This window comes from Alistipes sp. An54 (genome assembly GCF_002159375.1).
Taxonomy (GTDB): Bacteria; Bacteroidota; Bacteroidia; order Bacteroidales; family Rikenellaceae; genus Alistipes; species Alistipes megaguti.
This window is the reverse complement of the sequence record NZ_NFIA01000001.1, coordinates 115,343-230,685: the sequence shown is the minus strand read 5'-3', so window position 1 is coordinate 230,685 and position 115,343 is coordinate 115,343. Positions and strand designations below refer to the sequence as shown.

83 protein-coding genes, 3 tRNA genes and 1 riboswitch (1 of these 87 cut by a window edge) are annotated in these 115,343 nt (G+C 61.2%); of the genes, 41 read left to right on the top strand and 45 right to left on the bottom strand.

What is annotated here, in order from left to right:
- Positions 1-196 carry the 3' portion of a 3-dehydroquinate synthase gene (gene aroB / locus B5G09_RS00865; RefSeq protein WP_087308883.1) on the top strand. Its footprint begins 818 nt before the window's first position, so the window shows 196 of its 1,014 coding nt (coding positions 819-1,014); the start codon falls outside the window, past its left edge; it ends in the stop codon at positions 194-196.
- Positions 197-271: 75 nt separating this feature from the next.
- Here aroB and B5G09_RS00860 read toward each other — a convergent pair whose 3' ends face one another.
- Positions 272-1,225: a helix-turn-helix domain-containing protein gene (locus tag B5G09_RS00860; RefSeq protein WP_087403638.1), complete on the bottom strand. Its 954-nt coding sequence runs from the start codon at positions 1,223-1,225 to the stop codon at positions 272-274.
- A gap of 129 nt (positions 1,226-1,354) precedes the next feature.
- On the opposite strand from B5G09_RS00860, the gene B5G09_RS00855 reads away from it, so the two are divergent.
- Entirely contained in the window at positions 1,355-2,785 is a 1,431-nt protein-coding gene (locus B5G09_RS00855; protein WP_087403637.1) for a cytidylate kinase family protein, read from the top strand.
- Between the two features lie 92 nt (positions 2,786-2,877).
- Here B5G09_RS00855 and B5G09_RS00850 read toward each other — a convergent pair whose 3' ends face one another.
- The 4 genes from B5G09_RS00850 to B5G09_RS00835 all read right to left on the bottom strand — a co-directional run bounded on the left by B5G09_RS00850 (position 2,878) and on the right by B5G09_RS00835 (position 6,967).
- Complete coding sequence (locus tag B5G09_RS00850; protein ID WP_087309070.1) at positions 2,878-4,158, bottom strand: malic enzyme-like NAD(P)-binding protein; 1,281 nt, start codon at positions 4,156-4,158, stop codon at positions 2,878-2,880.
- 99 nt (positions 4,159-4,257) lie between these two features.
- Positions 4,258-5,031: a hypothetical protein gene (locus tag B5G09_RS00845; protein ID WP_087403636.1), complete on the bottom strand. Its 774-nt coding sequence runs from the start codon at positions 5,029-5,031 to the stop codon at positions 4,258-4,260.
- A 108-nt stretch (positions 5,032-5,139) separates the two neighbouring features.
- Complete coding sequence (ruvB, locus tag B5G09_RS00840; protein WP_087308886.1) at positions 5,140-6,147, bottom strand: Holliday junction branch migration DNA helicase RuvB; 1,008 nt, start codon at positions 6,145-6,147, stop codon at positions 5,140-5,142.
- Between the two features lie 109 nt (positions 6,148-6,256).
- Positions 6,257-6,967 (bottom strand): NigD-like N-terminal domain-containing protein, encoded by a 711-nt coding sequence (locus B5G09_RS00835; RefSeq protein WP_087403635.1) that lies wholly within the window; start codon positions 6,965-6,967, stop codon positions 6,257-6,259.
- A gap of 137 nt (positions 6,968-7,104) precedes the next feature.
- On the opposite strand from B5G09_RS00835, the gene B5G09_RS00830 reads away from it, so the two are divergent.
- Entirely contained in the window at positions 7,105-7,656 is a 552-nt protein-coding gene (locus B5G09_RS00830; protein ID WP_087403867.1) for an RNA polymerase sigma factor, read from the top strand.
- 5 nt (positions 7,657-7,661) lie between these two features.
- Positions 7,662-9,266, top strand: coding sequence for a hypothetical protein (locus B5G09_RS00825; protein WP_143256444.1), 1,605 nt, complete (start codon positions 7,662-7,664; stop codon positions 9,264-9,266).
- Between the two features lie 337 nt (positions 9,267-9,603).
- On the opposite strand, the gene B5G09_RS00820 is transcribed toward B5G09_RS00825, so the two are convergent.
- Positions 9,604-9,678, bottom strand: a tRNA-Arg gene (locus B5G09_RS00820).
- 42 nt (positions 9,679-9,720) lie between these two features.
- Here B5G09_RS00820 and B5G09_RS00815 point away from each other — a divergent pair.
- The 6 genes from B5G09_RS00815 (at position 9,721) to B5G09_RS00790 (ending at position 14,623) form a co-directional block, all read left to right on the top strand.
- Positions 9,721-10,350: a hypothetical protein gene (locus B5G09_RS00815; protein ID WP_087308889.1), complete on the top strand. Its 630-nt coding sequence runs from the start codon at positions 9,721-9,723 to the stop codon at positions 10,348-10,350.
- A gap of 4 nt (positions 10,351-10,354) precedes the next feature.
- Complete coding sequence (locus B5G09_RS00810) at positions 10,355-10,951, top strand: riboflavin synthase (protein WP_087308890.1); 597 nt, start codon at positions 10,355-10,357, stop codon at positions 10,949-10,951.
- Positions 10,952-10,955: 4 nt separating this feature from the next.
- On the top strand, positions 10,956-12,005 hold the full coding sequence (locus B5G09_RS00805; RefSeq protein ID WP_087403633.1) for an ATP-binding protein: 1,050 nt from the start codon (positions 10,956-10,958) through the stop codon (positions 12,003-12,005).
- Between the two features lie 94 nt (positions 12,006-12,099).
- Positions 12,100-13,062 carry a prolipoprotein diacylglyceryl transferase gene (lgt, locus tag B5G09_RS00800; protein ID WP_087308892.1) on the top strand — a complete coding sequence of 321 codons (963 nt, stop codon included), beginning with the start codon at positions 12,100-12,102 and terminating at the stop codon, positions 13,060-13,062.
- Positions 13,059-14,132, top strand: coding sequence for a hypothetical protein (locus B5G09_RS00795; protein ID WP_241147519.1), 1,074 nt, complete (start codon positions 13,059-13,061; stop codon positions 14,130-14,132). The genes lgt and B5G09_RS00795 overlap by 4 nt, the downstream gene beginning before the upstream one ends.
- Positions 14,132-14,623, top strand: coding sequence for a GtrA family protein (locus B5G09_RS00790; protein ID WP_087308893.1), 492 nt, complete (start codon positions 14,132-14,134; stop codon positions 14,621-14,623). The genes B5G09_RS00795 and B5G09_RS00790 overlap by 1 nt, the downstream gene beginning before the upstream one ends.
- Positions 14,624-14,641: 18 nt before the next feature.
- Here the strand turns inward: B5G09_RS00790 and B5G09_RS00785 are convergent, their stop codons facing one another.
- Both B5G09_RS00785 and uvrB read right to left on the bottom strand, forming a co-directional pair.
- Positions 14,642-14,980: a TIGR04076 family protein gene (locus B5G09_RS00785; RefSeq protein WP_087403632.1), complete on the bottom strand. Its 339-nt coding sequence runs from the start codon at positions 14,978-14,980 to the stop codon at positions 14,642-14,644.
- An 82-nt stretch (positions 14,981-15,062) separates the two neighbouring features.
- On the bottom strand, positions 15,063-17,126 hold the full coding sequence (uvrB, locus tag B5G09_RS00780; RefSeq protein ID WP_087308895.1) for an excinuclease ABC subunit UvrB: 2,064 nt from the start codon (positions 17,124-17,126) through the stop codon (positions 15,063-15,065).
- 179 nt (positions 17,127-17,305) lie between these two features.
- On the opposite strand from uvrB, the gene dnaG reads away from it, so the two are divergent.
- From dnaG to B5G09_RS00755, 5 genes are all read left to right on the top strand, one after another.
- Complete coding sequence (dnaG, locus tag B5G09_RS00775) at positions 17,306-19,288, top strand: DNA primase (RefSeq protein ID WP_087403631.1); 1,983 nt, start codon at positions 17,306-17,308, stop codon at positions 19,286-19,288.
- 169 nt (positions 19,289-19,457) lie between these two features.
- Positions 19,458-19,922 carry an SsrA-binding protein SmpB gene (smpB, locus tag B5G09_RS00770; protein ID WP_087403630.1) on the top strand — a complete coding sequence of 155 codons (465 nt, stop codon included), beginning with the start codon at positions 19,458-19,460 and terminating at the stop codon, positions 19,920-19,922.
- Positions 19,919-20,713, top strand: coding sequence for a Cof-type HAD-IIB family hydrolase (locus B5G09_RS00765; RefSeq protein WP_087403629.1), 795 nt, complete (start codon positions 19,919-19,921; stop codon positions 20,711-20,713). The genes smpB and B5G09_RS00765 overlap by 4 nt, the downstream gene beginning before the upstream one ends.
- A gap of 151 nt (positions 20,714-20,864) precedes the next feature.
- Positions 20,865-21,572 carry a tRNA (adenosine(37)-N6)-threonylcarbamoyltransferase complex dimerization subunit type 1 TsaB gene (tsaB, locus tag B5G09_RS00760; RefSeq protein ID WP_087308899.1) on the top strand — a complete coding sequence of 236 codons (708 nt, stop codon included), beginning with the start codon at positions 20,865-20,867 and terminating at the stop codon, positions 21,570-21,572.
- Between the two features lie 22 nt (positions 21,573-21,594).
- On the top strand, positions 21,595-22,161 hold the full coding sequence (locus B5G09_RS00755; protein WP_087403628.1) for a hypothetical protein: 567 nt from the start codon (positions 21,595-21,597) through the stop codon (positions 22,159-22,161).
- Between the two features lie 85 nt (positions 22,162-22,246).
- Here the strand turns inward: B5G09_RS00755 and B5G09_RS00750 are convergent, their stop codons facing one another.
- Positions 22,247-24,871, bottom strand: coding sequence for a TIM-barrel domain-containing protein (locus B5G09_RS00750; RefSeq protein WP_087403627.1), 2,625 nt, complete (start codon positions 24,869-24,871; stop codon positions 22,247-22,249).
- 199 nt (positions 24,872-25,070) lie between these two features.
- Positions 25,071-26,540, bottom strand: a complete 1,470-nt coding sequence (gene rmuC, locus B5G09_RS00745) for a DNA recombination protein RmuC (protein WP_087403626.1) — start codon at positions 26,538-26,540, stop codon at positions 25,071-25,073.
- A 110-nt stretch (positions 26,541-26,650) separates the two neighbouring features.
- On the opposite strand from rmuC, the gene rpe reads away from it, so the two are divergent.
- The 5 genes from rpe (at position 26,651) to B5G09_RS00720 (ending at position 32,848) form a co-directional block, all read left to right on the top strand.
- Positions 26,651-27,301: a ribulose-phosphate 3-epimerase gene (gene rpe / locus B5G09_RS00740; RefSeq protein WP_087403625.1), complete on the top strand. Its 651-nt coding sequence runs from the start codon at positions 26,651-26,653 to the stop codon at positions 27,299-27,301.
- Positions 27,302-27,622: 321 nt separating this feature from the next.
- Positions 27,623-29,659, top strand: coding sequence for an ABC-F family ATP-binding cassette domain-containing protein (locus B5G09_RS00735; RefSeq protein WP_087308904.1), 2,037 nt, complete (start codon positions 27,623-27,625; stop codon positions 29,657-29,659).
- Positions 29,652-30,383, top strand: coding sequence for a 23S rRNA (guanosine(2251)-2'-O)-methyltransferase RlmB (rlmB, locus tag B5G09_RS00730; RefSeq protein WP_087308905.1), 732 nt, complete (start codon positions 29,652-29,654; stop codon positions 30,381-30,383). The genes B5G09_RS00735 and rlmB overlap by 8 nt, the downstream gene beginning before the upstream one ends.
- Before the next feature lie 114 nt (positions 30,384-30,497).
- Positions 30,498-32,222 (top strand): DUF4153 domain-containing protein, encoded by a 1,725-nt coding sequence (locus B5G09_RS00725; RefSeq protein WP_087403624.1) that lies wholly within the window; start codon positions 30,498-30,500, stop codon positions 32,220-32,222.
- Positions 32,223-32,272: 50 nt separating this feature from the next.
- Positions 32,273-32,848, top strand: coding sequence for a YgjP-like metallopeptidase domain-containing protein (locus tag B5G09_RS00720; RefSeq protein WP_087403865.1), 576 nt, complete (start codon positions 32,273-32,275; stop codon positions 32,846-32,848).
- Between the two features lie 227 nt (positions 32,849-33,075).
- On the opposite strand, the gene pgtP is transcribed toward B5G09_RS00720, so the two are convergent.
- On the bottom strand, positions 33,076-34,464 hold the full coding sequence (gene pgtP / locus B5G09_RS00715) for a phosphoglycerate transporter protein PgtP (RefSeq protein WP_087403623.1): 1,389 nt from the start codon (positions 34,462-34,464) through the stop codon (positions 33,076-33,078).
- 226 nt (positions 34,465-34,690) lie between these two features.
- On the opposite strand from pgtP, the gene B5G09_RS00710 reads away from it, so the two are divergent.
- Complete coding sequence (locus B5G09_RS00710) at positions 34,691-35,485, top strand: DeoR/GlpR family DNA-binding transcription regulator (RefSeq protein ID WP_087403622.1); 795 nt, start codon at positions 34,691-34,693, stop codon at positions 35,483-35,485.
- A gap of 130 nt (positions 35,486-35,615) precedes the next feature.
- On the opposite strand, the gene B5G09_RS00705 is transcribed toward B5G09_RS00710, so the two are convergent.
- Positions 35,616-36,380 carry a glycerophosphodiester phosphodiesterase family protein gene (locus B5G09_RS00705; RefSeq protein ID WP_087403621.1) on the bottom strand — a complete coding sequence of 255 codons (765 nt, stop codon included), beginning with the start codon at positions 36,378-36,380 and terminating at the stop codon, positions 35,616-35,618.
- A 251-nt stretch (positions 36,381-36,631) separates the two neighbouring features.
- On the opposite strand from B5G09_RS00705, the gene galK reads away from it, so the two are divergent.
- Positions 36,632-37,762 carry a galactokinase gene (gene galK / locus B5G09_RS00700; protein WP_087403864.1) on the top strand — a complete coding sequence of 377 codons (1,131 nt, stop codon included), beginning with the start codon at positions 36,632-36,634 and terminating at the stop codon, positions 37,760-37,762.
- 194 nt (positions 37,763-37,956) lie between these two features.
- On the opposite strand, the gene B5G09_RS00695 is transcribed toward galK, so the two are convergent.
- The 3 genes from B5G09_RS00695 to fabD all read right to left on the bottom strand — a co-directional run bounded on the left by B5G09_RS00695 (position 37,957) and on the right by fabD (position 40,768).
- Entirely contained in the window at positions 37,957-38,487 is a 531-nt protein-coding gene (locus B5G09_RS00695; protein WP_087403620.1) for a GNAT family protein, read from the bottom strand.
- Positions 38,484-39,716, bottom strand: a complete 1,233-nt coding sequence (locus B5G09_RS00690; RefSeq protein ID WP_087403619.1) for an ROK family transcriptional regulator — start codon at positions 39,714-39,716, stop codon at positions 38,484-38,486. Before B5G09_RS00690 ends, B5G09_RS00695 begins: the two co-directional genes overlap by 4 nt.
- A gap of 170 nt (positions 39,717-39,886) precedes the next feature.
- The gene (gene fabD, locus B5G09_RS00685) at positions 39,887-40,768 is read right to left on the bottom strand and encodes an ACP S-malonyltransferase (protein WP_087308920.1); all 882 of its coding nucleotides are present in this window, start codon (positions 40,766-40,768) and stop codon (positions 39,887-39,889) included.
- A gap of 47 nt (positions 40,769-40,815) precedes the next feature.
- Positions 40,816-41,018: riboswitch (cobalamin riboswitch) on the top strand.
- Between the two features lie 166 nt (positions 41,019-41,184).
- Here fabD and B5G09_RS00680 point away from each other — a divergent pair.
- Complete coding sequence (locus tag B5G09_RS00680) at positions 41,185-42,051, top strand: DUF4465 domain-containing protein (protein WP_087403618.1); 867 nt, start codon at positions 41,185-41,187, stop codon at positions 42,049-42,051.
- 165 nt (positions 42,052-42,216) lie between these two features.
- Here B5G09_RS00680 and nagB read toward each other — a convergent pair whose 3' ends face one another.
- The 8 genes from nagB to B5G09_RS00640 form a co-directional block, all read right to left on the bottom strand.
- Positions 42,217-43,017, bottom strand: a complete 801-nt coding sequence (gene nagB, locus B5G09_RS00675) for a glucosamine-6-phosphate deaminase (RefSeq protein WP_087403617.1) — start codon at positions 43,015-43,017, stop codon at positions 42,217-42,219.
- Between the two features lie 24 nt (positions 43,018-43,041).
- Positions 43,042-44,991: a 6-phosphogluconolactonase gene (locus tag B5G09_RS00670; protein WP_087403616.1), complete on the bottom strand. Its 1,950-nt coding sequence runs from the start codon at positions 44,989-44,991 to the stop codon at positions 43,042-43,044.
- 29 nt (positions 44,992-45,020) lie between these two features.
- Positions 45,021-45,668 (bottom strand): carbohydrate-binding family 9-like protein, encoded by a 648-nt coding sequence (locus B5G09_RS00665; RefSeq protein WP_087309076.1) that lies wholly within the window; start codon positions 45,666-45,668, stop codon positions 45,021-45,023.
- A 19-nt stretch (positions 45,669-45,687) separates the two neighbouring features.
- A complete protein-coding gene (locus B5G09_RS00660; RefSeq protein WP_087403615.1) occupies positions 45,688-46,785 on the bottom strand; it encodes an aminoglycoside phosphotransferase family protein in 1,098 nt (365 codons plus the stop codon).
- Positions 46,786-46,946: 161 nt separating this feature from the next.
- Positions 46,947-47,972 (bottom strand): DUF5017 domain-containing protein, encoded by a 1,026-nt coding sequence (locus B5G09_RS00655; protein ID WP_162608219.1) that lies wholly within the window; start codon positions 47,970-47,972, stop codon positions 46,947-46,949.
- Positions 47,973-47,995: 23 nt separating this feature from the next.
- On the bottom strand, positions 47,996-49,864 hold the full coding sequence (locus B5G09_RS00650) for a RagB/SusD family nutrient uptake outer membrane protein (protein WP_087403613.1): 1,869 nt from the start codon (positions 49,862-49,864) through the stop codon (positions 47,996-47,998).
- A 22-nt stretch (positions 49,865-49,886) separates the two neighbouring features.
- A complete protein-coding gene (locus B5G09_RS00645; protein WP_087403612.1) occupies positions 49,887-53,042 on the bottom strand; it encodes a TonB-dependent receptor in 3,156 nt (1,051 codons plus the stop codon).
- Between the two features lie 33 nt (positions 53,043-53,075).
- On the bottom strand, positions 53,076-56,027 hold the full coding sequence (locus B5G09_RS00640; RefSeq protein ID WP_087403611.1) for a chondroitinase family polysaccharide lyase: 2,952 nt from the start codon (positions 56,025-56,027) through the stop codon (positions 53,076-53,078).
- A gap of 242 nt (positions 56,028-56,269) precedes the next feature.
- Here B5G09_RS00640 and B5G09_RS00635 point away from each other — a divergent pair, with 242 nt between their 5' ends.
- From B5G09_RS00635 to B5G09_RS00615, 5 genes are read left to right on the top strand one after another with little or no spacing between them, the layout of a single operon-like run.
- Entirely contained in the window at positions 56,270-57,484 is a 1,215-nt protein-coding gene (locus B5G09_RS00635) for a glycoside hydrolase family 88 protein (protein WP_087308930.1), read from the top strand.
- Between the two features lie 19 nt (positions 57,485-57,503).
- On the top strand, positions 57,504-60,536 hold the full coding sequence (locus B5G09_RS00630) for a chondroitinase family polysaccharide lyase (protein WP_087403610.1): 3,033 nt from the start codon (positions 57,504-57,506) through the stop codon (positions 60,534-60,536).
- A gap of 7 nt (positions 60,537-60,543) precedes the next feature.
- On the top strand, positions 60,544-62,085 hold the full coding sequence (locus B5G09_RS00625; RefSeq protein WP_087403609.1) for a sulfatase: 1,542 nt from the start codon (positions 60,544-60,546) through the stop codon (positions 62,083-62,085).
- A 13-nt stretch (positions 62,086-62,098) separates the two neighbouring features.
- Positions 62,099-64,663: a DUF4955 domain-containing protein gene (locus B5G09_RS00620; RefSeq protein ID WP_241147517.1), complete on the top strand. Its 2,565-nt coding sequence runs from the start codon at positions 62,099-62,101 to the stop codon at positions 64,661-64,663.
- 20 nt (positions 64,664-64,683) lie between these two features.
- Complete coding sequence (locus B5G09_RS00615) at positions 64,684-66,996, top strand: PL29 family lyase N-terminal domain-containing protein (RefSeq protein ID WP_087403608.1); 2,313 nt, start codon at positions 64,684-64,686, stop codon at positions 66,994-66,996.
- Positions 66,997-67,252: 256 nt separating this feature from the next.
- Here the strand turns inward: B5G09_RS00615 and B5G09_RS00610 are convergent, their stop codons facing one another.
- The 7 genes from B5G09_RS00610 to ilvD form a co-directional block, all read right to left on the bottom strand.
- Positions 67,253-68,218, bottom strand: coding sequence for a type I phosphomannose isomerase catalytic subunit (locus B5G09_RS00610; protein WP_087403607.1), 966 nt, complete (start codon positions 68,216-68,218; stop codon positions 67,253-67,255).
- Positions 68,219-68,222: 4 nt separating this feature from the next.
- The gene (locus B5G09_RS00605) at positions 68,223-69,329 is read right to left on the bottom strand and encodes an ROK family protein (protein ID WP_087403606.1); all 1,107 of its coding nucleotides are present in this window, start codon (positions 69,327-69,329) and stop codon (positions 68,223-68,225) included.
- Between the two features lie 183 nt (positions 69,330-69,512).
- Positions 69,513-71,189 (bottom strand): asparagine synthase B, encoded by a 1,677-nt coding sequence (gene asnB, locus B5G09_RS00600; protein ID WP_087308936.1) that lies wholly within the window; start codon positions 71,187-71,189, stop codon positions 69,513-69,515.
- Positions 71,190-71,225: 36 nt separating this feature from the next.
- The gene (ilvC, locus tag B5G09_RS00595; protein ID WP_087403605.1) at positions 71,226-72,272 is read right to left on the bottom strand and encodes a ketol-acid reductoisomerase; all 1,047 of its coding nucleotides are present in this window, start codon (positions 72,270-72,272) and stop codon (positions 71,226-71,228) included.
- 80 nt (positions 72,273-72,352) lie between these two features.
- Entirely contained in the window at positions 72,353-72,904 is a 552-nt protein-coding gene (gene ilvN, locus B5G09_RS00590; protein ID WP_087403604.1) for an acetolactate synthase small subunit, read from the bottom strand.
- Positions 72,905-72,917: 13 nt separating this feature from the next.
- A complete protein-coding gene (gene ilvB / locus B5G09_RS00585; protein ID WP_087403603.1) occupies positions 72,918-74,645 on the bottom strand; it encodes a biosynthetic-type acetolactate synthase large subunit in 1,728 nt (575 codons plus the stop codon).
- Positions 74,646-74,688: 43 nt separating this feature from the next.
- The gene (ilvD, locus tag B5G09_RS00580; protein ID WP_087403602.1) at positions 74,689-76,512 is read right to left on the bottom strand and encodes a dihydroxy-acid dehydratase; all 1,824 of its coding nucleotides are present in this window, start codon (positions 76,510-76,512) and stop codon (positions 74,689-74,691) included.
- Between the two features lie 989 nt (positions 76,513-77,501).
- Between ilvD and B5G09_RS00570 the strand changes: the two genes are divergently transcribed.
- Together B5G09_RS00570 and thrC are read left to right on the top strand one after the other, a co-directional pair.
- Positions 77,502-78,431, top strand: a complete 930-nt coding sequence (locus B5G09_RS00570; RefSeq protein ID WP_087403600.1) for a homoserine kinase — start codon at positions 77,502-77,504, stop codon at positions 78,429-78,431.
- Between the two features lie 13 nt (positions 78,432-78,444).
- The gene (gene thrC / locus B5G09_RS00565) at positions 78,445-79,737 is read left to right on the top strand and encodes a threonine synthase (RefSeq protein ID WP_087403599.1); all 1,293 of its coding nucleotides are present in this window, start codon (positions 78,445-78,447) and stop codon (positions 79,735-79,737) included.
- A gap of 67 nt (positions 79,738-79,804) precedes the next feature.
- Here thrC and B5G09_RS00560 read toward each other — a convergent pair whose 3' ends face one another.
- The 9 genes from B5G09_RS00560 to B5G09_RS00520 form a co-directional block, all read right to left on the bottom strand.
- A complete protein-coding gene (locus tag B5G09_RS00560) occupies positions 79,805-81,730 on the bottom strand; it encodes a PKD domain-containing protein (RefSeq protein WP_162608217.1) in 1,926 nt (641 codons plus the stop codon).
- Between the two features lie 2 nt (positions 81,731-81,732).
- Positions 81,733-82,728, bottom strand: a complete 996-nt coding sequence (locus B5G09_RS00555) for an endonuclease/exonuclease/phosphatase family protein (RefSeq protein WP_087308944.1) — start codon at positions 82,726-82,728, stop codon at positions 81,733-81,735.
- A 19-nt stretch (positions 82,729-82,747) separates the two neighbouring features.
- Entirely contained in the window at positions 82,748-84,610 is a 1,863-nt protein-coding gene (locus B5G09_RS00550; RefSeq protein ID WP_087403597.1) for a RagB/SusD family nutrient uptake outer membrane protein, read from the bottom strand.
- 12 nt (positions 84,611-84,622) lie between these two features.
- Positions 84,623-88,183: a TonB-dependent receptor gene (locus tag B5G09_RS00545; RefSeq protein WP_241147516.1), complete on the bottom strand. Its 3,561-nt coding sequence runs from the start codon at positions 88,181-88,183 to the stop codon at positions 84,623-84,625.
- 195 nt (positions 88,184-88,378) lie between these two features.
- Positions 88,379-89,368, bottom strand: coding sequence for a FecR family protein (locus B5G09_RS00540; protein WP_087403596.1), 990 nt, complete (start codon positions 89,366-89,368; stop codon positions 88,379-88,381).
- A 40-nt stretch (positions 89,369-89,408) separates the two neighbouring features.
- Complete coding sequence (locus B5G09_RS00535) at positions 89,409-89,981, bottom strand: RNA polymerase sigma-70 factor (protein ID WP_087403595.1); 573 nt, start codon at positions 89,979-89,981, stop codon at positions 89,409-89,411.
- A 161-nt stretch (positions 89,982-90,142) separates the two neighbouring features.
- Positions 90,143-90,218, bottom strand: a tRNA-Lys gene (locus B5G09_RS00530).
- A 103-nt stretch (positions 90,219-90,321) separates the two neighbouring features.
- A tRNA-Lys gene (locus B5G09_RS00525) sits at positions 90,322-90,394 on the bottom strand.
- A gap of 468 nt (positions 90,395-90,862) precedes the next feature.
- A complete protein-coding gene (locus B5G09_RS00520; protein WP_087403861.1) occupies positions 90,863-92,170 on the bottom strand; it encodes a glycoside hydrolase family 2 TIM barrel-domain containing protein in 1,308 nt (435 codons plus the stop codon).
- Positions 92,171-92,222: 52 nt separating this feature from the next.
- Here B5G09_RS00520 and B5G09_RS00515 point away from each other — a divergent pair, with 52 nt between their 5' ends.
- On the top strand, positions 92,223-92,672 hold the full coding sequence (locus B5G09_RS00515) for a type I restriction enzyme HsdR N-terminal domain-containing protein (RefSeq protein WP_087403594.1): 450 nt from the start codon (positions 92,223-92,225) through the stop codon (positions 92,670-92,672).
- A gap of 159 nt (positions 92,673-92,831) precedes the next feature.
- On the opposite strand, the gene B5G09_RS00510 is transcribed toward B5G09_RS00515, so the two are convergent.
- From B5G09_RS00510 to plsY, 4 genes are all read right to left on the bottom strand, one after another.
- A complete protein-coding gene (locus B5G09_RS00510; RefSeq protein ID WP_087403593.1) occupies positions 92,832-93,572 on the bottom strand; it encodes a LytTR family DNA-binding domain-containing protein in 741 nt (246 codons plus the stop codon).
- Positions 93,565-94,635 carry a histidine kinase gene (locus B5G09_RS00505; protein ID WP_087403592.1) on the bottom strand — a complete coding sequence of 357 codons (1,071 nt, stop codon included), beginning with the start codon at positions 94,633-94,635 and terminating at the stop codon, positions 93,565-93,567. The genes B5G09_RS00510 and B5G09_RS00505 overlap by 8 nt, the downstream gene beginning before the upstream one ends.
- A gap of 67 nt (positions 94,636-94,702) precedes the next feature.
- Positions 94,703-96,403: an AMP-binding protein gene (locus tag B5G09_RS00500; RefSeq protein WP_087403591.1), complete on the bottom strand. Its 1,701-nt coding sequence runs from the start codon at positions 96,401-96,403 to the stop codon at positions 94,703-94,705.
- Positions 96,404-96,535: 132 nt separating this feature from the next.
- Positions 96,536-97,267: a glycerol-3-phosphate 1-O-acyltransferase PlsY gene (gene plsY / locus B5G09_RS00495; protein WP_241147515.1), complete on the bottom strand. Its 732-nt coding sequence runs from the start codon at positions 97,265-97,267 to the stop codon at positions 96,536-96,538.
- Positions 97,268-97,400: 133 nt separating this feature from the next.
- Here plsY and B5G09_RS00490 point away from each other — a divergent pair, with 133 nt between their 5' ends.
- The 5 genes from B5G09_RS00490 to B5G09_RS00470 all read left to right on the top strand — a co-directional run bounded on the left by B5G09_RS00490 (position 97,401) and on the right by B5G09_RS00470 (position 105,407).
- Positions 97,401-98,390, top strand: coding sequence for a YitT family protein (locus B5G09_RS00490; RefSeq protein WP_087403590.1), 990 nt, complete (start codon positions 97,401-97,403; stop codon positions 98,388-98,390).
- A 273-nt stretch (positions 98,391-98,663) separates the two neighbouring features.
- Positions 98,664-100,013, top strand: coding sequence for a tRNA (N6-isopentenyl adenosine(37)-C2)-methylthiotransferase MiaB (gene miaB / locus B5G09_RS00485; protein WP_087309079.1), 1,350 nt, complete (start codon positions 98,664-98,666; stop codon positions 100,011-100,013).
- Between the two features lie 125 nt (positions 100,014-100,138).
- The gene (locus B5G09_RS00480; protein ID WP_087403589.1) at positions 100,139-101,626 is read left to right on the top strand and encodes a DEAD/DEAH box helicase; all 1,488 of its coding nucleotides are present in this window, start codon (positions 100,139-100,141) and stop codon (positions 101,624-101,626) included.
- A gap of 42 nt (positions 101,627-101,668) precedes the next feature.
- A complete protein-coding gene (locus B5G09_RS00475) occupies positions 101,669-102,823 on the top strand; it encodes an acyltransferase (protein ID WP_087308956.1) in 1,155 nt (384 codons plus the stop codon).
- A gap of 19 nt (positions 102,824-102,842) precedes the next feature.
- Positions 102,843-105,407, top strand: coding sequence for a beta-N-acetylglucosaminidase domain-containing protein (locus tag B5G09_RS00470; RefSeq protein ID WP_087403588.1), 2,565 nt, complete (start codon positions 102,843-102,845; stop codon positions 105,405-105,407).
- A 767-nt stretch (positions 105,408-106,174) separates the two neighbouring features.
- Here the strand turns inward: B5G09_RS00470 and der are convergent.
- The gene (gene der, locus B5G09_RS00465; RefSeq protein WP_087403587.1) at positions 106,175-107,479 is read right to left on the bottom strand and encodes a ribosome biogenesis GTPase Der; all 1,305 of its coding nucleotides are present in this window, start codon (positions 107,477-107,479) and stop codon (positions 106,175-106,177) included.
- A gap of 64 nt (positions 107,480-107,543) precedes the next feature.
- On the bottom strand, positions 107,544-109,658 hold the full coding sequence (locus B5G09_RS00460; RefSeq protein ID WP_087403586.1) for a cation:proton antiporter: 2,115 nt from the start codon (positions 109,656-109,658) through the stop codon (positions 107,544-107,546).
- 322 nt (positions 109,659-109,980) lie between these two features.
- On the opposite strand from B5G09_RS00460, the gene B5G09_RS00455 reads away from it, so the two are divergent.
- Genes B5G09_RS00455 through B5G09_RS00435 form a run of 5 tightly spaced genes read left to right on the top strand, consistent with a single transcriptional unit; the run spans position 109,981 to position 115,200 of the window.
- The gene (locus tag B5G09_RS00455; RefSeq protein ID WP_087403585.1) at positions 109,981-111,144 is read left to right on the top strand and encodes an MFS transporter; all 1,164 of its coding nucleotides are present in this window, start codon (positions 109,981-109,983) and stop codon (positions 111,142-111,144) included.
- Between the two features lie 2 nt (positions 111,145-111,146).
- Positions 111,147-111,749, top strand: coding sequence for an outer membrane beta-barrel protein (locus B5G09_RS00450; protein WP_087403584.1), 603 nt, complete (start codon positions 111,147-111,149; stop codon positions 111,747-111,749).
- Positions 111,750-111,755: 6 nt separating this feature from the next.
- Positions 111,756-112,757 carry a PhoH family protein gene (locus B5G09_RS00445; RefSeq protein WP_087308962.1) on the top strand — a complete coding sequence of 334 codons (1,002 nt, stop codon included), beginning with the start codon at positions 111,756-111,758 and terminating at the stop codon, positions 112,755-112,757.
- Between the two features lie 12 nt (positions 112,758-112,769).
- Positions 112,770-114,227, top strand: a complete 1,458-nt coding sequence (locus B5G09_RS00440; RefSeq protein WP_087403583.1) for an aminoacyl-histidine dipeptidase — start codon at positions 112,770-112,772, stop codon at positions 114,225-114,227.
- Between the two features lie 7 nt (positions 114,228-114,234).
- Positions 114,235-115,200, top strand: coding sequence for a diacylglycerol kinase family protein (locus tag B5G09_RS00435; RefSeq protein WP_087308964.1), 966 nt, complete (start codon positions 114,235-114,237; stop codon positions 115,198-115,200).
- Positions 115,201-115,343: the final 143 nt, after the last annotated feature.

Genomic DNA, 115,343 nt, shown 5'->3' with positions numbered 1-115,343 from the left:
GCAGCGGATCGTCGATCTGCTTTCGCGGCTGGGTTTCGAACTCACGCCGCCGGTCGAGATGAAACGCCTGCTCAAGGAGGTCGGCAAGGACAAGAAGAACGCCGAGGGGATGCTGCGCATCGTACTGCCCGTCGGAATCGGAGACTGTCAGGTGCGGAAGATGTCGCTTCCGGAGTTCTCGGCACTCTTTGTCTGACGGCTCGCGGCCGTGGCGCCGGATTCCTCTTTTATTAATAGATTGGTCTTTCCCGGGTGATGGATTCGCCCGGGTTTATTTTGTGAGATCGGTCTCGGCGGGGGAGGACTCGGCTTCCCGCGGGCTGCCGCCGTCCCGGTCGTCGCCTCCCCGTCCGAAACGCTGGCGATAGTGGTGCGGCGAGAGCCCGCTCTGCGCCTTGAAGAATTTCCCGAACGAGGACTGATCCGAAAACCCCAGCCGATAGGCGATCTCCTTGACATCCTTGTCCGTACTCTCCAGACAGCGCCGTGCCTCGGCCGCCAGCAACCCCGCCAGATGGGCATAGACCGTGTGGCCGGTGGTACGTTTGACGATCCGCGAGAGGTAGGTGGTCGAGATGTGCAGCGCATCGGCGTAGAATCCGATGTCGTGGTGGCCGAGGTAGTTTTCGACCGAGAGCTTCTTGAACTGGCGGAAGAGCAGGTCGGCCCGTTTCATGCAGACCGGCGTGCGGTTCGATTCGTTGTCGCGGTGCAGCATGTCCGTGATCTCGAGCAGGAAGAGCCCGCACCAGTGGCGGAGGATTCCCCGGTGGAAGAGGGTGTAGGGCGAGGGCCGGTCGGCCAGCAGTTCCGCCGTGCGGAGCAGATGGCGCCACGCCGCCTCCTCCGGCCGCAGGCGAATGGCTCCGTTCGGATCGGGATACCGGGCCAGCTGGCTGTACATCGGCTGTCCGTCGGGCAGCGTGTCGAAAAAGTCGGGATCCAGGCCGATGCCGACCATTCGGAAATCTCCGCCGGCGGATTGCAGTGTACAGCTGCGGCTCGGTGTCAGGATGAGCAGATCGCCCTTTTCCAGCGTCCGCTCACCCGACGAGTCCTCCTCGCGGAGTGTGCCGTTTGTGACCATTCCGAAGAGGAAGCCCCGCTCAAGGCGCATCGCTCCGTGCGAGAGGTCGGCGGGGCGTATTTCGCGGTAGAAAACCTCCTCGCGGCTCTCCCGGGCAGGATCGGCGGTTGAATGGGTATGGGTGGCAGGGCGTGGCATGGTTCAAGCGGTTTTCGACCTCAAAGGTACGCTTTTGTTTCGGATTATACCAGTTTCGGTCGCTCCTTTCTGATCCGAATTTCGGAAGAAAAGACGAATTTTGCGCCTTGATATCATTCAAGTCCAGACATGAAAACCCAAACCCGACTGCTTTTTCGGCGCTATCTGCTCTTCGTCGTGGCATTGTTCATCAACGCCTTCGGTATTGCGCTGATCACCAAAGCCCTGCTGGGAACCTCCCCCATTACGAGCGTTACCTACGTTCTGAGCATGTTCACCCCGATGACCATGGGCCAGTGGACCATTATCCTCAATCTGGTGTTCATGCTTCTCGAACTCCCCTTCATGACGCGAGCCGACCTGAAGACCGATCGGCGGATCTTCCTGCTGCAGATTCCCGTCACGCTCTTCTTCGGTACGTTCATCGACTGTTCGATGTCGGCCCTCTTCTGGCTCACGCCCGAAGCCTATGCGGCCAAGATCGTCAGCCTGCTCATCGGCTGCGTCGTGCTGGCCGTCGGCATCGCCCTCGAGGTGAAGGTCAACATCGCCATGGCCGCCGGCGAGTACTTCGTGCGGGCCATCTCGCGACGGCTGCGCCGCGAATTCGGCTATGTCAAGCTGGCCTTTGACGTCACGCTCGTGATTCTGGCCTGTCTCCTTTCGCTCGTCTTCCTCTCCAACATCTCGGGCGTGCGCGAGGGTACGGTCACCGCCGCACTGATCGTCGGCCCGATCGTCCACTTCATCACCCCCTTCTACCGCATCTTCGACCGTTGGATCGGAGGTGAAGGAACGGCTCCGGAGGGGGAATCCGCAGCCCCGGCGGCCGACTCCCCGCAGCCGGTCGTCATCACAATCGCCCGCGAGTATGGCAGCGGCGGACATCAGTTGGGCGAAAAACTGGCCTCGATGCTGCATATTCCCCTCTACGACAATCAGTTTATCCGCCTGGCAGCGCAGAAGAGCGGTATGGACGAGGCGTATATCCTCCACAACGAGCAGTCGATTCCGTCGTTCTGGCTCAAGTGCATCTTCGCCCAGTCGAACGGCGCGCGGATGGATCACAGCCTCTCGCCCGACGACGTGCTGTTCGTGGCCGAGAGCCGGATTGTCCAGGAGCTGGCCGCGCGCGAATCGTGCGTCCTTGTCGGGCGCTGCGCCGACTTTGTGCTGCGCGACGAACCTCGTGCCGTGCGGGTTTTCTGCTGCACCGATCTGGAGAGTGCCTGCCGGCGATGCGTCGAGGAGTATGGAATCGCCCCAGACGCGGCCGAAGCCGAGGTGCGGCGCGTGAATCGCAACCGAAGGACCCACTATGAATACTATACCGGCGAACGCTGGGGCGATCCGCACCGCTACGACCTGACGGTGAACACCTCCCGCGTCTCGATCGACGATGCCGCCACGACCGTGGCCGACCTCTATCGCGACCGCATGGTGGTTGTTGCCTCCGGACGCAATTCGCTCACCGCGGCGGGAACGGCCGCTCCGGCTCCGTCCACCGCTCCGGCTCCGGAGCAGTCGCCGGCGGACGGGTCTGCCCACGCGAAGAACTGACCCTCTCCCGGCGCAGGGACTACCGCGGTGCGGAGGCGATGAAAAAAGGCAGGAATCCAATGGATTCCTGCCTTTTCTGTTTGTCGGTCGGACTATTTTTCGACCCGTTTGCGCAACTCCTCGGCATAGGCTTCCCAGTCGGTGATCGGACGGCGTGCGACGCCCGATTCGACGGCAGCACGCGCCACGGCCGTCGAGATGCGCGGCAGCAGTCTCGGATCCAGTGGCTTGGGAATCAGGTAGCTGCGTCCGAACTCCAGACTCTCCACCCCGTAGGCCTTGAGCACCGACTCCGGAACGGGTTCGCGGGTCAGTTCGGCCAGCGCATGGGCGGCGGCCAGCTTCATTGCCTCGTTGATCTTCGTGGCCCGGACGTCGAGCGCTCCGCGGAAGATGTAGGGGAATCCCAGCACGTTGTTCACCTGATTGGGATAGTCGGAACGTCCCGTGGCGAAGATGATGTCCGGACGCGAGGCCATGGCCGTTTCGTAGGCGATCTCCGGATCGGGGTTGGCCAACGCCATGACGATCGGGTTCTCGGCCATCGTCCGCAGCATTTCGGGCTTCAGCGTGTCGGCCTTCGAGACGCCCAGGAAGACGTCGGCCCCCTCGACCGCTTCGGCCAGCGTCGAGATGCGGCGTGTGGTGGCGAATTCGCGTTTCATGCGGTTGAGGTCTTCGCGGTAGATCGTCACTACGCCGTGGCTGTCGCAGAGCGTCACGTTCTGATGACGGACGCCCAGGGCGATGAAGAGTTTCGCGCAGGCGATGGCGGCGGCTCCTGCGCCGTTGACTACCACGCGCAGCTGCGAAATCTCCTTGCCGGCGATCTTGGCGCCGTTGATCAGGGCCGCCGAGGTGATGATGGCCGTACCGTGCTGGTCGTCGTGCATGAGCGGGATGTCGAGCTCCTCGCGCAGGCGGGTCTCGATCTCGAAGCACTCCGGGGCCTTGATATCCTCGAGGTTGATGCCGCCGAAGGTGGGGGCGATGGCCTTCACCGCACGCACGAACTCGTCGGGATCGGTGGCATCGACCTCGATGTCGAAGGCGTTGATGCCGGCGTAGGTCTTGAAGAGCATGCACTTGCCCTCCATGACGGGCTTTCCGGCCAGCGGGCCGATGTTGCCCAGTCCGAGTACGGCCGTTCCGTTCGAGATCACGGCCACGAGGTTGCCCTTGCCGGTGTAGGTATAGACGTCGTCGGGATTGGCCGCAATGGCTCGCGAGGGGGCTGCAACGCCCGGCGAGTAGGCCAGCGACAGATCGTAGGGGGTTTGATAGGGTTTGGTGGGCACGACACCGATCTTGCCGGGTTGCCCTTCGCTGTGGTAGCGCAGCGCCGCTTCGTCGAGTTTCGATTTGGTATCCATCTGCTTGTCGTTCTTAGTCTTTGTTTTCAATTCGGTTAATGGCAAATATAACAATTATCGCGCAGAATGTAAATTTTTTTAGATTTTTGGGCAATTTTTTTAGAAATAAAAACGCACGCCGCCTCCGGCATGAAAGGTGAGCAATCCCACCAGATTGAACTCCACGCCGTCGCCCACATCCGGGGCGCCGGTAAGGATCCATTCGCCGCCGAATCCGAGCGACAGGCCCAGCCAGCGTGTTGCCATGAATTCGACCGACGCCCGTTCGTGCAGCCCGACGCCGCCGCGTCCGGCGCGATTTCCGTCGTAGCTGCGCACGTAGCGTCCATATCCGATGCCGACCGCCTCGCGGAAAAGCCAGCGGCGTCCGGCCCGTTGCCGGGCCACGAATTCCGGAGCGACGTAGAGCAGACGGGCCGTGCTGAGGAGGCCGCTGCGTCGGGCCGAGAAGAAGCCTCCGGAGTAGATTACGCCCACGCCCAGACCCCGGCGCGAGGTCCAGTTGTAGCCGGCCGTGAGGCTCAGCCCCTCGTTGAGCGAACCCGAGTCAAAGGTCTGGAAATGAAGGGTAAATAGCAGGGCCAGATAGCCGGCATCGACAAAAAAGGTGTGCTGCGGGCGGTTGCGTGGAACCAGCCAGGGCCGCTGAACAGGCGCCTCGGAGACCGACTCCGCGAGGATTTGCTGTCCGTTGGAGGTGGCGGCGGAGACTGCGGTGGAGGCCGTTGTTGTGGCCCGGGTCTCGGCGGCGGACGGCGGGGTTGCCGATTTCGGATTGTCGGGCGCGGCGTGCAGCAGGGCGGGAGTGCCCAGCAGCAGCCCGACGAATGCGATGAGGTGGATCCGGTGCAGGTGGAGGTGTCGAAGGTTCATTTTGCGGTCAGATCGGTTTTCAGTCTTGTTCGGGGTCTGTCGAGCCGGCGGCGCGGCAGTTCGGGGCCGGCATGGTGTCCGGGGCTGTTTTCGTCCGGTCGGAGGCGGTCAGAAGAGGGTGGAGTCGCCGCTGCCGGGCGGCGTGAAGCCCAGATGCTCCCAGGCCAGCGGTGTCGCCTCGCGGCCCCGCGGTGTGCGTTTGAGGAAGCCCTCCTTGATGAGGAACGGCTCGTAGACCTCCTCGATCGTGCCGGCCTCCTCACCGACGGCCGTTGCCACGGTGTTCAGTCCGACCGGCCCGCCGTTGAATTTCTCGATGATCGTCCCCAGAATCTTGTTGTCCATCTGGTCCAGACCCCGCGAGTCGATGTTCAGCGCCGAGAGGGCGATGCGCGTGATCTCCAGGTCTATGTGTCCCTCGCCCTTGACCATGGCGAAGTCCCTCACGCGGCGCAGCAGGGCGTTGGCGATACGCGGCGTGCCGCGCGAACGCAAGGCCACCTCACGGGCGGCATCGTCGTCGATCGAGACGTCGAGAATCCGCGCCGAACGCCGTACGATGCCGGCCAGAACAGGGACGTCGTAGTACTCCAGATGGCATTGGATGCCGAAACGCGCCCGGAGCGGCGAGGTCAGCAGGCCGCTGCGCGTCGTGGCGCCGATGAGCGTGAAGGGGGCCAGTTCGATCTGGATCGAGCGGGCCGAGGGGCCCTTGTCGAGCACGATGTCGATCTTGAAGTCCTCCATGGCCGAGTAGAGATACTCCTCGACGATGGGGCTCAGGCGGTGGATCTCGTCGATGAAGAGCACGTCGCCCGGATTGAGGTTCGTCAGCAGGCCGGCCAGGTCGCCCGGCTTGTCCAGCACGGGTCCCGAGGTCACGCGCAGCTGCGCCCCCATCTCGTTGGCGATGATGTTTGCAAGGGTGGTCTTGCCCAGACCCGGAGGTCCGTGCAGCAGGACGTGGTCGAGCGAGTCGCCGCGCATGAGCGCCGCCTTGATGAAGACCCGCAGGTTGTCGACAATCTTGTCCTGTCCGGAGAAGTTCTCCAGCTCCTGCGGACGGATCTTGTTCTCGAAATCGAGATCGCTTTCGGTGTTGCGTACGATGGACATGATGCAAATATACGCTTTTTCGACGAATCCGGGAGGGTGCGGGTGCTAAAAAATCCGGCCCGTCGGCCCCGAGGGCTGACGGACCGGATCGGCTGCCGCGGCGAAGTGGCTACTCCCCGCGCGGGGCAGCGAATCGAAGCTTGATCTCCCGGTTGCCGTTTTCGCGTGTCGGGATCAGCAGGTTGATACCCTCCTTGCCCTCGAGCTCGGCGGCCAGGGGCGTGAGGTCGAACGAAATGTAGAATCCGCAGTCGGGGCCGCCCTGATCGTCCTGGTCATCGTGCAGCACCACGACGTCGAGGTAACCCTCCTTGCTCTCCTTGAACTCCGTCGTGCCGCTCTTGTCCACGGCCAGCGTGAAGGTATGCTTCGAGTTGTAGCGGCACGAATAGAGGGCGTAGAAAGTCAGCCACGACTCCGAGAGATTGAACGTCCCCACGGTATAACCCGTTTTGGCATCGCCCAGTTCGGCCAGGCGTGCGGCATCGCTGACCACCTCCGAGGTGCCCGTGTAGATCTCCTCCACGGCGTAGAGGGCGATGTTGTAGCGATAGCCCGGGATGGTCTGGTCGAGCAGCGAGAACCAGATGATGGCGCGCTGTTTCTGATCCCCGTCGGGTTTGTAGCCCGGCACGCGCGACTTGTCGCTCGGGTAGAGACGGTCGCCGTTGTCGCGCTCGAAACAGTAGTCACCGCCCTCGAGCGGGCAGACGGTCGTGATCAGCGGGGTGTTGCGCGGGTAGTCGCCGTCATCGTCGTTGCAGGAGGTGACACCCAGCATCGTCAGCGCTCCCAGCAGGAATAAACCGAATTTTTTCATAATTTCTCTATTTTGTGTTACCTTTCGCTCTTAAAACGGCGCGACGGCCGAATACTGCATGTCGGAAATATTTTTTTCATGCTCCGGCGCAGTCTTTTCCCCGCCGCCGCATTTAAAAGGTGGAACGACCGATGCAGATGGACGAAGAGATACTGGCCGAAGGGTGCAGACGGGGCGATAATGCGGCTCGCAGAGAACTGTATGATCGCTATGCGGGCCGGTTGCTGGCCATCTGCGTGCGATACGTCGGCGACCGTGCGACGGGCGAGGATCTCATGCACGATGCCTTCTTGAAGATCTACGGCGCGTTCGACCGCTTTACGTTTCGCGGCAAGGGGTCGCTGCGGGCCTGGATCGAACGCATCACGGTCAACGTGGCCCTCGAGTGGCTCCGTACGCGCAACCGCCTCGGGACACTCCCCCTCGACGAGGGGCGTGTTGCCGATACGCTGGCCGAACCGCAGGCCGCAGAGGTGGCCCGCGTGCCGCGCGAGGTGCTGATGGAGTTCGTCGCGGAGCTCCCGGACGGCTACCGCACGGTGTTCAACCTCTACTGCATCGAGGAATTGCCGCATCGCGAGATCGCCCGCCTGCTGGGAATCAACGAGAAGAGCTCCTCGTCGCAGCTGTTCCGGGCCCGGAGCCTGCTGGCCCGCCGGATCAGAACCTATTTGGAGACGCACGAATGATGAAGATGAAACGAAATACCGATTGGACCGATGTCCTGCGCAGTACGCTGCGCGACGCCGAAATCTCCCCCTCGGAAGGGAGTTGGGAGCGTCTGCAACGCGAACTCGAGGGGCGTGAACCGCACGTGCCGGAGCCCGGCATGCCGCTGCCCCGCAAAAACGGATGGAGGATCCATGGACCGCGGATTGCCGCCGCGGCCGCCGTCGTACTGATTGCCGTCGTCGCGGGAGAGCTCCTGTGGCGCTCCGGAAGCAGGGAGTTGGGGGACTTCGAGGATCCGCTTCTGGCCTCGATGACGGTGGCGGGTGACTCTGCGGTCGATCGGTCCCGGTTGTCGGCCTCGGGGTTGGCGGCCGGGAAACAGTTGCCGGCGTCGGGGGAGAACGGAATCTCCCGGCAACCGGCGTTTGGATCCGATGCGGTGGTGGAGAACCGCCCGCATGAATCGGAGTCGCTGCGGGAGACGGTTGCCCGCGCCACGGGGTGGTCGCAGGGACCGGATCAAACGACCGGGCAGAAGTCTGCAGCAGCGCTGCTGGCGCTCCGGTCGGAATCGGCGGCGGACCCGAACTCCCCGATGCAGGAGTCTCTTGCCGGGACGACCGACGATTCGTCCGTCGGGAGTTTCCGGATGGACGGGGACACCGGAGCGGATTCCCGGGGCCGTGTTTCTGCGCAGACCCGGACCGAAGCGCAGACTCGGACTAATGCGCAGACCCGGACCGATGCACAGAGCCCGACCGGTGCGCAGGGGGGCGTTGAGGCCCGAAACGGTGCCGACGCCCGAAACGGTGCCGACGCCCGAAACGATGCCGGCGCCCGAAACGGCGAGGCGGTGCAATCCCGCATAAATTCGGCCGCATCCGACTCGAAGCCCCGCGCAGCCCGGGGAGCGGGGCGGAACAAGACGGCGGCGCGTCGCGATGCCGGCTCGTTCGTCGCCTTTGCGGAGAGCTTTGCCGGGGAGCGGCCCCGCGAATCGCGGACGTCACTCTCGCTCTTTGCCGGGGGCGGTACGTCGGGTGGAAACGGATTGCAGGGCTCACCGCTGCGGAGCTCCTCCTCCATGATGGCCAATGATGTCGTGTCGGTCGTCGGCAACGGCAACAACCTGCAGCCCATGCAGCGCCGCGATTACGACAAGAGTTCCTTCCGGCACCACCTCCCGCTGAGTTTCGGACTGACCGTCCGCAAGGAGCTTCCGCACCGCTTCTCACTCGAGAGCGGGGTAGTCTACACGCTGTTGCGCTCGGACGTGCGGCTGCCCTATTCGTCGGACGATGTGAGCCAGAAGCTGCACTTCGTCGGAATCCCGCTCCGCATGAACTGGCAGTTCGTTGAGCGGGGGCCTCTGACGGCCTATCTCGGAGCCGGCGGAATGGCTGAAAAGTGCATCGCGGCAAAATTCGGCAGCCAGACCGTCGATGAGGCTGCCCTGCAATGGTCGCTGCTGGCCGCTGTCGGCGCCCAGTATCGTCTGGCCGACTATGTCGGACTCTATTTCGAACCGGAGGTCTCCTGGTATCTGACCGATACGGAGTTGCGCACGTCGCGCTCCGATGCCCCGTTGTCCCTGACGCTGCGTCTGGGTGTGCGGGTGCTTTTTTAGATGCTGAATTCTCCCGCATCCCGGCGCATTCGGAACGTCGCGGGATGAGGCGGCAGATGTGGATGTGTGGAATCCTTCCCCGATTGTTTGTATATTTTATAGGAGAGCCTCTCCGAAACCGGCAGCCAGGGTGCACTTCCTGCCGGAATGCGTGTTTGAACGTGCTGCTTACGCGATCAAATGTGCTATTTTTTATTGTTGGTAAGAAATTTGTTATTAAATTTGTAAATTAGTTGTTAGGTTGCCATAGATGTTGAATATGCTTGAATTCCAAAACTAAAGCATGCGGACTTCACAACAAAAAAAGCACAGATGCGAATTGCTTCACATCTGTGCCTGGTAGTCCCGACGGGAATCGAACCCATATCGTAAGAACCGGAATCTTGTATTCTATCCATTGAACTACGGGACCGGGACTGCAAAGATACAAAAAAAATTAAATTAACGAAAAAAAATGCGAGAAAAGCAGAATAATTGGCTCAGGATTGAGGCGGTGATCAAATGGGCGAATATGTCGACCAACTATTTTGCACGCTATATCGGCCTTGCACGAGGCGAAAACCTCTATCAGATCAAACGCGGCAACAACGGTATTTCGCTCGATGTGGCGGACCGTATCGTCGCCAAATTCCCTCAGATCGACAAACTCTGGCTGCTGACCGGCGAAGGACAAATGTTTGCCGACGAACGGTTGCGGGGCCCTCAGATTCCCTATTACGGCGTCGATGTCGAACAGGGAATTGCTAATCTCGACCGGCTCGAGGCACAATGCAATCTGATCGTTCCACCCGTCGGGGAGTGCGATCTGGCCATGTCCTATTCGGGCCGCGCCATGGGGGCCTGCGTTCCTCCCGGAACCGTCGTGCTGCTCAAGACCGTCGACCCCGATGCAATTATTCCGGGCGAAGAGTATGTGATTGTCAGCCGAAAAATTGTAACTTTGCGCATAGTTCGGTCCGCCGATGAGGCGGGAAAAGTCCGCCTGGTGGCCGGCGATCGGGAGAATTATGACGATATCCTGCTGGATACGAGCGACATAGTCTCCGTGTACAAGGTAAAAGGCAAATTGATAATCAACAGTTGAACGTATGTTTTCAGGTATCGTGGAAGGTACGGCGGAGGTAGTCGCCATCCGCTCGGACCGTCAGAACAAGGATTTTACCCTGCGGGTTCCTTTCTGCAAGGAGCTTAAAATCGATCAGAGCATAGCACATAACGGCGTATGTTTGACGGTAGTGGACATCGCCGGGGATACCTATACCGTCACGGCCATGAAGGAGACCCTCGACCGGAGCAACCTCGGACTGCTCAAGGTGGGCGATCTGGTCAATGTCGAACGCTCGATGAAACCCGACGCACTGCTCGACGGCCATATCGTCCAGGGACATGTCGACCAGACGGCCCTCTGCACGGCCAAGGAGGATGCCGACGGCAGCTGGTACTTCACCTTCCGCTACGACCCCCGCGGCGGAGGGCTCTGCACCGTGGAGAAGGGCTCGGTGACGGTCAATGGCGTGAGCCTGACGGTCTGCGACCCCACGCCCGACTCGTTCCGCGTGGCCATCATCCCCTACACCTTCGAGCACACCAATTTCTGCCGCATCGAGGTGGGAACGGTCGTCAATCTCGAATTCGACATCATCGGCAAGTACATCGCCCGACTGATGCAAAACTACATGAAGTAAGCCTATGGTAACCATCAAGACTAAGGAGGGCGCCTCGTTGTGGATCGCCCTGCTGGCTGCGGTTCTGGTGGCCGTGGTCATGATTCTGCTCGACGTCGTATGGTGGCTGACGCTCTGTGTGGCGGCCGGCGTCTTTGTCGTCGTGGCGCTGGCGGCGCTGTTCATCATCCGCAAGTATGTGGCTTACAAGCTCAAACCCATCTACTCGATCGTTCTTTCGCGCGATGTCCATACCCGGGAGATCTTCTCCGAACTGCAGGACAAGAAGGTCGAGAACATCGGCGAGGAGCTCACCGCCTGGGCCGATACCAACGACCGGGAGATCGCCCGCCTGAAGGAGGCCGAGCAGTTCCGCAAGCAGTATCTGGGCAACGTGGCCCACGAACTGAAGACCCCGATCTTCAACGTGCAGGGCTACATCTCGACGCTGCTGGACGGCGGTCTGGAGGATGAACTCATCAACCGCAAGTACCTCGAACGCGCCGAAAAGAGCATCGACCGGCTGATCAATATCGTCAACGACCTGGATACGATCTCGAAACTCGAGAGCAGCATGAACAAGCTCGACATGGAGAAGTTCGACGTTGTGGCGCTGGCCAAGGAGATTGCCGATCAGGCCGAGATGGAGGCCGACAAGAAGGGGATCAAGATCTCGGTCAAGGGGGCCGACAACCTGCCGTCGCCCTTCTGGGTCATGGCCGACAAACACTACATCGGCCAGGTCTTCGTCAACCTGATTATCAACTCGATCCGCTACGGCAAGGAGGGCGGTCTGACGCGCATCCGTTTCCGCGACATGCTGGACAAGATCCTCGTCGAGGTCGAAGACAACGGTCTGGGCATCGGCAAGGAGGATCTGCCGCGCGTCTTCGAGCGCTTCTACCGCACGGACAAGGGACGTTCGCGCGAACAGGGCGGTACGGGACTCGGTCTGGCCATCGTCAAACACATCATCGAGGCTCACGGCGAACGCATCACCGTGCGCAGCGAACCGGGCGTGGGCAGCACCTTCTCCTTTACGCTCAAGAAGGTCAACCTGCAGGATATCAAATAGTCTGCCGGACCATCCGCCCGTCGGTCGGGATCGGCTCGACCTCCGGGCGGCGGAGAACCAATCATGACTTGAATAGATGTTACAGATACCTTTGATGATACAACCGCTTACCGTCGTATGGGATTTCGATCCGGTGTTGTTCCGGATCGGCACGTTCGATATCCGCTATTACGGACTGATGTGGGCGCTGGCCATCCTGATCGGCGCCAAATTCTTCGATAACTTCTGCAAACGCGAGGGCCTTCCGTCGAAGGTTTCGGAGTCGATCTTCGTCTACGGCACGATCGCCACGATCCTCGGCGCCCGTCTCGGCCACTGCCTCTTTTACGATCCCGTGGAGTATCTCTCCAAACCGTGGACCATCATCACGGGCTTCCGCGACGGCGGTATGGCCAGCCACGGCGCCGCCATCGGTCTGCTGATCGGGCTGTGGCTCTTCTCGCGCAAGAACCGGCTTCCGTACGTCTGGTCGCTCGACCGCATCATGATCCCGGTCGGCATCGGCGGCGCAATCGTCCGCATGGGCAACCTCTTCAATTCGGAGATCTTCGGACGCGCCACCACGCTGCCCTGGGGCTTCGAATTCGTCCGCTCGCACAAGTGGGTCACCGAGTATGCCCCGGCGGCCGTCCATCCCACGCAGATCTACGAGGCGCTCTGCTACGTGGTGACCTTCGCCATCCTCTGCTGGCTCTATTACCGCAAGGACATGGCCCGTCGCCATCCGGGCGTACTGTTCGGCATCGGCCTGATCGGCGTCTTCCTGACGCGCTTCTTCCTCGAATTCATCAAGACCGAGCAGGAGTCGTTCGAAGTCGGCTGGGCCCTCGACATGGGGCAGTGGCTGAGCATTCCCTTCATCGTGCTGGGTGTCTGCATGATCTGGCGGGGAGCGAAGCACCCGGCTGCGGCGGCCTCCATCCCGGGGCAGCATGCCGCGTCGGCTGCCGCCGCAAAACGGCATCCGGCCGAAAAACAGCACTCGGCCGCGGAGCCCGCTGCACAGGAGAGTCCCGTTGCGAAAAGCCGCAAGAATCATAAAAAGATCAGAAAATGAACACCAATCCGATGACCGAACAGGTCGCCCGACTCGTGGGCAATCTGCTGGCCGGGGGTAAAACGATCTGCCTGCCCGGCGTCGGTTCGTTGCGCGTCGAGCGTCAACCGGCCCGGCGGATCGACCGCCGGCATGTCGTGCCGCCTTGTCGGACGGTGCAGTTCTCGTCGCAGGAGTGCGGCCTATCGCTCGTCGAGGAGATCGGCCGCGTGCTGCGGGTCAACGGCGTACGGCCCGAGGATCCGCGTCCCGAGGCGCAGAAGGTCTACGACCGCTGGCTGGCTCAGGTCCGGGAGGAGGAGCGGTTGACCATCGTCGGCGTCGGGGTGTTGCAGTTCAAGAATTTCAAACTCGACGAGGCGTTCGACCGCCGGCTCAACCCCCAGGGGCATGAGGCGGTTCGTGTACGGGCGCCGCGACGGTTCGATGCCGTGCTGTGGATCGGCGTGGCGGCGATCGTCTGTGTGGCGGGTTTCACGGCCTGGTGGTGGCTCGGTGAACGGGAGATGCGGCAGGAGATGCGGAGTGCCGTGGCGGATCGGGCCGTAGAGCGTCGGGACGCGGCGGTGAGAACGGACGCCGATTCGTTGGCCGCAGCCTCGGCCGGGACGGACTCCACGACGAGGATTGCCTCGTCGGAGAGCGTCGTGCCGGCCTCGGGGTCGGAGCAGGCCGCGCTGCAGGGTCCGGCGGAACAAGCTCCGGCGACGGCTGCGCACCCGGTGCAAACCCCGACGGCAACTTCGCAAACGCCGGCAGCTTCGCAGACGCCGGCAGCTCCGCAGACGACCGCCCGCAGCGACAGCCGTCCGACACCGGAGGCGGGGCCGTCCCGTCTGGTGTCGGGACGGAACTATGTCGTGATGGGGGTTTTCAGTTCGGAACGGAATGCGCGGCGGGCGGCGGCCGAAGCCTCGGCCAAGGAGCCGGCCGTGACGTGCGGCATCTACCGCTTCGGTTCGAAATTCATGGTCTCGCCCTTCGAATCGGATGACGCGGAGGCGTGTCGTCTCTATATCCGTGCCCACGAAGAGCGTTTCCCCGGCATGTGGACCTATACCGCCCGGTAATGCGTCTCTCGGAGTGGATCATTCGCGGCATCGACCGCTTCTACATTCGTCCCGTCGCGGCCATCCTGCCCCGGCAGGTCTTCCATTATGCCGTTTGCGGGGGCTTCACCTACCTGGTCTTCGACCCGGTCTGCTATTCGCTGCTCTACAACTTTCTGGTCGGATACCGCTATTTCGATCTGGGCTTCGTCGTCCTTTCGCCCCACATTGCGGCGATGATCCTTGTCTTTCCCTGCACCTTTTTCGTGGGATTCTGGCTTAACCGTTACGTGGCCTTCCGCCGCTCGCCCGTAGGGGCGGGGACGCAACTCTTCCGCTATCTGTTGTCGATCGCGGGGTCGATCCTGCTGACCTATGCCGGCTTGAAATTCTTTGTCGAGGTGTGCGGCATCTGGCCCACCCCGGCCAAGGTGCTCACGACGCTTCTTACGACGGTATACAGTTTTCTGGCGGCCAAGTATTTCACCTTCCGCCACGCCGAAAAGGGTTGACCGTGCCGTCGGGTGCTATCAGGGGATTGGCTCGTAGCTGATTTCAGACTCCTCGTCCGTCCGCTCGATCTTCATGATGACCGGACGCAATCCGTCGTTGCAGGAGCAGATGGCCACACCCTCTTTCGTGATCCAGTCTCCGTAGTAGAATGTGCCGGCGCCGTGCGAAAGGGCGAAAACATATTGGTAGATGGCCTTCCAGGCCTCGTCGCAGAAACCTTCGGGTTTGGCATAGTCGGCGTAGAAAACCTGGCCTTCGCGCATCATGGGGCAACGGGTGAATTCCGGCCCGGCATATTCACGCGCGAGATCCTCCTGGAGTGTTCGTTTCAGAATAGTGATTTTGCAACGTTTCATGCATGTATTGGGTTTGTTGTGAATTTCGATTGACGCGGGGGTATGGAATGACGGTTGGATAGGCGGAACTGGATCCCGATGGCTATCGCTGGTTCTCCTCGCGCAGTTTCTGCAGTTCGTACATCCGGTCGCGGAACTTCGCGGCGGCCAGGAAGTCGAGCGATTTGGCCGCCCGTTCCATGTCCTCGCGGGCACGGGCAATCAGTTCGTCGAGATTCTCGCCCAGAGCGGGTGTCGGCGAGCCGGCCGTGTAGCCCTTCTGCACGTCGGAGGCCACGGCGTAGTGCTCCTCCATGATGGGGTAGGCCGTCGGGATGTTGCCTTCGGCCGTCTCGCGCCCGGCCAGCAGATTGCTCGGCCCCGCGCCGCTCTTCTGGGCGCGCCGCGGCAGCATCTCGTGCTCCATGTTGAAGCGGACCTGTTTTTCGCGGCGACGGTTGCTCTGTTCGATGGCGTAGCGCATCGACTCGGTGCAGGTGTCGGCGTAGAGGATCACGTTGCCCTGCGAGTGGCGTGCGGCACGTCCGGCAATCTGCGTCAGCGACCGCACGTTGCGCAGGAAGCCCTCCTTGTCGGCGTCGAGTATCGCCACCAGCGCCACCTCGGGAAGGTCCAGTCCCTCGCGCAGCAGGTTCACGCCCACCAGCACGTCGAACAGCCCGTTGCGCAGATCCTCGAGAATCTGGATGCGTTCGAGCGTGTCGACGTCCGAATGGATGTAGCGGTTGCGCACCCCCACGCGGTCGAAATATTTCGAAAGCTCCTCGGCCATGCGTTTGGTGATGGTCGTCACGAGCACCTTGTCGTCGTTCCTGACCCGCTTGTCGATCTCCTCGATCAGGTCGTCGATCTGGTTGAGCGTCACGCGCACCTCCAGCGGCGGGTCGACGAGTCCCGTGGGTCGGATCAGCTGTTCGGCAATCACCCCTTCGCTCTTCATCAGCTCCCAGTCGGCCGGCGTGGCGCTGACGTAGATCGTCGTCCCCTGCAGCTGCTCGAACTCGGCGAAGGTCAGCGGGCGGTTGTCTTTGGCTGCCGGCAGCCGAAAGCCGTACTCCACGAGGTTCTCCTTGCGGGCGCGGTCGCCGCCGTACATGGCGTGGACCTGCGGCAGCGTGACGTGGCTCTCGTCGATGACCATCAGGTAATCCTTCGGGAAGTAGTCCAGCAGGCAGAAGGGGCGCGTTCCGGCGGCGCGGCCGTCGAAGTAGCGCGAGTAGTTCTCGATGCCGGGGCAGTAGCCCAGCTCCTTGATCATCTCCAGGTCGTACTCCACGCGCTGCTTGATGCGCTGCGCCTCGACCATGCGCCCCTGGCTCTCGAAGAACTCGATCTGCTTGCCCAGGTCGAGGTAGATCTGCTGTACGGCCGTATTGATGCGCTCCTTGGTCGTCACGAAGAGGTTCGTGGGGTAGAGCGTCAGCGAGTCGAGCGTCTGGATGCGCTGTCCCGTGACGGGATCGATCGACTGGATGGCCTCGATCTCGTTGTCGAAGAACATCACCCGGAAGCACTGGTTGCCGAATTCGCCGAAGGCCGCCATGATATCGACCGTGTCGCCGTTGACGCGGAAGGTCGCAGGCTCCAGATCGCGTTCCGTGCGGGTGTAGAGTGCCTCGACCAGCTTGTAGAGGAACTGCTTGTAGCTGACGACCTGTCCCACCTCGATGTGGATGGCCGTGGCATGGAAATCGGCCGGGTTGCCCGCGCCGTAGAGGCACGAGACGCTCGAGACGACCACCACGTCGCGGCGTCCCGAGAGCAGGGTGGCCACGGTCTGCAGCCGCAGCTTCTCGATGTCGGCGTTGATCGAGAGATCCTTTTCGATGTAGGTGTCCGAGGCGGGGAGATAGGCTTCGGGCTGGTAGTAGTCGTAGTAGGAGACGAAATACTCGACGGCATTCTCGGGAAAGAAGTTGCGGAATTCGCCGTAGAGCTGCGCCGCGAGGGTCTTGTTGTGGCTCAGGACCAACGTCGGGCGGTTGAGCTGCGCGATGACGTTGGCCACGGTGAAGGTCTTGCCCGAGCCCGTGACGCCGAGCAGGACGTTGTGTTTCGAGCCGTGGCGGATCGAACCGACAAGCTGCGAGATCGCTTCCGGCTGGTCGCCCATCGGGGCGTAGTCCGATACGAGTTTGAAGTCCATGCCGCAAAGATAGGGATAAAATGGCGAAAGTGCGCCTCTGCGGGGTGCTTTTGTGGGGAGGATCCGCCTCCTGGGAGCGGGTCGCGGCGGCTTTCCGGTAACGCCCGGGCGGGTGCCGCGCGTAATTTTTAGCCGGCAATCGCTCCGCTTTCGGCCGATTATTCGTACCTTTGTGGGCTATGATCGACCGCGAAACAGTTGACCGCATCTACGCCGCCGCCAATATCGTTGATATCGTCGGCGACTACGTCACGCTCAAACGCAAGGGCGTGAACTATGTCGCCTGCTGTCCGTTCCACAACGAGAAGACCCCGTCGTTCGTCGTTTCCCCCTCGAAGGGCGTGTACAAGTGTTTCGGTTGCGGGAAGGGCGGCAACGCCGTGACGTTCGTCATGGAGCAGGAGGGGGTGAGCTACCCCGAGGCGCTGAAGATGGTGGCCAAACGCTACGGTATCGAGGTCAAGGAGGAGGCGATGACCGAAGAGGAGCTCCGCCGCAACGACGACCGCGAGTCGATGTTCGTGCTCAACGGCTGGGCCGCGGAATACTTCGCCAACTACCTCCACCGCGACTCCGAAGGAATCAACGTCGGTCTGGCCTACTTCCGGCAGAAGCGCGGTTTGACCGATGCCACGATCAAGAAGTTTGGTCTCGGATTCTGCCCCTCGAAGGGTGACCGGATGTCGCAGGATGCCCTGGCGGCCGGTTACAAGCGGGAGTTCCTCCTCTCGACGGGTCTCTCGCTGGTGAGCGAGCGAAACGGCGGGCTCTACGACCGCTTCCGCGACCGGGTGATCTTCCCCGTGCACAATATCTCGGGCCGGATCGTCGCCTTCGGCGGCCGCACGCTGCGCACCGACAAGCAGGTGGCCAAGTACCAGAACTCGCCCGAGAGCGAGATCTACAGCAAGAAACGCGAACTCTACGGCCTCTACTTCGCCAAGAAGGCCATCCAGCAGCAGAACTTCGCCATCATGGTCGAGGGGTATCTCGACGTGATCTCGATGCACCAGGCCGGGATCGAGAATGTCGTCGCCTCGTCGGGCACGTCGCTCACGACGGAGCAGATCCGCCTGCTGGGGCGCTTCACGAAGAACATCACGGTGATTTACGACGGTGATTCGGCCGGCATCCACGCCTCGCTGCGCGGTATCGACATGATTCTCAAGGAGGGGATGAACGTGCGGGTGGTGCTGCTGCCCGAACCCGAGGACCCCGACTCGTTCGCCCGCAGCCATACGGCCGCCGAGGTGCAGGAGTACATTCGCGCCAACGAACAGGATTTCCTCGAATTCAAGGCGCGGCTGCTGCTCCAGGATGCGCAGGGCGATCCGATCCGCAAGGCGGCCCTGATCGGCGACATGGTGCAGTCGATCGCGCAGATTCCCGATTCGATCCAGCGTTCGGTCTACATCAAGGAGTGTTCGCGGATCATGGACATCGACGAACAGATCCTCATCGGCGAGGTGGCCCGCAAACGGCTCACGACGTCGGGCGACCGCGAGACGGACGACTTCCTGCGGCGTCAGGCCGCGGCCCGGCAGCGCGAAACGGTGCAGCCCCAGCGTCCCGAGGCGGAGTATGCGCAGAAGGTTGAGGCGGGGAGCAGTTTCGAGGCGCTGGAGCGCGAGATCGTCAAGTATCTGCTCAAGTACGGCCATTGCTCGTTCGATTTCAAGGAGGGGCGCACGATGGTGTCGTGCAACGTTGCCGAGGTGATCTTTTCCGAATTGAGCGACGACCAGATCGTCTTCCGCAACCCGGTCTATGCCAAGATCATGGCCGTCTACCGCGAACAGTGGGAGCTGTCTGGTCCGGGAGTTGAGGTGCCGGCGCACCTCTTCCTGAACCACATCGACCCGCAGGTCTGCTCGGCGGCGGTGGACATCCTCACCTCGGACGACAACTACGTTCCCAGTGAATTGTGGAAGCGCAAGGAGATCCACGTCGAGAGCGAAGCCGAGATGCTGGCTGTCGGGGTCCCGAAGGCCGTGACGCTCTACAAGTCGAAGGTCGTCGAGGCGTTGATCAAGGAGCTGCAGGGGCGTCTTGCCGACGAAAGCCTTCCGGAAGAGGAGGAGCAGGAGGTGATCCAGCGGCTGAACAACTACAACCGCGTGAAGGTCACCATGGCCAAAAAACTGGACCGACTGATTTTATGAAAAAGGGGGCGGGCCGCGGGTTGTACACGCATCACTGCGCATACCGTGTGCAAACAGAAAATAAACAGAAAGATGTGTAAAAACATATCAAAGATAAAAGAATTGGTTACCTTGACCGTTACCCACCCCCGCGGAGAGATTTCGCAATTTGTATGCCGTTTTTGAGTATATGAACGAACAGAAGAAGATAAATATCCGGAACAAGCGCGCAACGTTCGACTATGAGATTCTCGAAGAGTACGTTGCGGGCATCGTGCTCGTCGGCACGGAGATCAAGTCGATCCGTGCGGGCAAGGTCTCGATGGTGGACTCGTTCTGCTATTTCGACAAGGGCGAACTGTGGATCCGCGGCGTCAACATCGCCGAGTATGCCTGGGGCACGTGCAACAACCACGTGCCGCGCCGCGACCGCAAGCTGCTGCTCACACGCCGCGAACTGTTGAAACTCCAGCGCGCCTCACAGGACCGCGGACTGACGATCGTCGGGCTGCGGCTCTTCCTGAACGAGCGCGGACTGGTGAAGGTGGTCGTCGGGCTGGCCCGCGGCCGCAAGTCGTACGACAAACGCGAGTATCTGAAGGAGAACGACGCCCGCCGCGAGATGGACAAGGCGATGAAAAACTTCCGCCGATGATCCGGGCCGTCTTTCTGGATGTCGACGGGACGCTGATCAGTTTCCGCACGCACGAGGTGCCGGCGTCGGCCGTCGAGGCGCTCCGTCGGGCGCACGATGGCGGGGTGCGCCTCTTCATCGCGACGGGACGCGCCGTGACCGATCTCGAACCGTTGGCCCCGATTCCGTATGACGGGGTGGTGGCCCTGAACGGCTGCGAGTGCGTGATGAACGACGGCGAGGTGGTGACGCGCCATCCGATCCCGCGCGAGGCCTTCGAACGGGCCATGGAGCTCTCCGAGGCGTGGAATTTCCCGATGGCGCTGGAGTTGAACGACGGCATCTTCGTCAACCGCGTAACCCCCGTTGTCGAGGAGTTGTCCCGGCTGATTGCCCATCCGATTCCGCAGGCGGTCGACCTGCGGCGGCTGTTCGACCGCGGTGACTGCTGCCAGATGTGTTTCTACATCGATCCGGAACTCGAGAAGCGGGTGATGGAGCAGTTGCCGTCGCTCTCGTCCAGCCGCTGGTGCCCGATTTTCGCCGATGTGAATCTGCGTGGAATCGACAAGGCGACCGGTGTGACCGAATTGGCCGGGCGGTTCGGCATTGCCCTGTCGGAGGTCATGACCTTCGGCGACGGAGGCAATGACGTGCCGATGTTGCGTGCGGCCGGAATCGGGGTGGCGATGGGCAACGGCTGCGCCGAAGCCCTGGAGGCGGCCGACTGGGTGACCGCGTCGGTCGACGACGACGGAATCCGCCGGGCGCTGGAGCATTTCGGCGTGATCGCCGGGCCCGGGGCGGAGTGATCCGCCGGTCCGTACGGGACCGGACGGGAGAGAAAGAGGTCCGAGGCGGTGTGATCTGCGGACCGGACGGGAAAGAAAGGAGCCGGGGGTGATCCACGGGCCGGGACCGACCCGATTAATGAATTTGTGAACAGCTAAAAACGATAAGAGTATGTCTTTGATTCTCTGTATTGAAACCGGCACGGACATCTGCTCCGTAGGAATCGCCCGCGACGGCGTGCTGCTGTCGCTGCGCGAGAGCGACGAGGGGCGTGACCACGCCCGCAAGGTGGGTGTTTTCGTCGACGAACTGTTGCGCGAAACGGGCATTGCCCCCGACGATCTGGATGCCGTGGCCGTCGGCAAGGGCCCCGGCTCCTACACCGGACTGCGTATCGGCGTCTCGTTTGCCAAGGGGTTGTGCTACGGACTGCAGAAACCGTTGCTGGCCGTCGGATCGCTCGATGCGCTGGTCGAGGTGGCCCGCGAGGATTACGAGGCCGGCATCATCTCGGTCGACCGGTGGAACGAGGCGCGGCTGTGTCCGATGGTCGACGCCCGCCGCATGGAGGTCTATGCCCAGCTCTTCGATACGCAGGGTGAACCGCTGACGGAGGTTTCGGCCGAGGTAATCACGGAGGAGAGTTTCGCGTCGTATCGCAACGACGGACGTCCGTTCGTCATTTTCGGAAACGGGGCCCGCAAGTGTGCCGGGGTGCTCAAGGGCGCAACGCTCGTGGAGGTGACCCCTTCGGCGCGCGGCCTGGCCCGGCTGGCCCAGAAGGCCCTCGACGAGGGACGCACGGAGGATATCGCCTATTTCGAACCCTTCTATCTGAAGGATTTCGTCGTCATGACCTCCCGGAAGAAGCTCTTCTGACGGATCGCAGCCGCCTGTCGCAATGACCCGGGATGAGTTGATTACGCTGCTGTCGGAGCGTTGGCAGGAGCATTTCGCCGACGAGGCGGCCTCCCGGATTTTGGACGCCGAAGCCGTCGGAGATCTCTACCGCTTGATCACCTCTCCGTGGGCGGAGATTCCGAAACCCCTCCGGCACAAGCTTCTCTTCCGGGGCGCCTATGTGCTGGAACGGATCTATTTCCGCGATCGAAGCGCCTTTGCCCCCTGTGCGGAGGATTTTTGCTGCTCGGCCTTCCCGGCGTGTACGGACCCGAGTGCCCGGCGTCACTTCGGCAAGATCATGGTCGACCTGCTGGAGCATGCCGGTCCCGATGCGCCGACGTTGGACCGCATTGCCGAAACAGCGGCCGAATGGGTCGCGGATCCGTCGGCGAAGATCGCCGTGCGGATCTGGGCCGTGGAGGTGTTGAAACGCTGCCGCGGGCGTGTGGCATGGGTTGAAGAGATTTGGAACGATCTGCTGGAGCTGCAGTCCGCCGGGGCTACGCCCGGGATCGAGAGCCGGATGCGCCGCAGCTGGCGGGCTGACCGCTCCGCCGAGGCGTGAGCCGTATTGCAGAGAAGACAAGAAAAGCTCCTGACCTCTTCGGTCAGGAGCTTTTTGATGGCGGTCCGGCGACCGGTGTGGACGACTATTCGGTGTCGCGGTCGCTGCCGAGCTGGCGGTGGAGTTTCTCCTTGAACGACGCACCGATGATCTCCATGCGGTCGGTGGTCTCGAACATCCGCTGCAGCGCCTCGTCGAACTCCGAGATCCGCTCCAGCGCCGTTTCCGGGTACTCGAGGATGAAGTTCGGACACTGCGATACGCGGAGATACTCGCGCGGAAGCAGCAGGTAGGTTTCGCCGAAGCGGCCCTGTTCGAGCTTGAACTCCACGGTCAGATCCACGCAGCGCTTGAAAATCCCGCTCTTGCCGTAGAGCAGCTCCTGTTTCGTCAGGGCCTCGTCGTCGAGCGTCAGCTCCACAACGAGCGGCCGGTCGCATGCCATGGCCCGCGTGTGGATCACCGGGGCCAGCGTGTAGGCGTCGTAGGTCCACTCTCCGGCCTTCGGGAAACGCGCATAGGGGATCTCCTCGCCGTTGATCGTGATGCGGCGGGGCGGGAAGGTGGCCGGAAAGCGCAGTTCGTAACTGCGGCTCTGCGGAGCGCCGGCATAGCTGCCCTGACGGGCGGCGATTTCGGCCCGGATGACGTTGCCCGTCTGCCGTTTGGTGATCAGCGTGGTGGCATATTCGGTGGTGTAGCGCTGGCTTGTGCCGTCGTCCTCGTAGTGGCGGAGCTCTCCGTCGCCGCCCGGGACGAAGGTCAGAACCAGCGTGTCGCATGCCTGCTGGAGGTTGCTGATCTGTTCGGGATTCATCGGCAGGATGGCTCCGGCGCGGACGTACCAGGGATTCTCGGCCAGCGTATAGTGAAGCCGGCGGACGGTGCCGCCGTCGTACATCGCCCCCGTCGCCATGTCGTACCAGCGGCCCTGCGGAAACCAGATCTTCCGCTCGGCAAGCCCCGACAGCGAATCGACGGGCCGGGTGATGGCCGTGGCCAGAATATCGTTGCCGAAGAGATATTCCTCGTTGCTGGTGTAGGCTTCGTCGGTTTCGGGGTATTCGTAGTAGAGCGGGCGGCAGATGCCGATTCCCGTATCGTAGTTCTCCCGGGCGGCGTTGTAGATGTAGGGGGCCAGCGTGTAGCGCAGGCGGATGGCGTCACGCATGTAGAACATCTGGTCGGGGAAGGCCCAGATGTAGCGTTCGATGCGCGGGTCCTTCGTGGAGTGGGTCTTGAAGATCGGGGTGAAGACGCCGTACTGCAGCCAGCGCGTGTAGAGTTCGGGATCGGTCTTTTTCTGGTCGTTGTGGAACATGTGGCCGCCGATGTCATGACCCCAATAGCCGTAGTTGACGTTCGACGAGGTGGCCGTGAACCAGGGCAGGAAGGCCAGTGTCGCCCACGTGGCGTAGGTGTCGCCCGAGAAGGCCAGCGGATAGCGGTGCGAACCCAGTCCGCCCCAGCGGTGGTAAATGAAGGGCCGGTTGTCGGGACTGATCATCTCGGCATGCCGGAAGAAGGTGTGGTTCAGCCAGAAGGTGTTCGAAAGCCCGGGGGTGAACTTCGATTCGCGCCACTGCTGCCAGTCGAGCCACCAGAAGTCGACACCCTGCTTCTCCATCGGTCCGAGTACGGTGTTGAAATAGGCGTCGGCCCATTTGCGTTCGTCGATGTGGAAGGGAACGCTTTTGCCCGTCTCTTTCCAGCCGTACTCGCGGGTGAAGGGCTCGTAGACATCCTCGTAGGGCTGGATGCCCGATGCCGGGTGGAGGTTCAGGGCCACCTTCAGATCCTCGGTTTTGGCCCAGCGGAGGAAGTTCTCCGGCGAGGGGAACAGCTCCTTCTGCCAGGTGTAACCCGTCCAGCCGATGCGCTGTCCATACTCGTCCTTCGGCGGATTTTTCTTGCGCAGGCTCCAGGTCTCGTGCCAGTCCATGTCGACGATCAGTACGTCGATGGGCACCTCCATCGAACGGATCTTCGCAATCAGATCGCGGAATTCATTGTCGGAGTATTGCCAGTAGCGGCTCCACCAGTATCCGAAGGTGTATTTCGGCGGCAGGGGAGCCCGTCCGGCAATCTGCTGGAAATCGGCCAGCGCCTGTTTGTAGTCGTGTCCGTAGGCGAACAGGTAGAGGTCCTGACGGTCGCCTGCGGGGCGCGGCGCAACCCACTCTCCCCACGGGGAGTCGTCGGCGACGAACAGGTGGCGGCTGCTGTCGTCCACCAGAGCCCATCCCGAGCGCGAAAGCAGGCCCGGTTCCATGGGTTCGCGTCCGAGTTTGTCGCCGTCGCAGCCGTCCAGCGTGCGGGTCGTGCCCATGAGGTTCTGCGGATCCTCCATGCCCGGAGTCCAGGTCACGTCGCGGCCGTTGAGGCGGAAGGTCACCTTCAGGTTCTGCTCCGTGAACCGCCCCTGCTTGAGGTAGGTGAGGGTCAGGGCCGAGGTCTGAATGGTCAGTTTCGAGCGGCTGTCGCGCACCCGGAATTCGGGAACGGGGAGCTCTCGATTGATGAACGTCAGGGTTGCACGATCTTCGAAATGTCCGTCCTGGCTCCACTCCATGCGGATGAGCTGCGGAGTGAGTACGGTGAAACGGGCGTTCCCGGTCGTGACGACCGACTGCGGATCGGCCTTCGGATTGGCCGCGGCGGCCGGGAGCATCAGCGTCAGGGCCGCCAGAAATGTGGTAACACGTTTCATATATGAATGATTTGAGTTGGGGTTCGTTACAGGGACCGCGCCGTGTGCTTCGGACCTCCTCCCGGTGTCGGGGTGTCCGTTCTGCGGGCGGTCATTTGTTCACGTCCTCCCCGGGCGGTCATTCGTTCACGCCCTCCCCGGGCGGTTATTTGTTCGCGTCCTCCCCGGGCGGTCATTCGTTCGCGTCCTCCCCGGGCGGTCATTCGTTTGCGTCCGCCTTGGGCGGCAGGGCGCTGCTGTCCGACGGAGCGGCGCCTTGTCCGGCTTCCGGCTCGTCCTCCTCGCTGCCGGCGAGTTCGAGCGTGCGGGCCGCATGGTGGCGTTTGGTCTGCAGACGGGCTGTCCGGCGCAGCCGTTCGCCCACGCGGATGATGTTGTCGTTGCCCGTGCAGAGCCGCTTGTAGGCATCCTCGTAGGCGTCGCGCGCCTTGCCGAGGGAGGCGCCCACGTTTTCGAGCGATGCGGTGAAGGCCACCAGTTGTTCGTAGAGCTTCAGCCCGCAGGTGGCGATTTCACGCGTGTTCTTGTCCTGATCGTTGTATTTCCAGAGGTCGGCCACGAGTTTGAGCAGCGCGAAGAGGTTCGTCGGCGATGAAATGATCACCTTGCGGTCGTAGGCGTCGGACCAGATCTTCGGGTCGCTCTGCAGGGCGGCCAGAAAGGCCGGCTCGTTGGGGATGAACAGGATGACGAAATCGGGCAGGGTCTGTCGATTGTACATGCGGCTCAGATGCAGTTGATATTCTTTGGCTCCCAGCTCCTTGACGTGCTGCCGCACCGAGGCGACGTGGGCCGCCATGTATCGCTGGCGCTCCTCCTCGCTCTGGGCTGCGGTGTAGTTGACGAAGGCCGTGAGCGAGACCTTCGAGTCGATGATGATGTGTTTGCCCTCGGGCAGATGGAGCACCACGTCGGGACGCAGGTTGCGACCCTCCTCGTCCTTGAGGTTGTACTGCGTCTCGTAGTGGATGCCCTTCGAGAGCGACGAACTGTCGAGAATCGTCTCCAGCAGCATCTCGCCCCAGTCACCCTGCACCTTCGAGTTGCCCTTCAGCGCATCGGTCAGATTGCGGGCATCGGCCGAGATGTGCTGGTTGAGCTCCATGAGGCGTTTGAGTTCGTTTTTCAGTTCGCCGCGCTGTTCGTTTTCGTGGGAGTAGATGCGCTCGACCCGTTCGCGGAATTCGGTGATGTTGTCGCGGAAGGGTTTGAGCAGGATGTCGAGCGACTCCTTGTTGGTCTGTTTGAACTCGCGCGACTGTTCGCCGAGAATCTCCGTGGCCAGATTCTTGAATTCCAGCCGGAAACGCTCCTCGAGTTTCTCGCGTTCCGTACGTTCGGCTTCGCGTTCTTCGGCATTTTTCGTCCGCAGGGCGGCTATTTCGGCCTCGGAGGAGGCGCGCAGGGCGGCCAGCGAGGTCTGCGTGCGGAGGTGCTCCTCGCGCAGGGTGCGTAGCTCGTTCTGAGCCTCGTCGCGGCTTTGCGTGAGTTGATTCCGGAGGGTTTCGGCGGCCGTCAGCCGTTGGCGCGCATCGGCCAGCGCCTCGTCCGAGGCAGCCTTCTCCCGGGCCAGCCGGGTGTTTTGGCGGTGTTGGCGGGAAAGAAGGACTCCGAGAACGGCGGCAAGCAGTCCGAGCAGGATGGCAAGAAAAAGCAGGGTGGAATTCATATCTACAAAGGTAGGATTTTCTGCGGAACTGCGGAAATTTTTCTATCTTTGTTTGAAAATGCGGCCGCGGGGAGGGGAGCCCTCCGCCGCGATCCCTGAAAAACGATTCCATGCAACGCATAGTAGCACCTTCGATGCTTTCGGCCGATTTCGGCCATCTGGACCGCGACACGCGGATGATCGACCGCAGCGCCGCCGAATGGGTCCATATCGACGTCATGGACGGGGTCTTCGTCCCGAACATCTCGTTCGGATTCCCCGTGCTGAAGGCTATCCGGAAGGCGACGTCGAAGTTCCTCGACGTGCATCTGATGATCGTCTCCCCGGAGCGGTATGTCGAACGTTTTGTCGAGGCGGGGGCCGATCTGGTCACCTTCCACCTCGAAGCTGCCGAAGACCCCGCCGGGTGTATCGCCCGCATCCGCCGTGCCGGGGCGAAGGTCGGCGTCTCGATCAAACCGGCCACGCCGGTCGAGGCGCTGCGCGGGGTGCTGCCGGCGGTGGATCTGGTGCTGGTGATGAGTGTCGAGCCGGGATTCGGCGGGCAGTCCTTCATCGAGGGGTCGCTGGAGAAGATCCGCCGGCTGCGGGCACTGGTCCGCGAGCTGGGGCTCGATACCGTCATCGAGGTCGACGGCGGTATTTCGGCGGCGAATGCCCGCGAGGTTTTCGAGGCCGGGGCCGAGGTGCTGGTGGCCGGGAGTGCCGTCTTCAAGGCCGGGGACCCGGAGGCCGAGATCCGTCGGATTCTTGGGGCCTGACCGGAGTCTGACCGGGAGCGGGCTGGGAGCGGGGACCGACAACTGGTCGGACCGCAGATCGGGACCAGAATGCCCGCAGGGGCTGAAATTGCCCGGAAACGGGGAATCACCGGGCGCCCGGGAGACGACGGATTCCGGAGTTCGGTGCCGACGCAAACCGATGAGGTCAGACGGGATGACGCATGCGTTGCCTGGCAGAATATTTGCCCGAAAAAGGGGAGCCCTGCGGCAGGTCGTTGCCGGAATTCCCGGAAAATCGTTACCTTTGCGGTGATTTGCGGAGCGGCTCCGTGCGGCTTCGCCCCAGATAGTGTGTAACGTATGATATCCATCGACAATCTGACCGTCAGTTACGGGGGCTGGACCCTCTTCGACCATATTTCATTTCTGATCAATCCGAAGGACCGCATCGGTCTGGTGGGCAAGAACGGTGCGGGCAAGACCACGCTGCTGCGCATCATCACCGGCGAACAACAGCCCACGTCGGGTGCGGTGACCCTCAACGGCGACTGCACGATCGGCTACCTGCCGCAGACGATGCGGGTGGCCGATACCACGACCCTGGTCCAGGAGACGGCCAAGGCCTTCGAGGAGGTGCTGCGCCTCGAGGCCGAGATCGAGGATCTCACGCGCCAGATCACCGAACGCACCGACTACGAATCGCCCGCCTACGAACAGCTGCTGCACCGTCTGAACGACGCACAGGATCAGTACCATATCCTCGGCGGCGAGACGCGTGACGCCGACATCGAGAAGACGCTGCTCGGACTGGGATTCAAGCGTGAGGATTTCAACCGTGCGACGAGTGAGTTCTCGGGCGGCTGGCGCATGCGCATCGAGTTGGCCAAACTGCTGCTGCGGCGGCCGTCGATCTTCCTGCTGGACGAGCCTACGAACCACCTCGACATCGAGTCGATCCAGTGGCTCGAAGAGTACCTCAAAAACTACAACGGGGCGGTGCTGCTCATCTCGCACGACCGTGCCTTCCTGGACAACGTCACCAACCGTACGATCGAACTCTCGCTGGGCAAGATCACCGACTACAAGGTGCCCTATTCGAAATACGTCGTGCTGCGGGCCGAGCGCCGGGCGCAGCAGCTGGCCGCCTACGAGAATCAGCAGCGGATGATCGAGAAGACCGAGGAGTTCATCGAGAAGTTCCGCTACAAGCCCACGAAGTCGAATCAGGTGCAGTCGCGCATCAAACAGCTCGAACGGCTCGAGCGGCTCGAGATCGAGGACGAGGATCTGGCGACGCTCAACATCAAGTTCCCGCCCGCGCCGCGTTCGGGACAGATCGTTGCCGAGATCAACGACGTCGGCATGTCGTTCGGCGCGAAACACGTCTTCAGCGGGGCGAACTTCACCATCGAGAAGGGCGACCGCATCGCCTTTGTCGGGCGCAACGGTGAGGGTAAGACCACGATGGCCCGGATTCTGATTGGGCAGCTGACCCCGACCGAGGGGTCGGTCCGCATCGGCGCCAACGTCAACATCGGCTACTACGCCCAGAATCAGGACGACCTGATGGACGGCGAATTTACGGTCTACGACACGCTGGACCGGGTGGCCGTGGGCGACATCCGCACGCGGCTGCGCGACATCCTGGGGGCCTTCCTTTTCCGCGGCGAGGATATCGACAAGAAGGTCAAGGTCCTCTCGGGCGGCGAACGGGCGCGTCTGGCCATGGCCCGCATGATGCTCGAGCCGCGCAACCTGCTGGTGCTGGACGAGCCCACGAACCACATGGACATGCGCTCGAAGGATATCCTCAAAAATGCCATTCTGAAGTACGACGGCACGGTGGTTGTCGTTTCGCACGACCGTGAGTTCCTCGATGGCATGGTGCAGAAGGTCTACGAGTTCCGCGACGGTGGAGTGAAGGAGTATCTCGGAGGCATCTACTATTTTCTGGAAAAGCGCAAGCTGGAGTCGCTGCAGGAGCTCGAGCGGCGCGATACACCGGCCAAGGGAGCCAAGGGAACGCCGAAAACGACGCCGAAAGCTGCTCCGGCAGGTGCATCCGGTACGGGTGCGGCGTCAGAGGCGGCAAAGGGGGCAAGCGCCGCGGATGCGAAACCGGCGGCCCTCTCCGGCAAGGCCTCCTACGAACAGAAGAAGGAGCAGGAGAAGCTGCTGCGCAAACTGCGCAAGGCGGTCGAGACGATCGAGACGGAGCTGGGCGATCTGGAGAAGCAGATCGCCGCGTGGGATGCGAAATTCGCTGCGGCAACCGACTACAACGAGGCCGACTACAAGGCATACAACGATCTGAAGGCCCGCTACGACCACCAGATGCACGAGTGGGAGAAGGCCTCCTATGAATTGGAAATCACCGAAGAACAATACAATGGATAATCTGATTTTCGGGATCCGTCCCGTGGCCGAGGCGATCGAAGCCGGCCGGCAGATCGAAAAACTCTACATCCGCAAGGGGGCCGAGGGGCCGTTGATGCAGGAGTTCCGCGACTTGTGCATCCGCCACCGCATCCGCTGGCAGGAGGTGCCCGTCGAGAAGCTGAACCGCCTGACGCGCGGCAACCATCAGGGGGTCGTTGCTCAGACGGCCGCCATCGAGTATGTCGAACTGTCGGACATTCTCGAACGGGTTCCCGAGGATGAGACGCCGCTGGTGGTCCTCTTCGACGGGGTGACCGACGTACGCAACTTCGGGGCCATCGCCCGTTCGGCCGAGTGTGCCGGGGCCCACGGCCTCATCACGCCCCTGAAGAACTCCGCACCGGTCAATGCCGAGGCGATCCGTTCGTCGGCCGGGGCGCTGACGACGATTCCGGTCTGCCGCGTGGGGTCGGTCCGTAACACGCTCAAACAGCTCCAGGCGGAGGGTTTCCAGGTGGTCGCCGCCACCGAAAAAAGCCGCAAGCTGCTCTACGACGCCGACTTCCGCCGCCCGACCGTGCTGGTCATGGGGGCTGAGGATACGGGCATCTCGCGCGAGGTGCTCAAACTCTGCGACGAACAGCTGGCCATCCCGATGATCGGTCATATCGAGTCGCTGAACGTCTCGGCCGCAGCGGCCGTGATGTTGTTCGAGGTCGTACGTCAGCGCATCGGCGAGTAGACTACGGCTCGCCGGGAGCCGCGCCGTGTCGGGAGCCGTGATTTGCCGACGTTCGGCTGCGGACCGGTCGCCCCGTTGGGGGCCTCATTTCGTGCCATCATAAAAAACATAGCCATGAAATGGAATTTCCGTACCCGATTGAAGGAGCTCCGCGAGGGGCTTCAAACCGTTGTGCGCCGTCATCCGTTGGAGCTGCTTCTGCTGCTGGCACTCACCGTGACGCTGATCGTCTGCTATGAAACCGGGCACGAACCCCCTGTCGCGCGTCTGGTGGTGATGGAATGGGGCGCCCTGTTGCTGTTGGTGGTCAACCGGCTGGTCGGGCAGACCGTATGGCGCCGCATCTACTGGGTAGCATGGGTTCCGCTGGTGCCGTTGTACCTCTGGTCGGGGCTCGCCGGATGGCTGGAGTCGGCGCAGGCGGTCATCACGCTGGCCATTCTCACGCCGTTGGCGCTGCTGGCCTCGCGCCGGGCTGCGGCAAACGACCGTTTCGTAGCCGACGCGCTGGTCTGTCTGCGGGCGGCGGTGCTGGCCATGCTCTTCGCCTATGTTGCCTACGGGCTCTTCGAGGCGATCTTCTGGTCGGCGGCCTACATCTTCGGATTCGCCGAAGCCCGCTGGGTCATGCACCTGACGACGGATCTCTTTTTCGTCGTGCAGTTCTTCGCCGTCCCGGCCCTCTTCCTGATGATGCTCGACCGCTGGGAGGAGGCCCGCATGGGTTCGTCGCGCGTCCTGGAGGTGCTGATGAACGGAATCATCACGCCGGCCGTCGTCATCTATGCCGCCGTCCTCTACCTCTATCTGTTGAAGATCCTCGTGACGTGGTCGCTGCCCGAGGGCGGGGTGGCCTATCTGGTCTTCGGATTCACGATAACGACCCTGTTGGTCAAGGCGCTGCGGCTGCCTCTGGCCAAACGCACCTTCGACTGGTTCTATGACCGTTTCAGCCTCGTGTCTCTGCCCATTCTCGTGCTGTTCTGGGTCGGGGTGGTGCGGCGTGTCGGTGAGTACGGACTGACCGTGCCGCGCATCTATCTCCTGGCCTGCGGCGTGGTGATGACCTTCTGCATCGGACTCTTTCTCTGGCGCCGTGCGGGGCGTTACCTCTGGGTGGTGCTCTTCGCCATGGCGGTCTTTGCCGCGGTAGCCTACATTCCGGCTCTGGAGCCCGAACGCAGGGCCCTGCAGTCGCAGACGCGGCGTGTCGAACGCCTTGCCTCCGCGCTGGGGCGTCTCGACGAACGGGGACACCTCTCGCTCGCTCCCGTCGCGGTGGCCGATACGGCCCGCCGCAAGGAGTTCCGCGAGCTGTATGAGGCGCTGCAGTATGTCGAACGCGACAGCGCCACGTTTGCCCGCTTCGGTCTTCGCTCCACGGACGACTGGGTGGCTACTCTTCCCGAGTCGATGCGCGACTACGTGCAGTGGGGGTGGACGCAGGCTGTCGCGGAGACCATTTCGCCCTCCTCCGTGGATGCCTATCTGCCCCACAACGCCCGGTTCGAGATCGACGGTCGTTACACGCGCTGTTATGTCAATCTGTCCGTCTGGAATCCCGAGAGTTGCATCATCGAGAACGATACGCTGCGCTTCCGGGTCGGGGAGCGGCAGCCTGTCGTGGAGATCCCGTTGGCGGAACTGCTGCAAAAGCAGCTGTCTGCAAGCGGATTCGACCCTGCGGCGGGTGTGGCGCCGACCCGCGAACAGACGCTGCGGCTGTTGGATTACCGCGACGAACGGTGCCGGATCCTCTTCGAACAGCTTTCGGTAGAGCGTCGCGACTCGGTTGATGTCATTAACTCGCTCTCGGTGCATTCCCTGTGGTTGCGATGATCGGTTGGGGCCGGAAGAGCGGGGCGGCAGGGCGCGTCGGACGGGTTGAAATAACCGAGGTGATCGACCATCCGCGTCTGGGAGAGGTGACCCTTGCGCAGTCACCCCGGGCCCGGCGGGTTTCGATTCGCGTGCGGGCCACGGGAGCCGTGCGGCTCGCCTACCCCTTCGGGGTGTCGCGGCGGCGGGCGCTGGCGTTCCTCGACGAGAAGGCCGACTGGATTCTCGCCACCCGGGAGCGGCTGGCCCGCAGACGTGCCGCCCTGCCGCCGCAACTCCCGCCCGCGGAGCAGAAAACCCGCATCGAGGAGTTACGCCGGGCCGCCAGGGAGGACCTTCCGGAGCGTATTGCCCGGCTTTCGGCCGCAACGGGGCTGCGTTACGAAAAACTCTCGATCCGTGCCTCGCGCACGAAGTGGGGGAGTTGTTCGGGACAGAATCACATCTCGTTGAGTCTCTTTCTGATGACGCTGCCCGGGCATCTGCGCGATTTCGTCATCCTCCATGAACTCTGCCACACGGTTCACCACAACCATTCGCCGCGTTTCCATGCGTTGCTGGACCGTTTGGTCGGCGGACGCGAGAAGGAACTCAGCCGTGAACTTCGGCGCTATACGATCCTCTGATCCGCCAGTTCTTTCCACCGGCTCGGCCCTGCCTGTTTCTCCCTGCCAACTCCTGCCGGCCCCTTTCCGTTTGTCCTCTCGTCTCTTTCTTGCCGGGTTTCCCCGCCGACTCACCCCCCCCCTCAAAAAAAAGACGAAAAAGCCTCCCGACGCACACCGTCGGGAGGCTTTCGCGTATCAGTCGGTTTGCCGTAGACTTGTTGTGCTGCGGATCGCGCAGCCGGTGATTATTCCCTCTTCGCACGCTCCTTCTCTTCCCGGTAGGTGAAGCCCATGAAGACGATCGCCAGCACGCAGGCGCCGATCAGCAGCACGAAGGTCCAGTCCCAGCCGGCCCGGTCGGCCACCGTTCCCAGCACGATGTTGGCCAGGATCGCCGTGCCGAGGAAGTAGCCGAAGAAACCCGTCAGTCCGGCGGCTGTGCCCGAGGCGTTCTTCGGCGCCAGGTCGAGGGCCTGCACGCCGATCATCATCACCGGCCCGTAGATGAAGAACCCGATAGCGATGAGCGACAGCGTCACGATGACGTAATTCGACGAGAACTGCCAGTAGAGGAAGATGAAGAGCGCCACGATGGCCATGAAGAGAATCGTCGGCAGGGCCCGGCGTCCGTGGAAGAAGCGGTCGCTCATCCAGCCGCAGATCAGCGTCCCCGGGATGGCGGCGAACTCATAGGCGAAATAGGCCCAGCCGGCCTGTTTGATGTCGTAGCCCTGGGCTTCGCGCAGGTAGGTCGGTGCCCAGTCCAGACAGCCGTAGCGTACCATGTAGACGAAGGCGTTGGCGATGGCGATGAACCACAGCAGCTTGTTGTTGAGGACATATTTGAAGAAGATCTCCCGGGTGGTGAGCACCTCCTCCTGCTTGGCGCTGTAGTTTTTCGGGAAGTCGTTGCGCCACTTCTCCACGGAGGGCAGGCTGCACGACTGCGGCGTATCGCGGATCATGACGTAGGCCAGCAGGGCAATGAAGATGGCCACGACGGCCGGGAAGAGATAGGTGCCGATCAGGAAGTAGTATTCGGAGTGGGAGCCGTAGAACCACGATCCGAACCACAGCGCGCCGTAGACGGCCATCGGTCCGACGAGGGCTCCGCCGACGTTGTGGGCGCAGTTCCAGATTGACATTTTCGTGCCGCGTTCGTTCTGCGAGAACCAGTGGGTCATGACCCGTCCGCACGGGGGCCAGCCCATGCCGTTGAACCATCCGACCAGGAAGTTCAGAATGGCCATGATGATGATGGCGAGCTGTTTGTGCTCGGGACCGAGCAGCGTCACCGGGACGATCATGAACATCATCGAGAGGGCCGTGAGAATCAGTCCGAGCGGCAGGAAGACCCGGGCGTTGCTGCGGTCGGAGACGCTGCCCATGAGGAATTTCGACAGGGCGTAGGCCACGGCGTTCATCGACAGGACGATGCTCAGCTCGCTGGTGTCGAAGCCAAGGGCGGCCAGCTCGGGAATGGCCATCGAGAAGTTTTTGCGGACGAGATAGAATCCCGCATAACCGATAAAGATGCCGATGAAGACCTGAAGCCGCAGTTTGCGGTATTTGCGGTCGATCTGCCCGGCAGGCATTTCCGCCTTATAGGCAGGCGGTTGCAGCAGTTTCCACATGGTAGTTAAGGTTCGGGTGGCAGCGGGACGGGAAGTTCGGCCGCCGGGGTTATTTCGTTTCGCAACAAAAATACGAATGTTTTTCGCAATATCAAAACGAAGTGTCTTTTATTTTGAAATCACCCGGATGGGCTTCCACGTCCGTTGTATTGGTTGTTTTCTTGATTTTGTTCATGTTTTTCGGGATATTTTTTGTATATTGTCTTCATAAAACAGACCATCACCCATGAATAAACCTGGTGAAGAACCCTTGTTGAGCCTGCCGGAGCGTCACAGCCGGATTCTGGCCCTTTTGCAGCAGAACGGATCGATTTCGGTGACCCAGCTCTCCGAACTCTTCCGCGTGTCGGAGGTGACCATCCGCAAGGACCTCTCCTATCTCGAGCAACAGAAGAAGCTCTACCGGACGCATGGCAGCGCCATTCTGATCAGTCCCTATATCAGCGATCGTCACGTCAATGAGAAGGAGAAGAAGAACGTGGCCGAGAAACGGGCTATCGGCGCCGCGGCCGCCGCGTTGATCTCCCCCGACGATTCGATCATCATCGCCTCGGGAACGACCATGGCCTTTCTGGCCCGGGAGATTCGTCCCAAGGGCCATTTGACGGTCATTACGGCCGCCGTGCCCGTGACGCAGATCCTCTCGCAGGAGCCCGATGTCGACGTTATCCAGCTGGGCGGCATCACCCGCAGCAGTTCGGTTTCGGTGGTCGGGCCCTTTGCCGAGTCGATGCTGCGCAATTTCAACTGCAGCAAACTCTTCATCGGGGTCGACGGCCTGGATCTCGAATTCGGACTGACAACCACCAACATGCTCGAGGCTTCGCTCAACAACGCCATGATTCAGGCGGCGCAGAAGGTCGTTGTGCTGGCCGACAGTTCGAAGTTCGGGCGTCGGGGTTTCAGCAAGATCTGCGATCTGGAGGCCGTCGACCGGATCATCACCGACAGCGGCATTCAACCGCTCTATCTGGACCGGTTGCGTGAGCGCGGTGTCGAGGTGACGGTTGTGGAGCCTTGACGGTCGGAATCCCGGGTTGTGGAGCCTTGACGGTCGGGATTCCGGGCGTCGGTCTTTGCCCGGCACAGGACGGACAGGATATGAAAAAGAGCGGCCGCATCAGCCGCTCTTATTTTGAATTCCGGTTGTTCTACTCCTTCAGCAGGGCCTGCAGCCGTTCGGGGTAGTTTGTCGTGATGTAGTCCACGCCCTGTTCGATGAAGTATTTCAGATCCTCTTCCGAGTCCACCGTCCAAACGTTGACCTCCAGCCCGAGGTCGTGGGCCTGCTTGATCCATTGGGGATTCCGGCGCAGTGCCCCCGTCGAGTAGTCGATGCCGGCCAGCCCCAGCGCCTTGATGCTCTTGGGCGGCAGATCGCCGTTCAGGTAGTAGATTTTCGTATCGGGGAGCAGCTTTTTGAAGGCCAGACAGGCGTTGATCGAGAAGGCAATGATGTCGGTGCGCTCCAGCAGTCTGTGTTTGCGCAGCGCCTGGGCGATCTTCCGGGCGGCCAGATCCTCGCGGTTGAGGTCCGAAAGTGACTTCATCTCGAGAATCAGCCGGGTGTCGGGCTTCGAGGCGACCAGTTTGAGATAGGCGTCCAGCGTCGGGATGCGTTCGCCGTTGGGCAGGACTATTTGCGTAATCAGATTGGCCTTGTCGCGCTCCATGTCGATGTCGGTCCCCTTGAAGACACGGTCGTGGTTGACGATCAGACGGTTGTCGGAGGTGAGCCAGACGTCGATCTCCGAACCGAAGACTCCGACCGAATCGGCTTTGCTGAACGAAGCCAGCGAATTCTGAGCCGAACCCGGGAGGGTCCAGTAGCCCCGGTGGGCAATGACTTTGGGTTGGGCTGCAGCGACGCCCCCGGCAAACAGCAGGGCGGCGGTCAGGGCAAGAGGTTTGAGCATATCGCAGAAAAGTTAAGGTTGGTGCTTTTGAAATGAAATATATACAAAGGTAACGAATATTTCCGGGATTACAAGTCGAAACCTGCTGTTCGCCGCTTTTTCACACCTTTGTCACTCTCTCCGGCTGTCGCTCCGTCTTCGGGTTGAATCTCGTTTATGATTATTTGGCACGGGGAAATATACGAAACTGCAGATTTTTTACTATCTTCGTACAATTCGAATCACTTAAAAACTACGATAGAACCATGAGCATGAAAGAAAAAGTAAGCAGCAAGTTCAGCGAACTGTTCGGCGACGGAGCCATTCTCTTCACCTCGCCCGGACGTATCAACCTCATCGGCGAGCATACCGACTACAACGGAGGTTTCGTTTTCCCGGGAGCTGTCGACAAGGGGATCGTGGCCGCCATCCGCCTCAACGGAACGGACAAGGTACGCGCCTTTGCCCTTGACCTGAACGAGCGCTCCGAATTCGGACTGCGCGAGGAGGACAAACCGGCCGAAAGCTGGGCTCACTATATCTTCGGCGTTTGCCGCGAGGTGCAGAAACGCGGCGGCGTAATCGGCGGTTTCGACACGGTGTTTGCCGGAGATGTGCCTCTGGGTGCCGGCATGTCGTCGTCGGCGGCTTTGGAGTCGACCTTCGCCTTTGCGCTGAACGACCTTTTCCACTGCGGCATCGACAAGTTCGAACTGGCCAAGATCGGCCAGGCTACCGAGCATAACTATTGCGGTGTGAACTGCGGCATCATGGACCAGTTTGCCTCGGTCTTTGGCAAGAAGGGCAATCTGATCCGTCTGGACTGCCGTTCGCTTGAGTACGCCTATTTCCCGTTCGATCCGAAGGATTACCGCCTCGTGCTGGTGGATTCGCGTGTGAAACACGAACTCGTGGGGTCGCCCTACAACGATCGCCGGGCTTCGTGCGAGCGGGTGGCCAAGGCCCTGGGACAGGAGTTCCTGCGCGGCGCCACGATGGAGCAGCTCGATGCCATCAAGGAGAAGATCTCCGAAGAGGATTACAAGCGGGCCCGCTACGTGATCGGCGAGGAGCGTCGTGTGCTGGATGTCTGCGATGCGCTGGAGAAGGGCGACTACGAGACCGTAGGCAAACGCATGTACGAGACCCACTGGGGCATGTCGAAGGATTACGAAGTGTCGTGCGAAGAGCTGGATTTCCTGGTTGAGGTGGCCGAGGAGTGCGGTGTGACGGGTTCGCGCATCATGGGCGGCGGATTCGGCGGTTGCACGATCAATCTGGTGAAGAACTCGCTCTACGACCATTTCATCGCTACGGCCAAAGAGAAGTTCAATGCCAAGTATGGTCATGAACCGAAGATCTACGACGTGGTGATCTCCGACGGTTCGCGTCGCCTGGAGTAGTCCTGCGCCGTGTGGCAATGAAAAATCCCGACCCTTGTGAGGTCGGGATTTTTTTGTCTCGCTGTATATCTGTCATCGGTTTCGGAACTCCATGTGCCGCTGTCGGCCGCGTCTGTTCCCGATTTTGTCGGCCGCATCCGCTCTGCCGTCGTCCGGGACCGCGAGTTCTGCCGCTCCACTTCCCCTCCCTCCGGTCAGTCGAGGATTTTCTGGAAGAGGATCTCGTCGCGGTAGCCGTCGGGCGTCCAGAGCCAGTCGCGTTTCGTGCCAACCTCCCGGAATCCCAGTTTGCGGAAGAGTCCGAGGCTTGCCGCGTTGTCGGCTCCGACGTTGCACCACAACTGGTGCATCCGCAACCCCTCGCGTGCATAACGGCAGAATGTCTCTACGGCATCGGCTGCATACCCTCTGCCCCGTTGCTCTGCGTCGTAGATCAGGATTCCCAGTCCGGCGCGTCCGTGCAACGGGTCGTATTCGAACAGGTCGAGCGTCCCGATCGTGCGGGACCTCTCCGGTACCTCGATCATCAGGCGCAACTGACCGGTGCGGAAGAGATCTCCGCCCTGCAACTGCCGCTCAACGAATTGCCGGATCTGTTCATGCGAGAAGGGTTCCGTGGTGCCGCTGACGGCCCAGACGTCCGGGTCGTTCTCCCACGTGTGGATCAGTTCGGCATCCTCGGGTTCGACGGCCCGCAGCCGGATCAGCTCCCCCTCGAGCGTCATCGCAGTCCGATGACCTTGTTGCGGATGAGCATGGCCACACCCCAGGCATTGGCGTTTTCGCTCATCTTCGAGACGCGGAACTTCGTATCCTTGTAGACCAGATTGAGCGAGTATTTGTTCGTGGCGGACTTCAGCGGCAGCATGATGTAGTCGCCAGCCGCGGCGAGGTTTCCGCCGACGATCACCGTCTCGGGGTTGAACGTGTTGATGAGGAATGCCACGGCCTTGCCGACCTTTTCGCCGGCCTCCTCGATGAGTTCGATCGAGAGGTTGTCGTCGTTTTTGGCGGCATTGATGATGTCGTCGATGTGGATGCTCTTCTGCTGGTCGTATTTCTCCTTGAGGATCGTGTTGACCCCCTTCTCGATCAGCTGGCACATTTTGTTCTCGATGGCGATACCCGAGACCTCGGTCTCGAGACATCCCTTTTTGCCGCACGAGCAGATGATTTCGTTATCGAAGAAGGGGATGTGGCCGAACTCGCCGGCGAATCCGCTCTTTCCGTAGTAGAGTTGTCCGTCGACAACGATGCCGATGGCCACGCCCCGGCCCATGTGGAGGTAGAGGACGTTGCTTTCGTCCTTCGATTTGCCGCAGGTGTACTCGGCGTAGCAGCGGGCGCGGGTGTCGTTTTCGAGCAGCACGCGGATGCCGACCCGTTGTTCGATGATGTCACGCAGCGACTGCTCGCTCGAGGTGAAGTATTTGTAGCTGCGGCCCGTGGCGGGGTTGACGCGTCCGGTCATGCAGACGCCCAGTCCGAGAATCTTGCCGCGGTCGATGCCGCAGTTGGCGATGAAGTTCTCGATGTTCGAGCAGATGCGGTCGATGCACTGCGGGCGGTCGATGAGTTCGAACGTGAAGTCGTTCTCCTCCTTGATGATGTTGTTCTGCAGGTCGGTGATCAGGAAGCGCATGTTGTCGCGGCCGACGTTGACTCCGGCGAAGTAGATGGCCGAATTGGCCAGACCGAAGATGTTGGGACGGCGGCCTCCGGGGGTTTCGACTTTGCCCAGATCGGTGACAATGTTCTCCTCGACGAGCTCCTGAACCAGTTTGGTGATCGTGGGGACGCTGATGTGCAGCTCCTTGGTCAGCTCCGAGAGCGTACATTCGCCGTTGACGGCCATGTGCGCGATGATATTGCGCTTGATGATGCTGTTTTTGTGAGAAATGCCCTTCAGGGCCTCGTCTTCGTGTTTGTTGAAAAATTCGGTGAGTGATGTCATCCTTTCAGGCTGTTTTTTAGTAATTATGCAAATGTAATAAGAATATTTAAATAATGCAAAGTTTTTAATAAATTTAATAAAGTTTTTGCTTTCGAAGGACAATAAAAAAATAACGACCTGAATTACAGGTCGTTATTTTCTTGTTTGCGCGGGTCTCAACCGCGGAGGCACTACAGCGTCGATTTCGACTCGACGGTGGCGTTGGCGTCGACCTTGCGGATCAGACCCTGGAGCACCGTGCCGGGGCCGAGTTCGGTGAACTCCGTCACGCCGTCGGCCAGCATGTTCTTGACGATGTAGGTCCAGCGCACGGGAGCGGTCAGCTGGGCGATCAGATTGGCCTTGATGGCGGCCGGATCGGTATAGGGTTTGGCGTCCACGTTCTGGTAGATCGGGCACGTGGGGGTCTGGAACGGAGCCTCGTGGATGGCCTTTTCGAGCTCCTGCTTGGCGGGCTCCATCAGCGGCGAGTGGAACGCACCGCCGACGGGCAGACGCAGGGCGCGGCGGGCGCCGGCAGCCTTGGCCTTCTCGCAGGCGGCCTCGACAGCCTCGACGGCTCCCGAGATTACCAGCTGTCCCGGGCAGTTGTAGTTGGCGGCAACGACCACACCGTCGGTCGAAGCGCAGATCTCCTCAACGACCTTGTCCTCCAGACCGAGGATGGCAGCCATCGTACCGGGCTGAGCCTCGCAGGCGGCCTGCATGGCCATGGCACGTTTGGAGACGAGTTTCAGACCGTCCTCGAACGAAAGGGCTCCGGCAACGACCAGTGCCGAGAACTCGCCGAGCGAGTGTCCGGCAACGGCATCGGGTTTTACGCCGAGGGCCTTGGCCATGATCACCGAGTGGAGGAATACGGCCGGTTGGGTAACCTTGGTCTGTTTGAGCTCCTCGTCGGTTCCGGCGAACATGATGTCCGTGATGCGGAATCCAAGTATTTCGTTGGCTTTCTCGAAGAGTTCCTTTGCTTCGGGAACGTTGTCGTAGAGGTCCTTGCCCATCCCGACGGCCTGGGCGCCCTGGCCCGGGAACACGTAAGCGTGCTTCATGATTTCATGTTTTTTAGGTTTGCGGGGCAAAGATACGAATTTATTTTGTAACTTTGCACCGCAAAGGTTCACAAAGGGTCGGGCAGACCCGGCGTGATGAAAAGGGAATGCCGTGAAAGTCGGCAGCAGTTCCCGCTGCTGTAAGTCCCGTAAGGAGGTTGCGACACGCTTTGGCCACTGGTCCCGCAGGACCGGGAAGGCGTTGCAACCGGGACGAGCCAGAAGACCTGCCTTGCACTTCCCGTCGGGAATTGAATCTTTCTCGGGTGCATCTGCGGAGAACGGAGCATCGTGTCGATCGGCTTGGGCGCAGGAGGCGTGTGTTTCAAGCTGTGTATGGATTGAGATTCGATTTCGGGGAGGTCCGGGATCGGATTTTTTTATGCATACAAACTAACTCATAAAACCAAACAGTTATGAAACTTTTGCAACGATCATTTCTGGCTGTGCTTCTGGCAGCAGCCTTTGTCTCCTGTTCGGACAGTGACAAGGACGAGATTCCGGGACCGCAAACCGAACCCACCAATCGGGTTATTTCGTTTGAGGCGGGCGAGAACGTGACGGACTATCTCGGCCAGCCGGTTGCGTTGGGGCATATCGACGTCTATTCGTCCGGGAATATTGCCTATTCGCGCGACCACGTTTTCTGGGCCAAACCCTACGCCACCGAGGAGGATGATTACGAGCAGAAATACTGGCAGGGACCCTATTTCCAGGCGCTGGGCGGCACGGTGATGTTCGGCGGGTATTACAACGATGGTACGCTCTACGATATGGATGGCGTTGCGGTGTCCGACACGTGGGGCGGATTCGTGCTGTCGCAGCATGCCAACAAGGAGGCTGCGACCTCCGATTGGACGAACCAGTTCGATGTATGGGCAGAGGGTGGCGCCAACGGTTCGGCTACCTTTGCCGTGGGATACGACGGAAATACGGCCGGTGCCGGCTGGTCCGAGCCGCAGGATTACAACGCGCCGCAGATTGACTTTGCCGAGGCCATGAAGCCCGTTTGTGTCTACCTGGCCAATTCGACCTATACCTACACCTATTTCACGGGTGATGCTGCCGACACCTATGCCGTGAAGATCACCGGATGGCTCGACGGTGTTGAGGGCAAGAGCGTGACCTGCACGTTGGTTGACGGTACGAAGCGCGTTGAGGAGTGGGTTCGGGTGGATCTCTCCTCGCTGGGCGAGGTGGACAAGCTCACCTTCACCTCCGTCATTGCGGCAGGCACCTATACGCCGTGCTACTTCTGTCTGGACGATCTGACGCTGGAGTAGTTTCTCTGAATTGCGGTCGGAACCCGTCTCGAACCGTGATTCTCCCGCAAACGAAAACCCCGCAGGGCTTGATGCCTTGCGGGGTTTTTCTGTGGCTGGATGCTTTGGAGAGGAGCGTTTGGCTCCCTTCCGGAAGGAGGACGGCCCCCCCCTCCTTAACTCCGGCTACTTCGAGATCAGATTGTCCTTCTCGATGTCCTTGAAATAGCGGTAGGTGGCTACGCGCAGCTCCTCGGCGGCCGGGTCGTCGCACGCCAGAATGCCGTTCGGGTGCACCTGCAGCGCCGAGATCGTCCACTGGTGGTTGTATGCCCCCTCGACGCCGTGACGCACGGCACGAGCCTTCTTGTGGCCCGTGGCCAGGATCAGCACCTTCTTGGCCGAAAGCACCGTCCCGACGCCGACCGTCAGCGCCGTCTTCGGAACCAGCGTCACGTCGCCGCCGAAGAAGCGCGAGTTGACCTGAATCGTATCCTGCGTCAGCGTCTTGACGCGCGTGCGGGAGTTCAGCGACGAGAAGGGCTCGTTGAAGGCGATGTGGCCGTCTTCGCCCACGCCGCCCATGAAGAGGTCGATGCCGCCGGCCTCGACGATGCGCGCCTCATAGTCGGCACACTCCTTGACCAGATCCTCGGCATTGCCGTCCAGAATGTTGACATTCTCGGGCTTGATGTCGATGTGCTTGAAGAAGTTGTTCCACATGAACGAGTGGTAGCTCTCGGGGTGCTCCTCCGGCAGACCGACGTATTCGTCCATGTTGAACGTGATGACGTTCTTGAACGATACTTCGCCCGTCTTGTGGCGGCGGATCAGCTCCTTGTAGGTTTCCAGCGGCGTCGAGCCGGTCGGGAGTCCCAGTACGAAGGGCGATTTCGTCACCTGCTCCTTGGCCTTGATCTGCTGGATGATGTAGTTGGCGGCCCACTGGGCTACCTGCTGCGGGGTGTTTTCAATGATTAAACGCATGTTGTAACGTTTTTTGTTGATTCCTTAGAACATTCTCACAAAGACCTCGATGGCCTGATATTCGGCCATGCCCAGCTGGTCGTAGAGCTTGGCCGTGTGCTGCGTACGCTCCTCGGCGCGCTGCCAGAACTCGCGCGGGTCGTCGCCCGGGAAGGGCATGATATCCTTCTGCGAGAGGTGGCGGTAGATGGCGTGACGCTTCATGATCAGCTCGTCGGGCGACAGGGGCACCGCCATGTCGACCATGCCGAGATCCCACTCCATCCAGGCGCCGCGGTAGAGCCACAGGTGGCAGTCCTTCATCCACTCGTCGTCCTTGACGATCTCCAGCGCGGCCAGCACGGCCTCCATGCAGGTTCGGTGCGTGCCGTGGGGGTCGGCCAGGTCGCCGGCGGCGTAGATCTGGTGAGGCTTGATCTCGCGCAGCAGGTTGACGATGATGTTGATGTCCTTTTCGGTGAGCTGGCCCTTCTTGATGCCGCCCGTCTCGTAGAACGGCAGGTTGAGGAAGTGGGCGTTCGTGTCGGGGTTCAGACCGAACGAGCGGACAGCGGCACGGGCCTCGGCGCGGCGGATCGAACCCTTCAGATTGAGCAGTGCACGCGGTTCGGGTTCGCCCTTCTTCTTGTTGGCGATGATCTTCTTGACCTCCTCGTAGTGGTCGGCGTAGCCCAGTTCGCGGGCCGTGTCGATGTTCTGCAATACCACGTCGTCGTGTACGGCGACGTTGCCCGACGTTTCGTAGGCGACGTGTACGTCGTGACCCTGCTGGACGAGGCGGATGAACGTACCGCCCATCGAGATGACGTCATCGTCGGGGTGCGGCGAGAAGATCACCACGCGTTTGGGGAAGGGCGTCGACGGTACGGGACGCGTCGAGTCGTCGGCATTGGGTTTGCCGCCCGGCCAGCCCGAGATGGTGTGCTGCAGGTCGTTGAAGACGTCGATGTTGATCTGGTCGAACGTGCGGCCCTGTTCGAGCAGTTCGCCCAGCGAGTTTTCGATATAGTCCTTGTAGGTAAGTTTCAGGATCGGCTTCTTGACCACGCCGCAGAGCCATACGACGGCCTTGCGGACGAATTTCGGGGTCCATTCGCAGGGTCCGACCATCCACGGGGTCTGTTCGCGGGTGAGCAGTTGTGCGGCGTTTTCGTCGATCACCACCTCGATGTTGGGGTGGGCCTGCAGGTAGGAGGCGGGGACCATTTCGGAGATTTCGCCCTCGACCACCTTCTGGATGATGCGGGCCTTCTCCTCGCCCCAGGCCATGAGGATGATGCGGTCGGCGCGCATGATCGTGTCGATACCCATCGTGATGGCCATCTTGGGGGTGTTCTCCAGTCCGAAGAAGGAGCTTGACTGGATCTTGCGCGTGTTGTAGGTCAGCTGAACCAGCCGGGTGCGCGAACGCGAGTAGGAGCCCGGTTCGTTGAACCCGATCTGACCGTCCTCGCCCACGCCGATGATCATCAGGTCGATGTGGCGTACGGCCAGGTCATACGAGGCGCAGTACTCCGAGATGCGCTCTTCGGGCACCGTACCGTCCGGAATGTGGACATTCTCGGGCAGGATGTCGATGTGGTTGAGGAAATCCTCGTGGATGCGGAAGTTGCGGCTCTGCTGTTCGGAGGATTTGATCGGGTAGAACTCGTCGAGGCTGTAGACGGCCACGTTCTGGAAGCTGATCTGCCCCTCCTGGTGGCGTTTGACCAGTTCGCGGTAGAGACCCAGGGGCGTGCGGCCCGTCGTGAGACCCAGGACGAAGGGCTGAGCCTCTTCGTAGACCTCGTTCGAGGAGTGGATTTCGTTGTAGGTGCGGATGGCCTTCACGATCGTGTCGGCCACGTACTGTACACCCTGGTATTCGTTTTCGTAGACCCGGGTGTGGATTTTTTCGTAGCGATGGATGATGTCGCGCGGAGCCGATTCGGCGATCAGTCCGCCGTCTTTCGGCAAGGAATACTTGTTGTTCATCTTGATATTATGAATTGCGTATTTTCGGTTTACTTTTCAAAAAGGACTCGTTCGAAGAATTCGGGGCGATGGAAATCGGGCTTCTCCGTTTGAATGGGGCGCCACGAGAGGAAATGCGGATGGGAGAGGTTGTCGCCGCATTTGTAGAGGTTGATACGGGCCTCCAGGCCGCTCCAGTCGTCGATCCGGTGACAGAAGAGCGCCTGCGGCGGGATGGCCAGCATTACCGACCAGCGGTTGTCGCCTTCGCGCTCCTCGAAGGGTTCGCCGAAGGGGAGGCTGGTCGTGCGTTTGACCCGGTCGATGATCTCCTGCCGGGCGCGGTTGGCATCGGTGCGCGAATGCTGGTATCCGAGCAGCATGTGCCCGATGCAGGTGGTTTCGAAGTTGTAGTAGCCCGAGTCGTTTCCCGGCGAGATGAAGAACTCCACGCAGGAGTCGGTCCATACCTGGCCGTTGTCCCTGTCTACGCGGGCGGCGGTGTAGTTCTCCTCGACATCGAAGCGCAGCATCAGCAGCTTGCCGGTGTGGAACATCCGGAAGCGCACCTGCGGGGCATAGGGATAGCCGTCGGGCCAGTTGCAACAGGCAATCGGTCGCGGACTGATTTGTGCGAAAGCCTCTTCGACGGCTTTCCGGTTTTCGGGGTCGATGCCCTCGATCTTGCGAATCTCCATCATCACTTTCACTGTTTTGTCAGTTGTATTTGGCGACCGTTTCGCGGACGATGCGGCACATCTCGGGGTATTGCTCCTCCATGCTTTGCAGGAGTTTGTATTGGGCATGCGTGCGCACGAGGTTGTGTTCCGGGTATTTGATCTTGTAGTAGAGGTCGCCGTCGATGTAGTCCATCAGGAAGCGCAGCACCTGTTCGTAGGTGATGTACCGGGCCGAGAAGGCCAGGTGGTCGATCTCCGGTTGGGTGAGCTGGCGGGCCCGCTGCGAGAGATAGCCTTCGGTGTAGGCGCGGAACATCTCGATCGACATGCCGACGCGTGAGAGGTCGCGGTCGTCCTCGTCGCCCGTATTGGTGTAGGAGCGGATGGCGTCGCCGAAGTCGTTGAGCGACGTGGAGTTCATCACCGTATCCAGGTCGATGGCGCACAGGACGCGTCCCTGCTTGTCGAAGAGGATGTTGTTGATCTTCGTGTCGTTGTGGGTGACGCGGGTGGGAATCGTACCATCCTCGACCAGCTTCCAGAAATCGAGCATCTCCGCGCGGCGCGACTCGATCCATCCGATCTCCGTCGCAAGGTCTTTCACCCGTCCGGCGGCATTGCGTTTCAGCGCCTCGTCCCACTGCACGAAGCGGTAGCGGATGTTGTGGAAGCCGGGGATCGTCTCGACGAGCGGCTCCGTAAAGTCGGCCAGCTGGGCCTGGAACTTGCCGATCCCCTCGCCGCCCTTGCGGGCGAGTTCCGGAGAGTCGGCCTTGTTGTAGGCCACCGTGTCGGCGATATAGACCGTGACGGCCCAGTATTCGCCCTCGGGATCGACGTAGTAGAGTTTTCCGTCGCGGGTCGGGACGACGGTCATCGCCTCGCGCATCGGGTCGCCGCCTTCGGCAATGACCCTGCGGCGGATGTGTTCCGTCACCTTGCGGATGTTCTCCATCATGCCCGGCACATCGGGGAAGATGCTTTTGTTCTTGCGTTGGAGGATGTAGTCCGGGGCATTGCCGGCGGTCCGGATGAGGAAGGTGTCGTTGATGAATCCGTCGCCCAGCGAGTCGATCGAGTCGATCGGCCCCTGCAGGGCGAAATGCGATGCTATGTCTTGCAATGCGGCTTTCATAAGGCGGTGGTCGTTTCGGTTTCAGATAAAATTCGGGAACTGCTCCCTAAGCACTCCAAAGATATTCAAAATAACGCACATATGCAACCCGGCAAAGCAAAAAAGCCTGCTTTCCGAGGAGAAAAAAGCAGGCTTTGAGACTTCATTTCGAATGGGTTGCGTTATTCGATAGGGTCAATAACGGTGAAGGTCACCTCATAGGCCTGAATCCCGGATTCGCCCTGGTAGTTGCCCGTTCCGACGAGGAACGTTGCCGTGTAGGTTCCGGGCTTGTCGTAGGTGTACGAGTAGCTCTTCACGTCGTCCGTGACGCCCTTGATGCTCTGGCCCGTGTCGGGCGAGATGGCGTTGAGGGCCATCGGCTGCAGGAAGAGCCACTGGTCGCTGACGTACGAATGGTTGCTCCAGTTGTAGCCCTGGTAGACGATCTCGCCGGCTGAGTTCGAGCCGCTTTCGCCGGCCAGTTTGACATAGCCGTCGCCCGAAACGTTATGCACGTAGGGGTTGTCGGCATGCTGCTCGATGGTCGAGTAGGAGACGAACGACAGGTCGTCGAACGTATACTCGGCCGGGTCGTAGCCGTCGAACTGCACCGTGATCCGCAGGTTGTTGAAGGCGAACGAACGCATGTTCTGATTCTCGCCGTGGTGGAAGTGCAGTGCCAGACAGAAGTTGCCGGCGTAGGGGGTGATGTCGTACGTGTAGTTGACCTTCGGGACGTTGGCCAGACTCGTGCGGTTCGACAGGTTCTCGTAGGGAATCTCGGTCCAGCCCGTGTACTGGTCGTCGATCGCAGCCACCAGGGCGCCGTCGGCCGTGGCATCCGATCCGCTCAGCCCCGCGAACTGGTCGGTGACCAGGATGTCGCAGTAGCGCGTGTCGGTGTCGGTCTGTCCGTAGGCCTGGGCCAGTCCGAAGGAGAGTTCGCACGATTCGATGTTTTCGATGGCGACGGTCGTGCGGTCGCGGTAGCGGTATTCGTGTCCGACGTCGCCGCTCCAGAAGGTGATGTAGTCGGCGTTGCCTTCGAAGTTGAAGACGACGGGTTCGCCGACGCGGTAGGTGTTCGTCGGGGCGAGCCGCACGGCAAAGTCCAGCGGTTCGTAGATTTCGTCGTGGTCGCACGAGCTTCCCGCAACCGCGAGGGCGAGAGCCGCGGCCAGATATGTGATCGGTTTTGTTTTCATCGTATGCGCTGCTGTTGTGCGTTTTACCATAAGGGATTCTGCGTGAGGGCGTGGTTGACGGCCAGTTCCTTGGTCGGGATCGGCAGATAGATGTGGCGGTCGCCGACATTGGCATAGCTCGTGGCCGCATAGTCGGTGTAGGTCGTGTTGCGGTAGATGGCCTCGGAGGGAATGTTGGTTCCGGCGAGGTGCATCCGGTCGACGAAGATGCCCCAGCGGATCAGGTCGTATTTGCGCAGTCCCTCGAAGACCAGTTCACGTCCGCGCTCGTTGCGCACCAGTTCGCGGAACGACTGCGGGTCGTTCAGCTGGCTTTCGTTGGTTTGGATGCCGGCCCGGGTGCGGATCTCGCGGATGGCCTGCTTGGCGATGTCGTCGGGGGCGCCGTTGTACTCGTTGATCGCCTCGGCATACATCAGCAGCACGTCCGAGTAGCGCAGCAGCGGGAAGTTGATCGTCGTGTAGAGGCTCTTGGCCGACATCTGGTTTTCGTAGAGGGTTTCACGGCGCCACTTGCCCGCATTGCGGATGGCGCACATCACGTCGGGGTTGTAGACCAGGTCGTTCAGATCGAATTTCCCCTCGACCTCCTCGAGTCCTTCGATCGTGCGCATGGCGAAGTTGTTGTTGTAGTTCCACGGCGTGCGGTGCATGCTGCGGGTTTGCAGCAGGATTCCCGTCTTCTTATCGTTGTTGACCGTATAGGTGATTTCGCGGCCGCCGGTTGCGTGCGATCCGCTGTAGCCCTGGAAGTTGTATCCCGGGAGGTTCCAGATCCGGCGTTTGTCGATGACCATCTTTCCGGCGATGTTGTTCTCGTCGTCCTCCGGGCTCAGGTCGCTCTCCACGCGGTCGGTCTCCGAGTAGAGCTGCCAGAGGGTGTACGAACCGTTGTAGAAGCCGTAGGAGTAGTTGCAGGCCCACTCCGAGTAGTTGGTGTTGGTCGACTGCGATTTCAGTCCGATCAGGTCACCGATACGGCCGTTGGTCCACTTGTCCGCACTGGTCCGGTCGCCGAGGAACTCGGCCTCCCACATCGACTCGTGATACTGCGTGTCATACTGGTCCCGGATCATGTTGATGAAGACCTCCTCGTAGCTCGGGTTGAGGTGATGCTTGCCCGATTCGATCACCTTGTAGGCCCAGTCGGCGGCCTTCTTGTACATCTCCTTTTTCGGGAGTCCCTCCACCTCGGCTACGGATTCGCCGGCCATGAAGAGGTAGATGCGGGCCAGAATGCCTTCGGCCACGGTCTGGCTGACGCGCGAGGGGGTTTGGTCGACCTCCGGATCGAGATCGCCGACGACGGCCTCGATCTCGTCCACGCACCATTTGAGCACCTGCTCCTGGGGTGTTGCGGCCAGCTGCACGTCATTGGGGTTGGGCGAGGTGGCCGCCTCCACGCGCAGGGGCACGTCGCCCCAGGCCTGGGCCAGCAGGAAGTGATAATAGGCCCGCAGGAACCGGGCTTCGGCCACGTATCGGCTTTTCGGTGTCGAGAGATCCTCGGGATCGATCTGCGAGGCCTCGACGCCCTTGATGTACTCGTTGGCATTCTTGATGCCCTGATAGAGTTTGAGCCAGGCGTCGTAGATGACGGCTGTTCCGGCCGTATGGTTGTAGCGGTCGGGGCGGGTGTCGATGTTGTTGTAGTTGTTGAAGTAGCAGAGGTCGTCGGCGTTGCTGATCTGCAGCGAATAGTAGTTTCCGTAGAGCTCCTCGCTGCTCAGCGGGCCGTAGACACCCGCCAGACCGTACTGGAGTTTGGTCTCGGAGGTGTAATAGTTCTCTGCGGGGATGATCTGCGGGTCGGTGTCGAGGAACGAGCAGGCCGAGAGAGCCGTGCCGAAGAGCGCCAGGGTCCCCAATCGGTATATGTTTTTCATTTTCATGACGAGATGGTGCTTTTGGACGTTAGAACGTGATGTTTACACCGGCCGTGAACCCGTAGGCACGGGGATAGGCCGACCAGTCGAACCCGGGTGTAAGCACCGAGTTGCGGGTCGAGACCTCGGGGTCGGGACCGCTGTAGTTGGTCCAGGTCCAGATGTTGTCGGCCGAGACGTAGAGGCGCAGCGAGCTGATGCCGGCCTTGCGCAGCTGGCGGCTCGGGATGGTGTATCCGAGCGAGACGTTTTTCAGCCGCAGGAACGAACCGTCCTCGATCACGCGCGACGAATACTCCTCGCTGCCCGTAGCGGCTGCGCGCGGAGTGTCGGAGGTCGGGTTCGACGGAGTCCAGCGGTTGGCATACGAGGCCAGCTGGTTGGTCTGGGATTTCCAGCCCGACTCGAAGATCAGCCGGTTGGCGTTGAGAATGTCGTTGCCGTAGCTCCACGAGAAGAAGATGTTCAGGTCGAAGTTCTTCCAGGTGAAGTTGTTGCTGAAGCCGCCCGTATGGAGGGGCTGGCCGCAACCGATGATCGTACGGTCGTAGTCGTCGATCTTTCCGTCGCCGTTCATGTCGCGGTATTTCATGTCGCCGGGCTGCATCTTGTTGCCCTTGTAGGCGGGGATACCGCTCTTCAGATTGCCGGCGGCGTCGAAATCCTCGGGCTTGTAGGTTCCGTCGTAGATGAAGCCGTACATCATGCCCGTGGGTTTGTTCACCTGCGAGATGTAGGGGAACTGCGAGTTGAAGTGGGTCTCCCAGGTGACGGAGGTCTGCAGCGTGTTCTGGTTGTCGACCAGCGCCAGGATGCGGTTGCGGTTGAAGGCGATGTTGAACGAGGTCGACCACTGGAACTGACGCGTCTTGATGTTGACCGTTTCGAGCGTGAACTCGAATCCGCGGTTGCGGATCTTGCCGATGTTGAGCATGCCCTGTTCGTAGCCGCTCGTGGCGGGCAGCAGGGCGTAGAGCAGCAGGTCGCGCGTCACCTTGTCATACCAGTCGGCCGTCACTTTGAGGCGGTTGTCGAAGAATCCCAGGTCGATGCCGACGTTCCACTGCGCGGTGGTCTCCCACTTGAGGCGGTCGTTGGCCATGTTCGAGAAGTAGTAGCCCGGGACGCGCTTGCCGTCGAAGACGTAGTCGAACGAATCGCCCGAACCCGGCGTGACGGTGATCTGCGAATAGAAGTCGTAGGGGGTCTGGGTGCGGTTGTTACCCGTCAGACCCCACGAGAAGCGGAGTTTTCCGTTCGTGAGCCAGTCGGATTTCTTGAAGAGGTTCTCGCGGTTGAAGTTCCACGAGGCGCCCACCGAGGGGAAGTAGCCCCAGCGGTTGCCGGCGGGGAATTTCGACGATCCGTCGGCGCGGAACGAGAAGGTCAGATAGTACTTGTAGCGGAAGTTGTAGTTCGCGCGCAGGAACATCGACATCATCCGCCAGTCGTAGTAGTTGCTCGGCACGCTCTGATAGCTTCCGGTGTAGATGCCGGCGATGCCGAGCTCCTCGGAGGTGATCTGCGTCGAGGAGATTCCCTCGTAGGTGTTGTTCTGCCCCTGCAGCGAGAGTCCGACCATCATGTCGACGTTGTGGTTGCGGCCGAAGCGGCGCTTGTAGTTGAGCGTGTTTTCATTCGTCCAGCTGGTCTGGTCGGTCCAGTAGATGGCTCCGTTGACCCCCTTTCCGCTCGGCGAGCCGGGGTATCCCGTGTAGGTCTCCGTGCCGTTGAACTCTTCGCGGCGGCGCTTGTTGAGCACATAGCCGCCCGTGGTCTTGAAGGTCAGCTCGGGGGTGATCTTCCACGTCAGGGCGATGTTCGAGTTGAGGTAGTCGACCAGCGTCTTGCGGTACTCGTTCTGAGCGGTCTTGACCGGGTTGAAGCGGTAGTCGTTCGACCCGTCGACCGACTCGTCGATGATCGTGTTGAGCAGATCCTGCCCGGGCTTGCCTACGGGACGGTAGCCCCAGACCGAATACATCAGCCAGCCCGACGACGAGGAGGTCGTTTCGGCCGTGGTGGGGTTCACGCCGTTGGTGGCCGTGCGCGAGTAGTTGACGTTGGCGTTCAGCGAGAGTTTCTTGGTGATCGGGAGCGTGAAGTTGGCCTTGCCCTGATAGCGCTGGAAGTTCGAGCGGATGATGATACCGTCCTGGTCCAGGGCCGAGAATCCGACATTGTAGCGCAGACCCTCCTTGGTTCCGCCCGAGAGCGAGACGTTGTAGTTCTGCTGGAAGGCCGTGCGGTAGAGTTCGTCCTGCCAGTCGATGCCGGGGATGTTGCGGTAGTCGTCGAGGGTGAGGTTGCGGCCCAGCTCCTCGCTGTAGCTGTAGTAGGAGCTCTCCATCGAGGTGGGGCTGACCAGCTCGTTCTGCAGGCGGACGAACTCGTAGCCGTCCATCAGGTCGATCTTGTTGGCGATGTGGCTCATCGAGAACGAGGCGCTGAAGTTGACGGTGGGTTTGCCCTCCTTGCCGCGTTTGGTGTTGATGACGATGACGCCGTTGGCGCCGCGCGCACCGTAGATGGCCGTTGCGGAGGCATCCTTCAGCACGTCGATCGACTCGATGTCGGCGGGGTTGATCGACGTGGCGAACGACCCTTCGGAGGGGAATCCGTCGATGATGTAGAGCGGGGCGTTGCTCTGCGTGAGGGAGTTGTTTCCGCGGATGGTGATGTTGGCCTCGGCGCCCAGCGAACCGTCGCCCGTGGTGACGACCACGCCGGCGATGCGTCCGCCCAGGGCCTGGTCGAAGCTCGTGACGTTGGCCTTCATCATGGTACCCAGGTCGGCCTTGGCCACCGAACCCGTCAGGTCACGGCGCGTGGTGGTGCCGTAACCGATGTTGACGATCTCGACGGCCCCCAGCTGTGTGGCCTCTTCCGTCATCTTGACGTTGATGGCCGTTCGTTTGCCGACCATCTCCTCGACGGTCGTATATCCGAGGTAGGAAAAGACCAGCGTCTGGTTTTCGGCGACCTTGATCGCGTAGTTTCCGTCGACGCCGGTGGTGGTGCCGGTGGTGGTCCCTTTGACCACGACGTTGACACCGATCAACGGGACGTTGTTCGAGTCGACCACTCGTCCGACCACGTTGTTCTGTGCGAAAGCCTCACCGCTCAGCAGGATCGACAGGGTCAGCAGACACGCTGCGGCCGTTCGTTTGAGTGCTTTTTTCATAAATGATTCTGGTAGGTTGTGGGGTAAATGGGGTTATTTCTTCTTCAGGTGGAACTCCACGGGCTGCCCGTGCCGGCAGGTGACCTTGAGCCGGGTGGCGTCGGCCTCGGGGGTCAATTCGACGCCGGCGGCCGGAGCCGTGAGTTCCCAGGTCCCGCTCAGCAGCAGCTGCTTTTCGATGGGCTGGCTCTCCTGACGCGTGGTGTAGCTCTTTTCGGTGATTCCCAGATCGGGCGTGCAGACGCTCATGACGACCTCGCCTTCGGGCGTCGTGCGCTCCATGACGATCGTCTGGTCGGTCACCTCGCGGAGCAGACCGTCGCCCCGGTACTCCTCGAAGCAGACATATCCGGTGATTCCCGTCTGCAGGTCCTTCACCACGTGGGCCGCATTGTCTTTTCGCAGCACCTCGTATTCGTCCTTCTTGAGCAGGCGGTTGATCTCCTTGTTCGAGGGCTGGATGTAGACGACGTATTCGTATCCGGCCTGTTTCGGGGCGCGGCCGTGGTCGATCCATGCCGAGGCGAAGTCGCCGGTCTGCATGGCGTGTGTCTTGTCGTTGGGCGAGGACTGCTCCTGCTTGGCGATGTTCAGCACGGCGACGTCCTTCACCACGTAGAAGTTGCCCTTCGTGTCGGAGATCACCACGCGCTCACCGCTCTTCGAGAGTTGGAGCGGGAAGGTGTCGTAGATCTGGCCGTCGACCTCCAGCGCTTCGCCGCGATCCTCCATGTTGAGCTGGAAGAGGGTGGTTTCGGTGGGGTACGACGTATTGTTGTTGTCGATGCCGCTGCCGAGGAAGACCATCCGGTTGTCGAAGCAGAAGACGGTCTTGTAGGCCGTGGCGCCGGGGGTGAAGTTCTTGCGGTTGCCCTCCGTGAGATGCAGTACCAGAATACCGTTTTGCCCCTCGAGCGACGAGGCGCCCGAGAACCGGTTGGGGTTGCGCTCCATGAGCGTGCCGGGGAGCGGGCTGTTCAGTTCGGCCCACGGCAGGTGGATGGTGGTGGCGCCGGGCACGCGGTTCCAGTCCCAGCCCTCCTGTTTGAATCCGCTGTCGAAGGCCGTCACGGGGTTGCCCGAGCCGATGATCGGCGCCGTGCCGTAGCTCTGGTAGCGGCCGTAGCGGTTGTCGCGGGTGTAGATCTCCGAGCCCCAGACATCCGTGTTGAAGGCCTTGAGGGTGACCATCCAGTCGGCGCGGCGGTGGATACCCAGGGCGCCGTAGTTGTAGACGAAGAAGCCCGAAGGGGTGGGCCCGGTCTCGATCCCCTCCTTCTTGAAGAGGCTGTTGAGCTCCTTGTCGGTGCCTTTCAGACGCAGGTAGGCGCCGGCCAGTTCCGGATCGACGGCCTTGCCGCTGCCGGTCAGGTCGCCCAGGGCGGCCAGATAGCCGAAGGCGTTGACATCGGCATCGGGGATGCGGCCGTTCTTGTTCAGCGGGTGACGGCCGGCGATGCCGATACCCCAGTCGCGCAGGTTGGTGTAGTTGGCCATGGTCATCAGCGCCAGCTTGAAGCACTTGCGGCCCTGTTCCGTGAGGTTGAATTCGGTGCCGCGGACCGCCTTGCAGTAGTACCCGATAGCGGCGAAGGCGCCGGTCGAGTAGGCGGGGTAGAGGCCGCCGTGGTGGAAGGTGGTGCCGTCGACCTTGATGCCGCCGATGGTGCCCGGGGTGAAGTCCAGACTCCCGGACAGCCAGCGCGAGAGCCCCTTCATGGCGCGCAGCTGTTCGGCTTCGGTGGGGAGCATCAGGGCGCTGATGAGCCGGGGCATGAGCAGCGTGTGCCACGAGTCGAGCAGCTCGTCACGTCCGTAGACATAGGGTTTGCGCGTCTCAGAGAGTCCGCTCCAATAGGCCAGCACGCGGACATACTCGTCGGTTTTGCCGCGCTGGGCGATGCGGTCGCGCATGAGCCACATGGCGTCGTAGATCTTGCGCACGTTGTAGCCGTAGTGGTGGTTCGTGCCGTTGCCGTGGCCGAAGGCGAAGCCCTGGTCGATGGCGTGGTCCATGACCAGGAAGAAGTCGTCCTCGTATTTCGGATCGTTGTTGATGTAGCTGTTCAGGGCGAAGGCGTTGAGCATGTTCTCGATGTCGTCCAGACGCAGTTCGCCCTTCGTGCGGTTGCACTCGTCGTTCGAGAGCAGCGGGGCGCCGATGATTCCGCCGTCGTCGGTGCGGTGGATTCCGGCGGCCGCGAAGGTCTTCAGCGCACGCGGGATGATCGTGCCGTTGATGTAGTTGGCGCTCGACATGTTGGCCTCGACGATCGAGGTGATGCGCGACTTGATCAGATCGAGCTCCTGCTTCTCTTCGGGGGTGAGTTCGTGCAGCGGCTCGTCGTACGTGTACTGCTCCCACTCCCAGAGGCGGGCCCAGTGCCAGAGCGAACGCTTGAGGTTGCAGTTGTTGTTGGGGATCTGCTGGTCGGGGGTGATCTGGTCGTGGAGTTTGGTCTCGGCGAAGGTCAGGCGGTCGAGGAAGAGTTCGCCGCTCGTGACGCCCTCGGGGGTGGAGATCACCATGCGCGAGATCTGCTGCGAGGAGTGGTCGCCGGGCATGTCGCCGTACTTGATCCAGCAGGCGCGCCATCCGGTGAAATCGAGGTGAAAATCAAAGTAATAGGGGGTTTCGCCCGTCGGGGTTTCGAAGGCGAAGTGCAGATCGGCATCGACGGCCCGGGGGTTGTAGATCCAGAGCATGATGCCGGCTTTCTTGACGCGGAACGAGCGCATGAGCTGTCCGAAATCGTTGTACTGGAGCGTCGAGGGGGCGGTCCAGCTCCAGAGCATCGACTGCTGTCCGTCCTTGAAGTGCTTCGTGCTGGGGGTGAGGGTGCTGTTGTCTCCGGCGACGAAGGCCTTGGGGATTCCCGTTTCGAAATTGATTTTTGCATCAATGGCGGCGTGGACGGGGAGGCTCCCGAGGATGGTTGTAAGCGTCAAAACGGCTGATAATCCGTATAATAAGGTCTTTTTCATGCGATTCAATTTGTTCAAAAATAACGAAAGAATCCGTTCTGCCCAAATTTGAGGCAGAGAAAATGACAAAAAATTACGTAGTATTGGAAAAAAATGTTAAAAAATAGGGTAAGTCTGGAAATTATTTTATCTTTGTGCACAAAGTGCGGTTGGGTTAGTGAAAAAATAATGGAATGGAGCGGGTTGATAAATCTGTCTTCCATACAAATGTGTAACTTTATATAATCGGTAAATTCGAATTTATGACTGTTATTTCAAGATGCGCGGCAGCCGCGCTGCTTGCCGGAGGAGTCATCGCCTGCACGCAGGCCCCGAAGACAACCTCGATCATCGACGACAACGTGGCCGTAGCCAAACAACAGCTCGCCATGCTGGCCGATTCGAGCGAAACGGGCGGCGTGATCCGCATCCCCTCGACCTACAAGAACGGACGCATCGACTATGTGCCGACGGATGACTGGGTGAGCGGCTTCTTTGCCGGTTCGCTCTGGTACATGTACGAACTCACGGGCGATGAGGCGTGGGCCGACCGGGCACGCAGGCATACCGAGATCCTCGACTCGATCCAGTATCTGCAGTGGCACCACGACGTGGGCTTCATGATCTACGACAGCTACGGAAACGGCCTTCGGCTGAAGAATATCCCCGGATACAAGGAGGTGATCGTGCAGACGGCCCGGTCGCTGGCGACGCGTTTCCGCGAGGTGCCGGGCGTCATCCAGTCGTGGGATGCCGACCGCGGCTGGCAGGGCGAGCGGGGCTGGCAGTGCCCGGTGATCATCGACAACATGATGAACCTCGAGCTGATGTTCAAGGCCACGGAGTTCTCGGGTGACAGTACCTTTTATAATATAGCGGTGAGCCATGCCGACCGCACGATGAAGGAGCACTTCCGCGACGACTACAGCTGCTACCACGTGGTGGACTACGATCTGACGGACGGTCACGTCCGGGGACGCTGCACGGCGCAGGGCTATGCCGATGAGTCGGCCTGGGCGCGCGGACAGGCGTGGGCCGTCTACGGTTATACGACCTGCTACCGCTATACGGGCGACAAGCGCTATCTGGACCACGCGGAGAAGGTGGCCTCGTTCGTGCTCAACGACAAGAATATGCCCGAGGATCTGGTTCCCTACTGGGACTACGACGCGCCGAACATCCCGAACGAGCCGCGCGATGCCTCGACGGCCGCCATTCTGGCTTCGGCCTTCTACGAGATGTACACCTATACGAACAACGCCCTCTACAAGGAGAAGGCCGACCGGATGATCGAGTCGCTCTCGTCGCCGGCCTACCGGGCTCCGGTGGGAGAGAACGGCGGCTTCCTGCTGATGCACTCGGTGGGCAGCATCCCGCACGGCAGCAACATCGACGTGCCGCTGAACTACGCCGACTACTACTTCCTCGAGGCGCTGATCCGCAAGGGTCACGTCGAGGCGGGCGAACCGCTGTTCTGATGCGAAAGGAGGTGGGCGCATGCGCAGGGTGATTCTTCTTGCCGCGGCCATTGTCTGGTCGCTGACCCTCTCGGCCCAATCGGCCGGGGAGGTGGCCGACGCGCGGATTCTCTCGTTCGAGGAGTCTGCGGCGCCGCTGGTGGCCGGACGCGGTTCGACGCTCTCCCTCTCCGCGGAGCACTACAAGTTGGGCAGCCATTCGGCCTGCTGGCAGTGGTCGCAGCGCGGTGCGCAGCTGCGTATCGACGCACCGATCGGTTATCTGTCCGAGAATCCCAATCCGCGCGAAACCTCCGTCTCGACCTTCGTCTTCTGGGTCTACGCCCCGGAGGCTGTCGAGGGGAGTCTGCGCTTCGAGTTCCGCAAGCAGGGACGTACCTGCGCATGGTTCGACTACGGACTGGGATTTACGGGCTGGCGCGGGGCCTGGGTAGCTTTCGACCGCGACATGCAGGGCCGGCCCGAAGAGGGAATGGATCAACTGGTCGTGACGGTCGAGGGGGCCCGGCGGGGCAAACTCTTCCTCGACCACTGGATCCTCTCCTCGTTCCAGGACGTACGGCACCATACGGCCGACTTCCAGGCGCCGTTCATCAATGCCGGTACGACGAACCACTGGCTGGTGCTGTTGGAGTCGTGGCGCCATCCGATGCCGGAGGCTCCGGAGTCAATCGACGAGGCGACCGTCCGCGACATGGCGACGGTCGGGGAGCGTCTGCGCGAACTGCTTCTCGAGGGAAAGAAACCTCTGCCGCTGGAGACCCTGCGCCGGCACTTCGAACAATACGGTATCCGCGAGAATGCGGACGGTACGCTGTGCGGCAAACCGATCTGGTTCGTGCGTTATGCCGAGACCTATATCAATCTGGGCCACCCGGACGTGGCGAAACTCTACGCGGCGAACGATCAGCTGCTGCGCGGCTACAACGACTTTCTGCTGCAGATTGCCGTGACGCATGAAACATCCGCCGATCCGGCCGAACGGGCCGAACTGGAGCGGATGTATCTGCTGTTGACGCGCCATCTGCTGGATCAGGGCTTTGCGGCGGGGAGTGCCCAGGGCACGCTCCACCACCTGGGCTACAGCATGCGCAACTTCTATACGGCGCCGGTCCTCATGCGTGACGTACTGCGCCGCGCCGGGCTGGCGGACGACGTGCAGCAGGCCATGGAGTGGTTCTCGGGGGTCGGAGAGGTGAAACTCCCTCCCGCGAAGCCGGGCATGGATATCGACGCCTTCAATACGTCGCTGATCGGCCGTCTGGCGAGCATCGTGATGCTGCCCGACACACCGCGGAAGGCGGCCTATCTGGAGGCCTTCTCGCGCTGGGTCGACAACGGCTACAAGATTACCGAGGGGACGAGCCCCTGCTTCAAGAGCGACGGCACGGTCTTCCACCACCGCCACCACTATCCGGCCTATGCCGTCGACGGCTTCAGCGGCGGGGCGGTCAATGCCGTGTGGCTGTTGTCGAAGACGCGCTTTGCCGTGAGTCGGGAGAGCCACGAGATTCTGAAACGGGCGCTGCTGGAGATGCGCTTCTACTGCAACCTGCGGTCGTTCCCGCTGGCCCTGTCGGGACGTCATCCCGACGGGAAGGGGGCGCTGGTTCCGTGGCACTACGCGCGGCTGGCCGTGGCCGGCTCGCCCGACGGCCGGGAGCCGATCGACTCGGACCTGGCGGCGGCCTATCTGCGTCTGAATCCGGCGGCGGACTCCTACGCCCGTCTTTTCGTAGAGCAGGGCTTTACGGCCGAACCGTCGCCCGAAGGGACGCACGTCTACGGCTACAATGCATCGCTGTCGCACCGGCGTGGTGACTGGCTCGTCACGGTGGCCGGCCACAGCCGTTACCTGTGGGCGGCGGAGATCTACCAGGGGGCCAACCACTACGGGCGTTACCTGACGTACGGAAGCCTGCAGCTGTTGGGCGACGGCGATCCGGTGAGTGCCTTCGGCAGCGGTTTCCGCCAGGAGGGGTGGGACTGGTGCCACATCCCCGGAACGACGGCCCTCGAGATTCCGATGGAGCAGATGAAGGCCGATATCCGCAACGTCGACACCTTCTCGGGCTACGAGGAGATGCTCCTGTCGGACGAGGCGTTTGTCGGCGGCGTGAGCCACGGGGGACGCGACGGCCTCTTTGCCATGAAACTCCACGACCACGACAAGTACAACGGTTCGCTGCGTGCCCGGAAGACGTTCTTCCTCTTCGACAACCGCATCGTCTGCCTGGGGTCCGACATCGAGAACCGCGCCGACGGAGGCGTCCATACGACGCTGTTCCAGAACTGGCTGGCGGATCCGGCCGGGGCGATCGAGGTCAACGGCGAACGGATCACGGACTTCCCTTACGAGACAACCCTCTCCGGGGGGGCCGTTCTGCGCGACAATCTGCGCAACCTCTATATCGTTCCGCAGGGGCGGGTCTGCGTCGGGAAACGCCACCAGCATTCGCTGCACGAGGAGACCGACGCCCCGACCGAGAACGACTTTGCCACGGCGTGGATCGACCACGGACGCGGTGCGGTCGACGGCTGTGGATACGAATACCTGATGGTGGTCCATGCGTCGGATGACGAGGCGGCCCGTTATGCCGGGGAACTTCCCTACGAGGTGCTGCGGTGCGATTCGACGGCCCATATCGTGCACGACCGGCCGACGGATATCGTCGGCTATGCGCTCTTCCGGGGCGGCGAGGTCGGCGAAGGATTGTTGGAACGGGTTTCGATGCCGTCGCTGGTGATGATCGGCGGCGGGGAGGAGTCGCTGACGGTCAGTGTGTCCGATCCCGACCTGCGCTTCTACGAGGGGCCGAGCGACGAGGTGTTCGATGCCGACGGCAAGCGCGTCGAGCGGAGCATCTATTCGCGCGAGTGGATCGACAACCCCTCGGGCGAATCCCTTCTGGAGGTGACGCTCCGGGGGCGTTGGGCGCTGAAGGAGGCGGACAAAGGGTGCCGGGCCGAGATCGACGGCGATCGTACGGTGGTGACCTTTGCGTGCCGCGAGGGGGCGACGCGTGAGGTGACGCTCAAATCCATGAATTAGTTGAAAAATGATGCAAGTCCGAAGAATACTTCCGTTTGCGGGGTTAGCCCTGACGGCCTGTACGGGGACGCCGGAGACCGAGCGCCCCAATGTGATCTATGTTTTCCCGGATCAGTACCGCAACTCCTCGCTGGGGTTCTGGTCCGATCCGGAATTTGCCGCGCAGGTGAACTGGTGCGGCGATCCGGTCTCGACGCCCAACCTCGACCGCTTTGCGCGCGAGGCCACGGTGCTGAGCGAGGCGGTGAGCAACTGCCCGCTGAGCAGTCCCCACCGCGGCATGCTCCTTTCGGGGATGTATCCCGAGCGGAGCGGCGTGGTGCTGAACTGCATGTCGGAGCGGCCGGAGAGTTCGCTGCGCGAGGATGCCGAGTGTATCGGCGATGTCTTCTCGGCGGCGGGCTACGACTGCGCCTACATCGGCAAGCTGCACGTCGACTTTCCGACACGCAACAACCCCCAGCGTCCGGGGACCTACGTGAGCGACGCCGTGCCGGAGTGGGATGCCTATACGCCTCCCGAGCGGCGCCACGGTTTCAACTACTGGTATTCGTACGGCACCTACGACGTCCACAAGCATCCCCACTACTGGGATACGGAGGGACGCCGGCACGATGTCGACGAGTGGTCGCCGCAGCACGAGGTGACGAAGGCGATCGAGTACATTGAAAACCGGGATTCCCGGCGGGATTCCCGAAAGCCCTTCTTTCTGATGATGGGCATCAATCCGCCCCATTCGCCCTACGCCTCGACGGAGGATTGCGACCTGGAGGGGTATGAACTCTACCGCGACAAGTCGCTCACCGAGCTGCTGGTGCGGCCGAATGCCGATACGACGATGGCCAAGGCTGCGGCCGCCCGCTACTACTTTGCCAACGTGAGCGGCATCGACCGCGAATTCGGACGGTTGCTCCGGGCTTTGGACGATGCCGGTCTGACCGACCATACGATCGTCGTCTTCGCCTCGGACCACGGCGAGACGATGACCAGCCACTCGACCAACGATCCGAAGAATTCAATCTGGCGCGAGTCGCTGAACATCCCCTTCCTGGTGCGCTATCCGGGGCATGTTCCCCACCGGGTGGATGATCTGCTGCTCTCGACGCCCGATATCATGCCGACGCTGCTCGGACTGGCGGGGCTTGCCGACCGCATCCCGGCGAGTGTCGAGGGACGCGACTTTTCGGCCCTGCTGCGTCAGGATGCCGTGCAGCCCGAACGTCCGCGTGCGGCGCTCTATCTGCGCAACCTCGACGGCGAGCGCGATTCCGCGGGGATGGTCCGCGGCTTCTTCCCCGAGGCCCGGGGGCTGAAGACCGCCACCCATACGATGGAACTGGCGATCGATCGCAGCGGGACGTTGAAACGGGTGCTGTTGTACGACGACGTGCGGGATCCCTACCAGATGCAGCCGCTTGATCCCGAGGCATACCCCGAGCTCTTCGCCTCGCTGTGCGGCGAACTGGCCGTGCTGCTTCGCGAGAACGACGACGTCTGGTATCGGGAGCGCGTGTTGGCGGAGTGGATCCCTTATGATAAGGAAAACTAAATTGAAGATGTCTATGAATAAACTTTTTTTATGGATTGCGGCGCTTTCGGCCTTTGCGCTGCAGTCGTGTCAGAAGGACGACGGGATCCGCGAGGAGATCGACTCGCTGCGGGACCGTGTGGCGGCTCTGGAGACGAAGGTCGGAGAGGTGAATGCCGGCATCGAGGCCTTGCATGCCATGATGGATGCATCACTGGTCATCGTCGGCGTGACGCCCGCCGAGAGCGGCGAGGGCTATCTGATCGAGTTCAGCGACGGCACCCGATATCCGGTCATCAATGCCGTGGAGATCGAAGGTGCGGTTACGCCCCTGATGGGAATCGACCAACAGGGTTACTGGACCATCAGCCTCGACGGCGGCAAAACCGCCACGCAGATCAAATCCAACGGAGCACCGGTATCGGCGTGGCCCGTAGCCGGTGGTGAGCAACAGGAGAATGCCGAGGGGGTAACGCCCCGACTGCGGGTTTCGTCCGACGGTATGTGGGAGGTGAGCCTCGACGGCGGATCCTCGTGGGAAGCGCTTCTGCAGGATGGCCAGCCGGTCGAAGCCCTGGGTGACCACGTCGGTTACAGCAACAGTTTCCGGTCGGTGAGCTACGACGAGGCTGACAAGGTGTTGGTGGTCGAGATGCTGGGATCGGGCGAGGTGTTGCGTCTTCCGGTCTTCGATGGTTTCGACCTGACGATTGCGGCCGGAGAGACGGAACCCTTCTACCTGGGGGAGACGCGCGAGTTCGAGGTCGTGCAGACGAATGTGGCCGAGGCCCAGATCCGTCCCCTGAAGGGCTGGAGTGCCGAACTCGGGGAGACGACGCTGCGGATTACGGCACCGTCCGAGGCGCAGGCACAGGCGGAATTTACGCTTTCGATCGTCATCACCTCGAAGGAGGGCTATCTGAAGATCGTGCCGCTGAAACTGACACTCATTAATGAAACGATGTATGCCAACGCCTGCGAGGCGTGGCGAAATTTTGAGGCCGGAACTGCGAAGAACGTACTGCTCGATTTCTCGTATGCCGGTTACAAACACGGCGAAGTGGCTCCTCCCGATGTCTGGGGGCTGGGCTACAAGGTCTACAACGTGCTTGACTACGGACTGGATCCGACAGGGCGGACCTCCTCGCGTCAGGCCTTTGTCGAACTGTTGTCCTCGCTGAAACTCACCGGTCAGAATGACCAGGGTAAGAACCAGGCCAATGCGTCAGCCAATGCGATCATCTACTTCCCCGAGGGCGACTATGTGCTCCACAACGAGGAGGACAATACGCCGATCGGCGCGGATCAGTACACGAGTTCGGATATCATCATCCGTGGGGGCAATTTCGTCCTCAAGGGAGCCGGGCGCGACAAGACGCGGCTGATCATGGATGCCGAGAACTGGCCGAGCAATCCGGCCAACATGTGGACATCACCCGTGATGCTCAACATCAAGCACAATTCGGGTACGTCGCTGATTTCGGAGGTGACGGCGGATGCTCCGGCGGGCTCCTTCTCCGTCGAGGTGAGCGGAACCACCGGGGTGAAGACCGGCGACTGGGTACTGCTCAAACTCGAGGACTCTTCGCCCGAACTTGTGGCCCAGGAGCTGGCGCCCTATGCAGTGGAGGGAGATATGGAGGATATCAAGACCATCCATATCGAGGACTATCACCAGGTCAGGTCGGTCCGCGGCAATACGGTGACCTTTTACGAACCGCTGTTGTATGCCGTCGAGTCGAAATGGAACTGGACACTGAACAAGTATAACCACTACGAGAACATAGGTGTCGAGGATCTCACGTTCGTGGGCCATGCCAAAGAGCAGTTCGGCCATCATGCCGACTGGCGCGACGACGGTGCCTACAAACCGCTCAACATGATGCGTTTGACCAATTCGTGGGTGCGTCGGGTCGATTTTCAGGATGTCAGCGAGGCTCTGTCGATCGTCTCGAGCGCCAACTGTTCGGCCTACGATATCCGGATTACGGGCAACCGCGGCCACTCGGCCGTTCGTTCGCAGGGCTCGTCGCGCGTCTTTATCGGCAAGATCATCGACCAGACGAGCGGCTACGAATGTGTCACCTCGAGCGGAGCTCCGGGCAGCACCTTCCTGCAGAATGCCGGCCAGTATCACGCCTCGGGTGTCTCGAACCCGGCGTTGGGCACCGTGTTGTGGAACAATACGTGGGGAACTGATGCGATGTTCGAGTCGCACTCCAAGCAGCCGCGGGCCACGCTGGTTGACCGTTGTACGGGAGGTTTCGTGCAGTGGCGCTTCGGCGGCGACAACAAGAACGTCCCCAACCACCTGCGCGATCTGACGATCTGGAATCTCAATGCCACGAACACCAAGCATGATTTCAGCGGAGTCTTCCGCTGGTGGCTGACGAACGATCCGTGGTGGAAGACGCTGCCTCCGATCATTGTGGGCTTCCATGGTGCGCAGGTCAACTTCTCCGAGGAGGACGAGCAAGGCAACCGACAGCTCGAATACCTCGAGAGCAACGGACAGGCCGTCGAGCCGCAGTCGCTCTACGAAGCACAGTTGCGCAAGCGTCTGGGATATGTTCCCGGCTGGCTGAACTCCCTGAAATAAAAAACAATACACGATAAATTATGAAAAAGTATCTGATTTTGTTATTCGTCGCGGCGGCTGCGGTCTTTCAGTCGTGCGACAACAACGACGACCTGTGGGATGCGATCGACGATCTGAAGGGCCGGGTTCAGGCCCTCGAGACGCAGGTCAATGCCTTGAACGGCAATATCGAGGCGCTGGGAAAACTCTACCAGGGTTCGGAGATCTCCTCGGTGAAGAACGAGAACGGCAAGTGCACGATCACGCTGACCAACGGCGACGTTCTGACGCTTGTCAGCGATATCGACGCGCTGGTTCCCGTGGTGTCGATCGATGCGTCGGGCAACTGGCAGTATACGATCGGTGACGGAGAGCCGGTTTCGTTGGGGGTGAAGGCCGAAGCCGAGGATGGCAAGACGCCGACGTTCCAGGTCAGTGATGCGGGTATCTGGCAGATCGATCTGGGCGACGGCCAGGGTTGGCGCGACGTGACCTATGCAAACGGGCAGCCGGTCAGCGCCATCACGGATACGCCGACCGAGGACAAGTTCTTCCAGACGGTCGAGGTCGTGGGCGATTCGCTGCACATCGTGATGAAGGGCGGCGAGGAGCTGCAGATCCCGATTGTCGAGGATTTCTTCTGCCGGATCGTCACCACGTCGGAGGGCGTGCAGACGTTCGGAGCCGGCGAGACGAAGCGTTACGTCGTGGAGATCCGCGGTGTGGAGACGACGATGGTGACCTACCCCGAGGGTTGGACGGCGCATCTGACCGAGCCGGCCAGCGAGCAGGCCGAACTGGTGGTGACGGCTCCGGTTCCCGGAGCGTCGACGCTCGGTACGCGGGCCACAGCCAACTCGTCGCAGGATGTGGCCATTCTCGCCACGACGGGCAAATATTCCTGCATTTCGAAGATTCAGGTCGAGAGTACGGGTCAGGAGGTGGAGGCCCCGACCATTTCGGTCGCACTCTCCGCAACGACTCTTCCGACCGAGTCGACGCTGACCTTCGAAGCACAGCTTTCGGCCAATGCCGACGGCTGGAAATATATATGTTTGGAATCTGAATCCGAGGCTCCGGAAGCAGCAAAGGTTTTTGCTGAGGGTACGGCTGTTTTGGGAACGAGTGTGACGGTCGAGGGGCTTAAGGCCGAGACTAAGTATACGATCTATGTAGTGGCCTACATGGGTGAGCAATACAGTGAGATTGCCACGGCTACGACTTCGACGATGGAGACCCCGGCCGATCCGAACGACTACTATGCTTCGGGTGTCGAGGTTAATGGCATATCTTATGACAAAAATAGCGAGGGTGCCAAGTTGTACACGGCGTCGGAGTCTGTTAGTTCGCTTTCCGGCGATAAAGAAACAAAGGTCTACTTCTTGGATGGTACCGAGGCTGATAATACCTTTATGAATCCGGCAACGATTTATCTGTCAGACCAATCAATTTTCATAGGTCGTAATAAACAGAAGAAGACGAAACTACAGATGAGTGGGCGTTTTGATATGCAAAACCGGAATGCAATTTTCGGATTTAAGAATCTGGAAATTGATATGACACAAGGCATGGATGACAACTGTTATATGGGTCTTACTGGTGAAGCAGGAGTTGGAGGTGCAAAAATACTTGTATTTGAGGACTGCGATATCACCATCGGGGCCAATAAGAATTTGTTAAGAACATTTAGCAATTCCCCGACCGACGGATATATCGAGCAGATTATATTCCGGAACTGCAAGATCGGAATCGATTTTACTCAGGCAAGTAGTACGTATGCATTTTTCCAAGTGGGAGAAGGACATCTGTCTACTGGTCTTACTGAATTCCGAAAAATTGTATTTGAGAACAATGTGATTTATGCTAAGGCTGGGACTGTCAAACCCGTATCGCTGTTCTATCATAAGTGGGTATCGGGATCATATACCTCAAACCTGTCGATTGAGTTTGTAAACAACTCGACGGGCGATATATTGGGGTATACCTCAGGACAACCGGGCCATGCGTTGTTTATTCTCGGAGGATGTGCAGAGGTTACATTCAGCAAGAATCTGATATACAGCACGCAGAAGCAGAATCCGAATGCAATAATCATTCTGGCAGGTGGCAGCTATCCGACAACCGTGAATTCTGCGGCTAATGACAATAGGTATTACAATACGAATACTACAAGTTCATATGCGTATAAGTTGTTCAGTACTGCTACCGGAAGTATTACAGCAGAGGCTCTACCTGGCGGGATGTCTAATGTGGTAATCTATAGAACTGATAATCTCATTGACAAGGTCGATCTTTCGACGGGAACTATTAAACCTACTGCGGACCATGCTGCTTACGGCTCCTCGCTCGAATAACGAAACACGTTGATACGAATAAAGGCTGCCCAAATGGGCAGCCTTTATTGTTTGTTTCGGAGGCGTGTTTTGGCGATCCTGGATTCCTGCTTTCGCGGAAATGATCCCTTTAAGAGGGGGGGATGTGCTGCTGAACCTTTAGCGGTTTCCGCAGCCTTTACCCGCATACGACTGTCGAGGCGCGGAACCGGATCGGAATCCCTTTGTGGATTCCTCCGCCCACAAAGCCCCTTTCTTAAAGGAGCCCTCCGCCGGGTCAGGCGATCCAGCTTGTGAGCAGCTTCATCGAACCCTCGGGCGTAAAGCGCAACGTGCATGTCGTGGCCGGCAACAGCACCGTTTCGCCCTGATGGACCGTCATCGTTTCGCCTCGGTCGTCGGTCAGCGTGCCGTGACCTTCGAGACACATGACGACGACGAACGAATCCAGCGTCGAGAGGTCGAGCGTCTGCTCGCGGGTCAGATCGAAGAGCGACGTGGTGAAGTAGGGGCACGAAACCAATTCGACGCGCGTATCGCGGGCCGGCGTATAGTGCGTGCGGTAGTCGGGCTGCACGGTGTAGTCGATGGCCTCCTTGGCCAGCTCGGTGTGCAGCTCGCGGGGTTTGCCGTCGGCCCCTACACGGCCGTAGTCGTAGATGCGGTAGGTGATGTTCGAGGTCTGCTGGATCTCGGCGATGAACGATCCGGCACCGATGGCGTGGACACGGCCGGCGGGCAGGAAGAAGACATCGCCCGGACGGATAGCGTAATCGGCCAGAATGTCCGTGATGGTGTGGTTCTCGACGCTGGCCTCATACTCTTCGGGGGTCACCTGCTTCGAGAAGCCCGAACGCAGATGGGCTCCGGGATCGGTGGCCACGACATACCACATTTCGGTCTTGCCCTTCGAGTGGTGGCGTTCCCAGGCCAGCTTGTCGTTGGGGTGTACCTGGATCGAGAGGTCCTGCCGGGCATCGATGAACTTGATCAGCAGCGGGAATTCGTTGCCGAAACGCTCGTAGTTGGCCTTGCCCAGCAGTGCGGCGCCGTGACGGGCCAGCAGATCCGGGAGTTTGGTACCGGCCTCGGGACCGTTCGCAACGACGGATTCGTTGCCTTCGACCCCCGAGAGTTCCCAGCTCTCACCGATGTTGTGTTGTTCGGTTTCGATCTGTTTGTAGGGGGCGATCTTCTCGCCGCCCCAGATCAGGGATTTCAGAATCGGTTGAAACTTGTACATGTCGTTATGCGTTTTGTGCATCGAGTTGACTCAGTGCGAAGGCGTAGGCGCCGACCGAGATGGCCTGGCTGGCGCCCAGTTTGGAGATCATCACGCCGATGCGTTTCTGCGGATCGTAAACCACGTAGCGGTCCGTGCCGTAGACCTGGAGCGTGCGCTGGTCGCCGCGGGCGAATTCGAGGAATTCGGCCTCGTTGTCCAGATCGTAGACCTTCATCTGTACGCGGTTGAGTTCGTTGCCGTTGAGCTGGTGGATCTTCGAGCGCAGTTCGTGCAGCAGGCTGGGCATGATCCACTTGCGGGCGGCGGTGATACCTCCGCCGATGACGATCAGACCGTCGATCAGCGTCACGGCCGTAGCCATGGCGTCGCCGGCCACCTCACCGAACTCGGCAAAGGCCTTGCGGGCCGCCTCCATGTCGCCCGGGCGGGTTCCGTCGGCGATTTCGCAGATCTCCTTGGGTTCGAAACCGTGGTCGGGGTTGCCGCTCAGTTCGCCGTAGACGCGTTTGATGGCGCGGACCGAGGCGCCGTCCTCGACGATGATGTCGGGGTATTTCTTGTGGCGCAGGCAGAAGGTCTCGACGCAGGAGTTGTCGCCGCGGTTGAGGCGGTTGTCGACGACGATGCCGATGCCGAGACCCGTTCCGAACGTATATCCCAGCAGGTTCTTGTAGCGTTTGGGGCTGTTGAGGGCCTCGAGACGGGCGTTGATCTGGGGCAGGGCGCCGCCCAGGGCCTCACCGTAGGCGAACAGGTCGCCGTCGTTGTTGATGAAGACCGGGATGCCGAACGTCGCCTCGAGGAAGGGGCCCAGCGCCACGCCGTCACGGAACGACGGGAAGTTGGGCAGATAACCGCCGATGATGCCGTTGGGGTAGTCGGCCGGGCCGGGGAAGGCGAAGCTGATGGCGACGGGTTTCTCCGCAAGCCGGTCGATGATCTGCCGGAATCCGTCGACCATCGTGGCCAGACACTGGTCCAGATTGTCGGCGTGCGAGGGCATGGTGATGGGTTCGACGATGAAGTGGTTGGCCTGCATGGCTCCGAAGACGAAGTTCGTGCCGCCGGCATCGAGGGTGATGACCACCCGGTTGTCATGATCGTACATATCAGGTAGAGTTTAGATTTTGCAGCGTTTTGTTCGACAAAGGTAGGAAAATTTGCCCGCACGGCCAAGCGGAAACCGACCGATCTGTCGAAAAGAGAGGCGTGCGGTTCCGGGTTCGGATAAAAAAAGAGGACCGCCGGCCATCGGGCCGGCGATCCTCTCGTTGTGTCTGGGATCGGGGAATCAGATCTTGTGCGTGAGATCGGTGTTGTGTACGCCGAGCACGGCCCGGCCCGAGGGGTCGTTGCAGTTGGCGAACGATTGGTCCCAGACCAGCGCTTCGGCCGTGCTGCAGGCCACCGACGGGACGGAGGGCACCGTGGCGGCGGCGGTTTGTGAGGGGAAGTGCTCCTCGAAGATCGAGCGGTAGAAGTACTCCTCCTTGTTCTGCGGCGGGTTGATCGGGAAACGCTCGGCGGCGTGCTCCATTTCGCGGTCGGAGACCGCCTCGGAGGTGATGCGCTTGAGCGTGTCGATCCAGCTGTAACCCACGCCGTCGGAGAACTGCTCCTTCTGGCGCCAGACGATCTCCGCGGGGAGCATATCCTCGAAGGCCTTGCGCAGCACCCACTTTTCGATGCGACCCTGGCCGGCCATCTTGGCTGCGGGGTTGAGGCGCATGGCCACGTCGAGGAACTCCTTGTCGAGGAACGGCACGCGCCCCTCGACGCCCCACGCCGCCAGCGACTTGTTGGCCCGGAGGCAGTCGTAGAGATGCAGCCGGCCGAGCTTGCGCACGGTCTCCTCGTGGAAGGCCCGCGCATCGGGGGCCTTGTGGAAGTAGAGGTAGCCGCCGAAGATCTCGTCGGCCCCCTCGCCCGAGAGGACCATCTTGATGCCCATCGACTTGATGACGCGGGCCAGCAGATACATCGGGGTCGAGGCGCGGACCGTGGTCACGTCGTAGGTTTCGATGTAGTAGATCACGTCGCGGATGGCATCCAACCCCTCCTGGATCGTGTAGTGGATCTCGTGGTGGACGGTACCGATGTGGTCGGCGACCTTGCGGGCGGCGGCCAGGTCGGGCGAACCCTCGAGTCCCACGGCAAAGGAGTGCAACTGGGGCCACCAGGCCTCTTCGCGACCGCCGCTTTCGATGCGGCGGTCGGCGTACTTCTTGGCCACGGCCGAGATGATCGACGAGTCGAGACCTCCGGAGAGCAGCACGCCGTACGGCACGTCGGACATCAGCTGTCGGCGGACGGCCTCCTCGAGCGCCGTGCGGAGTTCGCCGATGTCGGCCGGATTATCCTTCACGGCGTCGTAGTCGAACCAGTCGCGGCGGTACCAGCGGACCATCTTGCCTTCACGCGACGACCAGTAGTGGCCGGGCAGGAAGGGCTGGATCGTTGTGCAGACCCCTTCGAGGGCCTTCAGCTCCGAGGCGACGTAGAACTGCTCGTCGCGGTCCCAGCCGATGTAGAGCGGAATGACGCCGATCGGATCGCGGGCGATGAGGTACTCGTCGTGCTCGATGTCGTAGAGGGCGAAGGCGAAGATGCCGCTGATCTTCTCGAGCAGTCCGAGTCCCATCTTCCGGTAGAGGGGCAGGATCACCTCGCAGTCCGAACCGGTCATGAAGTCGTACTCCGAGGCGAGTTCGGCGCGGATTTCGCGGTGATTGTAGATTTCGCCGTTGACGGCCAGCACGAGCTTTCCGTCGCGGCTGTACAGGGGTTGCCGGCCCGACTGGGGGTCGACGATCGAGAGGCGTTCATGCGCCAGAATCGCCCGCTCTCCGCAGTAGATCCCCGACCAGTCGGGGCCGCGGTGGCGAATCTGCTTCGACATTTTCAGCACCTGGGTGCGCAGCGCATCCGACTGCTGCCGGATGTCGAACAATCCTACGAATCCACACATGATAGTTCTTCGTTTTGGGTGTTTAGTCTATTGCAATCAGTTGTTTTCGGGGCGGAGTTTGCGGACGACGGCGCCGGCCTGCCACATCTCGCTTTCGCGCATCTGGCGCAGCTCTTCGTTGAGTTTCGTGCGGTAGTCGGGCTGGCTGTTGGCGTCGATCGAGATCTGGGCCTCGTTGCCGCTGCGGACGCTCTCGTAGAGCTCCTCGAAGACAGGCTTCGTGGCGTCGCGGAAACGCTTCCACCAATCCAGCGCACCGCGCTGGGCCGTGGTCGAGCAGTTGGCATACATCCAGTCCATGCCGTTTTCGGCCACCAGCGGCATAAGCGACTGCGTGAGCTCCTCGACGGTCTCGTTGAAGGCCTCCGAGGGGGTGTGACCGTGGGCGCGCAGCGTGTCATACTGGGCGGCGAAGATCCCCTGGATGGCACCCATCAGCGTGCCGCGCTCGCCCGTGAGGTCGGAGTAGACCTCGCGCTGGAAATCGGTCTCGAACAGATAGCCCGAACCGACGCCGATACCGAGGGCGATGACGCGCTCCATGGCGCGCCCCGTGGCATCCTGGAAGACGGCGTAGCTCGAGTTCAGACCGCGGCCCTGGAGGAACATCCGCCGCAGCGAGGTGCCCGAACCCTTGGGGGCGATCAGGATGACGTCGACGTCGGCCGGCGGGATGATTCCCGTGCGGTCCTTGTAGGTGATGCCGAAGCCGTGCGAGAAGTAGAGGGCCTTGCCCGGCGTGAGGTGCTTCCTGATGGTGGGCCAGACGGCGATCTGTCCGGCATCCGAGAGCAGGTACTGGATGATCGTACCGCGCTGGGCAGCCTCCTCGATCTCGAAGAGCGTCTCGCCCGGCACCCATCCGTCGGCCAGGGCCTTGTCCCAGCTCTTCGAGCCCTTGCGCTGTCCGACGATCACGCGGAAGCCGTTGTCGCGCAGGTTGAGCGATTGTCCGGGGCCCTGCACGCCGTAGCCGATGACGGCGATGGTTTCGTCCTTCAGGGTTTCGAGAGCCTTCTTCAGCGGAAACTCTTCGCGGGTTACGACGTTCTCCTCGACGCCGCCGAAATTGATCTTTGCCATAGTTTTTTTATTGTTTTGGTTTGTTGAACTGTTTTTCAGATTGGGTTTTGCGGGTCATGCCGGCCCGTCTCATCGTCTTTTCAGGCATTGCACGGTTCGGACTGTGGCTGTCGGCGCATCTTTTCGAGCTCCTCGAGGTATTCGTTCAGCAGTTCGCGCCGCGACTTGATGACCGCCACCGTGCCGCTGCGTACGAACTGCTGGACGCCGTAGGGCTGCAGCAGGCGGAACAGCTGCTGGGTCTCCTCCTTGTGGCCGGTCTTTTCGACGACGATGTAGTCGGTGTCGACCTCCAGGATGCGGACGTTGTGGCGCCGGACGAGCTGTTCGACGCTGTTGCTGCGCGTCACCTTGTAGAGGGCGATCTCCTGCTGGACGACCTCTTCGGGCCGATAGACGAAGGCCTTCAGTACGTCGATCTTCTTCTCGATCTGCCGCACGACCTTCTCCACGGTTTCGGGCGCCGTGCGCACGACGATCGTGAACTTGTGAATGCCGGGCAGGGCCGACTCCGAGGTGGTCAGGCTCTCGATGTTGACGTTGCGGCAGGTGAAGACCGTGGTGATCTGGCTCAGCAGACCGACCTTGTTTTCCGAAAATACGGTGATGATGTATTCCTGTTCCGTTCCCATGTTCCGATACGGTTTATTCGAGACGGATCTCCGCAGCGGGGGCTCCGGCGGGGACCATCGGGAAGACGTTTTCCTGGTTTTCGACGCAGACCTCCAGCAGATAGGCTTCCTGCGAGGCTTTCATTTCGGCCACGGCGTCGGCGAGCTCTTCGCGGCTCTCGACGCGACGGTAGCCGAGGCCGTTGGCGCGGGCGATCATCCCGAAGTCGGGGTTCGTGAGTTCGGTGAACGAGTAGCGCGAGTCGTAGAAGAGCTCCTGCCACTGGCGGACCATGCCGAGGAACGAGTTGTTCAGCAGGACGATCTTCACCGGGACCTTCGACTGGAAGATCGTTCCCAGCTCCTGAATGGTCATCTGCAGCCCGCCGTCGCCGACGAATAGCACCACGTCGCGCTCCGGGGCGCCCAGTTTGGCACCGATGGCGGCCGGCAGCCCGAAGCCCATCGTCCCGAGGCCGCCCGAGGTGACGAGGCTGCGCGTGTGGCGGAATCCGAAGTAGCGTGCGGCGAACATCTGCTGCTGTCCGACGTCGGTGACCACCACGGCGTCGTTCGCGTAGGCGCGGGCCACCGTATCGACCGCCTCGCCCATGTGGATCCTTCCGCCCGCCGGGTGAAGGGCCTTGTCGATGACACGTTCGCGCTCGATGCGGTCGCAGACGCGGAATCCCTCGATCCACGCGCTGTGGTCGCGGCTGTGGATGCGCTCGGTTAGCATCGGCAGCGTCTGCCGCACGTCGCCCGCCACGGGGACGTCGGCCGGGATGATCTTGCCGATTTCCGCGGGGTCGATCTCCAGATGGATGACGCGGGCATTCTCGGCGAAGTGGGCGGGCGAACCCGTCACGCGGTCGTCGAATCGCATCCCCACGGCGACGATCAGGTCACACTCGCGGTTGCGGATGTTGGGTCCGTAGTTGCCGTGCATGCCGAGCATGCCGACGTATTGCGGCGCGTCGGTCGGCACGGCCGACAGCCCGAGCAGCGTTGAGGCCACGGGCATGCCGCTCTTTTCGAGGAAGGCGCGCAACTGTGCCTCGGCGTTTCCGAGCAGGACGCCCTGTCCGACCATCACCAGCGGACGCTGTGCCTCGTCGATGAGCCGCGCCGCCTCGTCCAGCCGTGCGGGGTCGGGCTCCGAAACGGGGACGTAGCTGCGGATCGAGGTGACCCGTTCGTAGTGGAACGGCGCCACGCCGCACTGCGCATCCTTCGTGATGTCGACCACCACGGGCCCCGGACGCCCCGAACGGGCGACGAAAAAGGCCTTGGCGATGGCCGCCGGAATCTCCTCGGCGCGCTTGACCTGACAGTTCCACTTGGTGACGGCCTGCGTGATGCCGATGAAGTTGGTCTCCTGAAAGGCGTCGGTACCCAGCAGCGAGGAGCCGACCTGTCCGGTGATGAGCACGATCGGTGTGGAGTCCATCAGGGCGTCGGCCAGCCCCGTGACGGTGTTCGTGGCGCCGGGGCCCGAGGTGACCAGACAGACCCCCACGCGGCCGCTGACGCGGGCGTAGCCCTGCGCGGCGTGGACGGCACCCTGCTCGTGGCGCACCAGAATGTGGCGCAGCCGGTTGCGGTAGTCGTACAGGGCGTCGTAGACCGGGATGATGGCCCCGCCCGGGTAGCCGAACAGCGTGTCGACCCCTTCGATCAGAAACGATTCGAGCAGCGCCCGTGATCCGGTCATGCGGACCCCGTCGATGGTTTGTTGCGCTTCGTCGGATGAAGTATGCATGGCGTGAATGTTTTTCGTGGTCGGGTTTCCGTTTGTGAGCGGGTTACTCCTCATCGTCGAGGATCCGCACGGCGCCGCGGTCGGCCGAACTTACGAGCCGGGCGTAGGCCTGCAGCGATCGTGGAACCTGCCGGTTGCGGGCTGCCGGTCTGAATTGCCTCTGTGCGGCCATGCGGGCCGAGAGCTCCCGATCGTCGACGAGCAGGCGGATCGAACGCTTCGGAATGTCGATCTCGATCTCGTCGCCCGTGCGGACGACGGCGATCTCGCCTCCGGCGGCCGCCTCGGGAGAGACGTGTCCGATCGAGAGTCCCGACGTGCCGCCCGAGAAGCGCCCGTCGGTGATCAGCGCGCAGACCTTGTCCAGGTGCTTCGACTTGAGGTACGACGTCGGGTAGAGCATCTCCTGCATGCCGGGGCCGCCCTTGGGCCCTTCGTAGCGGATGACAACCACCTCGCCCGGTTGAACCTCGTCGTTGAGGATGCCGTGCATGGCCTGCTCCTGCGACTCGTAGACGCGGGCCCGGCCGCGGAAGACGAAGAGCCGCTCGTCGACGCCGGCCGTCTTGACGACGCACCCCGAGCGGGCGATGTTGCCCGTCAGTACGGCCAGCCCTCCGTCGCGGAAGTAGGCGTGGTCCAGATCGCGGATACAGCCTGCCGTGCGGTCCGTGTCGAGCTCCTCGTAGTAGCACTGCTGCGAGGCCATTTCGCGGCTGTAGTGACCGGCCGGGGCGCTCAGCGAACGGCGTCGGGCGGCATCCGCGGCTGTCGGACGGCGTACGTCCCCCGCGGCGATCGCCTCGCCCAGCGTGCGTCCGTCGACGCGCCAGACCGACGTGTCGAGCAGCCCGCCGCGGTCGAGTTCGCCCAGAATCGAGAGAATGCCGCCGGCACGGTTGACATCCTCGATGTGGTAGTGGGAGTTGGGGGCCACCTTGCAGAGGACGGGCACTCGCCGCGAGAGACGGTCGATGTCCTGCATCGTGAAGTCGACCTGCGCCTCATGGGCCACGGCCAGCAGGTGGAGCACCGTGTTGGTCGAACCGCCCATGGCGATGTCGAGCGACATGGCATTCTCGAAGGCGGCCTTCGTGGCGATCGAGCGGGGCAGGACGCGTTCGTCGCCCTCGAAGTAGTAACGCTCGGCGTTGCGGACGATCAGCGCTGCGGCATCCTCGAACAGCTGGCGGCGGTTGGCGTGTGTGGCGACGATCGTCCCGTTGCCGGGCAGCGAGAGCCCCAGCGCCTCGGTCAGGCAGTTCATCGAGTTGGCGGTGAACATCCCCGAGCAGGAGCCGCATCCGGGGCAGGCCGCGCGTTCGACGCGGGCGATCTCCTCGTCCGAGTATCTGGCGTCGGCCGACATGACCATGGCGTCGATCAGATCGAGCCGCCGGTCGTCGAGGCGTCCGGCCTCCATCGGGCCTCCCGAGACGAAGATCGTCGGCAGGTTGAGGCGCATGGCGGCCATCAGCATGCCGGGGGTGATCTTGTCGCAGTTCGAGATGCAGACCAGGGCGTCGATCTTGTGGGCGTTGGCCATGTACTCGACGCTGTCGGCGATGATCTCGCGCGAGGGCAGCGAGTAGAGCATGCCGTCGTGGCCCATGGCGATACCGTCGTCGATGGCGATGGTGTCGAATTCGGCGGCGAAGCAGCCGAGGCTTTCGATGCGTTGTTTGACCAGTTGGCCGACCTCGTGCAGGTGGACGTGCCCGGGGACGAACTGCGTGAAGGAGTTGGCGATGCCGATGACCGGACGTCCGAACTGCTCCTCGCGCATGCCGTTTGCGCGCCAGAGGCTGCGGGCTCCGGCCATGCGGCGCCCCGAGAGGGTAGCGGCGCTTCTGAGGGGGTGTTTCATCTGTTGGGATTCCATGTTTGCTTCGACTTTGGGGCTATGAAACGAAAGAACCTTTCTCCCGGCCGGGAGAAAGGTTCTCGTTATGCTTCGAACAGGTACGTCACCTTTCTCCCGTTATCAATTCGTTGACCACGAGCAGCACGTTAATGACGTTAATGACGACGATATTCGAATGGTTCAGGGCTTTCATGCCTTCGTTTCTGTTTCAGTTGTGAAGCAAAGATAGCAAACTCGGAGCGAAAGAGCAAGAAATTTCCTAAAAAAATTTAATAACATGGCAAATTGAAAGTGGTTTTTGGGTATTTTGATTACTGTTTGCAAAAATAGAGGGGTGTTGTCTTATGATCTGATCCATCTTTTGGGATGGCAAGTCCTCCTTTTGTCTCGGTGGCGGATGGTGCCGATTGGGTGATATTCTGAGTGATTACGATTTTTCGAGGCGATTGTGCGTGGAACGTGTTGTTTTATACATATATATAATGAGGCGTTCTTGTTTGTGTTGAAAAATGATTACGAATTGTTATGCGGATTTGGATTTTTAAAAAAATTGTTTTATATTTGCCCTTGATGAAACTTCTGAGAAACCATATCGCCCCTGTTTGGGAGTGCGGATCCCGCTTCGAAAGGTTGGGAGCCGCTCTTTCCCGGGTCGGAATCTCCGGCCGCAGGGCGCATGGTGGTTTCGCCGTCGGTCATACGACCGCCGTTGTCACGTTCCGTACCCTTACCGGTACGGGTACCACCCCTGTGGGGGTCCTGTAATCATCATCCGTCGCATCGTCGCATGCTCCCCGGCCCAGGTTGCCGGAGCGGATATTCACCAAACGAAAAAGTCTCCGAACTGATTCCAGACAGGAATCCGGCGCTGATGCATCCCTTGTCGGGTGCGGCAGCCCTCACGGGGCGGATCACCGGCTCACAGTCGGACGAACCGTCCATTCGGAGCCATCCATTTCCGAAGTTTTATCCATCCAAAAAGCAGAATCGAAATGAAACACATAGAAGTCTTTGCCCCGGGAACGGTGGCCAATCTGGGATGCGGATTCGATGTCATGGGGCTGACGCTCGACGGCGTGGGCGACCGCATGGAGGTCATGGTCGAGCCCGATGCCGAAGGGTTCGAGATCCGCAACGAAAGCGGCGTCGAACTGCCCGAATCGCTCGACGAGAATGTCATCACGCCGGCCGTACGGGCCATGCTGGCGGCCTACGGCGGTTCGGTGCGGGTCATCATCCGCCTGCTCGAGAAGATTGTCCCCGGAAGCGGTATCGGTTCGAGCGCCGCCTCGTCGGCCGCCGCCGTCTACGGGATCAACGAACTGCTGGGATGCCCCTTCTCGGTCAAACAGCTCGTCGAGTTCGCCATGCTGGGCGAGGCGCTGCAGGGCGGGACGGCCCATGCCGACAACGTGGGACCGGCCCTGTTGGGCGGGGTGGTGCTGATCCGCGGTTACGAACCTTTCGATATCGTGCGGCTGCCCGTTCCCGACAACTTCTTCTATGCGGTGGTCCATCCGCAGATTGTCGTCAGCACGAAGATGGCCCGCGAGGTGCTGCCGCACGAGATCCCGCTTTCGAAGGCCGTCAAGCAGTGGGGCAATGTCGGCGGACTGGTGGCGGGCTTTGCCCTGCGCGACGTGGCGTTGATCGGCCGTTCGATGCAGGATGCCGTTGTCGAGCCCTACCGTAAGGGGTTCATTCCGGACTACGATGTGCTCAAGCAAGAGGCAATGGGGCAGGGGGCCCTGGCGCTGAATATCGCCGGATCGGGACCGTCGGTCTTTGCGCTGGCTTCGGATTACGCCGTGGCCTGCCGCATCGCCGACAGCATGGAGCGTCACTTTGCCGGGCGGGGGATTGCCAGCCACACCTATGCCGGACGGGTCTCGAATGCCGGAGCGCGGATTGTCGAATCGTAAAACAGCAGATCTCATGAAGTGGTACAGCACACGCGATCAGAAACGCGAACACGGTCAGTCGCTGCGCGAGGCCGTGATGATGGGTTTGGCCCCGGACGGAGGCCTTTTCGTGCCGGAGCGGATTCCGCAGGCCGATCTTTCGGAGGCCGAGCGCCGGGCCGACGAATCGTATGCCTCGCTGACGACCTACCTGGCCGGCCTCTTTTTCGACGGGGATCTCGACCCGCAGCAGATCGCTCGCCAACTGGCCTCGTTGTATGATTTTCCGGTGCCGCTGCGACGGGTCGGCGATCGCCGCTACACGCTCGAACTCTTCCACGGCCCGACCTGTGCCTTCAAGGATTTCGGGGCGGGGTTCATGGGACGGATGACGGGGCTGCTGGACCGCGGCGGCGAGCGGCTGGTGATCCTGACGGCCACGTCGGGCGATACGGGCAGTGCCGTGGCCCACGGTTTTTACAACGTTCCGGGTGTCGATGTGGTGGTGCTCTACCCCGAGGGGCGGATCAGCCGCTTGCAGGAGTGCCAGATGACGGCCCCGGGCGGCAACATCCACCCGCTGCGGGTCAACGGATCGTTCGACGACTGCCAGCGGCTGGTCAAGGAGCTCTTCGCCGACGAAGCGTTCCGGCACCGGCGTCGTGTCACGTCGGCCAACTCGATCAACCTGCTGCGCTGGATCCCGCAGGCCTTCTACTACTTTTACGGCTATTTCCTCTGGCGGCGGGAGACGGGGGGCGACCATCCCGTGATCGTCGTCCCGAGCGGCAACTGCGGCAATCTGGCGGCCGGCATGCTGGCCCGCAGGATGGGGCTTCCGGTCGGGGGCTTCGTGGCGGCCTCGAATCTCAACGACGTGGTGCCGGAGTTTCTCGAAACGGGCATTTATCTGCCCCGGCCTTCGGTCCGTACGCCTGCCAGCGCGATGGATGTCGGGGCGCCGAGCAATTTCGAACGGATGTTGTGGCTCTGCGGCGGAGACCCCGACGCGCTGCGGGCCGAACTGAGGGGCTACCGTTGCGACAATGCCACGATCCGACGGACGATCGATTCGCTCTACGAACGCTGCGGTTACCTCTCCGATCCGCATAGTGCCGTCGGTTATGCGGCGTCGGTAGCTGTGGGCAAACCGGGCTTCTACCTTTCGACGGCCCATCCGGCGAAGTTCGGCGAGGTGATTGCCACGGTAACCGGACGACGGGTCCCGTTGCCCGAACGGCTTGAGTCGCTGACTCGCCTCCCGCAGCATGCCGATCCGCTCGAGGTGGATCTTGGGGCGCTGGAGGAGTTTGTGGCCCGCGTATGACGAGGAAACGCCGACTGCCCGATCGGGCAGCCGGCGCTTTCCGGAGTTGGGGGATTTGTTTTCTGAATCAATACTGGCAGGCGGTTTTGCTCGGATTACCGGCCATCTGCGACCAGGAATCCGCCGGAGCCGTGGCCGTGGCATCCACGGCAAAGAGGGTCGGCTGGTTGTTCAGCATGCCGTTGCAGTAGATGACGCCGTTGGGCGCGATCGTCGGCGAGGAGTCCAGCTTGTCGGCCAGGTGGAGCGCAGCGAGTTGTGTACCGCTTTTGGCGTCGAGCTTGACGAGGTTGCCGTTGGTCGTGTCGTTGTAGTAGACGGCGTTGTCGTTGCCCACGGCCGGGGTGCCGGTGATTTCGCCTGCGGCGGCATGCTCCCAGAGGATCTGCGAACCGTCGGACGATACGGCCGTGACGTATCCGGGCGAGCAGGTCGTGACGTAAATCGTGCCGTCCTCGCCGAGAACCACGCCGCCCGGGGCTTTCTTGGAGACCAGATTGCCCTTGAGCGTCTGGGACCACAGCGGAGCCGGTTTGATGGTGTTCGGAGCGGCCAGAATGCCCGAGACGTCGTAGCTCAGCAGCATGGCGCTCGAGTTGTCCTGTTTCTGTCCGACGATATAGACCGTCTTACCGTCCTTGCCCACGGCGATCGAACTTCCGTACTGGGAGATGCGATAGCTGTTGGCCCCGAGGTTTCCGGTGTTGTCGTTGCCGCTGTCGGGGCGGTTGAAGGCCCAGGAGTCACCCGTGGGCAGGTAGATGCGCGTACCGTAGTTTCCGCCGCCGCTGGCCAGAATGATGCCGCTCTTCAGCGCTATGGGGCTTCCGAACGATCCCGAATTGGCGTGCATACCCACGATGCCCGCACCCGATGTCGGATCGAATACCTGAACATGGGCGCTTCCGCCGTTCATGTTGGGATTGTTGTTTGTGAGGTTCTTGGCCGCGACGATTACATACTTGCGGGCGTTGTAGTCGAGGATGGCCGGCGAACCGAAGAAGAAGTGTTCGTTCTTGTTGATGGATCCGGCATCACCCGTATGGAGGATCCTGCCGTCGCGGATGATGTAGAGTGCGGCATGGTCGTTTCCGTCGATACGCTGGTACCCGACGGCATAGACCGTTCCGTCCTCGTCGACCGAAGGCGTCAGCGTGAAGGGGTCGACGATCGTCGACTGGTCGGGATCCAGATCGATCCGGCAGCTCTTCTGTCCGCCGTCGACACCGGCCGAGACTCCGGTCAGATGGTATCCTGACGAAAGGACATAGACCAGGCTGCCGCCGGGGCTCACGGCCGGCGACGATCCCTGTACCGTACCCTCCGTGTCGTAGGGATACGACCAGAGGATACCCATGCTCGTCGGACTCTTGGCAATGTCGATCGTCACGCTCTTCGTGTTTTTCGAGCGGCGGTTGTCCGTGACGGTGAGTTTGATCTCGGTTTTGCCGTGCGAGCCGAAGGTGTGCTTGACGGAGGCGGCCTGCTCCGGGTCGGAGACCGTCACCACCTCGCCGCCGAACGACCACTCCCAGGCGACGATCGAGCCGTCTTCATCGGGATCGGTCGACCGGTCGATGAACTCGACCTCCTGATTGGCCTGAATGGTGGCCCCCTCTTCGCCGTTCACCTTCCAGGTGAAGTCGGCCACGGGCGGCGTGTTGTCGTCGATCACGCGGATGACCTTTTCGAAGACATCCTTCTGCGAGCCGCGGTTGGTGGTCACCGTCTGCCGGACGACGTATTCGCCGCCCTGATCGACGTAGAAGGGCTCGGGAGCCCCCAGATCATAGAGCGTCTGCCCCATGTATTCCCATTTGCAGACGGCGATCTCGGCATTTTCGGCGCTTGCCGTGTTGGTGATCGTCACCAGATCGCCGGTTCGGTACTCCTCCTTGTCGGTGGTGAATCCGGCGTGCGCCCGGATCTCCTCGTCGGGCGTGCATGCTGCCAGCGTCATGACAGCCAGTATGGCATAAAGAATCCGTTTCATGGTCATTTGTCAATTGTACAGGTTAGCGTCCCCAGAATGGGATAGTGGTCGGAGATGTACTTCACCCCTTCGTACTCCTTTTTGATGACGGCGTATTTTTCCGGGATGAAAACCGAGCAGAAGATGTGGTCGACGATCAGCCCCGACGAGGATCCGAAGCCCTGGTAGGTCGGCGAATTGTCGGAGTTCCGGCCGTTGTCGATCCGGCTGAGATAGTCCCGCACGTTGGTCATCTCTTCGAGCGGACCGAAGATGTAGGGCTGGGCGTAGAGCGTCTTGTTGAAGTCGCCGGTCAGGATCAGAGGCAGGTTGTCGACGTTGAGGCGGTCGATCTGCTCCTTGAGGACGATCACCTGTTTGACGGGTACCTGATCGTCGGTACCGTTGACGTCGATGTGGGTGTTGATGAAGAAGAACCGGGCTCCCGTTTCCTTGTGCCGCAGGATGACCCAGGTGGCCATGCGCGGTTGGGCGGACCCTTCGTATGCCGAACCGGGAATGGAGGGGGTGTCCGAGAGCCAGAAGTAGCCCCAGTCCACGTTCAGACGTCCGCCCGAGGCGGGCTCGACCTCCGAGGAGCGGTAGAAGACCGGAACGAACTCGTCGTTGGCCGAATTGTTGTTGCGGCGTCCGACGCCGAGCCATTTGTAGTCGGGCCAGGCCGTTTCGAGATAGCTCAGCTGGATGGGACGGGCCTCCTGTACGCCGATCACCGTGGGCTGCTGTTCGTCGATCATCGGTCCGAAGGCCACTTTGCGATAGTCCCAGCGGTTTTCGCCGTCCATTTCGGGATTGTTGCTGTTGGCATAGCGGATGTTGAACGACATGGCCTTGACGGTCATCTGCGTGGCATCCGGATCAGTGGGTTCGTCGGGGGTTTCGGGCTCCTCGGTTTCGGGGCCCTTGTAGAATTCCGAAAAGTCGGGATCGCTGTCTCCGCATCCGGCCGTCAGCAGCGTTCCCGCGATCAGGAATAAAAACAACGTCTTGATATTCATGGTTGTACTTTTTTTACGGTTAGTTGGTCCAGCCGGGGTTCTGGGTCAGCGTATATCCGGCCGCGAGGTAGTTGCGGATCTCCTGGGCCGGGATCGGATAGAGGTACTGCCGGTCGTCGTCATACCAGATCCGCTCCTCGCCCGGAAACCAGTAGAGGTCGTATCCCGTCTGATCGGAGCCTACGGCATAGTAGGATGCCTTGAGTGTGCCGTCCTTCTTGAAGGCCTCGGTCGAGACCTCGCTTTCGTTCTCGAAGACGACCTTCAGTTCGACGGTTGTTCCCGCGAAACCCGACGGGGCGTTCGAACCGGGTGTCAGGATGCAGACGTCGGCGACTCCGTCGCCGTTGAGGTCGTGCGGCGTGTCGAGCGCCGGGAAGTGGATGCCGTTCCAGGGCAGCGTGACGAGCAGTTTGCCGCATTTCCAGCGCCGCAGGTCGTCGAAGCGGAATCCTTCGCAGAGCAGTTCGATGGCCCGTTCGCGACGGATCTCGAGCAGATCGACACTCGTCAGATCGGGATAGAAGGTCTTCTGCAGGTAGGTGTCGACTGAGGTTGGCTGGGTCGGGGAGACGCCGGCCCGCTCGCGCAGGGCGCCGATCGTCAGCTCCCAGTCCGAGGCCGAGAGGCTTCCGCCGTTGAGTTCGGCCTGGGCCTCGGCGTAGTTGAGCAGCACCTCGGCATAGCGGATGATGGGAATGCTGTTGGTGTTTTTGCCGTTTTCGTACTGTTTGCCGTCCTGCGAGAACTTGATCATGTGATAGCCCGTCAGGTTGGCGATGCCGAGCTGAGCGACGGTGACCTCCCCGTCGTAGAGGTAGTTCAGGCCGCGGATGCTCTGTTCGAGGCGTTTGTCACGTCCGACGAGCTCCTGGGAGAAGCTCTTCCGGGCATAATCGGCCTGGTCCGTGAAACGGGAGCCGTCGGTGTTGAGGTAGGTGTTGACGAACGAGCGGACCGGGCTCCACATTCTGCCGTAGGTGGCCACGTTGAACCACCAGTTGGTTGTTCCCAGATAGCCGTCGCTGCCGCTGGCGCACAGCACCAGAATGTTTTCGTTGGTCAGGGGCGATTCCCGGGTGAAGAGGTCGCGATAGGGGGTCTCGCCGGCCTTGTTGATCGAATAGAGCTTGCTGTCGATGACCTTGCGGGCGGCATCGACAGCCTGGGCGTAGAGCTTCTCGGGCGTGAATTCCGTCAGCGCGGCGATCGCGGGCTCGTCGGCATGGTAACGGCGGTAGGAGGCTTCGAAGAGGCAGATGCGGGACTTCAGCGCCGCGGCCGCATATTTCGAGATCAGCGAGTTGCCCACGGACGAGGTGGTCGTGATGTGATCGTAGGCGAAGTCGAGATCGGCGATCAGGTTGCGGATGATCACGTCTCTCGAATCGCGGTCCTTGTACATGAGATCCATCTCCTCGGGCTGCAGCTGGTGTTCGAACCAGGGCACGGCACCGTACTGCCGCAGTTTGGTGTAGTAGAACCAGGCGCGGAACCAGCGGGCGATTCCGACGTAGTTGTCGCGGGCCGAGGCCTCGACGGCACAGTCGTCGGAGTAGCATCCGTCGATGAAGTAGTTGATGTTGCGCAGTGTGCCCCAGCTCCAGCTGGTGGAGGTTTCGGCCGTGTAGCCGCTCGTGAGGAACTGGTTGACACCTTGCACGGCGGCGATGTCGCACATGGCATCCTGCTGGTAGCAGTTGCTCAGGGTCGGCAGATCCTTGTAGAACGAATTGGTATAGAGCTCCAGTCCGGACTCCTTGCCGAAGATGATCGTACGGTCGGCTTCGGTGCGCATGCTCTCCGTGAGGTCACATGCGCAGGCGAGCGCCGCGAGGCTGCCCAGAAGCAGCGATCGGAGAATTATGTGTTTGCTGTTCATGGTTGAGACGGGTTAGTAGGTGATCGAGATTCCGAGGCTGAAGATGCGCATCGTGGGGTAGTTCATCGCATCGCCCTTGTTGACGTTCGATCCCGAGAGGTCGGTATCGGAGCCTTTCGAAGCGGTCAGCACGTCGTAGTCGCGCGTGTGGCGGTAGAGTGGTGACCAGGACCAGAGGTTTTCGCCCGAGAAGTAGACGGAGACCTTCGACAGACCGATCTTCGAGATCCATTTCTGCGGCAGGTTGTATCCGAACTGGAAGTTCTTCAGCCGGATGTAGGAGACGTCCTGCAGGTAGCGCGTATTGGCCAGTCCCTTGTAGAAGGGGGGATAGTAGGCGGTGTAGCGCGGCAGATAGGCATCGCGGTGGTTTTCGGTCCAGTAGTTGCCGATGTGCCAGGTCGGGAGCTGGTTGTAGGGGCGGTTGTACTGGCCCCAGAAGGTACTCTCGGCGCTGGGATACCAGTCCTGCTTGCCCACACCGTCGAACAGGGCCGATAGGAAGAAGCCGTTCCAGTCGGCCGAGAGCGAGATGGTGTACATGTAGCGCGGTTCGGAGTTTCCGATGATCTTCCGGTCGCCGGGGTTGTCCACCGTGTTACCGCCGTTGTCGATGTCGTGGTTCCCGTTCAGGTCGGCAAAGCGCATGTCACCCGGGCGGGCGTTGTGGTCCTTGGGGATCTCCATGAGCGAGTTCTTGTAGGGTTGGCCGTCGAAGGCCGTGGCGATCTCCTCGGTCGACTGGAAGAGTCCCGTGCAGACGTATCCCCAGATTTCGCCGATACGCTGCCCTTCGTAGTAGTCCGAAAGTTTGCGTGTGGGGTTGTTGTAGCGGTCGATGATCGAGTAGTAGTCGGCCAGCGTACCCTTGATTCCGAAGTGGAAAGGTTTGCCGCCCAGCTGATAGGTGTCGTTGTAGGAGAGCGAGATTTCGTAGCCGTAGGTGCTCATGTCGGCGTAGTTGCCCTTCGGGGCGGAGGCTCCGTAGGTGTTCGGGAGCGTCGGGCCGACGGTGTACATGTCCAGCGTGCGGCGCAGGTAGTAGTCGGCCGTGAGCTGGATGCGGTTCTCCCAGAATCCGACGTCGATACCGCCGTCGATGGTCTTCGAGGTCTCCCAGCCGATGTTGTCGGGGATCTGGTTGGGGCTCGAGACGTAGGAGGTGAGGGCCTGACCGTTGAGGTAGCGGTTGTTCGAGCCTCCGACTCCGTTGACATAGCGGTTGTTGAGCGAGAACTTCTCGATGTAAGTGTAGGGGCTGACGTTGCTGTTGCCCAGGGCACCGTACGAGGCGCGGATCTTCAGATTGGAGACCACGCGGGGGTTGACCTCCCAGAAGGGCTCCTCGGAGACGCGCCAGGCGGCCGATGCCGAGGGGAAGAAGCCCCACTGCGAGTTGTTGGGGAATTTCGACGAACCGTCGTAGCGGCCGTTGATCTCGAGCAGATAGCGGTCGTCATAGTTGTAGTTGAGGCGGAAGAAGGCGCCGACATACCGCCAGCGGTTGGCCGAACTGGAGATCGTCTTGCCCTCGTCGGACTGGGCGAAGGCGATGTCGTTCAGGTCGGGCATCAGCAGTCCGTAGCTCTGGGCGGTGATGGCCCGATAGTCCTGCTGTTCGTAGTTGTAACCGGCCAGGACCTTGAAATGGTGCCGCTCCTCGAAGGTGTCTTCGTATTCGGCATAGGCGTTCGTGGCCAGATAGGTGGTCGTTTGGGTGGTGGTGGCGATGTAGTCGCCCGTCTCGGGGGTTCCGAGGTAGCTGATCTCACCCTCCCGGGTGCTGTAGGGGATGGCCGTATCCTTCTTGTCCTGGATGTAGTCCTTGGTGCGGAAGGTGAAGTCGCCCGTCAGGCGGAGTTTGTCGTTGAGGAACGACATGTTGACGGTGGTGGTATTCTTGAGCGTCTTGGTGGTCCGGTCGATCCAGTTGTTTCCGGTGAGGAGACCGCCCATCGAGTAGGCGGCCGAGAGAGTCAGCGTGCCGTCGGGGTTGAAGAGCGGCGAGGAGGGGTGACCTTCGCCGTTGATGCCGCGCCAGACGACGCCGTCGCCGTTCGTGCCGCCGCCGTCGGAGTTCTTGCCGCTGGTGGGCATGTGGTACTTGTCGAAGGTGTATTCGAAGTTGTTGCTGACCTTCAGCCACGGGAGGACCTGTCCGGTTACCTTCGAACGGAGGTTCATCGTGCGATAGGTGTCGGGCGAGTAGTTGAACAGACCGTTGTAGTCGTAGATACGTCCCGAGAGGTAGTGGCTGATCTTGCCGTTCGAGCCGCTGATCGAGATGTTGTGCGACTGTGCGAAGGTCTTGTCGCGGTAGAGGGCGTCGTAGTAGTCCGTATTGCCGAAATAGATGTAGTTGCCGTCGCGGTCGACGATGGCGTCGAGCGGGTTGTGGGCGAGATTGCGCTGGCGGAAGTCCTCGAGCCAGCCCTGCATGCCTCCGGCATAGGCGGTGAAGTCCTGCGACTTGTTGAGCTTGTTGAAGGTGTCCGTGCCGCGGTGGCTGATGTCGGCCTGGCGGGCCAGATAGGCGTAGACGTATCCGTCGCTCACCACGTCGGGCACGGCAAAGGGCTGTTCGATGGAGAAGTTGCCCGTATAGTTGATCGTGAAGGAGTCCTTCTGCCGGGCGGGGTCCTTGGTGGTGATGAGCACCACGCCGTAGGGGGCCCGCGAACCGTAGATGGCGGCCGAGGCGGCATCCTTCAGGACCGAGACGCTTTCGATGTCGTTGGGGTTGAGCATGGCCGGATCGCCCTCGACGCCGTCAATGAGCACCAGGGCGCTGCCGCCGGCGCCGATCGACGTGGTACCGCGGATGTTGTACGATGCCGAACGGTTGGGCTTGCCGTCAGCCAGCGAGATGTTGAGGTTGGGCACGGCACCCTGCAGCATCTGGGTGACGTTGGCCACGGGGCGGTTCTCGAAGACATCCGACGAGACGCTCTCGACGGCGCCCGTGAGGTTGACCTTCTTCTGCGAGCCGTAGCCGACGATCACCACGTCGTCGAGCGTCTGGCTGTCCTCCTTCAGAACGACGTGCAGCGAGGTGCGGGTTCCGACCTGAACATCGGCCTCGGCGTAGCCCAGTGCGGAGATGTGCAGGACGGCGTTTTCGGGGAGCTCCTCCAGATGGAATCCGCCGTCGATGTCGGTGCTGATACCGCGCGTGGTGCCCTTGATGATCACGGCGGCCCCGACGACCGGGAGTCCCGATTCATCGACCACCGAACCCTCCACGGATCGTTTGCCGGGAGTCGGTTTGGCCGGAGCCGTCAGTTTGGAGAGGTGGATGATCTTCTGCTCGACGTCGTAGCGCACCTGCTGGGCGGCGAAGACGCGATCGAGCACCTGACCGATCGTCTGTTGGCGGACGTCGATCGAGACCTTCCGCTGGACGTTGATCTCCTGGGGTTTGTATACGAACGAATAACCGTATTGGCTTCGAAGCCGTTCGAGCACCTGTTCGATCGTGACGTTATTCATCGAGAGGGTGATGCGCTCGTCGCCGGACAGGGGCGGCTGCTGGGCCGCGGCCGGCAGCGACAGCATCACCAAAGCGAGCAGCAATACGGTTGATCCTTCAAAAAATCGTCTGATAAATTTTGAAATAGGATCACTTTTCATACTTTTGTGAAGTTTAGGTTGTTAAGATGCGAGTTTTAATGACTGGGAACGTGAATCGGGGAGGTAGCGACTCTCCGATTCTTTTTTGTTGCGGGGTCGGTTGGGGTCAGTTCGTTTTACTCATAGGCAGCAGGGTTGTTATCTTTTTTTACGGATGATGATCATCTCCTTGTCGCGGTCGATGCGCAGGTCGTTGCCGGCGATGGCCCTGAGCATCTGGTCGAGGCTCTCGCCGTTGACGAAGGCCAGCGAGTAGGGGGTCTCCCCGACGCTGCGGTCGACGATGAAGATCTTGACCTTGAAGACGCGTTCGAACTGGGCGGCGATTTCGTCCAGCGGCTGGTTGTTGAAGTAGAAGTCGCCGTGACGCCACGAGAGATAGGCCTCGGCGGGCTGGTGGCGCTGTTCGACGGCTCCGGAGACCTTGTCGTAGCGGACGACATCGCCCGGGACGAGCAGTATGTCGCGTTTGAATTGTTCGCGGGCGACGCCCATGCTCACCGATCCTTCGATCAGGCTGACGGCCACGGAGTTCATATCCTCGTAGGAGGTGACGTTGAAGCGGGTTCCCAGCACGCGCACCTGCACCTGGTCGGCGCCGACGATGAAGGGGTGTTCGGCATCCTTGGCAACCTCGAAGAAGGCTTCGCCGGCGAGGAACACCTTGCGGGTTTTGCCGTTGAATTGGCGGGGATAGATCAGGTGAGATCCGGCATTGAGCCAGACACGGCTGTTGTCGGGCAGCACAAGCGAATCGGTATGGCCCTGAGCCACGGCGAATTCGCACCATTCGACGTCGGCCTGACGGGGATTGAGCCATAGCAGCAGGCTGAACAGGGCCACGGGCAGGAACAGCGCGGCGGCCAGATTGCGCACGCGGCGGCCCCAGACGATCCGTCGTCCGATGGAGTCCGAGAGGCCGACCCGGCGGCAGAAGCTGTCGAAAGCGGCCCGGCTGCGGAGTGCGTCCCCGTTTTCGGGAATCGTCTTCCAGTAGTCGTGGAGCGTCTGTTCGGTCTCGGGCGAGAGCGGCGTTTCGCAGAGTTGGTCGAGCGCCTCCAGATTGCTCTGCGCCGAGCCCTTGCCGTGGATCCAGTCGAATATCTTGTTGTGCTTGGAATTGTCCATTTTGCCTGTGCGTTTTTAGAATAGACGCACAAGCGGGCGATCATACCCAACGCGAAACGAAAAAAAAGAACAATCCGGAGACCAGCGGCCCGAGTGCATGGCGTATGTCATTCAGAGCCAGCGACAGATGGTGCTCGACGGTGCGCTTCGAGAGGCTGAGACGTTCGGCGATCTCGGCGTTGGAGAGGTGCTCTTCGCGGCTGAGGCGATAGATCAGCTGCCGTTGGGCGGGCATTCGGGCGATGGCGTTGTCGACGAGCCGGGCCATTCGTTCCGAGTCGTAGCAGTAGGGGAGATCGCATGAGGGTTCCTGACACTCCTGTTGGGCCAGGAGGTATTTCAGACTGGACTGCTTGCGCCGGAGGTAGTCGCAGGTTTCGTTGCGGGCGATGGTGAACAGATAGGCGTCGAACGATTGGATGCGGACGAGCGACTGGCGGTTGTTCCAGATCTTGAGGAAGACATTCTGCGTGAGATCGGCCGCCGAATCACTTCCGTGCAGGATGGTCCGGATGAAGCGGAAAACCTTGGCATGGTAGCGCATGAACACCTCCTCATAGGCGTTTTTTTCGCCTCGGGAGAGGCGTTTGAGAAGATCGGGATCGGTGTTCACGGGTTAGAACGGTCGGTTTTGTGATTCAAAGATACGAAAATAATGATTCGTCCGGACTTTTTTGTCTGAAAAGTAATCGAATCGTCATATCGGACCGTGGGTGCTGCCGGGGATGGGTCAGATAAAGAAAAGACCGACAATCTTTCGATCATCGGTCTTTCTGGTACCCCCTCAGGGGCTCGAACCCTGGACCCCAACATTAAGAGTGTCGTGCTCTACCAACTGAGCTAAAGAGGCATCAATCATTAACTGATTGCAGGTGCAAAGATAGGGAGAAAATTTTTATTTCGCAAGACAAATTGAAAAGAAAAAAGCGGAAATCCTTCGATTTCCGCTTTCGTACCCCCTCAGGGGCTCGAACCCTGGACCCCAACATTAAGAGTGTCGTGCTCTACCAACTGAGCTAAAGAGGCATCAATCAATTTCTGATTGCGAGTGCAAAGATAAGTATAATTTTCTTCTCTCCCAAGAAAAAACGAAAAAAAATACAAAATTCTTTTTCCGAGGCTCTGCCGGCGCCTTCTGTCCGGCTCCTCAGCCAAGCTTTGCCCGGTTTCCCTGAGAAGCTTTGCCCGGTTTCCCTGAGAAGCTTTGCCCGGTTCTTCTGAGAAGCTTCGCCCGGTTCTTCTGAAAAGCTCACTCCGGCTCCTCTGAAACGTTCGGCCCGCCTCCTCCGGCAGGCTCGGCGTTGGCGGCCGGATGTTTCCGAGAGGTATTGCCCGGTCTTGCCGAAACGTTCAGTGCGACGATTCCGAGTATTCCGAGGCATCCAACCGGCTTTGCCGATGGGCCCGGCCGTCCGCTACCCTCGCCTCCGCTCGATTGCATTTCTGGACTGCGGCAACTCCCCGGCGACCGTCGGGACGGGCCGCCACCTGATTTTACTCCAGAAGAAGCCGGTCGCTGTTCCATTCGCCGCCGGCCTCGGGATAGATGAAGGGTCGCGGTTCGTCGATGCGCTTCATCTTCAGATAGGTCTCATAGAGGTTGATGCCGTTGGCCGAACGGGTGGCCAGCGAGAAGGCAATGACCGACGGATGACGCTTGGTGGTGTGATAGCTGTTCCAAGCGCGTTCGAGGTAGGCCTCTTTCCAGGCCGGATCGTTCGACGGATTGCCGCCCACGCGTCGCGAATCGCCGCTGCGCTGTGTGTCGATCGGCGCCTGGGCGATGACGCAGATCCCCTGGCCGTCGCAGGCGTTCAGAAAGTCCTCGGAGACGGGGCCGGGCAGCAGTTTGAAGGTGTTGTATCCCTGTTCGCGCAGCTCGGCGATCTCGTTTTCGGAGATCGTGGCCGGCACCTCGCGCACGCGCAGCGTCATTGGCGTACCGTTCAGCTGCAGCTGCCCCTCGCGGACCTCAACCTGCCGGAATCCGAGCCGCAGCTCCTCATACTCGACATAACGTCCCTCATACTGCGTCTTGAGGCGCAGGATGTATTGGGTCGGGAGTTCGGGCGACCAGAGCATGTTGGCCGGGATGCGGGCCAGAAAGCGGATCGTATCCTCGCCGCGCATCCTTAGGGTCAGGTCCTTGAATCCGGCGGCGGCATCTTCACCCGAGGGGGCGATCAACTGGTAGTGGATGCGCGACGTGCGGGGGTTGAGCGCCTCGCTCTTGACGACGACGGCCACCTCGGCCGTGGCATATCCGTTTTCGCCGACACGCGTGCGGGTTTCGATGTCGCGGATGCGCATCGTGGGCTGGCTTTGCAGCCAGATGCCGCCGAGCGTGGGTTCGGGATTCTCCCTCCAACTTTCGAGCGGCGCGGTGGGCGAGGGGGTGATGACCCGGATCTCGACCTGATTGCGCCCCTCGTGGGTCAGTTTGGTGATGTTGAATTCGGCGGGCGAATTCCCGTCGGCCACGTAGGCGGCCTGGCGGTCGTTGATCCAGACCTCGTAGTCGCCCGACGACTGCCCGACGTGGAGCAGCACCTGGCGGTTGGCCCAGGCGAAGGGTACGGTGAAGTTCGTGGTGAAACGGGCGGCCGTTTCATCGAACGTCCACTGGGTCAGCCGGGTGAAATAGCGGCTGTCGCCTCCGTCGGCGGCCTCGGCGGCCTCGGCCGAGGGGTAGGCGATGAGTTCTCCGCGCGGGAGCTCACGGCCGAACGAGGGCTGGTAAGCCTCCTGGGCCTGAAGCCCGCAGAGGGAAAAAAGCGCTATGGTTGCGAGGATCGTCCGCATAAGATTCGTATATTTGTGCTCGGTAAAGATAGACAATTTTTTCGAGACTGCGATGAACGACCTCCCCAAACTCCATTTTCCGCCCATTCGGCTGCGGGCCCGTCAGCGGGGCGAGGCTGTCGAGGTGTGGGATTCGCTGCGCGGCATCTATCTGGTGCTGACCCCCGAGGAGTGGGTGCGCCAGCATCTGATTGCCTGTCTGATTACGCAGTGCGGGGCGCAGCCCACGCGCATCGTGCAGGAGTATGCCGTGCAGCTCAACGGCCAGCCTCAGCGGGCCGATGTGGTGGTGGTCGACGATGCGGCGCGGCCGCTGCTGGTGGCCGAGTGCAAGGCGCCGCACGTGAAGATCGACGGACGGACCTTTGCGCAGGCCGTCCGTTACAATTCGGTGCTCGGGGCCCGGTACGTGGTGCTGACCAACGGTCTGCAGCACTACTGTTGTGAGTTCTGCGACGGGCAGTACCGCCGTCTCGACCGTTTTCCCGACCTGCGGCGGTGACCCTCCCCGGGGCGCTTCTTTCATCCGCGCCCAGCCGCCTTTCCTGCGTCCCGCCGCCTTTCCTGCGTCCCGCCGCCCTGCACCCAGCCGCCGCCCTGCGCCCTGCCGCCTTTCCTGCGGCTCACGCGACCGAACGTTTCGAGGGTCCCTCCTCTCTTGTCAGAGATTCCGGAAATTCTGCCGGATGTAGTTCAGGAAAGCCTCCTTGTAGTTTTCGCCGATCGGTACGTACTCCGCGTCGTTGAGGTAGATGCGCCCCTTGATGTAGGAGTGGATGGCCCGCAGATTGACGATGTAGGAGCGGTGCACGCGCATGAACGAGTCGGAAGGCAGGGCCGTCTCCATGTTCTTGAGGCGGAAAAGCGTGGTGATGGCCGTTCCGTTGGCCAGATGCAGCCGGACGTATTCGCCCTCGCTTTCGATGTAGAGGATATCGGCGATGCGGACGAGCGAGACCTTGTAGTCGGCCTTCACCGTGAGGTATTCCCGATCCCGGGGCAGGGCCTCCGTTTCGGGCTCCTGGGCGGGGCGTTGGTTGTGGCGCAGTTCGTAGAGCGAATTGGCCTTGGCTGCCGCACGGCTGAAGTCGGCGAAACTGAAGGGCTTGAGCAGATAATCCACCGCGTCGAGTTTGAAACCCTCGACGGCATACTCCGAGTAGGCGGTCGTGAAGATGATCATGGGTCGTTCGACCAGCCCCCTGACGAAATCCACACCGTTCAGATCGGGCATGTTGACATCCACGAAGATCAGGTCGATCTTCTCCTCGGCGAGACGCTGCTGGGCCTCGAGGGCGTTGTTGAAGCGAGCCACGAGTTCGAGATAGGGGACTTTGGCGATATAGGCGGCGATCTGACGCAGCGCCAGCGGTTCGTCGTCGATGGCGATACATTTAAGCATGGAGCGTGGGTATTTCGAGTTTTACGGTGTAGGCGTCGTCGGTTTCGCGGATATCGAGCGCATAACCCTTGTCGCCGTAGATGAGTGCGAGTCGTTTGCGGACGTTTTCCAGTCCGATGCCGACGGAATGGCGCCTTTCGGGTGCGGCGTGGCGGCTGTTGTGGATTGTGGCATAGACCTTTCCGTCGGCATATTCGACGTGGATGCGGATGAACGAGGGGTGGTTGTAGCTGATTCCGTGTTTGAAGGCATTCTCGACAAAGACGATCAGCAGCAGCGGCGGAATCTGCACCTGTTCGGGCAGGTCGCGGGGATACTCCACGCGAATGTCCACATCGTCCGTATAGCGGATGCGCATCAGTTCGATGTAGTTCTTCAGGAACTGGATGTCGCGGTTGAGCGAGATCAGTTCGTGGCCCGATTCGTAGAGGACGTATCGCATCATCTTCGAGAGTTCGATGACGGCGCTTTTGGCCGATTCCGCGTCGATGTCGATCAGGGCGTGGATGTTGTTGAGCGTGTTCATGAAGAAGTGAGGATTGATCTGATACTTCAGATAATCCATTTCGGCCTGGAGATTCTGGCGTTTGAGGGCCTCCATCTGCTGTTCGTCGCGCATGGACTGGTAGATGAGCTTGATGCCGGTGTTTGCACCGGTCATGAAGAATCCGAGGACGATGTTCCAGTAGATCTCCAGGTTGGAGAACGAAGCCTGTCGGTAGGCTTCCGAGACATTGATGCAGGTCTGTTCGATGAGGTTGTCGGCCAGGTGTTTTTCGTAGATCTGCACCAGCCAGAAGACGCCGATGATCAGGACCAGATCACTCAGCAGATACTTTCCGTACTTGTGACGGAGCATGTATCTCGGGGCGAGGAACGTATTGTGGATGACGAAGATGATCAGATAGGGAGCGATCTGCCTCCAGGCGATGAGGACGTTTTCCAGATTGATGTGCATTTCGGACATCATCTGGGAGTTGAGCACCGGCACCAGGATGATGGCCGCCCAGACCATCACGTAGAGCAGATTTTCGCCAATGGCTTGCTTGCGGGTGAATTTCATGACCCAAAGATACGCAAAAAGCCCGGTTTTCAAAAACCGGGCCTTGTGACGGATGCAGACCTCTGCGCTATTTGTTGAGCAGCGACGGCTCGTAGAGATAGCGCTTGATGCTGCGTTTGGGGGTCTTCTCGAACTCGGTGGGGTAGATCACGATGTCGGCCACACGTTCGTAGGCCGCCAGCTGCGAGTTGAGTTCCTGCAGGTTTTTTTGCATGATCTGCGGCAGGTCGGCCTTGTCCACGCCTTCGGCATCGGCCTGTTCGTAGTCGGGGACCACCAGCGCCTTGAGACGTCCGTTTCCGGTGTCGAGCACCAGCGACTCCAGCACCAGATACATGTTGTTCAGCTTGTCCTCGATCTCCTCGGGGTAGATGTTCTGTCCGTTTCCGGAGAGGATCATCGTCTTCGAGCGGCCGCGGATGTAGAGCGTGCCGTCGGGATCCATCGTTCCCATGTCGCCCGTATGGAGCCAGCCGTCGGGGTCGAGCACCTTTTCGGTGGCCTTTTCATTCTTGTAGTAGCCCTTCATGACGTGTTCGCCGCGGACGATGATCTCGCCGGCGACGTGTTCGGGATCCGGCGAGTCGATCTTCACCTCGAGCAGCCCCTTGAGGTAGCGGCCGCACGACGACTGCTTGAATTCGTTGTCGGGGGCGAAACTGATCAGCGGCGCACACTCGGTCATGCCGTAGCCGATCGTGATCGGGAAGTGGATCTTTCGCAGGAAGGATTCGGTCTCCTGGTTCATGGGGGCGCCGCCGACGATGAAGAGCGAGACGTTGCCGCCGAAGGCGTCCATGAGTTTCTTGCGGATGACCGAGTAGATGGCCGTGTTGAGCAGCGGAATCTTCATGGCGATGGACATCGGTCCCTTTTCGAGCAGCGGGAGGACCTGTTTGCGGTAGACCTTTTCGAGGATCATCGGCACGCAGCAGATGATCGTGGGTTTGACGACGGCCATGGCCTCGATGAGGATCTTGGGCGAGGGAATGCGGCCCAGCAGGGTGATGTGACCGCCGACGGCCATCGGGGCCAGGAAGTCGAAGGCGCAGCCGTAGGCGTGGGCCAGCGGCAGGAACGACAGCGTGCGGCCTCCGCGCTGGAAGTAGAGCTGGCCGGTCTGGGTGTTGAGGGCCGACATGGCGAAGACGACGTTTCCGGTGAGGTTGTTCACCGTGAGCATCACCCCTTTGGAGTATCCGGTGGTTCCGGAGGTGTAGTTCAGGAGGATGACGCGGTCGTTGGGGACGTCGGGGTATTTGATGTCGTTGATGCTGAATCCGCGGGGGTATTTCGTGCGGTAGTTCTTGAGGATGTCGCGCTGGAACTTGGTGAGTGACTTTCCGTCGCGTTCGTAGATGACGTGGAAGTCCGTGAGCGAGAAGACAGCCTCGATCTGGCGGATCTGATCCTCTTCGATGACGTCCCAGAAGTTGTCGCCCAGGAACAAGAGGCGGCTTTCCGAGTGGTTGATGATGTGGATGACGTCCGCGGGGGTGAAGTCCTGCAGGATGGGGACGATGACGGCGCCGTAGGTGATCGTGGCCAGATAGGTGATGCACCATCGGGGGTTGTTGCGTCCGATCAGGGCGATTTTGTCGCCCTGTCTGATGCCGGCCTTTTTGAAGAGCAGGTGGAGTTTGGCAATCTCCTTGGCCATTTCGTAATAGGAAAAGGTCTCGTCCTTGAAATAGTCGGTCAGAGCCGACATTTCGCGGTTTTCGCGGAAACTCTTTTCGTATATTTTCAGTAGGTTCTCCTGTAACATAGGCAGGGATTTGTTTTCGGTTTTATTTCTTGTAGGTGGCTTGTCCCCGTCTGACCTCGTTTGGCCGGTATGTTGCCCGCTCCTTTTCGCCGGGCTCTTTCGCTGCTTCTTTTCGCAGCCCCCCCCTCCGGGTTATTCGGATTTGGGGGCGTTGTCTTCCGGCCTGGTTCCGGCGGCCGGCTTGTCGGACGCACCTCCCGCTTCGGACTTGATCTTCACGTTGCGGGGTTTCCAGATGTAGATCTTCGATTCGGTTCCGGCCTTGAGTCGTTCGATATTCTTGCGGTGGGTGTAGATGAGCAGGATGGCGATGACGAACGAGAAGACGACGAAGGGAATCGAGCCGTTGACCTTCGGGGAGATGAGCGTGAAGACGGGGAAGCAGCAGCCGGCGACCATCGAGGCCAGCGACACGTAGTGGAAGATCATCAGCACGATGAGCCAGACGCCGAAGCAGAGCATGGCCACGGGCGGGTAGATTCCCGTCACGGCGCCGACGAGCGTGGCGACGCCCTTACCGCCGCGGAAGCCGGCGAAGATGGGGAAGATGTGGCCCAGGACGGCGGCGAATACGGCTCCGATCTTGAGGTTTATGAGGTCGTTGGCTCCGATCAGGTCGTCATACTGCATGAGTTCGATGATTGTCACGGCGACGAAACCCTTTAGGAAGTCGAGGATGAAAACCGGAGCTGCGGCCCGTTTTCCGAGGACGCGGAGCATGTTTGTGGTACCGGCATTCTTGGATCCGTATTCGCGGATGTCGATGCCGTAATATTTCTTGCCGATCCACACGGCGCTCGGAATCGAGCCCAGCAGATAGGCAATGATAATCATGGTGGTAGCGGTATAAATGGTCAGAATCATGGTCGTTCGGGAGTTTGGTTCCTTATGCAAATATAGCAAAAAAATCCGGTTCGGAAAGGGGAAGAGGAAAAAAGCGGCAGGAAGGGGATAAATCGGAAGATTTTCGTATCTTTGTCCATCCAATAAAAAATGTATGAATACGAAGACCTTACTTGAGCCGATGGGATCGTGGGCCTGGTGGCGCTCGTGGTTTCTGATTTTCCTCGGTTGCTCGATCATGGGCACGGGGTTCGTGCTTTTCATCAACCCCTATAATTTTGTGCCGGGCGGAGTCTACGGTATGGGTATTGTGCTCCACAATATTTTCCCCTCGATTCAGGTCGGAACCTTCGGCTATATGTTTGACATTCCGCTGATGCTGACGGCGATGTTGGTTTTCGGCGGAGGTTTCGGTACGCGGACGGTGCTGGCGGCACTCTACACGCCGGGCTTCATGAACATCCTCACGCGGCTGATCTACCCGACCCCCGAGGCGGTCGAATCGTTGGATCCGGCGCTGATGTTGGGCGGACGGCTCGATCTGTCGGACGATCTGCTGCTGACCTGCATCATGGGGGCCGTGACCATCGGGGTGGGCCAGGGTATTGTCGTGCGGCAGCAGGCTACCACCGGCGGAACCGACATCGTGGGCATGCTGTTGCAGAAGTTTGCCGGGATCAAGTTCTCGACGGGTATTTTCCTGGCCGACGGATTTGTCGTGCTGTCGGGACTGCTCGTGATCGGTTTCGGACTTGGAACGGGCGATGCGGCCTCGAACGGATGGATGCTGACGCTCTATTCGCTGCTGACGATCTACATCTCGTCGCGTGTGGTGGCCTACCTGCTCGACGGAGCCTCCTATGACAAGCTGCTCTTCATCATCAGCGATCATCACGAAGAGATCAAGCGGTTCATCATCAACGATATGGAGCGCGGTGCCACCTACCTCAAGGGCAAGGGCATGTTCACGGACAAGCCGCGTGACGTGATCTTCCTGGTCATCAGCCGCAAGGAGGTGCATCTGGTTCAGAACCGCATCCGGGAGATCGACCCGCGGGCCTTCGTGGTGGTGACCGATGCCTACGAGACCTTCGGCGAGGGCTTCAAGCAGTTCCCCGACAAGAACCAGATCCAGGCCGAATAGCCCGGGGCGTGAGAAGGGGCCGGCGCGAGAAGCGGGGCCGGTGAGAGAAACGGGGCCGGTGAGAGAACGGGGCCGGCGCGAGAAACGGGACCGGCGCGAGAAACGGGGCCGGCGCGAGAAACGGGGCCGGCGCGAGAAACGGGGCCGGCGCGAGAAACGGGGCCGGCGTGAGAAACGGGGCCGGCGTGAGAAACGGGGCCGGCGCGAGCTGGAGCCGATGCAAGGGAGGAGACGACACGCCCCGTTGCCGCGGCTCCCGAAAAAACGAAAACGATGGAATTGAATACGAATACATTGCGACCCCTCCGGGGCGAGGGGCGGAAACTCTTTGTCGAGACCTACGGATGCCAGATGAATGTCGGCGATACGGAAATCGTGGTCTCGCTGATGCAGAACGAAGGATATGTCTATACGGACCGGATCGACGAAGCGGATGTGATCCTGATCAATACATGCTCGATCCGCGATAATGCCGAACAACGCATCTGGGGCCGTCTGGCCGAGATGAAACGCCTGCGGCGCCAGCATCCGGGCCTCATCATAGGAATTATCGGCTGCATGGCCGAACGCCTGCGCGAAAAGCTGCTCGAAGGCCCTTCGGGCGTCGATGTCGTGGCCGGACCGGACGCCTACCGCGATCTGCCGCGTCTGGTTCATACGGCCGAGTCGGGCGGCAAGGGGGTCAACGTGCTCCTCTCCACGGAGGAGACCTACGCCGAAATTGCCCCCGTGCGGTTGGACCGCAACGGCGTGAGCGCCTTCGTGGCGATCATGCGCGGTTGCAACAACTTCTGCTCCTACTGCGTGGTCCCCTATACGCGGGGACGCGAGCGGAGCCGTGACGCTGAGACGATCGTGGCCGAAGCCCGGAGCCTCTTCGAGAACGGCTACCGCGAGGTGACCCTTCTGGGCCAGAACGTCAATTCGTACCGCGCGGGCGATGTCGATTTTCCGGAACTGCTGCGGCGTGTGGCCTTGATCTCGCCGCTGTTGCGCGTGCGCTTTGCCACGTCGCACCCCAAGGACATGAGCGACCACCTGCTCGAAACCATGGCTTCGATGCCCAACATCTGCCGCTCGATCCACCTGCCGGCGCAGTCGGGCGCCACCTCTATGCTCGAACGCATGAACCGCAAGTATACGCGCGAGTGGTACCTCGACCGCATTGCGGCCATCCGGCGCTATATGCCCGACTGCTCGATTACGACGGACCTGATTGCCGGCTTCTCGGGCGAAACCGAGGAGGAGCACCGGCAGACGCTCTCGCTCATGCGCGAAGTGGGTTACGACTTTGCCTACATGTTCAAATATTCGGAGCGTCCGGGGACCTTTGCCCAGAAACACCTGGGCGACGACGTGCCCGAGGAGGTGAAGTCGCGGCGCCTGCAGGAGATCATCGCGCTGCAGAACGAACTGGGGCTTGAGAGCTACCGCCGCGACGTGGGCCGCGAGTTCGAGGTGCTGGTCGAGGGCGAGTCGAAGCGCAACCCGAACCAGTTGTCGGGCCGTACGTCGCAGAACAAGGTAGTGGTCTTCGATCGGGGCGACCACCGTGTGGGCGAATACGTGCGGGTGCGCATCACGGGCTGTACGGCCGCCACGCTCTTCGGCGAGGCGCTGTAGCCGACCGGGCCGCACGGCGGTCGAAGGGCTGCCATGCCATGAAACAGGAAAACAGAGCGCCGCAGAAGAGATGGACCTATACGCCGGCGCGCAGATATAGATGAATTTAAGAGAGATACGAAATTATGCGATTTGACGAATTGGACCTGGAGGATGAGATTCTCGACGGTCTTGACGATATGAATTTTCAGGAGATGACTCCCGTTCAGGAGCAGACCATTCCGGTGATCCTCGAGGGTCACGACCTGATCGGCTGCGCCCAGACCGGCACGGGCAAGACGGCGGCCTATACGCTTCCGCTGCTGAACCGGCTGCTGCTCGAGGGCAACGAGGAGAATGTGGTGAAGTCGCTGATCATCGTGCCGACGCGCGAGTTGGCGTTGCAGATCGACCAGCAGTTCCAGGGTTTTTCGTATTATGCGCCGATCTCGACGACGGTTGTCTACGGCGGTGGTGACGGCAAGGGCTGGGACCTGCAGAAGAACGGCATGCTGAACGGATCGGACGTGGTGATCGCCACGCCGGGGCGCATGATCTCCCACCTGCAGAACAGCCACGTGGACCTTTCGCACGTCGAGTACCTGATCCTCGACGAGGCGGACCGCATGCTGGACATGGGCTTCAGCGACGACATCATGAAGATCATCTCCTACCTGCCCGAGAAGCGGCAGACGATCATGTTCTCGGCGACGCTTCCTCCGAAGATCCGCCAGCTGGCCAAGACGATCCTGCACGATCCCGTGGAGGTGAGCATCGCCATCTCGAAACCCAACGAGGCGATCGACCAGTCGGCCTACATCTGCTACGAGAGCCAGAAACTGGGGCTGATCCGTGAACTTTTTGCACAGCCTTCGGAGTCGAAGACGATCATCTTCTCGTCGTCGAAACTCAAGGTCAAGGAGCTGGCCCACACGCTCAAGCGGATGAAGCTCGACGTGGCGGCGATGCACTCGGATCTGGACCAGTCGCAGCGCGAGGAGGTGATGCTCAACTTCAAGAACAACAAGGTGAAGATTCTGGTGGCCACGGACATCGTGGCGCGCGGTATCGACATCGAGGATATCGGACTGGTGATCAACTACGACGTGCCGCACGATCCGGAGGACTACATCCACCGCATCGGCCGTACGGCGCGTGCCGCGGCGACGGGCAGCGCCATTACGTTCGTCAACGAGGAGGAGCAGGGCAAGTTCCACCAGATCGAGAAGTTCATCGAGCGGGATATCCGCAAGGCGGAGCTTCCGGCCAGCGTGGGCGAGGGACCGAAATACGAGCCCGAGGAGGCCCGCAAGCGGGGCGGCCGCGGAGGCCGCAGCCGCAGCAAGGGCGGCGACGGTCGGGGACACGGCCGCGGACGGCGTGACCGTCTGCGCGACAAACCCCGCGGCACGAATTCGGCGCCGCGCGACGCACAGCCGGCCGCCGAGACTCCCCGCCCGACGGAGGGGGCGGCTTCGAAGAGTCCGGCCCCTGCGGCCGTTGCTGCGCCTGCAGCAACGGGCGACAAGCCGCGCAAGCGGCGTCACCGCGGCGGACGCCGCCACCGCCGGGGCAATGTCTCGGGCGAAGGAACTCCGACACCGGCAAGCGGCAGCACGCCGAGCGGCGAATAAGCCTCCACCGAAATTGATTGATGAACCTTGAACCTCCTACCCATGCAAAACCGGACCTCTGCGACCTTTGCGGATTCTAAACCTCACTACGAACTGCTCGACGGATTGCGCGGCGTGGCGGCGTTGGTCGTCATCTGGTATCACGTCTTCGAGGGTTTTGCGACGAGTCCCGTCGACCAGTGTTTCAACCACGGTTATCTGGCCGTCGACTTTTTCTTCATTCTTTCGGGGTTTGTGGTGGGTTACGCCTACGACGACCGCTGGCGGCGCCGGAGCCTTACGCTCGGCAGTTTCATCAAGCGGCGACTGATCCGCCTGCATCCGATGGTGGTGCTGGGGGCGGTGTTGGGTGCCGTGACCTTCTGCCTGCAGGGGCGCGTCATGTGGGACGGCACGCAGGTGGCCCTCTCGGCGGTGATGCTCGCGCTGTTGCTGCACCTCTTTCTGATCCCGGCGCTTCCGGGCTCGACGCCCGAGGTGCGGGGCAACGCGGAGATGTATCCGCTCAACGGTCCTACGTGGTCACTCTTCTTCGAATACATCGGCAATCTGCTCTATGCGCTCTTTCTGCGCCGACTGCCGACCCGTTGGCTGGCGGGTTTCGTCGCTCTGGCGGGGGCCGGACTGGCCGCTTTTGCCTTGGGCAACGGTTCGGGATTCGGCCATCTGGGCGTGGGGTGGTCGCTGGCGGGCAACAACCTGCCGGGCGGCCTGCTGCGTCTGTTGTTTGCCTTTCCGATGGGGCTGCTGCTGTCGCGGATCTTTCGTCCCGTGGCCGTCCGCGGGGCCTTCTGGCTCTGCAGTCTGATCGTGATTCTGCTGCTTGTCGTTCCGTATGTCGGCGACGGCTCGAATCCGACCTGGAACGGCCTTTACGATGCGCTGTGCGTGGTGGTGGCCTTCCCGCTGCTGGTGTGGCTCGGGGCCTCGGGCCGGGCGACCGATCCGGCGACCTCGCGCATTTGCCGCTTCCTGGGCGACATCTCCTATCCGGTCTATGTGATCCACTATCCCTTCATGTATCTCTTCTATGCGTGGCTTTGGGAAGGGGAGAAGATCCCCTTTGCCGAGGCATGGCCCGTGGCGGCCGGCCTCTATGCGGGCGTGATCCTGCTGGCCTGGGCGGCGCTGAAACTCTACGACGAACCTGTCCGGAGGTGGTTGACACGCCGCTTCGTGACGCATCATACCCTGTAAAACCTTTCCAGCCCGACTTATGAATACCTTAAACAAATGTTTTTCCACAGCCGCCTTTTCGGTCCTGCTGCTGGGCGGAACCCTTTCGGCCCAGGAACCCGACTTTGACCTTTCGGCACAACGATCCGAAATCCAGACTGTTGCGCCCGTTCCGGGTTGCCGGCTGGATCACGGCGGCATCGTCATCAACCCCACGCCGCAACAGATGGGGATTGATTCCACGCAACGGCTCGACATCTCGCGGGGCCTCTGCCTGAAGGATCCCGCAGGTTGCTTTGCGGAGGATGTCGATTTCGTAAAGCTTGCGGACAAGGGACCCCGTCTTGAGATCCTTTTCGGGGCCAAACGGGCCGCACGTCAGGGGGTCAAACCCGTATCGGGGGCCTATCGGCTGACGGTGGATGCCCGCGGCGTTACGATCACGGGCTACGACGAGTGCGGCGCCTTCTACGGTTTGCAGACGCTTCGGCAACTGATTGCCAGCCCCGCCTCGGCGGGCGGGCGCATTCCCCATGTGACGGTGAACGACTATCCCGATCTTCCGAGCCGCGGCGTGGTCGAGGGCTTCTACGGCACGCCCTGGTCGCACGAGGTGCGGATGTCGCTGATCAACTTCTACGGACGCTTCAAGCTGAATACCTATATCTATGGTCCGAAGGACGACCCCTACCACAGCTGCCCCGACTGGCGGAAGCCCTATCCCGAGCAGGAGGCGATGCAGATCCGCGAACTGGTCGATGCCTGCCGCCGCAATCGGGTCGACTTCGTCTGGGCGATCCATCCGGGACAGGATATCCGCTGGAACGAGGAGGATTACCGGAATCTGGTCGGCAAGTTCGAGCGGATGTATGAACTGGGAGTCCGATCGTTTGCCATCTTCTTCGACGACATCTCGGGCGAGGGAACCGATCCGGAGCGGCAGGTTGCGCTGCTCAACCGCCTGACGGAGGAGTTCGTCCGGGCGAAGGGCGATGTGGCTCCGCTGGTGGTCTGCCCGACGGACTATTCGCGGCTGTGGGCCAACCCTACGCCGCAGGGGAGTCTGTCGATCTACGGACGGAAGCTCGATCCGTCGGTCCGGGTCTTCTGGACGGGCGACGTGGTCTGCAGCGATCTGACGCCCGAGACGCTCGAGTGGGTTGACAGCCGTATTTGCCGCCCTGCCTACTTCTGGTGGAACTATCCCGTGACGGATTACGCGCGGCATATCATGCTGCAGGGCCCGGTCTACGGGCTCGACACGACGCTGACGGCACAGCAGGTGTGCGGCATTGCGAGCAACCCGATGGAGCACGGCGAGGCTTCGAAACTGGCGCTGTACGGCGTGGCGGACTATGCGTGGAACGTCGAGGCGTACAATGCCCTGGACAACTGGGAGCGGGGTCTGGGCGAACTGATTCCCGAGGCCCGCGAGGCCTACCGCACCTTTGCTATCCACTCGGCCGATACGGAGAGCGGCTACCGCCGTGATGAATCGTGGGAGACCCGCACGTTCCGGCTCGATGAATGGACGGCCCCGGCTGCCGCGGCCCTTCGTGCGGAGTTCGAGCGGGTGGAGCAGGCTCCGGCAATCCTCGAGGCCCGGTGTACGAATCGGGCCCTGCTCGGGGAGTTGCGTCCGTGGCTTGATGAGTTTGCCCGGCTGGGTGCCCGCGGACTTCGGGCACTGGATCTGATGGAGGCCTTCCGAGCCGGAGCGGATGATGCCGCGTTCTGGCCGCAGTATGAGGCCAACCTGATGAGCGCGGCCGAACGCCGCAGCTACGAGGCACACCGCTCGGGAACGATGAAGCTGCAGCCCTTCTATCAGCAGGCGATGGACGACATGGGATATGGTTGGATGGAACGCATGCTGGGCCGGAGGCCGATGACGTTGCGTGGGATCGGTTCGTTTGCCAGTGCGCATACGCTGCAGACCCGTCCGATGTTCGACAACGACTCGACGACCTACTACACGTCGGGCATCTCCCAGAAACCGGGCGATTGGATAGGCGTTGATCTGGGAGGCGTGCATGGCGTCGGCGAGGTCCTGGTCCTGCAAGGACGCAACTCGACGAAGGATGTCGACTATTTCGACCATGCCGTGCTGGAGTACTCGGTTGACGGGCGGCAGTGGTCTCCGCTGCTCGATGAACTCGACAAACAATATGTGATCCGTTGGACGGGCAGCCCGGTCGAGGCCCGGTATGTACGGCTGCGGGGTCTGGATTCGAAACGGACGAACCATGTGGCCATCCGCTCGTTCGAGGTCAATCCGCTGCATGCGGATCGGCTTCCTGCCCGGCTGTCGGGCTCCGACGCCGGGGATGAGTCCCGGCTTCCGTATGCATTCGACGAACGTTTGGATACGTCGCTGCCCCTCTCCGGGACGCTGGAGTTGTCCGTTCGGCCCGGTACGGAACAATATACGCTGCTGATGGGAGGATTGGATGCCCCCGTGCGGATCGAACAGTTGTCGGCCGACGGCGAAGTGTTGGAACGGGACGAGACCGGGAACTCTTTCTTCCGGTTTGCCGTTGCGAAGGGGACTGCGACTCTCCGCGTGACGGGAGATGTTGAGATTTTCGAGGTGATCGCCCGATAGCGGGCGTTAGTTGATCGAGTGAGGCGGGAACCGGGATGTTGATACCCGGTTCCCGTCTTGCTTTTGCGCTCTTTGAGGGGGCACAGACGGCTGGCAACGGGCGTGAGCAGTGCGGAGACGGTTGCTGTACTTCCGTTTGCCCGGAGTTGCGTTTACTCCCGGAGTCGCGCTGCTAATTTGCAATCACGAAAAGTCCCCTCCGAGGAGGGGATTTAGGGGAGGGTCAGACCAGCAGACGACGCCGTAGGCGGCGAGTAACAGGCGTGAGCAGTGTGGAGAAGGTTGCCGAACTTCCGTTTGCCCGGAGCCGCGTTTACTCCCGGAGTCGCGCTGCTAATTTGCAATCACGAAAAGTCCCCTCCGAGGAGGGGATTTAGGGGAGGGTCAGACCTGTAGACGACGCCGCAGACGGCTGGCAACGGGCGTGAATGGAGCGGATGCGATTGCCGAACTTCCGTTTGCCCGGTGTTGCGTTTACTCCCGGAGTCGCGTTGCTAATTTGCAATTACGAAAAGTCCCCTCCGAGGAGGGGATTTAGGGGAGGGTCAGACCAGCAGACGACGCCGCAGGCGGCGAGTAACAGGCGTGAGCAGTGCGGAGACGTTCGCCGAACTTCCGTTTGCCCGGAGTTGCGTTTACTTTTGCCTGAAATAGATCTGCATCGGGACGCCCGTATAAAAAAAGTCCCCCTTTTCAAAGGGGGATTTAGGGGGATTGTCTCACCTGGATTTTTCGGGCGTGAGAGGGGCGGATTTGCTAACGTCCTGCTACTTCTGACGGAAGTAGATCTGCATCGGGACGCCCGAAAAATCCCAGTGGTCGCGGATGTTGTTCTCCAGGAAACGACGATAGGGCTCCTTGATGTACTGCGGCAGGTTGACGAAAAAGGCGAACTGCGGCGTCGGCGTCGGAAGCTGCGTCACGTACTTGATCTTGATATATTTGCCTTTGGTTGCGGGAGGCGGATAGTTCTCGATGAGCGGCAGCAGGAAGTCGTTCAGCTCGGAGGTGGCGATGCGGCGTTTGCGCGACTGGTAGACGCGGATGGCCGTCTGCAGCACCTCGAGGATCCGCTGCTTGTTGATGACCGAGGTGAAGATGATCGGAATGTCGTTGAACGGCGCGAGCTTCTTCTTGAGGAACTCGGTCCACTCCTTCATCGTGTTGTTGTCCTTTTCGATCAGGTCCCACTTGTTGACCACGATGACGCACCCCTTGCGGTTGCGGACGATCAGGTTGTGGATGTTCAGGTCCTGCGATTCCAATCCCTGCTGGGCATCGAGCATCAGGATGCAGACGTCGGAGCTCTCGATGGCGCGGATCGACCGCATCACGGAGTAGAACTCCAGATCCTCCATCGTCTTGCCCTTCTTGCGCATGCCGGCCGTGTCGACGAGGTAGAAGTCCATGCCGTACTTGTTGTAACGGGTGCGGATCGAGTCGCGTGTGGTGCCGGCGATCGAGGTGACGATGTTGCGCTCCTGGCCGAGCAGGGCATTCGTCAGCGAGGATTTCCCGACGTTGGGGCGCCCGACGATGGTGATGTGGGGCAGATCGTCCTCCTCGTCGGAGGAAGCGTCGGCGGGCAGCGCTGCGAGGATGGCATCCATCAGGTCTCCCGTACCGCTTCCGGACATCGAACTGATGCAGTAGGGGTCGCCCAGACCGAGGGCATAGAATTCGTTCGAGCTGAATATCAGATCGTTGGTGTCGACCTTGTTGCAGACCAGAATCACCTTCTTCGAGGTGCGGCGCAGGATATCGGCCATGAGCATGTCGAGGTCGGTGATGCCGGTGCGGACCTCCACAAGGAAGAGGATCACGTCGGCTTCGTCGATGGCCAGCAGGACCTGTCGGCGGATCTCGTCTTCGAAGATATCCTCCGAGTTGACGGTGTAGCCGCCGGTGTCGATGACCGAGAATTCGCGGCCGTTCCAGTCGGTTTTGCCGTAATGGCGGTCGCGGGTGGTTCCGGCCGTGGAGTCGACGATGGCCTTACGCTCACCGACCAGGCGGTTGAAGAGGGTGCTTTTTCCGACGTTCGGACGTCCGACGATTGCTACGAGGCTCATGTTCTGCGATGTTCTTTATCTTTTTTAGGGTACAAAGATAGCGCAAATCTCGGGAATTGCAAAACTATACCCGGATGTAGCGGCTCTCGGTGTCGCCGGCCTGCACGGGGTAGAGCAGTACGGAGCTGTAGCCGGCGAAGTGGTGCTCCAGATAGGCCGGGATGCGGCCCATCGAGGGGTGGTAGGAGACGCGGTCGCGGCGACTCATGACGAACCACAGACAGTCGTCGTCGCGCATGTCGTGTCCAAGCGAGGGCAGGTCGTCCCACTGCGTGAAGGGGACGTAGTCGATGTTGGCCGGGCGTCTGCGTTCCCGCGGGCGGAGGTAGGCCAGCGTCGATTCGGGGGCCAGCAGCGAAACTTTCGCTCCGGAGTTCTCGGCCAGCAGCCGGATCCGGCGCAGCCATAACTTGAAGCCGGCCTCCTGTTCGGCCTTCTCGGGAACGACGATCAGGTGGCGCTTGATGGTGGCCAGCGGCTGTACGGGATGGTAGATGAAGGTGGTCAGGTTGCTCTGCATCAGTACGTCTGCGGTCATCTTGCCGATGCCGGGGCCCGAAGCTCCGGAGATGCCCGGCAGAACCGGCAGTCCCGGCATTGAGTGAGGCATCTGGTGCATACCCATAATGATGTCGGTGATGTTGCGCTCGCGGCTCACGCTGACGATGGCATTCGATATGTTGACGTCGTAGCGCATCAGCTCCTGGAGATAGATATCGCTGGCGGCGGCCGTCGTGGCAGCGGTTTCGAGGAGCTTCTCGGCCCGTTTTTCGGCCGAGGGGTCCTCGACCTGGTTGTCGATGGCGTGCAGGGCGTAGAGGCGTCCGCCGGGCTCCTTGGCGCGCTTGAGCATGACGCTCAGCGAGACGAGCTCCTCGACCGTCTGCTCGTTGGCTACGGGGATCAGCAGGTGCTCCTCGACCTTGGCGCTCTTTTCGTCCGTATCGGGACGGGTCTGGCGCACGGCGATGTTGTGGGCGCCGCGCTGCGTGGCGAAGGTCGAGACGGTGCACGTGGCCAGGATCATCAGGATCGTGCCGTTGAGGACGCTCTCGTTGAGCAGGCGGATCGGCTCGCCGTCGGGCGTATGGCCGAGGATGACGTTGTAGCCCACCATCACGGCGGCGAGCGTGGCGGCGACGTGGGCCGAACTCAGGCCGAAGATCACCGTACGCTGGTCGCGCGAGAGGCGGAAGCTCTTCTGCGTGAGCCAGGCGGCGATGAACTTGGCGGCGGTGATCAGCACGATCATCACGGCGGCCACCTCGAGGCTCTCCCAGTCGCGGAAGAAGGCGCGGTAGTCGATCAGCATGCCGACGCCGATCAGGAAGAAGGGGATGAAGATGGCGTTGCCGACGAATTCGATGCGGTTCATCAGCGGCGAGGTGCGGGGGATCAGCCGGTTGAGGGCGATTCCCGAGAGGAAGGCGCCGATGATGGGTTCGAGGCCGGCCAGCTGGGCGAGGAACGACCCGAGGAAGACCATCGCCAGGACGAAGATGTACTGCGAGATGTTGTCGCTGACCTGCTTGAAGAACCAGTGGGCGATGATCGGGAATACGAAGACGATGATGGCGATGCAGAGGGCCACCGAGCCGGCCAGCTGCCACCAGAACATCTCGTTGACGTTTCCCGTGGCCATGCCGACGATGACCGTGAGCAGCAGCAGGGCGAGCGTGTCGGTGATGACCGTGCCGCCGACGGCGATGGTGACGGCCTTGTCGCGGGCGATGCCGAGTTTGCTGACGATGGGGTAGGCGATCAGGGTCTGCGAGGCGAAGAGTCCGGCGAGCAGGATCGACGAGTAGATCGAGAATCCGAGGACGTAGTATCCGGCCAGGATACCCAGCAGGAGCGGGACGCAGAAGGTGTAGAGACCGAAGACGAGGCTTCGCCAGCTGTTGTGGCGGAAGTCGGACATGTCCATGTCCAGCCCCGAGAGGAACATGATGTAGAGCAGGCCGGCCGTTCCGGAGAGGATGATGCTGCTGTCGCGCAGCACGAGGTTCAGGCCGTGGGGGCCGATCACCGCGCCGGCGATGATGAGCCCCAGCAGATAGGGGATCTTGAGCTTGTTGAGCAGCAGCGGGGCTGCCAGGATGATGACCAGAATCAGCAGGAACTTGAGGATCGGGTCTTCGAGCGGCAGCGAGAAGTCTATGTGGGCGAACAGATACATGATCGGATGAGTCGACTGCAAGTTTAGAACAAATATAGGAAAAAATGCGCGGAAAAACAAGCTCCCGAGCGGGATTTGTCGCCGGACCGACACCGGGGAGTCGGCTGCCGGTGGCGGATGCGGGGCTTTTCCAGGTGACGGACAGCGACTTTCGTTCGATGGAGAAGCCTTGGCCGCCGGGGAAAAACCGGTGCCGGGACAGCCTTTCGTGCCGAAAAACGCCCGTACGGAGGATCCCCGGGGAGAAATAATCGCACGGCGGAGTGCGTTTTTCCGGAAAAAAACGTAACTTTGAAGAATCGAACAACGTAAACAACAACGCATGACGAACCGTACCCCGATCTCCGCCCGGTTGTTGTGCCCCGTTCTGGCGGGCTTCTTCATCATGGGATTCTGCGACCTGGTGGCCCCCATTACGGGGCGTATCGCCGCGGATTTTCCCCCCGAGGAGCAGACGGCCGTGAGCTTTCTCCCGACGATGGTCTTCCTGTGGTTTCTGGTGCTCTCGACCCCCGTTGCGGCACTGATGAACCGCTGGGGGCGCAAGGCGACGGCGCTGGCGGGTTATGCCCTCACCTTTGCGGGACTGATGATCCCCTGGGCGGCGGGTGCCGCGTGTCTGCTGAGGTGGTATTTCGTCGGATTCGGCCTGCTGGGCATCGGCAATACGTTCGTGCAGGTGGCCGTCAACCCGCTGCTGGCGACGATCGTCCCCGGCGAGCGGATGACCAGCTACCTGACCGTCGGGCAGATCTTCCGCAACACGTCGCTGTTGCTGCTGGCGCCGCTGGTGACCGCGCTTGTGGCGTGGACGGGCTCGTGGCGGCTGCTGCTGCCGATCTACGCCGGACTGACCGTCGTCGGAGGCGTGTGGCTGCAGCTGACGGCGATCCCCGAACCGCCGCGCAGCGAACGGACCGCCGGACTGGCGGAGTGCTTCCGCCTGCTGAAGAACCGCCGTGTCTTGCTCTCGGCGCTGGGCATGGCCTGCTTCATTGCCGGCGACGTGGCCATCGGATACCTCTCCGTGCGGCTGATCGACAACCCCTCGTCGATCCTTACGACGACGGGCTTCTACGCCTGCCGTATTGTCGGAACGCTCGTCGGGGCGTGGGTGCTCGTGCGCTTCTCCGACGTGAAGTACCTGGCCTGGAACATGGCCGTGGGCTTGGTGCTGGCCGTGGCGCTGATCTTCGTGCGCAACGAGGCGGCGATCTATGCGGCCGTCGGGGTGCTGGGCTTCGTGATGGCGTGCGTCTTCGCCACGTTCTACGCCGTGGCGACGAAGGCCGTGCCGGAGCGGGCCAACGAGGTGGCCGGACTGATGATCCTCGCCATTGCGGCCGGAGCCGTCTCGGGGCCGGTGTGCGGGGCGGTGATCCGTGTGACGGGGAACCCTCATGCGGGAATGATCTTTGTGACGGTCTGCCTGGCCTACATGCTTTGGGCGGCAATCCGCCTCGGGCGGGACAAAAACGAAAAATGACTATGAACAAACTGCTGAAAATCCTCTTGACGCTGCTGCTGGCCGGCTCGGCCGGGAGTGCTGCGGCACAACGCCCCCGCACGTTGGTGGAGTGGGGCGTGATCGGGGGTATCAACATCCCCGACTATACGACGAACATGGATGCCACGGACATCCGCAACAAAATGGGCTGGCAGGCCGGTATCGTCACGGCCGTCAAGCTGGGCGCCTTCGCCGTCGAGCCGCAGATCCTCTACGTGCGGCAGGGGCTGCGCATCCGTCCCGAAGGGGGCGGCGAGCTGAACCTGAAGTCGAATTCGATCGACGTGCCGGTGCTGGCGTCGTTCCGCCTGCTCAGTCCGCTGAGCATCTACGCCGGACCGGTCTTCACGGTGATGAACGACTGCAAGCAGAAGTCGGGCGGCGATCTGCTCGATTTCGGGCGGATCCGTCCGTCGGTGTCGTACACCGTCGGTGCCGGGGTGGTGCTGCTGCGCCACCTGCTGGTCGACGTGCGCTACAACGGCCAGTTCCGCAGCAAGCACGACGTGGTGCTTCCGGACGGCCGCCAGCTGGACAAACTCCGTACCTACAACGTGGCGCTCAGCGTCGGTTATATCTTCTGATGGCCTATGACGGAGACAGTCGGTAAGGAGATACTCATCGAAGGGGTCGATCCGCGGGAGCTCTACGGCCCGCAGGACGCCTATCTGGATCAGATCAAGTCGCTGCATCCGGCGCTGAAGATCGTGGCGCGGGGGTCGTCGCTCAAGGTGCTGGGCCCGGAGGCCGAGACGCGCCGCTTTGCCAAACGCATCGACGCGCTGGTGGCCTATTACCTCAAGTACGGTCATATCTCGTCGCAGGTCATCGACCAGTGCTTCTCGGGGGCCTCGCTCCAGGAGGAGGGTCCCGTGGACAAGGATGTGATCGTCTACGGCAACAACGGCAACATCGTCCGGGCGCGGACCGTGAACCAGCAGCGGCTGGTCAAGCTCTATGATAAGGACGATCTGCTGTTTGCCGTGGGGCCTGCGGGTTCGGGCAAGACCTATACGGCCATAGCGCTGGCCGTGCGGGCCCTGAAGGAGCGGCAGGTGCGGCGCATCATCCTGACGCGTCCGGCCGTCGAGGCGGGCGAGAAGCTGGGCTTCCTGCCGGGCGACATGAAGGAGAAGCTGGACCCCTATCTGCAGCCGCTGTACGATGCGCTGAACGACATGATCCCGCCCGCCAAACTGCAGAAGTACCTCGAGGAGGGGACCGTTCAGATCGCGCCGCTGGCCTACATGCGTGGCCGTACGCTGGACAACGCCTTCGTCATTCTGGACGAGGCGCAGAACACCACCCTGTCGCAGATCAAGATGTTTCTGACGCGCATGGGGCGCAACGCGCGCTTCATCGTCACGGGCGACGTGACGCAGGTCGACCTTCCGAAGAAGTCGGACAGCGGACTGGTGCGTGCGATGGAGATCCTGCGCGGTGTCGATGGAATCGGCATCGTGGAGTTTGACAAACGCGACATCGTGCGCCACCCGCTGGTCAAGTACATCGTCGAGGCCTTCGACCGCAAGGCGGCCGCCGAGTCCGACGAACACGAAACGAACAATCATTCAAAAACCAAAAACGAATAAATCCCGAAAACTATGGATCGCAATCTGACGGCACTGAAGCCGACACTGGTCTGGAAACATTTCGCGGAGATCGTCCGCATCCCGCGCCCCTCGTCGCACGAGGAGCAGATCCGCCGCTACGTGCTTGACACGGCGCACAAACTGGGCCTGGAGGCTCACGAGGACGAGGCGCACAACGTCTACGTGCGCAAGGCGGCCACGCCGGGCTGGGAGAACCGCAAGGGGGTCGTTCTGCAGGCCCATCTGGACATGGTTCCGCAGAAGAACAACGACAAGGTCTTCGACTTCACGAAGGACCCGATCGACGCCTATATCGACGGTGAGTGGGTGACGGCCGACGGCACGACGCTCGGGGCCGACGACGGCATCGGCGTGGCCGCGATTCTGGCCGTGCTCGAGGACGACACGCTGCAGCACGGACCGCTCGAGGCGCTTTTTACGGCCACGGAGGAGACCGGCATGGACGGTGCCTTCGGACTGAAGGGCGGACTGCTGCAGGGCGACATCCTGCTCAACCTCGATTCGGAGACCGAGGGTGAACTCTACGTGGGGTGCGCCGGCGGACTGGACGCCAACATGCTCTTCGACTACGCCGAGGTGCCGACCCCGGCGGAGGACTACTCGGCCGTGAAGGTGACGGTCAAGGGGCTCAAGGGCGGCCACTCGGGCATCCAGATCGTCTGCCAGCGGGCGAATGCCAACAAGGTGCTGTTCCGCTTCCTGAACGAGGCTCCGTGCGAGGTGCTGCTGGCGTCGGTCGACGGCGGCGGGCTGCGCAACGCCATTCCGCGTGAGGCCGAGGCGACGGTGCTCGTCCCGACCGAGGAACTGGGGACCTTCACCGAGGCGCTGGCCGCCTACCGGGAGGTCATTGCGGCCGAATATGCCGGCATCGAGGATTCGATCGAGATGTTTGCCGGGGAGTGCGGACGTCCGGCCGGCATGATGCCTGCGAAGACGGCCGATGCGCTGGTACGTGCCGTGGTGGCCTGTCCGGACGGCGTGCAGAAGATGTCGAAGGCGATGGAGGGGCTGGTTCAGACCTCGACGAACCTGGCCCGCGTGGTTTCGGACGGCCGCACGGTGAAGCTGCAGTGCCTGCTGCGCAGTTCGGTGCGCAGCGAGAAGCGCGCCCTGGGCGAGGCCATCGAGGCGCTGTTTGCCCTGGCCGGCGCACAGACCGAGCTGACGGGCGAGTACGACGGCTGGAATCCCGACATGTCGTCGCCGATCCTGAAGGCGATGACCGCCTCTTACGAGCGTCTCTTCGGTCGGAAACCCCACGTGACGGCCATCCACGCCGGACTGGAGTGCGGCATCATCGGCAGCAACTATCCGGGTCTGGACATGATCTCGTTCGGTCCGACGATCTGCTATCCCCACTCGCCGGACGAGAAGGTGGAGATCGCCTCGGTCGTGAAGTTCTACGACTTCCTGACCGACACGCTGCGTCACATCCCCGAAAAGTAGCGTCGAGGTGGCCGTACAGTCCGACAAGTGGTTCGTGATCGTCAATCCCGTGGCCGGCGGCGGCCGCGGGCTCGATCACTTTCCGCAGATCTCGAAACTGTTGCGCGATGCGCATATCGTCTGCGAACCGGTCTTCACGGAGCACAAGTTCCACGCCACGGAGCTGACCGTGACGGCCGTGCGCGAGGGCTACCGGCGAATCATCGCCGTCGGTGGCGACGGTACGCTGCATGAGGTGGTCAACGGCCTCTTCATCCAGCAGACGGTGTGTCCGGACGAGGTGCTGCTGGCCGTCGTTGCCGTCGGTACGGGCAACGACTGGGTGCGTACGTTCGGCATCTCGAACCGCTATCAGGATGCCGTGCGGGCGATCAGCGCCGGGTGTTCGTTCCTGCAGGACGTCGGGGTGGTTTCGTACGAGGAGGCCCACTACCGCCAGAGCCGCTACATGGCCAATGTGGCCGGCGTAGGATTCGACGCCCACGTCGTGCGCAAGCTCTCCCACCTGAAGAAGAAGGGCCACAAGAGCCGCTGGCGCTATACGTGGTGCGTGGTGAAGAACTTCTTCCGCTACAAGTCGACGGGCATCAAGGTGTGGGTCGACGACCGGCTGGTTTACAACAACCTGCTGCTGTCGGCGGCCGTGGGCATCTGCAAGTTCAACGGCGGCGGCATGCAGCCCCTTCCGGCGGCCATTGCCGACGACGGCATTCTGGACCTTTCGCTCATCCGCCCGATCCATTTCTGGCATGTGCTCTTCCGCTTCCACTACCTCTTCAACGGCGGGATCTACCGCATCCGCCACATCCTTCAGGAGCGGGGCAGCCACATCCGCATCGAGTCGTCGCCCGAGGTCTCGGTCGAGATCGACGGCGAACCGCTGGGCCATACGCCGCTCGAGTTCTCGATCCTCCACCGGGCCATCCGCATCGTCGTGTCGCCCGACTTCCCGGGGTTGAAGCATCCGGCGTAGCCTCATCCAAGGCTTCAGTGCGGCTCGCGACCGGCCTTCCGGAGGGTGGGACCATCGGGATGCCTGGCACCTGAGGCGGCATCGACCCTTTTGGCTCCGTCCATGAAATCCGACCTGCGGGTCGGATTTTTTTTTTTTTGCTC

Bases quoted from the DNA above. Each gene is read 5' to 3' on its own strand.
- B5G09_RS00470 (WP_087403588.1), top strand. From the start codon at position 102,843: ATGAATACCTTAAACAAATGTTTTTCCACAGCCGCCTTTTCGGTCCTG.
- B5G09_RS00705 (WP_087403621.1), bottom strand. From the start codon at position 36,380: ATGCTCAAACCTCTTGCCCTGACCGCCGCCCTGCTGTTTGCCGGGGGC.
- B5G09_RS00500 (WP_087403591.1), bottom strand. From the start codon at position 96,403: ATGTTACAGGAGAACCTACTGAAAATATACGAAAAGAGTTTCCGCGAA.
- B5G09_RS00630 (WP_087403610.1), top strand. From the start codon at position 57,504: ATGCGCAGGGTGATTCTTCTTGCCGCGGCCATTGTCTGGTCGCTGACC.
- B5G09_RS00755 (WP_087403628.1), top strand. From the start codon at position 21,595: ATGACCCGGGATGAGTTGATTACGCTGCTGTCGGAGCGTTGGCAGGAG.
- B5G09_RS00480 (WP_087403589.1), top strand. From the start codon at position 100,139: ATGCGATTTGACGAATTGGACCTGGAGGATGAGATTCTCGACGGTCTT.
- B5G09_RS00540 (WP_087403596.1), bottom strand. From the start codon at position 89,368: ATGGACAATTCCAAGCACAACAAGATATTCGACTGGATCCACGGCAAG.
- uvrB (WP_087308895.1), bottom strand. From the start codon at position 17,126: ATGGACTTCAAACTCGTATCGGACTACGCCCCGATGGGCGACCAGCCG.
- miaB (WP_087309079.1), top strand. From the start codon at position 98,664: ATGGAATTGAATACGAATACATTGCGACCCCTCCGGGGCGAGGGGCGG.
- B5G09_RS00615 (WP_087403608.1), top strand. From the start codon at position 64,684: ATGAAAAAGTATCTGATTTTGTTATTCGTCGCGGCGGCTGCGGTCTTT.
- B5G09_RS00550 (WP_087403597.1), bottom strand. From the start codon at position 84,610: ATGAACAGCAAACACATAATTCTCCGATCGCTGCTTCTGGGCAGCCTC.
- ilvD (WP_087403602.1), bottom strand. From the start codon at position 76,512: ATGAAACACCCCCTCAGAAGCGCCGCTACCCTCTCGGGGCGCCGCATG.
- rpe (WP_087403625.1), top strand. From the start codon at position 26,651: ATGCAACGCATAGTAGCACCTTCGATGCTTTCGGCCGATTTCGGCCAT.
- B5G09_RS00815 (WP_087308889.1), top strand. From the start codon at position 9,721: ATGCGAGAAAAGCAGAATAATTGGCTCAGGATTGAGGCGGTGATCAAA.
- B5G09_RS00790 (WP_087308893.1), top strand. From the start codon at position 14,132: ATGCGTCTCTCGGAGTGGATCATTCGCGGCATCGACCGCTTCTACATT.
- B5G09_RS00680 (WP_087403618.1), top strand. From the start codon at position 41,185: ATGAAACTTTTGCAACGATCATTTCTGGCTGTGCTTCTGGCAGCAGCC.
- dnaG (WP_087403631.1), top strand. From the start codon at position 17,306: ATGATCGACCGCGAAACAGTTGACCGCATCTACGCCGCCGCCAATATC.
- rmuC (WP_087403626.1), bottom strand. From the start codon at position 26,540: ATGAATTCCACCCTGCTTTTTCTTGCCATCCTGCTCGGACTGCTTGCC.
- B5G09_RS00605 (WP_087403606.1), bottom strand. From the start codon at position 69,329: ATGTACGATCATGACAACCGGGTGGTCATCACCCTCGATGCCGGCGGC.
- rlmB (WP_087308905.1), top strand. From the start codon at position 29,652: ATGGATAATCTGATTTTCGGGATCCGTCCCGTGGCCGAGGCGATCGAA.
- galK (WP_087403864.1), top strand. From the start codon at position 36,632: ATGAAAGAAAAAGTAAGCAGCAAGTTCAGCGAACTGTTCGGCGACGGA.
- B5G09_RS00635 (WP_087308930.1), top strand. From the start codon at position 56,270: ATGACTGTTATTTCAAGATGCGCGGCAGCCGCGCTGCTTGCCGGAGGA.
- B5G09_RS00830 (WP_087403867.1), top strand. From the start codon at position 7,105: ATGGACGAAGAGATACTGGCCGAAGGGTGCAGACGGGGCGATAATGCG.
- B5G09_RS00490 (WP_087403590.1), top strand. From the start codon at position 97,401: ATGAATACGAAGACCTTACTTGAGCCGATGGGATCGTGGGCCTGGTGG.
- B5G09_RS00450 (WP_087403584.1), top strand. From the start codon at position 111,147: ATGAACAAACTGCTGAAAATCCTCTTGACGCTGCTGCTGGCCGGCTCG.
- B5G09_RS00505 (WP_087403592.1), bottom strand. From the start codon at position 94,635: ATGAAATTCACCCGCAAGCAAGCCATTGGCGAAAATCTGCTCTACGTG.
- B5G09_RS00850 (WP_087309070.1), bottom strand. From the start codon at position 4,158: ATGGATACCAAATCGAAACTCGACGAAGCGGCGCTGCGCTACCACAGC.
- B5G09_RS00765 (WP_087403629.1), top strand. From the start codon at position 19,919: ATGATCCGGGCCGTCTTTCTGGATGTCGACGGGACGCTGATCAGTTTC.
- B5G09_RS00825 (WP_143256444.1), top strand. From the start codon at position 7,662: ATGAAACGAAATACCGATTGGACCGATGTCCTGCGCAGTACGCTGCGC.
- B5G09_RS00445 (WP_087308962.1), top strand. From the start codon at position 111,756: ATGACGGAGACAGTCGGTAAGGAGATACTCATCGAAGGGGTCGATCCG.
- B5G09_RS00510 (WP_087403593.1), bottom strand. From the start codon at position 93,572: ATGCTTAAATGTATCGCCATCGACGACGAACCGCTGGCGCTGCGTCAG.
- B5G09_RS00665 (WP_087309076.1), bottom strand. From the start codon at position 45,668: ATGGAGATTCGCAAGATCGAGGGCATCGACCCCGAAAACCGGAAAGCC.
- B5G09_RS00845 (WP_087403636.1), bottom strand. From the start codon at position 5,031: ATGAACCTTCGACACCTCCACCTGCACCGGATCCACCTCATCGCATTC.
- ilvC (WP_087403605.1), bottom strand. From the start codon at position 72,272: ATGGCAAAGATCAATTTCGGCGGCGTCGAGGAGAACGTCGTAACCCGC.
- B5G09_RS00835 (WP_087403635.1), bottom strand. From the start codon at position 6,967: ATGAAAAAATTCGGTTTATTCCTGCTGGGAGCGCTGACGATGCTGGGT.
- B5G09_RS00660 (WP_087403615.1), bottom strand. From the start codon at position 46,785: ATGAAAGCCGCATTGCAAGACATAGCATCGCATTTCGCCCTGCAGGGG.
- B5G09_RS00655 (WP_162608219.1), bottom strand. From the start codon at position 47,972: ATGAAAACAAAACCGATCACATATCTGGCCGCGGCTCTCGCCCTCGCG.
- B5G09_RS00650 (WP_087403613.1), bottom strand. From the start codon at position 49,864: ATGAAAATGAAAAACATATACCGATTGGGGACCCTGGCGCTCTTCGGC.
- der (WP_087403587.1), bottom strand. From the start codon at position 107,479: ATGAGCCTCGTAGCAATCGTCGGACGTCCGAACGTCGGAAAAAGCACC.
- B5G09_RS00640 (WP_087403611.1), bottom strand. From the start codon at position 56,027: ATGAAAAAGACCTTATTATACGGATTATCAGCCGTTTTGACGCTTACA.
- asnB (WP_087308936.1), bottom strand. From the start codon at position 71,189: ATGTGTGGATTCGTAGGATTGTTCGACATCCGGCAGCAGTCGGATGCG.
- B5G09_RS00860 (WP_087403638.1), bottom strand. From the start codon at position 1,225: ATGCCACGCCCTGCCACCCATACCCATTCAACCGCCGATCCTGCCCGG.
- B5G09_RS00710 (WP_087403622.1), top strand. From the start codon at position 34,691: ATGAATAAACCTGGTGAAGAACCCTTGTTGAGCCTGCCGGAGCGTCAC.
- B5G09_RS00725 (WP_087403624.1), top strand. From the start codon at position 30,498: ATGAAATGGAATTTCCGTACCCGATTGAAGGAGCTCCGCGAGGGGCTT.
- B5G09_RS00735 (WP_087308904.1), top strand. From the start codon at position 27,623: ATGATATCCATCGACAATCTGACCGTCAGTTACGGGGGCTGGACCCTC.
- pgtP (WP_087403623.1), bottom strand. From the start codon at position 34,464: ATGTGGAAACTGCTGCAACCGCCTGCCTATAAGGCGGAAATGCCTGCC.
- ilvB (WP_087403603.1), bottom strand. From the start codon at position 74,645: ATGCATACTTCATCCGACGAAGCGCAACAAACCATCGACGGGGTCCGC.
- tsaB (WP_087308899.1), top strand. From the start codon at position 20,865: ATGTCTTTGATTCTCTGTATTGAAACCGGCACGGACATCTGCTCCGTA.
- plsY (WP_241147515.1), bottom strand. From the start codon at position 97,267: ATGATTCTGACCATTTATACCGCTACCACCATGATTATCATTGCCTAT.
- B5G09_RS00555 (WP_087308944.1), bottom strand. From the start codon at position 82,728: ATGAATATCAAGACGTTGTTTTTATTCCTGATCGCGGGAACGCTGCTG.
- B5G09_RS00785 (WP_087403632.1), bottom strand. From the start codon at position 14,980: ATGAAACGTTGCAAAATCACTATTCTGAAACGAACACTCCAGGAGGAT.
- nagB (WP_087403617.1), bottom strand. From the start codon at position 43,017: ATGCGTTTAATCATTGAAAACACCCCGCAGCAGGTAGCCCAGTGGGCC.
- lgt (WP_087308892.1), top strand. From the start codon at position 12,100: ATGATACAACCGCTTACCGTCGTATGGGATTTCGATCCGGTGTTGTTC.
- B5G09_RS00620 (WP_241147517.1), top strand. From the start codon at position 62,099: ATGAATAAACTTTTTTTATGGATTGCGGCGCTTTCGGCCTTTGCGCTG.
- fabD (WP_087308920.1), bottom strand. From the start codon at position 40,768: ATGAAGCACGCTTACGTGTTCCCGGGCCAGGGCGCCCAGGCCGTCGGG.
- B5G09_RS00670 (WP_087403616.1), bottom strand. From the start codon at position 44,991: ATGAACAACAAGTATTCCTTGCCGAAAGACGGCGGACTGATCGCCGAA.
- B5G09_RS00520 (WP_087403861.1), bottom strand. From the start codon at position 92,170: ATGCGGACGATCCTCGCAACCATAGCGCTTTTTTCCCTCTGCGGGCTT.
- smpB (WP_087403630.1), top strand. From the start codon at position 19,458: ATGAACGAACAGAAGAAGATAAATATCCGGAACAAGCGCGCAACGTTC.
- ilvN (WP_087403604.1), bottom strand. From the start codon at position 72,904: ATGGGAACGGAACAGGAATACATCATCACCGTATTTTCGGAAAACAAG.
- B5G09_RS00795 (WP_241147519.1), top strand. From the start codon at position 13,059: ATGAACACCAATCCGATGACCGAACAGGTCGCCCGACTCGTGGGCAAT.
- B5G09_RS00690 (WP_087403619.1), bottom strand. From the start codon at position 39,716: ATGACATCACTCACCGAATTTTTCAACAAACACGAAGACGAGGCCCTG.
- B5G09_RS00560 (WP_162608217.1), bottom strand. From the start codon at position 81,730: ATGAAACGGATTCTTTATGCCATACTGGCTGTCATGACGCTGGCAGCA.
- B5G09_RS00455 (WP_087403585.1), top strand. From the start codon at position 109,981: ATGACGAACCGTACCCCGATCTCCGCCCGGTTGTTGTGCCCCGTTCTG.
- B5G09_RS00855 (WP_087403637.1), top strand. From the start codon at position 1,355: ATGAAAACCCAAACCCGACTGCTTTTTCGGCGCTATCTGCTCTTCGTC.
- B5G09_RS00460 (WP_087403586.1), bottom strand. From the start codon at position 109,658: ATGTATCTGTTCGCCCACATAGACTTCTCGCTGCCGCTCGAAGACCCG.
- B5G09_RS00610 (WP_087403607.1), bottom strand. From the start codon at position 68,218: ATGTACAAGTTTCAACCGATTCTGAAATCCCTGATCTGGGGCGGCGAG.
- B5G09_RS00625 (WP_087403609.1), top strand. From the start codon at position 60,544: ATGATGCAAGTCCGAAGAATACTTCCGTTTGCGGGGTTAGCCCTGACG.
- B5G09_RS00475 (WP_087308956.1), top strand. From the start codon at position 101,669: ATGCAAAACCGGACCTCTGCGACCTTTGCGGATTCTAAACCTCACTAC.
- ruvB (WP_087308886.1), bottom strand. From the start codon at position 6,147: ATGTCCATCGTACGCAACACCGAAAGCGATCTCGATTTCGAGAACAAG.
- B5G09_RS00570 (WP_087403600.1), top strand. From the start codon at position 77,502: ATGAAACACATAGAAGTCTTTGCCCCGGGAACGGTGGCCAATCTGGGA.
- B5G09_RS00440 (WP_087403583.1), top strand. From the start codon at position 112,770: ATGGATCGCAATCTGACGGCACTGAAGCCGACACTGGTCTGGAAACAT.
- B5G09_RS00645 (WP_087403612.1), bottom strand. From the start codon at position 53,042: ATGAAAAAAGCACTCAAACGAACGGCCGCAGCGTGTCTGCTGACCCTG.
- B5G09_RS00695 (WP_087403620.1), bottom strand. From the start codon at position 38,487: ATGACGCTCGAGGGGGAGCTGATCCGGCTGCGGGCCGTCGAACCCGAG.
- B5G09_RS00515 (WP_087403594.1), top strand. From the start codon at position 92,223: ATGAACGACCTCCCCAAACTCCATTTTCCGCCCATTCGGCTGCGGGCC.
- B5G09_RS00805 (WP_087403633.1), top strand. From the start codon at position 10,956: ATGGTAACCATCAAGACTAAGGAGGGCGCCTCGTTGTGGATCGCCCTG.
- B5G09_RS00810 (WP_087308890.1), top strand. From the start codon at position 10,355: ATGTTTTCAGGTATCGTGGAAGGTACGGCGGAGGTAGTCGCCATCCGC.
- thrC (WP_087403599.1), top strand. From the start codon at position 78,445: ATGAAGTGGTACAGCACACGCGATCAGAAACGCGAACACGGTCAGTCG.
- B5G09_RS00750 (WP_087403627.1), bottom strand. From the start codon at position 24,871: ATGAAACGTGTTACCACATTTCTGGCGGCCCTGACGCTGATGCTCCCG.